The organism is Alteromonas sp. 1_MG-2023, from assembly GCF_030547075.1.
Lineage (GTDB): Bacteria > Pseudomonadota > Gammaproteobacteria > Enterobacterales > Alteromonadaceae > Alteromonas.
Window position 1 is genome coordinate 115,344 of sequence record NZ_JAUOQH010000008.1, and the last position, 99,765, is coordinate 215,108.

At 42.7% G+C, this 99,765-nt stretch carries 71 protein-coding genes, 1 tRNA gene and 1 pseudogene (1 of these 73 cut by a window edge); 42 read left to right on the top strand and 31 right to left on the bottom strand.

Annotated features, from left to right (window positions below; genetic code table 11):
* From Q4561_RS10535 to Q4561_RS10580, 10 genes are all read left to right on the top strand, one after another.
* Positions 1-333, top strand: the end of a protein-coding gene (locus Q4561_RS10535; RefSeq protein WP_303460058.1) for a glycosyltransferase. Its footprint begins 804 nt before the window's first position; the window shows 333 of its 1,137 coding nt (coding positions 805-1,137); the start codon falls outside the window, past its left edge; its stop codon occupies positions 331-333.
* A 6-nt stretch (positions 334-339) separates the two neighbouring features.
* Complete coding sequence (locus tag Q4561_RS10540; RefSeq protein ID WP_303460061.1) at positions 340-1,671, top strand: O-antigen ligase; 1,332 nt, start codon at positions 340-342, stop codon at positions 1,669-1,671.
* On the top strand, positions 1,668-2,780 hold the full coding sequence (locus Q4561_RS10545) for a glycosyltransferase family 4 protein (RefSeq protein ID WP_303460063.1): 1,113 nt from the start codon (positions 1,668-1,670) through the stop codon (positions 2,778-2,780). Before Q4561_RS10540 ends, Q4561_RS10545 begins: the two co-directional genes overlap by 4 nt.
* Positions 2,777-3,643: a glycosyltransferase family 2 protein gene (locus Q4561_RS10550; protein WP_303460066.1), complete on the top strand. Its 867-nt coding sequence runs from the start codon at positions 2,777-2,779 to the stop codon at positions 3,641-3,643. The genes Q4561_RS10545 and Q4561_RS10550 overlap by 4 nt, the downstream gene beginning before the upstream one ends.
* 56 nt (positions 3,644-3,699) lie before the next feature.
* On the top strand, positions 3,700-4,971 hold the full coding sequence (locus Q4561_RS10555) for a UDP-N-acetylglucosamine 1-carboxyvinyltransferase (protein ID WP_303460069.1): 1,272 nt from the start codon (positions 3,700-3,702) through the stop codon (positions 4,969-4,971).
* Positions 4,972-4,980: 9 nt separating this feature from the next.
* On the top strand, positions 4,981-5,964 hold the full coding sequence (murB, locus tag Q4561_RS10560; RefSeq protein WP_303460072.1) for a UDP-N-acetylmuramate dehydrogenase: 984 nt from the start codon (positions 4,981-4,983) through the stop codon (positions 5,962-5,964).
* Between the two features lie 137 nt (positions 5,965-6,101).
* On the top strand, positions 6,102-7,364 hold the full coding sequence (locus Q4561_RS10565) for a glycosyltransferase (protein ID WP_303460073.1): 1,263 nt from the start codon (positions 6,102-6,104) through the stop codon (positions 7,362-7,364).
* Positions 7,365-7,383: 19 nt separating this feature from the next.
* On the top strand, positions 7,384-8,844 hold the full coding sequence (locus Q4561_RS10570) for an oligosaccharide flippase family protein (RefSeq protein ID WP_303460075.1): 1,461 nt from the start codon (positions 7,384-7,386) through the stop codon (positions 8,842-8,844).
* A 36-nt stretch (positions 8,845-8,880) separates the two neighbouring features.
* Entirely contained in the window at positions 8,881-9,867 is a 987-nt protein-coding gene (locus Q4561_RS10575; RefSeq protein ID WP_303460078.1) for a glycosyltransferase, read from the top strand.
* 189 nt (positions 9,868-10,056) lie between these two features.
* The gene (locus Q4561_RS10580; RefSeq protein WP_303460081.1) at positions 10,057-10,956 is read left to right on the top strand and encodes a retroviral-like aspartic protease family protein; all 900 of its coding nucleotides are present in this window, start codon (positions 10,057-10,059) and stop codon (positions 10,954-10,956) included.
* Between the two features lie 50 nt (positions 10,957-11,006).
* On the opposite strand, the pseudogene Q4561_RS10585 reads toward Q4561_RS10580, so the two are convergent.
* From Q4561_RS10585 to Q4561_RS10600, 4 genes and pseudogenes are all read right to left on the bottom strand, one after another.
* Positions 11,007-12,473 (bottom strand): annotated as a pseudogene (locus tag Q4561_RS10585) (ISNCY family transposase).
* Positions 12,474-13,006: 533 nt separating this feature from the next.
* On the bottom strand, positions 13,007-13,648 hold the full coding sequence (locus Q4561_RS10590) for a hypothetical protein (RefSeq protein ID WP_303460083.1): 642 nt from the start codon (positions 13,646-13,648) through the stop codon (positions 13,007-13,009).
* Between the two features lie 163 nt (positions 13,649-13,811).
* Complete coding sequence (locus tag Q4561_RS10595; protein ID WP_303460085.1) at positions 13,812-14,585, bottom strand: sulfotransferase family 2 domain-containing protein; 774 nt, start codon at positions 14,583-14,585, stop codon at positions 13,812-13,814.
* Positions 14,586-14,629: 44 nt separating this feature from the next.
* Positions 14,630-17,179 (bottom strand): right-handed parallel beta-helix repeat-containing protein, encoded by a 2,550-nt coding sequence (locus Q4561_RS10600; protein ID WP_303460088.1) that lies wholly within the window; start codon positions 17,177-17,179, stop codon positions 14,630-14,632.
* A 258-nt stretch (positions 17,180-17,437) separates the two neighbouring features.
* Between Q4561_RS10600 and Q4561_RS10605 the strand changes: the two genes are divergently transcribed.
* On the top strand, positions 17,438-18,550 hold the full coding sequence (locus tag Q4561_RS10605) for a glycosyltransferase family 4 protein (RefSeq protein ID WP_303460090.1): 1,113 nt from the start codon (positions 17,438-17,440) through the stop codon (positions 18,548-18,550).
* On the opposite strand, the gene Q4561_RS10610 is transcribed toward Q4561_RS10605, so the two are convergent.
* Both Q4561_RS10610 and Q4561_RS10615 read right to left on the bottom strand, forming a co-directional pair.
* Positions 18,539-19,675, bottom strand: coding sequence for a glycosyltransferase (locus tag Q4561_RS10610; RefSeq protein ID WP_303460092.1), 1,137 nt, complete (start codon positions 19,673-19,675; stop codon positions 18,539-18,541). The genes Q4561_RS10605 and Q4561_RS10610 overlap by 12 nt on opposite strands.
* Before the next feature lie 135 nt (positions 19,676-19,810).
* A complete protein-coding gene (locus Q4561_RS10615) occupies positions 19,811-20,599 on the bottom strand; it encodes a hypothetical protein (protein ID WP_303460095.1) in 789 nt (262 codons plus the stop codon).
* 336 nt (positions 20,600-20,935) lie between these two features.
* Between Q4561_RS10615 and pheS the strand changes: the two genes are divergently transcribed.
* From pheS to Q4561_RS10635, 4 genes are all read left to right on the top strand, one after another.
* The gene (gene pheS, locus Q4561_RS10620) at positions 20,936-21,916 is read left to right on the top strand and encodes a phenylalanine--tRNA ligase subunit alpha (protein ID WP_013784552.1); all 981 of its coding nucleotides are present in this window, start codon (positions 20,936-20,938) and stop codon (positions 21,914-21,916) included.
* Between the two features lie 14 nt (positions 21,917-21,930).
* Positions 21,931-24,318, top strand: coding sequence for a phenylalanine--tRNA ligase subunit beta (pheT, locus tag Q4561_RS10625; RefSeq protein WP_303460097.1), 2,388 nt, complete (start codon positions 21,931-21,933; stop codon positions 24,316-24,318).
* A gap of 3 nt (positions 24,319-24,321) precedes the next feature.
* Positions 24,322-24,621 (top strand): integration host factor subunit alpha, encoded by a 300-nt coding sequence (gene ihfA, locus Q4561_RS10630; RefSeq protein WP_013784550.1) that lies wholly within the window; start codon positions 24,322-24,324, stop codon positions 24,619-24,621.
* A gap of 117 nt (positions 24,622-24,738) precedes the next feature.
* Complete coding sequence (locus Q4561_RS10635) at positions 24,739-25,329, top strand: hypothetical protein (RefSeq protein ID WP_303460100.1); 591 nt, start codon at positions 24,739-24,741, stop codon at positions 25,327-25,329.
* 73 nt (positions 25,330-25,402) lie between these two features.
* On the opposite strand, the gene ybaK is transcribed toward Q4561_RS10635, so the two are convergent.
* Together ybaK and Q4561_RS10645 are read right to left on the bottom strand one after the other, a co-directional pair.
* Positions 25,403-25,879: a Cys-tRNA(Pro) deacylase gene (gene ybaK, locus Q4561_RS10640; RefSeq protein WP_303460103.1), complete on the bottom strand. Its 477-nt coding sequence runs from the start codon at positions 25,877-25,879 to the stop codon at positions 25,403-25,405.
* Positions 25,880-25,883: 4 nt separating this feature from the next.
* Positions 25,884-29,012 (bottom strand): penicillin acylase family protein, encoded by a 3,129-nt coding sequence (locus Q4561_RS10645; RefSeq protein WP_303460106.1) that lies wholly within the window; start codon positions 29,010-29,012, stop codon positions 25,884-25,886.
* Positions 29,013-29,110: 98 nt separating this feature from the next.
* Between Q4561_RS10645 and nagZ the strand changes: the two genes are divergently transcribed.
* Both nagZ and Q4561_RS10655 read left to right on the top strand, forming a co-directional pair.
* Complete coding sequence (gene nagZ / locus Q4561_RS10650) at positions 29,111-30,157, top strand: beta-N-acetylhexosaminidase (protein ID WP_368411528.1); 1,047 nt, start codon at positions 29,111-29,113, stop codon at positions 30,155-30,157.
* Entirely contained in the window at positions 30,144-31,535 is a 1,392-nt protein-coding gene (locus tag Q4561_RS10655; protein WP_303460111.1) for an SLC13 family permease, read from the top strand. Before nagZ ends, Q4561_RS10655 begins: the two co-directional genes overlap by 14 nt.
* A 54-nt stretch (positions 31,536-31,589) precedes the next feature.
* Here the strand turns inward: Q4561_RS10655 and Q4561_RS10660 are convergent, their stop codons facing one another.
* From Q4561_RS10660 to Q4561_RS10675, 4 genes are all read right to left on the bottom strand, one after another.
* Entirely contained in the window at positions 31,590-32,105 is a 516-nt protein-coding gene (locus tag Q4561_RS10660; protein WP_303460114.1) for a cob(I)yrinic acid a,c-diamide adenosyltransferase, read from the bottom strand.
* A 166-nt stretch (positions 32,106-32,271) separates the two neighbouring features.
* The gene (locus Q4561_RS10665) at positions 32,272-33,957 is read right to left on the bottom strand and encodes a CsiV family protein (RefSeq protein ID WP_303460115.1); all 1,686 of its coding nucleotides are present in this window, start codon (positions 33,955-33,957) and stop codon (positions 32,272-32,274) included.
* Position 33,958: 1 nt separating this feature from the next.
* Positions 33,959-37,465, bottom strand: coding sequence for a transcription-repair coupling factor (mfd, locus tag Q4561_RS10670; protein WP_303460118.1), 3,507 nt, complete (start codon positions 37,463-37,465; stop codon positions 33,959-33,961).
* An 85-nt stretch (positions 37,466-37,550) separates the two neighbouring features.
* Positions 37,551-38,150, bottom strand: coding sequence for a PilZ domain-containing protein (locus tag Q4561_RS10675; protein WP_303460120.1), 600 nt, complete (start codon positions 38,148-38,150; stop codon positions 37,551-37,553).
* A 107-nt stretch (positions 38,151-38,257) separates the two neighbouring features.
* Between Q4561_RS10675 and Q4561_RS10680 the strand changes: the two genes are divergently transcribed.
* Positions 38,258-39,472 carry a lipoprotein-releasing ABC transporter permease subunit gene (locus Q4561_RS10680; protein ID WP_303460123.1) on the top strand — a complete coding sequence of 405 codons (1,215 nt, stop codon included), beginning with the start codon at positions 38,258-38,260 and terminating at the stop codon, positions 39,470-39,472.
* Positions 39,473-39,548: 76 nt separating this feature from the next.
* The gene (locus Q4561_RS10685; RefSeq protein ID WP_208805016.1) at positions 39,549-40,115 is read left to right on the top strand and encodes a phosphoribosyltransferase; all 567 of its coding nucleotides are present in this window, start codon (positions 39,549-39,551) and stop codon (positions 40,113-40,115) included.
* 790 nt (positions 40,116-40,905) lie between these two features.
* On the opposite strand, the gene Q4561_RS10690 is transcribed toward Q4561_RS10685, so the two are convergent.
* The 3 genes from Q4561_RS10690 to Q4561_RS10700 form a co-directional block, all read right to left on the bottom strand.
* Positions 40,906-41,547 (bottom strand): energy-coupling factor ABC transporter permease, encoded by a 642-nt coding sequence (locus Q4561_RS10690; protein WP_303460130.1) that lies wholly within the window; start codon positions 41,545-41,547, stop codon positions 40,906-40,908.
* A gap of 62 nt (positions 41,548-41,609) precedes the next feature.
* Positions 41,610-42,419, bottom strand: a complete 810-nt coding sequence (gene xthA, locus Q4561_RS10695; protein WP_303460132.1) for an exodeoxyribonuclease III — start codon at positions 42,417-42,419, stop codon at positions 41,610-41,612.
* A gap of 49 nt (positions 42,420-42,468) precedes the next feature.
* Positions 42,469-43,230 carry a hypothetical protein gene (locus Q4561_RS10700; RefSeq protein WP_303460134.1) on the bottom strand — a complete coding sequence of 254 codons (762 nt, stop codon included), beginning with the start codon at positions 43,228-43,230 and terminating at the stop codon, positions 42,469-42,471.
* Positions 43,231-43,365: 135 nt separating this feature from the next.
* Between Q4561_RS10700 and Q4561_RS10705 the strand changes: the two genes are divergently transcribed.
* Positions 43,366-43,770 carry a DUF2750 domain-containing protein gene (locus Q4561_RS10705; RefSeq protein WP_303460136.1) on the top strand — a complete coding sequence of 135 codons (405 nt, stop codon included), beginning with the start codon at positions 43,366-43,368 and terminating at the stop codon, positions 43,768-43,770.
* A 242-nt stretch (positions 43,771-44,012) separates the two neighbouring features.
* A complete protein-coding gene (locus tag Q4561_RS10710; RefSeq protein WP_303460138.1) occupies positions 44,013-44,477 on the top strand; it encodes a SufE family protein in 465 nt (154 codons plus the stop codon).
* On the opposite strand, the gene Q4561_RS10715 is transcribed toward Q4561_RS10710, so the two are convergent.
* A complete protein-coding gene (locus Q4561_RS10715; RefSeq protein ID WP_303460213.1) occupies positions 44,472-45,797 on the bottom strand; it encodes a glycosyltransferase family 4 protein in 1,326 nt (441 codons plus the stop codon). The two genes, Q4561_RS10710 and Q4561_RS10715, sit on opposite strands and share 6 nt — an antisense overlap.
* A gap of 426 nt (positions 45,798-46,223) precedes the next feature.
* On the opposite strand from Q4561_RS10715, the gene Q4561_RS10720 reads away from it, so the two are divergent.
* A complete protein-coding gene (locus tag Q4561_RS10720; RefSeq protein ID WP_303460140.1) occupies positions 46,224-47,069 on the top strand; it encodes an HDOD domain-containing protein in 846 nt (281 codons plus the stop codon).
* A 96-nt stretch (positions 47,070-47,165) separates the two neighbouring features.
* On the opposite strand, the gene Q4561_RS10725 is transcribed toward Q4561_RS10720, so the two are convergent.
* On the bottom strand, positions 47,166-47,981 hold the full coding sequence (locus tag Q4561_RS10725) for an acyl-CoA thioesterase II (RefSeq protein ID WP_303460142.1): 816 nt from the start codon (positions 47,979-47,981) through the stop codon (positions 47,166-47,168).
* Positions 47,982-48,151: 170 nt separating this feature from the next.
* On the opposite strand from Q4561_RS10725, the gene Q4561_RS10730 reads away from it, so the two are divergent.
* Together Q4561_RS10730 and Q4561_RS10735 are read left to right on the top strand one after the other, a co-directional pair.
* A complete protein-coding gene (locus tag Q4561_RS10730) occupies positions 48,152-49,471 on the top strand; it encodes an MFS transporter (protein ID WP_303460144.1) in 1,320 nt (439 codons plus the stop codon).
* A gap of 198 nt (positions 49,472-49,669) precedes the next feature.
* Entirely contained in the window at positions 49,670-50,473 is an 804-nt protein-coding gene (locus tag Q4561_RS10735; protein WP_303460147.1) for an alpha/beta fold hydrolase, read from the top strand.
* 3 nt (positions 50,474-50,476) lie between these two features.
* Here the strand turns inward: Q4561_RS10735 and glgC are convergent, their stop codons facing one another.
* Positions 50,477-51,751, bottom strand: a complete 1,275-nt coding sequence (gene glgC / locus Q4561_RS10740; RefSeq protein ID WP_303460150.1) for a glucose-1-phosphate adenylyltransferase — start codon at positions 51,749-51,751, stop codon at positions 50,477-50,479.
* Positions 51,752-51,975: 224 nt separating this feature from the next.
* Here glgC and Q4561_RS10745 point away from each other — a divergent pair, with 224 nt between their 5' ends.
* The 4 genes from Q4561_RS10745 (at position 51,976) to Q4561_RS10760 (ending at position 58,320) form a co-directional block, all read left to right on the top strand.
* Positions 51,976-52,947 carry a nucleoside hydrolase gene (locus tag Q4561_RS10745; protein ID WP_303460152.1) on the top strand — a complete coding sequence of 324 codons (972 nt, stop codon included), beginning with the start codon at positions 51,976-51,978 and terminating at the stop codon, positions 52,945-52,947.
* 42 nt (positions 52,948-52,989) lie between these two features.
* A complete protein-coding gene (locus Q4561_RS10750; protein ID WP_303460154.1) occupies positions 52,990-53,523 on the top strand; it encodes an SRPBCC family protein in 534 nt (177 codons plus the stop codon).
* Positions 53,524-54,408: 885 nt separating this feature from the next.
* Positions 54,409-55,569, top strand: a complete 1,161-nt coding sequence (locus Q4561_RS10755; protein WP_303460156.1) for an MFS transporter — start codon at positions 54,409-54,411, stop codon at positions 55,567-55,569.
* Positions 55,570-55,686: 117 nt separating this feature from the next.
* Positions 55,687-58,320 carry an EAL domain-containing protein gene (locus Q4561_RS10760; RefSeq protein WP_303460159.1) on the top strand — a complete coding sequence of 878 codons (2,634 nt, stop codon included), beginning with the start codon at positions 55,687-55,689 and terminating at the stop codon, positions 58,318-58,320.
* Between the two features lie 533 nt (positions 58,321-58,853).
* Here Q4561_RS10760 and Q4561_RS10765 read toward each other — a convergent pair.
* The 7 genes from Q4561_RS10765 to Q4561_RS10795 form a co-directional block, all read right to left on the bottom strand.
* Entirely contained in the window at positions 58,854-59,825 is a 972-nt protein-coding gene (locus Q4561_RS10765) for a transposase (protein ID WP_303460161.1), read from the bottom strand.
* A 184-nt stretch (positions 59,826-60,009) separates the two neighbouring features.
* The gene (locus tag Q4561_RS10770; RefSeq protein ID WP_303460215.1) at positions 60,010-60,951 is read right to left on the bottom strand and encodes a hydroxymethylglutaryl-CoA lyase; all 942 of its coding nucleotides are present in this window, start codon (positions 60,949-60,951) and stop codon (positions 60,010-60,012) included.
* 98 nt (positions 60,952-61,049) lie between these two features.
* The gene (locus tag Q4561_RS10775; protein ID WP_303460164.1) at positions 61,050-63,089 is read right to left on the bottom strand and encodes an acetyl/propionyl/methylcrotonyl-CoA carboxylase subunit alpha; all 2,040 of its coding nucleotides are present in this window, start codon (positions 63,087-63,089) and stop codon (positions 61,050-61,052) included.
* On the bottom strand, positions 63,086-63,880 hold the full coding sequence (locus Q4561_RS10780; RefSeq protein ID WP_303460165.1) for an enoyl-CoA hydratase/isomerase family protein: 795 nt from the start codon (positions 63,878-63,880) through the stop codon (positions 63,086-63,088). The genes Q4561_RS10775 and Q4561_RS10780 overlap by 4 nt, the downstream gene beginning before the upstream one ends.
* Positions 63,881-63,896: 16 nt before the next feature.
* Positions 63,897-65,504 (bottom strand): carboxyl transferase domain-containing protein, encoded by a 1,608-nt coding sequence (locus tag Q4561_RS10785; protein WP_303460217.1) that lies wholly within the window; start codon positions 65,502-65,504, stop codon positions 63,897-63,899.
* Between the two features lie 164 nt (positions 65,505-65,668).
* The gene (locus Q4561_RS10790; RefSeq protein WP_303460167.1) at positions 65,669-66,838 is read right to left on the bottom strand and encodes an isovaleryl-CoA dehydrogenase; all 1,170 of its coding nucleotides are present in this window, start codon (positions 66,836-66,838) and stop codon (positions 65,669-65,671) included.
* Entirely contained in the window at positions 66,835-67,242 is a 408-nt protein-coding gene (locus tag Q4561_RS10795; protein WP_303460169.1) for a MerR family DNA-binding transcriptional regulator, read from the bottom strand. The genes Q4561_RS10790 and Q4561_RS10795 overlap by 4 nt, the downstream gene beginning before the upstream one ends.
* A gap of 269 nt (positions 67,243-67,511) precedes the next feature.
* Between Q4561_RS10795 and Q4561_RS10800 the strand changes: the two genes are divergently transcribed.
* A complete protein-coding gene (locus tag Q4561_RS10800) occupies positions 67,512-68,687 on the top strand; it encodes a thiolase family protein (RefSeq protein WP_303460172.1) in 1,176 nt (391 codons plus the stop codon).
* A 319-nt stretch (positions 68,688-69,006) separates the two neighbouring features.
* Positions 69,007-70,476 (top strand): transporter substrate-binding domain-containing protein, encoded by a 1,470-nt coding sequence (locus Q4561_RS10805; RefSeq protein ID WP_303460174.1) that lies wholly within the window; start codon positions 69,007-69,009, stop codon positions 70,474-70,476.
* Between the two features lie 143 nt (positions 70,477-70,619).
* On the opposite strand, the gene Q4561_RS10810 is transcribed toward Q4561_RS10805, so the two are convergent.
* A complete protein-coding gene (locus Q4561_RS10810) occupies positions 70,620-72,275 on the bottom strand; it encodes a DUF342 domain-containing protein (RefSeq protein WP_303460177.1) in 1,656 nt (551 codons plus the stop codon).
* A gap of 157 nt (positions 72,276-72,432) precedes the next feature.
* On the bottom strand, positions 72,433-73,872 hold the full coding sequence (sbcB, locus tag Q4561_RS10815; RefSeq protein WP_303460179.1) for an exodeoxyribonuclease I: 1,440 nt from the start codon (positions 73,870-73,872) through the stop codon (positions 72,433-72,435).
* A gap of 170 nt (positions 73,873-74,042) precedes the next feature.
* Between sbcB and Q4561_RS10820 the strand changes: the two genes are divergently transcribed.
* Together Q4561_RS10820 and Q4561_RS10825 are read left to right on the top strand one after the other, a co-directional pair.
* Positions 74,043-77,753 carry an ATP-binding protein gene (locus Q4561_RS10820; RefSeq protein WP_303460219.1) on the top strand — a complete coding sequence of 1,237 codons (3,711 nt, stop codon included), beginning with the start codon at positions 74,043-74,045 and terminating at the stop codon, positions 77,751-77,753.
* Positions 77,754-78,008: 255 nt separating this feature from the next.
* Complete coding sequence (locus Q4561_RS10825) at positions 78,009-78,428, top strand: CBS domain-containing protein (protein ID WP_303460182.1); 420 nt, start codon at positions 78,009-78,011, stop codon at positions 78,426-78,428.
* Positions 78,429-78,599: 171 nt separating this feature from the next.
* On the opposite strand, the gene Q4561_RS10830 is transcribed toward Q4561_RS10825, so the two are convergent.
* Together Q4561_RS10830 and Q4561_RS10835 are read right to left on the bottom strand one after the other, a co-directional pair.
* Positions 78,600-80,963 (bottom strand): phytase, encoded by a 2,364-nt coding sequence (locus Q4561_RS10830; RefSeq protein WP_303460185.1) that lies wholly within the window; start codon positions 80,961-80,963, stop codon positions 78,600-78,602.
* A 174-nt stretch (positions 80,964-81,137) separates the two neighbouring features.
* Positions 81,138-83,843: a TonB-dependent receptor gene (locus tag Q4561_RS10835; protein WP_303460187.1), complete on the bottom strand. Its 2,706-nt coding sequence runs from the start codon at positions 83,841-83,843 to the stop codon at positions 81,138-81,140.
* Between the two features lie 338 nt (positions 83,844-84,181).
* Between Q4561_RS10835 and Q4561_RS10840 the strand changes: the two genes are divergently transcribed.
* The 6 genes from Q4561_RS10840 to Q4561_RS10865 all read left to right on the top strand — a co-directional run bounded on the left by Q4561_RS10840 (position 84,182) and on the right by Q4561_RS10865 (position 93,239).
* Positions 84,182-85,093, top strand: coding sequence for a sensor domain-containing diguanylate cyclase (locus Q4561_RS10840; protein ID WP_303460190.1), 912 nt, complete (start codon positions 84,182-84,184; stop codon positions 85,091-85,093).
* Positions 85,093-86,295, top strand: a complete 1,203-nt coding sequence (locus tag Q4561_RS10845) for an AraC family transcriptional regulator (protein WP_303460192.1) — start codon at positions 85,093-85,095, stop codon at positions 86,293-86,295. The genes Q4561_RS10840 and Q4561_RS10845 overlap by 1 nt, the downstream gene beginning before the upstream one ends.
* Positions 86,296-86,411: 116 nt before the next feature.
* On the top strand, positions 86,412-87,758 hold the full coding sequence (locus tag Q4561_RS10850) for a Na+/H+ antiporter NhaC family protein (RefSeq protein WP_303460195.1): 1,347 nt from the start codon (positions 86,412-86,414) through the stop codon (positions 87,756-87,758).
* A gap of 390 nt (positions 87,759-88,148) precedes the next feature.
* Positions 88,149-92,174 carry an ATP-dependent RNA helicase HrpA gene (hrpA, locus tag Q4561_RS10855; RefSeq protein ID WP_303460197.1) on the top strand — a complete coding sequence of 1,342 codons (4,026 nt, stop codon included), beginning with the start codon at positions 88,149-88,151 and terminating at the stop codon, positions 92,172-92,174.
* A gap of 158 nt (positions 92,175-92,332) precedes the next feature.
* Positions 92,333-92,635 carry a PilZ domain-containing protein gene (locus Q4561_RS10860; protein WP_057792437.1) on the top strand — a complete coding sequence of 101 codons (303 nt, stop codon included), beginning with the start codon at positions 92,333-92,335 and terminating at the stop codon, positions 92,633-92,635.
* A gap of 349 nt (positions 92,636-92,984) precedes the next feature.
* On the top strand, positions 92,985-93,239 hold the full coding sequence (locus Q4561_RS10865; protein WP_303460199.1) for a DUF2061 domain-containing protein: 255 nt from the start codon (positions 92,985-92,987) through the stop codon (positions 93,237-93,239).
* A gap of 207 nt (positions 93,240-93,446) precedes the next feature.
* Here the strand turns inward: Q4561_RS10865 and Q4561_RS10870 are convergent, their stop codons facing one another.
* Complete coding sequence (locus Q4561_RS10870; RefSeq protein WP_303460202.1) at positions 93,447-94,640, bottom strand: class I SAM-dependent rRNA methyltransferase; 1,194 nt, start codon at positions 94,638-94,640, stop codon at positions 93,447-93,449.
* A gap of 728 nt (positions 94,641-95,368) precedes the next feature.
* Between Q4561_RS10870 and Q4561_RS10875 the strand changes: the two genes are divergently transcribed.
* Positions 95,369-96,346, top strand: a complete 978-nt coding sequence (locus tag Q4561_RS10875; protein ID WP_303460205.1) for an NAD(P)H-quinone oxidoreductase — start codon at positions 95,369-95,371, stop codon at positions 96,344-96,346.
* Positions 96,347-96,473: 127 nt separating this feature from the next.
* Here Q4561_RS10875 and rnhA read toward each other — a convergent pair whose 3' ends face one another.
* The gene (gene rnhA / locus Q4561_RS10880) at positions 96,474-96,941 is read right to left on the bottom strand and encodes a ribonuclease HI (RefSeq protein ID WP_303460207.1); all 468 of its coding nucleotides are present in this window, start codon (positions 96,939-96,941) and stop codon (positions 96,474-96,476) included.
* A 103-nt stretch (positions 96,942-97,044) separates the two neighbouring features.
* Between rnhA and dnaQ the strand changes: the two genes are divergently transcribed.
* From dnaQ to Q4561_RS10895, 3 genes are all read left to right on the top strand, one after another.
* The gene (gene dnaQ / locus Q4561_RS10885) at positions 97,045-97,767 is read left to right on the top strand and encodes a DNA polymerase III subunit epsilon (protein ID WP_303460208.1); all 723 of its coding nucleotides are present in this window, start codon (positions 97,045-97,047) and stop codon (positions 97,765-97,767) included.
* 122 nt (positions 97,768-97,889) lie between these two features.
* A complete protein-coding gene (locus Q4561_RS10890; protein ID WP_303460221.1) occupies positions 97,890-99,380 on the top strand; it encodes a TIGR03503 family protein in 1,491 nt (496 codons plus the stop codon).
* Positions 99,381-99,688: 308 nt separating this feature from the next.
* Positions 99,689-99,765 (top strand) — tRNA-Asp (locus Q4561_RS10895).

A 99,765-nucleotide genomic window follows, 5' to 3' on the forward strand; every position in this document is an offset into this window, starting at 1 on the left:
TATTTTGTTTCGACCAGTAATGCCGAAGGTTTCCCGAACGCTATTGTAGAAGCTATGTGTTTAGACAAGCCGGTAATCGCAACAAATTGCGAGTCGGGGCCAGCCGAGATCATTGCAGAGCAATACCCTTATCAAGTTTCTGGTGCCAGCGAGGAAAAGAATGGCATACTGTGCGAATTAAATAATGCACAGGGTGTTGCCGAAGCCTTGACCCTCTTCAAAGATAGCGCAGATAGGGCGCGCTATGTTGAAAAAAGCCAAGCGTGTGCGCAGCAATTTTCTTACGCGGCATTTTATAATCGCGTAAGCGCCATTCTAGAAAAAGATGACTAATTAACTATGTTTGAAGCAATCAAACTTTTAGTTGCAGTAGTTAGCCTGATAATGGTTTATAGAACTATTACAGGTAACTGCAACAAGTACTTAGCTTTTGCGATTTGCGCTATTTGGCTTAGATATTTTCTATCTGCCTTCCATACCATCACATACCCACCATTAGTGGCTGGCTTTTCTATTAACGCATTGGGAAGTATTGGTGTGGCTGGACTGGGCCTGTTACTAATTCCTACCGCAGTGTTTACGTTAAAAAAACTGTTTCCTTTTTATGTGTTTTTTATTGCGATAGCAGTAAGTGGTTTCGTAAACCTGCAAATCCCTGGCACAATAAATGTGTTGGTTAAATGGTGTTATTTTTTAGTATTAGCGGGTGCGTTATTTCTATCTATTCGCAGCCAAGGGCAAAATGAAACGTTTAAGAAGTTGCTAGTCGCTTTTATTATGCCAGTGGCTCTTCAAATATTATCAATTATTCTTGGTCAAGCTAAAGCTGCAGAGGCTGATGGGTCTACAAGTTATATTGGTGGTTACAACCATGAAGCTGCCTTTTCTATGATAATTGTGAGTTTTGTGTTTGTAGTGGGGCTTACAGAGCGCAGCTCAATACGCTTTAGAACAGGCTTGTTCTCATTATCGATTTTTCTACTTATTCTAGTTAATTACCGAACAGCAATTCTTACGATACTGCCCATCGCCGCAGTATTCTATTTTACATTAGTAGAACAACGTTTAAAACCTTCCCAAAAAGCACCAGTAATGACTATCGTCACCATGTTTATTGTTACAGTATTTATGGTGCTTTCATTTACCATGCGCGAACGTTTTGCTGACGTAGGTTTATTGGTAAGTAATTTAGATATAATCTTTAAGGCTCCAATTTATTTTAGTGAATCTGAAAAAGATATCATGTCTGCACGAGTGTTTATCTGGAGCCAATATATAGACGCATTTACAAATGCGAATTTACTAAACCAGTTGGTGGGGTTTGGACCCGATTCATGGAAAGGCGTGTTTGCGAAATACGCACATAATACGTATGTCTCAAACCTGTATGAATATGGTTTTTTAGGGTTTAGTGCTTTTATTTATATGTGCGCTTTTTGTTTGCTTCAGGCATTTAAAATTGCCAGTAAAGGATTATCTAAAATAGTAGCCTTTTCAATTTTAGGTTTTCTGATAATGAACATGGCGACAATGCCATTGTGGAATATTGAAGGCCTAGTTTTCTTCGCCATTTTGATAAGTGTAGTGTTTTCTTCATCAACGTCTAAAAAACCAATTTTTTCTAAAGTAAATGGCAGAAAAGTAAATCATGAGGTTCGTGAGGTAATATGAAGATATGTGCAATAGGGTTACGTGGGATACCTGATGTTATGGGGGGCATAGAGTCTCATTGTCAGCAGTTGTATCCTCGTATGGTTGAAAGTGGTGTTTCGGTTACAGTAATTGCACGTTCTCCGTATGTGAACCAAAAAAAGTATACTTATAAAGGTGTTAACGTAATAAGTGTGTGGACATTACAACATAAATTTTTAGAAACATTTATGCATACTTTCTTCGCTATTCTATACGCTAGAATTTTTGTGCATCCAGATGTTATTCATCTTCATGCTATTGGCCCTGCTTTGTTTACACCATTGGCTAGATTGTTAGGCATGAAAGTGGTGGTTACCCATCATGGTGCCGATTACGACAGGCAAAAATGGAATGGTCTCGCTAAGTTTATTCTTAAGACTGGCGAAAAAATGGGTGTGCTTTTTTCCAACAAAATGTTTGTTGTAGGTAAAACACTTACTCAAAGATTAAAGACACAGTTTCCGAAACAAGCCGCACAAATTAACTATGTGCCAAATGGAATGCTTCCATCATTTACAGGTGCTATAGCTGCGAGTGCTCTTCCGAAAGAACTATCTATATCTTCACAAGGTTATATTTTAACAGTTGGTAGGTTAGTACCAGAGAAGGGCTTTCACGACCTTGTTACCGCTTATAAGGCTTCAACTACTCATTTAAAGTTAGTGATTGTGGGGAAAGCAGATCACCAAGATGAATACGCTGCTTCTTTGGCTAAAGAGGCAAGTGCAAACATAATTTTCGCGGGGCGAAGATCTGGCGATGAACTAAAGGCACTATACAAGCATGCTAAAGTGTTTGTTCTACCCTCATACCATGAGGGGTTACCTATCGTAGCGTTAGAAGCTATAAGCGCAGGTGCGCCAGTGATATTAAGTGATATTTTACCGAATAAAGATATTGAAGCACCTGATGACAGTTACTTTTCAGTGGGAAATACTTCTGCATTATCTAAAAAGATAACTGGGCTAGATTCACTGAGTTTAGAGTTAGACCAAAGTGCTTTTTTGTATGAATTCAATTGGGATAGGATTGCAGAAAAAACCATCACACTAATAAATATGATTGGTACGAAAGGTGATAGCCGATGAGTTTGAAAATTTCAGTAGTTATAACCACTTATAATCGTCCTGATTGTTTATTGGAAGCCTTAGATGGCATTAAAAATCAGCAATACTCGCCGTATGAAATATTTATTATTGACGACAATTCAAGCTGCTCGTATGACAGTGTTAAGCCGGCTGTTGACTCTTTGAATGCAAAATATTGTAGGCAAGATGTTTCATGTGGTGCGAATAAGGCAAGAAATTTAGGCGTTGAATATGCCAGCGGTGATGTAATTGCCTTTCTTGACGATGATGATATTTGGTTACCAGAATATTTAGCTACTTTGAGTGAGCTGTACCAAAAGGGAGCAGATGCAGTTGTTTCTGGTTTTAAACAATTGGGAAAAGAGGACGTAATTGTAATCAACAAAGATACCTCAGTGACTAAATCTTCGTTACTACGAGGGAATACTTACTGTGGTATGAGTGGGTTTAGTGCTAAGCGCGACTTGCTAATCAAGAGCCAATTCGATGAAGCCTTAAATAACGGGCAAGACTGGGATATGTATGTTCGATTATTTCAGCAGGGTGTCTCTTTTATTAACGTGCCGAAACCGATCTTTCTCTATCGATTTCAAAATGAAGATGGAATTGGCGCAAAGGTAAGAAAAATGAAAATCGAAAATATTGATGAAAGGATAGGTTCTGCAGTAAAGCATCGTCAATTTCTAGGCGAATACTGGTTCAAAAAAAGAGTGTCAGAGCAACTGTTATTTTCTTTGAAGCACAAAAGTAACAAGTTCGGCTGGATAAAATATTCAATTGAAAAAACAGGAATATTTGCAACAGTAATGTTTTTTGTCCGCGCGCTTAAGAGAAAGTTAACTAAAAGCCCGATGTCAATCTGACATTTTATTAACTCATTTAAACAATTAATCATTTTAAGATAACAATAGGATTATTTATGAAAGCAATTATTGAAGGTGGGAAGATCCCACAGGGAACAGTAAATGTCAGCGGTGCTAAAAATTCAGCAACAAGACTTCTTGCAGCAGCATGTATATCCGATGGTGAAGTAATACTTCAAAATTTTCCCACTCAGCTAGTTGATGCACAGCATAAGATTAGATTCCTTCAGAACATTGGTGCAGAAATCATTGTGGATGACGAAGCTGAAACTTTACGCATTAACAGTGCTGGAATAACATCAACGGAACTTGATGTTTATGATTACCCTATCCGTACAACTTACCTTCTTGCTGCGGCACAAATTAAAAGATCTGGAAGTGCGAAAATTCCATACCCTGGTGGTTGTAAAATCGGTAGTCGTGGTTATGACCTTCATATAATGGTCTGGGAGTCGCTGGGCTGTAAAGTGACAGAAGAACCAGAATTCATACATATTGAAGGAAAAAACTTCATTGGCGGTCAGATAAAGTTCCCTATTTCAACTGTGGGCGGCACAGAAAATGCTCTAATTTGTGCGAGCATGGCGGTAGGTAAAACAGAAATTATTAATGCTTATATAACACCAGAAATTGAAGACCTTATCGATTTTCTAAGAAGAATGGGTAGTGTAATTGAAGTAAATGGCAGCAGTAATATTGTTGTCGAAGGTGTCGATTACCTAAAAGGCACAATTAAAAGTGTAATGTATGACCGAATTGAAGCACTAACTTGGCTTGTTTACGGCGTGCTTTCAAAAGGTACACTTCTAATCAATAACGTCCCTTTTGAATCTATGGAAGTACCATTGCTCCATTTAAAAAAGATGGGGATAGATTTTTTAAGTAATTCAAATAGTATCTATTTTTCACCAGATTGTATCAAGAATGGCCAAGTTGAATCTTTTGAACTAGCTTGTGGCGCGCACCCCGGCATCATTTCTGATATGCAGTCATTCTATACTCTTCTAGGTATAGTCGCTCAGGGTGATTCACGAATCTTCGATTATCGTTATCCTAAGCGCATTGCTTATGCTGATGAATTGCAAAAATTAATTGATGTTCCAGTTGTTGAGACTGAGGAAGGCAAGATTACTACACGTGGTCCTGGTGCTTTTATTCCAGGAGAAGTAACGTCCACAGATTTACGCGGAAGCATGGCTTTAGTTATGGCTGCTTTGTGTGCTGAAGGGAAGTCTGTAGTAAATGATGTAGAAATGGCACTCCGTGGCTACAACAACCTTGAAGGGAAACTTTCTCAACTTGGCATACATATAGAAATACAAAAGTAGGATAGGTTTATGGAACTCCATTTGCCGTTAGATTTGCAACAGCAACTTAACGCCAAATTCAAGGGCGAGGTAGAATACCTCGTCCCGCTGAATGAATTAAGTTATTGGAAAATTGGGGGATTAGCTCAATGTGTAATTACCCCTCTTTCTCTTGATAGCTTGCAAGAAGCTTTAGCTATAACTAGTGAGTTCAATGAAATTCCAAGAATAGTTATCGGTGATTGCTCTAATCTTCTTTTCGACGACGAAGGGTTTAATGGAGTTCTCATAAAGATTGGTGACGGCTTAAGTAAAATCTCCGTAAGCGAGAATAGTATCTACTGTGAGGCCGGGGCATGGGTTCCTGAGGTTGCTTACCGTTCATATCGTAACAGTTTGAGTGGTATTGAACATATATGCGGTATACCTGGACGTATAGGCGGCTTAGTTTATATGAATGGTGGTAGCCAACGTAGGGGAATCTTAGAAAACGTTGATAATGTAGTCGTGATGTCGCTTAAAGGGGAAATCCGAACCATTTTCTCTAATGAAATTATTCATTCCTATCGTGAGTCACCATTTCAAGGCGAGCCAGTAATTATTGCTGCGGTAACGTTAAAGTTAGAAACGAAGTCACGCGCAATAGTACGAAATGACATGCGGAAAATATTATCGAGCCGAAGAAAGAAGTTTCCTCGAAAACTTCCTAATTGCGGCTCCGTTTTTCTTTCGAACCCAGCTATGTATGATGTTATAGGCCCCCCAGGGTTCGCTATAGAAAAAGCAGGATTAAAAGGCGTGAGAAAAGGTAATGCTCAGCTTTCGCCTTTACACGCGAACTTTATTGTTAATTTAGGTGGAGCAAGTAGTTCAGACGTATTGTATTTAATAGCTTTAGCACGAAATACAGTAAAAGAACTTACTGGGTTTAGTATGGATTGTGAGGTCAGATATATCCGCCCAGACGGTGAAATGATGCAAGCACATACGTATACCGACAGCTTAGACGTATAATATTCAAATAATAATGTAACCCGTAATTTAGAGCATCAGAGTACACATGTACAAGTTCAATGAACATGGTGCAGGTTACGGATGTAATGTTGTTCAAAATATTACTAAATATGTGCCGCGAAAAGGAAACTTGTATCATGGAACATCAAAAAATAAGCGTACTTTATTTTCTTAATCGTTTTCCGCTTCCTTCAGAAACCTTTGTCATTGATCAGATCTGTGGGTTGATGGACAGAGGAATAGACATTAGTATCATTTCGCTTATCAAAGGCGACTACGATAACATGCATGAAAAAGTTGTAGAGTATGGATTAGACAAAAAGACAGTATATTTGTCTGAACAAACAAGTCATAAGTTTTTTAGTCGTATATTTTCTTTAGGCACTTCCTTATTCAATCCAAAGATTATTGCCTTACTAAACTTTTTTAAATACGGCAGTGTCGCTAGAAATTTACTTCTTCCTCTAGTGGAGAAGAAAAAAGAGAAAAAAAGCTACGACTTCATCATTGCTCATTTTGGAACAGCTGGTGTTACAGCAATGAAAATAATTGATGCTAATGTATTGGAAGGTAAACTTATACCTGTTTTCCACGGTGCTGATATTTCGAAGAAAAAGAACTTAGAGACATATCAAGCAGATTATCAATTATTATTCAAAAAATCCTTTGCTTTATTCCCTATTAGTGAGTTGTGGAAAAACAAACTAATAGAACTAGGGGCTGAAGATAATAAGATTTTGGTCAATAGGATGGGGATTGATGTCGATAAATTTGATTTTAAGAACTCTAGCCAAAAAGAAGACAAAATTTTCAGGATAGTTTCTGTTGCACGTATGGTCGAAAAAAAGGGCATTGATGATGCCATTCAGGCAATGAGTTTACTCAAGAAGAGTACTGAAATTCGATTTAAATATGACTTAGTTGGTGGTGGCCCGTTATTAGATACCTTAAAAGAACAGGCTAATAAATTAGGCCTCACAGACATTATAAAGTTCCACGGAGTACAAACCCACTCTGGTGTAAAGAAACTTTTAGGTGAAGCTGATATATTCTTGTTGCCATCGAAAATCGCTAGCGATGGTGATATGGAGGGAATTCCCGTTTCACTGATGGAATCAATGTCTAGCGGTATTGTAACGCTCTCGACGTTTCATAGTGGTATTCCAGAACTAATAGAGCATGAAGTTCAAGGTTTTTTAGTGCCAGAAAATTCACCATCAAAAATTGCTGAACAATTAAAAAGAATTGTAGAAGGCGAATATAAATTATCAGAGATAAGACTAAATGCATTGGATAAGGTGCAAGGTGAATTCAACCAAAAAAATGCGTACGATCAAATGTACAATTTTATGAATGAAAATTTAAAAAAATCTACGCCTTGTATCACTAAAATTAAGTAGAGCGAGCTTACAAAAAGTTATGGGAAAAACAAGTTCAGTTCTAAACTCTTCGTCTTGGACACTTGGCGTCAAATTCATTGAGCGAGGTATATCGCTCATTATCTATATTATGCTTGCGCGCTTTTTAAGCATAGAAGAGTTTGGTGTAGTAGCATTTGCTATGCTTTTTTTAGAGTTTATTACGGTTATAATAAGCAGTGGCGTTAAGGACTTTATTCTTACTAGAAAAGAAGTTAATAGAATATTTATTGATACATGTACATTTTCTGTTGTAACAGTATCAATATTCGTCTCTTTGATATTTTATTTAATTATGGATTTGTTTTTTATTGGCAAATCAGAATTAATGCAAGATGTATTCAAAGCACTTCTTTTATTACCCGCAATTTCTTCGTTCAACATTGTTCAAACAGCATTACTTCAAAGAAATTTTAGCTTTAAAAGTCTTTCACTAAGAAATCTTATTTCAACGCTAGTGGCTGGTATTATTAGTGTCTATTGCGCATTCGATGGTTTTGGCGCATGGGCCTTAGTTATTAATCAATATTGCAAAGTAATAATCGATACTATAATTTTACAAATCATTGTTAAGTATAAACCTGGCTTTTCGTTTTCATATAAATATTTCAAAGAGTGTTATAGCTTTTCAATCCCGCTTTTAGTGTCAGAGATCATGAATTTTTGGTCAACTCGAATGATGGATTTATTCGTGAGCATTATTCATGGCGCTGGAAGTTTAGCTATCCTTAATATATCTAGAAAATTTACACGGTTAGTTCAACAGTTATCTTTAACATCCTTACGGCCTGTAGTTTTAAGTTACTCATCGAAATCTGAAAATAAAAGTCAGGCTTTTGCAAAATTCATCTCTTACATCACATTTTTTGTAGCCCCTGTGTTAATAGCGATAGGTGTATATGCTGAGTTTTATGTAACTACAATATTTGGCACTCAATGGGAACCAGCCATCGGGATAATAGAGGTATTGTCATTTACGGCGGTTGCTCAATGTTTGTCTTGGTATTTTGGTCTAATCTTGATCACTAAAGGGAAAAATTTACTTCTATTCAAGTTGAATGTAGTATTCACACTTATATTTTTTCTAGCCGGCTTATTAAGTTATAAACTAGAATTTTATGATTATATTATAGTTCAAACAATTTTTATAAATTTAGTGTCTATTTATAAGATTTACTTTCTTGTGAAAAATAAATATATGCTTCTTTCCGATTTCAAAGCTTATATTCTACCTTCAGTGTTTTCGTGCTTTATATTTGTTTTCACCTCTTTAGTCTTTAAGTCAATCTTAGGATCATACGTTAGTGACTCAAAATGGTTATCTCTAGGAGGATCAATCTTTTTCTCCCTAGCAAGTTTTCTTATTTCATTTATTATCTCTATGTTAGTTTTTAAGGTGTTCAGTAGAGATATTAAAGATGCTTTATCTAGAATTGCTTCAAAGCGAAAAAGTGAAGCTTAAACGGCACACATTATATAAATTAAAGGTTCATTTAAAATGGATGAAATAAAAGTTTCGATATGCGTAGCGTACTACAACAGAAGTGAGTACGTAAAAGAGTGCATTCAGTCGCTACTTGATCAAGATTATGATTCGTTTGAAGTGGTCGTGGTAAACGATGGCAGTTCAGACCCATTAACAGGCTCCTTTTTAGATGAGATAGATGATAAACGCTTAAAAGTCATCCACCAAGAAAATACCGGGTTTGTTGGGGCAATTAGAACCGCAATTGAATCCTCTAGAGGTACTTATGTGGCGATTCAAGGGGCAGGTGATGTTTCCCTCCCACTTCGTATTAAAAAACAGGCCGATGTTTTAGATAATAACCCTGATGTTGGAATCGTCAGCTGTCTCTTCGAGAATGTTGTTTTTGGTGGCGAAAATGATGGTGCGAGAAAAAAAAGAGGATACAGTAATTGTAATAACATCACTGCTGATGATTTCTTGGCGGGATCTAATCCCTTGGGACATGGCGAGGTAATGTTCAGAAGAAGCCTTTACGATAAAGTTGGCGGCTACAGATCTTATTTCAAATTCTCTCAAGACCTTGATCTGTGGTTATTGATGATTGACCATTGTAAAGTAGAGATCATTCAAGAATATTTGTACGAAAGACGTATGTTCATGAAAGACGGTGTTTCAACTGATGGTACTAAACAATTCCTTCAAAAATATTTAGCTGAATTTTCTAGGCAGTGCTATCACGATCGCAATAAGTACGGTATGGATTTGGTGGAGCAGTATGGCTTACATGCGGGGCTTTTTAAATATCCTAATAAAAATTTATCGGGATTAATAGCTAGTAAATGTATACATTGTATGTTGCATGAAAATGTTAACGATTTGAATTTTTATTTGAGATTTAGTAGAAGTGAGCCAGCTACACTAAAGCTAGTTGTAGTCTTAACGTTGGTAAAAGCTTACAAAACAAAGTTAGGTAAAAAGATTGTCCCTAAATTTATTTCAATATTTAAATCCAAATAGGCAGTGATTTTTTGCAGCTATTTATGTGAATTAGTGTGATTACCAAGGAAGACTGACGGTATAAGTACCAAGCGATTTTGACTAACTAATATACTATTGGATATTGTCATTAGCAATTGCAATGCTATTAAAAATAGTCACTAATATGCGGTAGCAGTTATTGAAATTTAGCCAAAATAAGGATGTTGAATGAAATCAATTATTCTATTTACTTTGCTTCTGATCAACGCGCCTTTCGCGCAAAGCGCTATGGATGAGATCCCTTTGCATGTTACAGATGACGGGCACTTTAGTCTCGAAGCAGTGATTAATGGAAGAGAGGGGAGATTTATTCTTGATACAGGCTCAACGGGGACTATTGTTGGCCTGAGTAAGCTCGAATATTTCGGCATCAGAAAGGCAAAAAGCACTATAGATGGAATCGTTGTAGGCGACGAGGAAAAAGGCAAGATTGAAACCTTCCCAATTAGCATCGAGTCACTGGTCATAGGAACTCACAAGCTAACAATCAAGAATATTCATTCAAATTCAACACTTCATCTAGGGTCTGAGATTGACGGTATTATAGGCCATGATGCAATTGTTGAACTACGCGCTATGGTTGATATTAAGAACAGCAAGCTTTTAGTACCAGAAAAAGGCATTGACGTAAAAGCACTTTTTACAGGTTCTGATTCAAAATATACCGCCATTCCTCTGCTTCAAACTGAAATGGGATTTACCTTAGTTAAAGCAAGACTTGAGCAACATGATGTAGTCATGCTAGTGGATTCAGGTGCACAACAAGTCGTCTTGGATATGTCTGTAGTAGCCGATGATTTTGGGTTCGATTTGGAAAATCATCCAAAAGCCAAATTAGTTGGCCGTGATGGAACAGAGACGCCGATGAAAGTCATCCTGAACAAAACAATAAAGATCGGAAATGCAGCAATTGATGGCGATTTTCTCGTGGCTGACTTTGGTGCTCTAAAACAGAGTATTGGGTCGAAAAATGGAACGTTCATGGGAATTATCGGTAACAAAGAGTTGGCTTCTATCAACAGCATTATTGACGCTGCCAACGGTATTATATATGTGCATAAGACTTAATCACACAAGTGATTGATTATCCTCTTAACTTATCGAATATTGAAGGTTTTTTATGTCGGCAGAGACTTCGCCAAACTTAATGCGATCGTATCCATTCTTTCCCTAAGCCAAATATTGCGGACGCCGCTAGCGTGTATGATGACGTTTCTTTCAGCCTCAAGCAGTCGAGACACTTTCGCCTATCCAAGGTGTGGGTTAGCTAGTGAGAACTCGATGACGATTTTTTCGATAGCTTTGTCCGTGCGATTTTTATGATGAAGATCGGGTGTTTCCTGACGTTTTAACGCTTCGGTTCCGTCCTCTTTAATCAGCTTACGATGGCGGTAAATGGTATCGCGGGAGACGCCATTAAGTCGGGATGCTTCAGCCACATTCCCAAGCCTGTCTGCCAAAGCTAGTACCTCAAGCTTCTTCTGGATCTCATTGTCTTCCGAGGACAACTTTTCAGGCTCAGTGACTTCTGTTACCTGTAGCTTTCGTCCGGCGAAGTACGCTTCAAATCGCTTATTTTTACCTTTACGAATTTCAATTTTCTGGTTTGCGATAGAGTGCTATAGCGGTGAGTCGATGAAATAGAGTTTGCCCCTGTAGCTAAACGTATGGTCGTTGCGTATTTTCCGGTAGACCTTGGTGATGCAGATGTCATCAAGGTTGGTATAAGGCGACACTGGCGTATATTCCGTGTCTGGTGTTCTTGATTTTACAACCAGATTTTTACGCCAGAATTGAGGGATGAAGACATGTTGGAGGTAGCTATTTGCGCCAGTCATGTCAGTAATCTTGTTGAGTCGTAGCTCCGGTATCAACCTGTCTTGCAAGGTATCGAAGGCTCGTTCAATTCTGCCTTTACCCTGAGGAGAATTGGCGAAGATGATTTCAATCCCCAACTCCTCACAGGCCCTTTGCATTTGGGAGAAGTTGCAGCGTTTAGGGCCACCGAAAATTTCGGCACGATCGACATACAGGGTTTTAAAAAGAGCATATTTCTCAACGACTGAGCGCATTACTTTCATAAACCCTTCAGTCGTTTCTGACGGAAAGAACTCAGCATGAATATTACTGTTGGCATCATCAATCATCGCGATTAAACACGACTTTCTATCGCCAAACCAGCGATGTGTGCTGCCGTCTATTTGCAACATTAACCCTGGCGCTTCCATTTGCTCTCTTCGTTTGTGAACACGGGTGCGCCTACGTTTGGCTCGTTTAACATGATGGATATCATGTGCCCATTTACGCAGTGTCTCGCGCTTAACAACAATGTGTTCGTGAGTCTCAAGCATTACGGCGAGGTGCAACAGGTTCAGGTCATAGTATTTCTCGCGGATTAGCGACTGAACTTGCTGCTTAAGGCTGTCAGGTGTTTTATTAACTGGCTCGCTGCCTGTATTTCCGTGAACAACAAACTGTAACCCTTGGCTTCGGTAACGCTGTAAATAACGTTCAACAGTACGTCTGGACTTATTGGGGAGCTTAGTGGCATTGGCTATCGTAATTTTACGCTCAGCCACTTGAATCGACCAGGCTTTTACCTAAACTCTTCTTTTGGTTGGTCTAAAAAGGGTCATAAACATCTACATAGACTATTGGAGAATCGAACACACTTTCAAACCACAATAGGTTTTCATGAAGGCGACTAGTTTTATTAATGGGGAAGTGGGCAGATGAAACGGACAGTATCATTAAGGCAGATTTGAGATTGAATAGGAACTAAGTACTGGATCATAAGAGAGCCTCAGCTTCAGGAAACATGTTACTCGATAACTTAAGTAAGACTGCCTAATTAATGAGTAGACCACTTGAGGTTGAATTCTGGGGCCAATATTAGATCATTACTGGTGGGAGGAGTGTCAATAATGCTCCAATGATATAACGTGATTAGATTAAAATAATTTATCAAAGATATATAGAATCTCAGAAAGTGAATTAATATCCCCTTCGAGAAGCAAATATACTAACAATTTGTGACAGACATAAAAAAGGCCTGTTTCCTATATTTGGAAACAGGCCCATTAATATCACTTTTAGAGTTTTAATTTGGGGTGGTAATTTAAGCTTTAAAACGCTTTCTTCTGGCTAAAAAGAATAAAGACATTGCAAACATTCCCAGTGCCGCTGGAGCATTGGCTGAGACAGGAGCAGATGGGTTAGTGGCTACCAAAGATTCACAGTCGGTCGCTCCATTACAAACTTCAACGTTCGAGAATGATAAAGATGCACCGGAAGTTCTATCTGAGTCCAAAATAAAAACTAACTTATCGAAGTTACCAGTGAAAAATGTACCCACATCAATTGCAAAATCAACCGCGCCGTCCCCAAAATTATAAGTAGAAATTTGGTTTGCATTAGTACCTTCGTTACCGCCAAGTTGGAACAGGCTGCTTGCAGTTACTGAATTATCGTCTTCAAAACCAATGCCATACCACTCTGCTTCATTCCCAGATGCTTCCATTGTGAAGTAAAGTGTAGAATCAGAAGTAAGTGCGAATAAATCAGAAATCGATACCCAAAGGTTACCAGTCAAAGTTAAGGTTGATCCGTCAGAGCTGGGTGAAGCGCTGCCAGAAATTGCTTGGTTGGCGAAATCTGATGTAGAGTAATCATTAAAATTAATAAATGCTGCGTTAGCTGAAGAGCTAATTCCGCATACTAATGTCATAGCTGCTATAAATGACTTGCTAAAAATCTTCATTTTTTATCCTCAAAGCTTGCCTACGGCGAAGTTAAAACTAACTTGTAATATCAATGCATATTAAGTGCCAATAATTCAAGTTATTGAATTTAAGTTGTTTTTTATTTTTCTTTTTTTGGGCTAAAGTAGCTTGTAAAAAAATCTGACATAATCATGTCCGCTTTTATAGTTGTGATATCGCTTGGTAGATTGCGTTATCAATTTTACTTAAAGCCCTAATTCGCTCCATCATTTCAGCATTTTTGTAGAGGTCTAGTGATAGAGATTTATTAGGACTCGAATTTTTATTATCGATTTTTATCTTTGTATCAAAATGGCTGTTGAACTTCTGTTGCCAAGCATTCAGATTTTCTAAAGTTCCAGCGACACTAAATTTTTTAAGGTTGTTGACCGCAGACTCTATAGCTTCATTTTCATTGGCTAAAATTTCGTCTGCATCAGTGAACTTCGAAAAATACCGAGCATAAGTTGTAGCAGAGTGTCTAGCAAATGCCGAGTCTAGGTACACATCAATTTCTTCGTCGTGTTTTGCCCAGTCAGAGTCCTTAAATTTGTTATATACGAATTCTGAAACAAATCTTTTATTAGGGTCTCGGAGGATCGTAATAAAATTCCAGTTTTCTTTAAATTTGTCTACTAATTCGGGTCTTGCACGGCAATGGCCGGTGGTAAACTGTTTATACTTGTCACTTAAATTAAAAGCTAGTTGAGCCTCTCTAGCGATAGACATATCGATGTTTAGAAGCTCTGAGCAGACCTTGCTTCCTGCTAGGTCGATATGGCTTGATAGACGAGTAGCTTTGAATAGGGTAGGGTATAAAGATGCGTGAATAGCGTTAGATAAAGACACTCCAGCGCATTTAGGAATGTGACAAAAGAAGACTTTTGGGTATCGTGATAATATCGTCTCAGCTTTTGTTTTCAGAAAACCCTGCATGTACGTTTAACTCCTAATTACTACGTTGAATACTCTTATTGAATTTAATTCTTTATTCCGATAGGAATAAACGTTTCTTTTTCATTAGCGCTACTCTTTAATGTAGTCACTTCTAGATTAGAAAAGGTAACAGTAGTCTTGTTATTAATTCTTTCTATTTCATCATTATCTAATATGAATACTATATAGCTTAGAGTTCCTAAATGATACTTGCTAAGATCAATATTTACATGTCCGTTTGTGCTTTTATTCAATAAAAGTTCGAGGTTGTTACCCAAGTTTTGGGTTCCAGCAAATTTAAGTACTTTAGACGCAGTTAGAGAATTATTCGTTTCAAGGGCTATGCCTATAATTTCTGCAATTCCATCTATTTCGTAGTCTAAAGACAGCGTCGTGCCTTCGCTTACATTAATATCTACAGGAATTTTATACCAACTATTACCTGATAGTTTAATTCTGTTGTTATTGGTTACGATAGGCTCACCATATTTTGTTTGGTTATCAAATTTAGAAAGCTGCTGTATATCTATATTTATTAGATTGTCTGTATCCTCATTAGCTACTGGAGCCTGTGGTGCAACATCCAGCCTAGAAAAGTTTGGCACTACAAACTCGCTGCTCAAAGGAAGAATTACAGAGGGATCGTTGTCTAACGATAAAATGTATGATGAATCATTAGTTAGAGGGTGTTCTACCAAGCTGTCGGAAGCTACATCTAAATTTGGTCGATTAACTTTAGTATTGTAAATCACGTTATTAATAAATTTTGATAAGTGATACTTTTCAATATCGTATATTCCCAAGCCGACAGCCCTATTATGAAGCCTATTGATGATTATATTATTGAGAGCTTCTACCCAGAAAGTTTTGTCACTTGCCACGCTAGAGCCTGAGATCCCGTTACGATCAGTATTAATAAAATTTTCTACTATGTAAGTTTTACCTCCTGGTTTTGATAGCAGGCCCCCAGCTTTAATAGCAGTCCATTCCTTACCCCTTTCGTCACCTAAATCATGAATGTAATTATGGAAAAGGTAACTTGGGCCTAATCGATTCGGCGCAATACTGATACCTGCATAACCTTTAGTCAGCTCATTGTTGTATACAAGAACATTTCTTTGGCTTCCATCTATTTCAAGTAGATCGTCGTTTGCATAAGCTAAATAGTTACCGTAAATTGCTGAATCTCGAACGAAACCACCAGTTAATTCTGTGTTTTTGCGACCTTCAATTACATCATTAAACCTGTGAGTATCCGTACCGAAGAGCCTATTATTCCTAATTATTATTTGACCACGATACTTTTCTTCTGGATGATACGCCCATATTTGAACTGCATTTGGCCCTTTTGGGTGACCGTCCCCCCAATGATTGGCTTTATGATTTGGACTATGTATTTCACAGCCTTCAATTACAACAATACCAGTGCGTTCTAAGTAGATTCCTGAATCGTAATTGATTGGTGATGAACTATCTTCCGACACATACCCTATATTATTTTTGTAGAAATTGGGGACTTGGCCGTAGTTTGAGATATTGCATCCTTTAATCCAAATGTCGTGGGTGTTTTTAGCGTAAATACCATAGCGTTTCCCACCTTTGATGGTGAGGTTCTCGAGAACAATATATGCTTGTGAACCTATGTTTACCGCTGCACCTACATCATCCGAGGCTAAGATAGTCTGACCGTCACCTATGATTTTTGCATAACCATCTTCGCTTCCATATATATTTAATGCTTCGAGATCAAGTTGGCCCCCACTGTAAATTTCAGATAAGTAGTAAATTTTGTCAGGATCAATCGGCGGGGTATTGGGGCGTGTCCGAAAACTAAATGTGTAAAGCTTATTGGTATCCTTTTCTTGCCAAACCAAAACTTCTACGTCGTATGAAGTATCAGCTTCTAAATGAACAATACTCCCTGATAAAGACCCATATACTGGATCCCAACTTAATTCAAATGCTGGCTGCCAAGAATTATCACCTGTTACTTTATATTTCACCTCACTCCAGTTGCCTTCATCTTGCCCATAAATAACAATTCCCGCTGAGTGTATAAGTGGAGTGACACTATTTTCCATTCCCGTGGCAGAGGCATCTAATACAATTGTAGGGTCTATATTGTACTCAACAGCGATTGCTAAAAGCCTACTTTTATCGATCAGATTCTTTTCAGCCGCATAAGTCAGAATTCTATATGCATCAATTGGGAACAACGTGATGAGAGTTGAAATAGCTGAAGGCGTATCATCAAAATTAACTAGTTTTTCGGAAATTTCATTACCGCGATATTTATCTTTTTTAATTAGCAGTAGTGTGTCTGTTGAATACAAGTGAATGATATTGTCTTTATGTTTTGAGATGATTACTTTAGACGACTTCGATACCTTCATTCTTGAGAGCGCAGTAGTTATTTCGAGTTCACTACTGGCTTTACTTGCAACGAGATGTGTTTGAATTGCATCACCTAGCTGATTGGTAACCGAGCTATCTTGTTTGGGGCGCTTTGACACTGAACAGGACGCAAGTGTCATTATTAATGCAATAATAAAAACAGAGAAAAACTGCCTATAAAACATAGTGTGGGATTTCATGCGAAAATCCTTTAGCTGATTCAGAAAAGATAAAATACGGGTGTTTAGGCTTGAAAAGCGTATTTTTACGGAAGAGACTTATAGTCTAGTAATACGATTTAAACTACACAAGCGATTAGTCGGAACAAAAAAATATTAATTGCATTTTTATATAACTATTTTGCTATTTTTCATTTCTATTCAGTGCTGACTATAATTAGCCTCTGAACTTTAAACTAAGCAAAGCCCAGATTATTTAGACTAATAAGGAAGTTATTGATGCCACATGTGTGTGTTATTGGCACCAGAGGAGTTCCTCATTTTGTAGGTGGAGTGGAAACAATTTGCCAAAAGCTTTATCCATTGATACTTATGGCTAAACCGTCGTACAAAATTACGCTTATCACCAGACTGCCTTACAAAAGTCAAGAACGTTACCAGTATGAGAAAGTCAATGTAAAAGTAATAAAGGCGCTTAAAATTTCTGGGTTTGAAACGTTTTTCCATACATTTATTGCGTTATGTTACGCCCGCATTTTTATTCATCCACAGATCATTCACCTTCATGGAATAGGGCCTGGTTTTTTTAGTTTATTTTCTCGTCTATTAGGGTTCAAAACCGTGGTTACACATCACTCCCCTGATTACAAAAGGCCCAAATGGAAATGGTACGCAAAGCTAATTTTGAAAATGGGGGAATTGTTTACCGTTCTATTTGCTTCAAGAATTATTTGCGTAAGCTCATCGGTAAAGGAAGAGTTAGATGTTCGCTTTCCGTTTTTGTTACGAAAACGCGTAGTTATCCGTAATGCCGGCTCACTACTTGAAAAACCTGCTCAAATAAAACAAGACGCGCTCTTGAAGGAGTTAGGATTAGAATCAAAGCAATACATTTTAGCGGTTGGCAGGTTAGACGCTACAAAAGGCTTTGATAACCTCATTGATGCCTTCTTAGCGTTGAAATCGACGAAGTTTAAGTTAGTAATTGTTGGCGACAATTACATTACTAATGATTATGTTAGAAAAATAACCCAACACCGAAGTGAGAGTATTATTTTTGCTGGTGCACATACTGGGGAAAATCTAGCTACAATCTACCGAAATGCGGCACTACTTGTTAATCCTTCGTTCATGGAAGGGTATTGCTTAGTAGTAGCAGAGGGGTTGTCAGCAAACACACCTATAGTGGCCAGTGATATTCCTGCCCACCGCGAGTTCAAACTCAACGAAGAGAGCTATGTTAAAAAAGGGGATGTGCCCGCCCTTACCGAAAAACTTAGTGCTGGAGATTATTCGATTTACAGAAGTACGTCAGCGGAATTGTTGCAATCGAACAATACTTGGGAGAAGAACGCTCACGAGCACCTTAAATTATTCAACTCAATGATTTAGTAACGTTTGTCGCAGAAATTGCCAATATTGATTAGCAATAGATTCTATAGAAAAGTCCTCGGCTCGCTTTCTTGCTCTTTTTGCGTAATCAGCGCGAATAGATTCTTTATTATAAACATTAAAAGCGCGTGTTAGTTCTGATGTGTTGTTCAGCGGCACTAGCAAACCATGTTTAGCTTCTGTCAGACTACCACTAACATATTGAGGGTCTTCATTTAATATTTCTGCGGGGCCTGAAGGGCAGTTCGTCATTATTACTGGTAAACCTAAAGCCATAGCCTCTAACAACGCGTTGGGAAAACCTTCATTCAATGATGCAGAAACGTAATATTTAGCTTTAGATACAATAGCGAATGGATTTTCAGCGTATCCAAGTAACAATACTTTTTCTTTCGCGTTTTTAAACTTAATGTAATTTTCAATTTCTTTTTTTTGCTCACCTTCCCCTAAAATACAAAGGGGAGCACTTTCGTTTGATGATAAATAAGCGTCAATAAGACCCTTTACGTTTTTACTTGGGGTTAGCCTTCCTGTGCTTATAACGAACGAGGTTGGCAAGATAAATTCAGGAGCTTTTTCGGAAAGTTGCTCTATTAAGGCAATGTTGTAAGGATTAAATATGGTTGTGGCTTTGATGCTTGGAACATTAAAATTTTCTACAAGGTCTTCTGTAACGCCAGTGGAAACACCAATTACAGCGTCAGCATAACGATAGGTGATTGAAGGTAGTATTCCTGCTAATAGTCGCTTTGCACTTTTAAATTGCCCATTCAAGTGGCTGCTAAGATGCATTCGTTCACATAAAATTGCTTTCCTATTTTTGGACGTTAATTTAAGTGCTGCATTAACCACATTGGCCCTAACAAGGAAACTAACACATAAATCAGGGTTAAACTCACGCTGAAGTCGCCTCAGACTAAGAAGACTGCTTGCTAAGCTTCTTCGACTATCTAATTGATGTAACGTAATATTTTCAGGGAGGGCTCGTATGATAGGTTCATCATCTAAAAGGGCGACATGTACATCAAAATCAGAGTAGAACGAAGGTTTACTCAATAAATTTACCAGTGCCCTTTCTGCACCACCATAGCCCATAGAATTTATGACAAACAAAATCCTTTTCACTAATTTTCCTTTTCCTTACTACTAAGTATCCACGTTGAATACATCATACAGAGGCTAATATTATTAATTAATCATAAATCCCGAAACTTGGTAGTTAAGAGTGTACTAGCATGCCTGTATATATTTAAGAAAATTCTATCTGAACATTTTTTGCTTTATTAAAAGTAATCCAAAAAAAATGATCATCACCACCCAAGTACTCGGCGAACTCACTCTAACTGCATTAACACTAGCCAGCGTAAAACCTAGCGTGGAATCAATATTACGCTCGAAGCCGCCAGTGGCAGGGTAAAAGCTCTCTCTTACGCGAAGGGTGCCGCTACCTTTCTGGTTATCATTAGTGAAGTCTAGGTCAATCCACGAAAACGGCTGCGAGAAGTCGGGCTGTTTATCAAATAGTTCTGTTTCTTCACTAAACACCAAAAAGTCATTAATTAAGTCAAAGAAATAAATGCTTAAGTTGTAAGTTAAAATGGTTTCGCCTGCCGAGGTTGTTTCTGAGATTCTCGCAAAATCGCCGAAAGATTCACCGTCGCCAATTGGGCCGCCGTCGTAATCGGGGCCGTTGTACATTTCAATAAATTCTTCTGGGAAATAGTCATCTTCAAAGGCGTTGTAAATGCCTTGATTGGCAAGGTTGTAAGTATTGCTACCTAGGGATAGTTGGGAGGTTAGTACCGGTAAGCCCGTTTCCTTTTGCCCCCACCAGTACCAGCCGGTTTCCAGTCTGCCCCGAACTTCTTTCGACAAATCTAAATTAAACGAACCGCTAATTGTTTGGCCAAGCAAGCTGGCTTCGTCAAACTCAGAATTAGCGTTGTTTTCTACACTGGAAACAAAGCCTGTGAAGTTAAATTGCATGAACGCAGAATGCGCGTTGTAGGAAATAAATAATAAGAGTACAGCTGCTATCTTAATAAGCATAAAAGTTCCTTTTTACACAAAGTGAAGGAGAATTTGATAACTGCAGAACTTATAATAAGCCTTGTATGAAATTTGTTCTATGGTTTATTTACCCAACCTTAAAACTATCTAAAGTCTTGTTTGCCACCCAAGTAACCCTGCATTCAACAACTTTTACTCTAGGTTGGTACAAAAATCTGCCAATATCAGCCATATAGGGTAGCGGTTATGTCTATCAGTCGTGTAAACTGTCGCCTTTATATCAGGCAAACCACAACTTAACGCACTATAGTTAGCCTAAACGGCGCTACGTATAATGCACGTGGTTATCCAGTCATCATGTCAATTGAGGAAAACATGGAGCTTGACGCTATTATCAATCAGGCAAAAGAACTGATTGACGCTGCACAAGATGCAGCCACTCTAGACCAAGTTAGGGTCGAATTCATGGGTAAGAAAGGTAAACTTACCGACTTACTTAAAGGGCTTGGGAAGTTATCTAACGAAGAACGCCCAGCTGCTGGCCAAAAAATTAACGTGGCTAAACAGCAAATTCAGCAAGCTATTTCTGCGAAAGGTGAAGCCCTGCGTAGTGAAGAGCTAAACAAGAAGCTTGCTGAAGAAGCCATTGATGTTACGTTACCGGGCCGTACTGAAGCGCCGGGCAATTTGCATCCGGTTAGCCGCACAATTGCGCGTATTGAATCTTTCTTTGGTGAGCTTGGTTTTGCAGTTAAAACCGGCCCTGAAATTGAAGATGGTTTTCATAACTTCGACGCTTTGAACATTCCGGCTAATCACCCAGCCCGTGCCGATCACGACACCTTCTATTTTAATCCAGACATGATGCTGCGTACCCAAACCTCGGGCGTGCAAATTCGTACTATGGAAGCTGAACAGCCGCCGCTACGTATAATCTCGCCTGGGCGTGTTTATCGTAACGATTACGATCAAACTCATACGCCTATGTTCCATCAGGTTGAAGGTTTGATGGTAGACAAAAACGTAAGCTTTACTGATCTTAAAGGTATTTTGCACGACTTCCTGCATCACTTCTTTGAAGAGTCGCTTGAAGTGCGTTTTCGTCCGTCTTACTTCCCGTTTACCGAGCCATCTGCCGAGGTAGATGTAATGGGTAAAAACGGCCAGTGGTTAGAAGTATTAGGCTGCGGCATGGTACATCCAAATGTACTTAAAGCGGTCAATATCGACCCTGAAGAATACACTGGCTTTGCCTTTGGTATGGGCGTAGAGCGTTTAACCATGTTGCGCTATGGCGTGAATGATTTGCGTTCGTTTTTTGAAAACGATCTTCGTTTCCTTAAACAGTTCAACTAAGGCAGAGAGTAAGCATGAAATTCAGTGAAAAGTGGTTAAGAGAATGGGTTAACCCTGCTTTGTCGGCTAACGAACTGTCTGAACAGTTAAGCATGGCTGGCCTTGAAGTTGATGGTGTTGAACCTGTTGCAGGCGAATTTAGCGGTGTATTAGTAGGGGAGGTGGTTGAATGTGGCCAGCACCCGAATGCCGATAAATTACGTGTTACCAAAGTAAACGTAGGTGACGGCGAGCTTCGCGATATTGTTTGCGGTGCGCCGAATTGCCGTGAAGGTATTAAAGTAGCCGTTGCTGTTGTTGGCGCGGTACTACCTGGTAACTTTAAAATTAAAAAAGCGAAATTGCGCGGCGAGCCTTCTATGGGCATGTTGTGTAGTTTTTCTGAGCTAGGTATTAGCGACGATCACGATGGCATTATTGAATTGCCAGCCGATGCCCCAGTAGGCACGAACATTCGTGATTACCTAGACCTAGACGATACGTCTATTGAAGTTGATTTAACCCCTAACCGAGCAGACTGCTTAGGTATTCGTGGTATAGCCCGCGAAGTGGGTGTGTTAAACAACTTAGATGTGTGCGAACCGGCTATTAGCCCTGTAGCGTCTACTATTAACGATAGCATTACGATTAACTTGAGCGCGCCTGAAGCGTGCCCACGTTATGTAGGCCGTGTGTTACGTAATGTGAATGTGGCCGCTGCTACGCCGTTATGGTTAAGCGAAAAGCTTCGCCGTTGTGGTATTCGCAGTATCGACCCAATTGTTGATGTAACCAACTTTATTTTAATTGAGCTTGGCCAACCTATGCATGCGTTCAACCTTGCCGCTATTGAAGGCAGTGTAAACGTGCGTATGGCAAATAAGGGTGAAACTCTTACCTTGCTTGATGAAACAGAAGCTAAGCTTAACGATGATACGTTAGTGATTGCTGATGATAATAAAGCACTTGCTATGGCGGGTATTTTTGGTGGTTTGCACTCAGGTGTAAATTCAGAAACCAAAGATATTTTGCTAGAAAGCGCCTTTTTCAGCCGCGATGCCATTATGGGCCGCGCACGTCAGTATGGTTTACATACTGATGCGTCGCACCGTTATGAGCGTGGCGTAGACTCGCAACTTCAACGTAACGCCATGGAGCGTGCTACAGCCCTTATTTTAGAAATTTGTGGTGGTGAAGCAGGCCCGGTAGTTGAAGCATGTGAAGAAGATAAATTGCCGCAACAAGCCAGTGTTTTATTACGACGTGATCGTTTAGCGCGTGTATTGGGTATAACCATTGACGACGGGCAAGTACTTGAAATGCTTCAACGTCTTGGATTAGACGTTACCCAAACTGGCGAAGGTTGGGAAGCGAAAGCACCTAGCTATCGTTTCGACATTGCTATTGAAGAAGACTTAATAGAAGAAGTAGCGCGTGTGTATGGTTATAACAACATTCCACATGTTGCACCAACTGCTGCGCTTTCTATGTTGCCTTCACAAGAAGCAGTATTACCAGTAAACAGTATGAAGTCGTTATTATTAAGCCGTGGCTATAATGAAGCGATTACCTATTCGTTTGTTGATCCTAAAGTGCAAAGTGCGCTATTTCCTGATGCGAAGAGCATGGTATTGCCGCATCCTATTTCATCAGACATGTCTGTGATGCGTGTAAGTTTGTGGCCTGGATTATTAGGTGCTACTGCTTACAACCAAAAGCGTCAACAAGGCAGAGTGCGTCTTTTTGAAACAGGATTACGCTTTATACCTCAACAAGATACGCCTAATGGTGTATTGCAACAGCAGGTTATTGGTGGTGTAGTAGCAGGGCGTCGTAACGAAGAACACTGGGATTTAGGCGATAGCCCAGTAGACTTCTTTGATGCAAAGGCAGATGTAGAGGCTTTACTAGCATTAACGGGTAAAACCGGTGAGTTTAGTTTTGTAAGTGCTCAGCATAGTGCGTTGCATCCGGGTATGACTGCAAAAATTTTGCTTAATGATGAAGAAGTTGGCTATATTGGTGCTATACATCCGCAGTTTACAAAACTGTTGGGTGTGAATGGTCGCGTATTTGTGTTCGAGCTTGAAGTAGAAGCTGTAACCGCACGTAAATTACCGTCTGCCGCGCCTGTATCCCGCTTCCCATCGAACCGCCGTGATATCGCTATTACGGTGAAAGATGAAGTGAGCGTAGGAAAGATTCTTTCTTACATAGAAGAAATTGGCGTAAATCAACTAGTTGGCTTAAACTTGTTTGATGTGTACAAAGGCAAGGGAATTGAACCTGGTTACAAGAGCCTTGCTTTGTCACTTCACTTACAAGATCCGGAAAAAACCTTGGAAGAAGCTGAAATTCAGCAGGCTGTAGATACTGTGGTTAAAGGTCTGGAATCTGAGTTTGAGGCCGCGTTAAGAGAGTAAACTATGGCATTGACCAAAGCCGAGATGGCTGAACACCTATTCGAAAAGTTAGGCATTAATAAACGTGATGCTAAAGATCTGGTAGAGCTTTTTTTCGAAGAGATAAAAGGCGCTTTAGAAGCTGGTGAGCAAGTAAAACTGTCAGGTTTTGGCAACTTCGACTTGCGTGATAAAAACGAACGTCCGGGCCGGAACCCTAAAACCGGTGAAGACATTCCTATTAAAGCGCGTAGGGTGGTAACTTTCCGCCCGGGTCAGAAATTGAAGAGTCGTGTAGAAAACTCTTCACCTATCGACCAGTAATCTACCGGTCGTTACAATACTGATAAAAGAGCGGGGCAACTCGCTCTTTTTTGTATTGCCCCTTAAAAACCAGTAACCTAGTTGCTGCGTTTCTTTTCATTATGTCTGGAGGAAAGTGTGTCTAAAGCGCTTCTCATCGTTGTTGCTGTTTTTGTTTGTATTGTTATTGCCATTGCGGGTTGGTTTGTTTATTTAGCTGAAGATACTAATCAGCGCGATCAAGTATCGGCGCAAGTTCCTGTTATCACGTTAATGGAAATTCTGCATGCCAGCGATTTGCAAGCTGGTGTTAAAGAGGCCGTTAAAAATGGCGACGAAGAAGCCATTAATACGTGGATGGAACAAGCGCAAGTAGTGGCTGAAGCCGGCTATTTAGCGCAAACTCATATTGAATACTTAGGTTCCCAGCAAGCCCAAGATTACGTGGTATTTAACGCTAAACGCCAGTTGTTTAATGAAGCGTTTGAGGCGCGTTACTATGCGCTTAAGGATATGGGTAACTTAAAAGAAGAATACCCTGAAGCGTATGATTTATATGACAGAACAGAAGCCTTGCTTGAAAAGCGTGATGCCATCATTGTTCAAATGGCAACGGCCATTTCTGGCACTTCACCGCCAAGTGAAGAGGCGTTAAACGAAGCCAAACAACGCTGGTTGGCCCGTGCTGAAGATGAGTCGCTGTCGCTTACTATAGACCAGCCAGAATAAGCCCAAACTAGGCATAGCGGAAACTGAAAACGCGTTATAAGAAAGCTAAAAGCAAGCCTGAAGCCTTATTTTGTTAGCTCGCACTTGCAGTAATATCAGCGGCTTTCGCTTGGGTTAAGCTTATTAAATGCTGCGGGGTGATTTCCAATTCTAACCCCCGCTTGCCCGCACTTACATAAATTACGTCGTGCTGTAACGCGGTTTCGTGCAATACGGTAACTAAGCGTTTTTTCTGCCCTAATGGGCTAACCCCTCCCAATAAATAACCGGTACTGGCGGTTACTGCGTCGCTAGGTGCCATGGTGATTTTTTTCACGCTTAGCACTTTTGCTAATTTCTTTTCGCTTAGCTTAGTGTTTACTGGCACTAAAGCCACGGCCAGCTTACTGGCTTCATCACTGACTACCAGCGTTTTAAATACCGCATTGGGGGCAAGACTTAGCTTTTCGGCTGCCTCAAGACCATAAGAGGGCGCATTGCTTTCGTGATCGTACTTTAAAATAGTATGCGCAATGCGCTTTTTCTTTAATAGCGTAATAGCGGGTGTCATAAGGCTACTCCTTATCCTTCGGATACCACTGGCGTAAGTGAATAAGCTTGCCGGGTAATAATGGCGTAGCAGCTTGGGTGGCGTAATCCTCAAACCCAGCTTTGAAAAAGGGCGAAAGCGGGTGACCAGACTGGGCACCAGGTAACGTAAGAATGGCATCGTCTAAATGACCTGGGCTTACAAAGAAACGTTCGGAAGCCCCAAATGTAGGTGACTGTACTGCGGGCATGTACGTATCACCAAAACCTTCTACCTTATCCATATTAAGCTTATGGCCTACGAATGGAATTTGCGCTGAAAACGGGTGTTTTACCATGAGTGCATTAACACTGCCCCAGCGTAGGTCATCCATATTTGCTTCAATAGGTGAGTACTTATCTAATAGTGCGTGTTTCGCGCGGCGATAGGCATCAACAAGTAAATCATTGAAAGAGCCTGTGCCCTCGGGTAACCAACTGTCTGGCTGAGTGTGAATAAGTTGCCATACCGCAGGCTCTATACCGCGAAGTAGCGAGCGGCTTTCTACCCCTTGCTTATCGATACTGGCAAGTATTTTACCAAATAGCTGGCTGACTACTTCTTTACGAAAGTGTTTTACTAGGGTGTAACCTACAGAGTCTTCGCACGCGCATTCTCCCCATGTACGTAAGTAGGCAAGGTCGGCTTTAAATTCAATATTATCGTTTAGCAGTAAGCCCGATAATAACTGCTGCCACGGAATAAGAAATTGCGCATGGTTGTCTAGCTGAATGGCGTAGAAGTCGTTTTCGTTGAAGGTGTCTTTTTCAAACAGGCGATCTCTAATTTGTTGGCTTCTAGCACCTAAGGCATAACCACCATCACCTAATCTTGCTATATCATCGGCAGCAATAACCCTTGCGTTGGCTGTCCATATTCTATCGCTGCTAGGGTTTATTACTACTGGAAGGTTGGTGCTGCGGGCGGGTGTATACGATGCAGGTGTTATGTCATTAGCATTGATTGCGGTAAACGAGGCTTGTTGTCTATCCATTACTGCGCCGCCCGGTAGCCATGCTGCGCTGCCAGTATCATCCACTATCACCATATTTTGGGTGGGAATAGCAATGTCTTTACCTACTGCAATGGCGTCGTGTACCGTGTTGGCTGTGCCTAAGTCCACAATCGAAAGATTTACCGCAAAAGGGTGGTGGGCCACCCAGTTCAAAGCGTAACGCTTGCCGTCTAGGTGTTTAACAGGGCCGTACTGGCTAATTTCAAGTTGAAAGGTATGCGACACCTCTTTGCTTACAATGACTTCGTCTACCATTTTGGTAGGTGTATCGTCGGAAAGTAATATCCAATCAAGGTTATCTAGGTTCGCGTTAGTGAAGCCCCACGCCACTTTATTATTGGTGCCGACTATTACTCCTGGTAACCCAGGTAGTGAAACACCAGTCACCGATACAGCTTGGTTTGAGTTAACTTGATTTGTGCCAGCTTGATTTGAGCTAAAAGGATTTGAATTAGCTTGGCTTAAATTGGTTTGCTTTAGGTCTGTTTTCTTTGTGTCGAAGTAGTTTAGCTGGGTGCGATACCAAATAATGGGAACGCGCAAACCTAGATGCATGTCGTTAGCCAGTAAGCCGCTTCCTGTCGCGGTTAAGTTTCCGGTAACCGCCCAGTTGTTACTGCCAATGTCTGGTAACTCTGCGGCATTGTAATAGCTTAGTGTATTGTTTTCTGTTCTGGGGCCGCCGTTATCAGTAGTGTTTACAGAAACGCCATCAGAACCGCTATCAGAACTGATATCGGAATCTGAATTATTAGATTTGTCTTTGGTTTTTTCTGTATCCGCTGAATTGGTATTATCTGTAGCCTTTGGGATATCGGAAGTGTTGATGTTTTCGATTTCTGAAATATCTGCATTGTCAGTCGCGCTTTCGATTTCTGAAGTGCTGCCAGTAACCGAGGTTTTGGCTTCTTTGGAAGAGTTCTTAGTTTCAGAGGACCCAGTTTCGTCAGTAGAGGTACTACCATCATTAGGTAAACTTTCTTGATTGGCTGAGTCAACGCTAGGAGTCTCAGCGGCGTCAATTGGCATGCTTTCTTTCGATGGATCATTTTCTTCAGTCGGCTTAATTTCTTCAATCGAGTTATTTTCTTCAACCGAGTTGCGTTCTTCAGTCGAGTTGCGTTCTTCAATCAAATCGTCTTCGTTAGGCAAATCAGCTTTTTCGTGTGAAGTGCTGTTTTTATTTATTGTTTTTTCTTCAGGCGAAGCGCTCGTTTCAGGTGAAGCACTCTCACTCTGCAAATCACCAGTAGGTGCATCGTTATCTTCTGAAGCGGCATCGTTTTTCACTTCGTCATTGGCATCAGTAATGTCTGAATCTTCAAGAGGAGCGCTTTTGTTAAGAGGTGCGTTGTCTTTTATAAGTGTATCATCAGGCTCCATCGCTGGTGTACCTAGCGAAGCAGGGTATACGGGGGCTTCAGCACTGGAATACGGAATTATGCTGCCATCCAAGGCTGCTTGATGATGACTAGGTTGGGTAATGAAAGCATATAAATCATCGCCATAGGTTTCTTTTAACGCGGTGCGGGCAAGATCAATTTCAATTTGGCCACCTTGTAAATCAAGGTACATGCTGTACGCCACTAAAATACTGTCGGTAGGCTGCCACGGCTCAAGGGTTAACCCAGCTGCCACGTATTCAAAAGGGGGAACAGTATATTCATCTAGTGCTGCGTTTACGCCATGGGAGTAACTAATAAGCAGTTGTTGCTGCGGTAATGGCAAGGTGTCGAAAACTTTTACAGCGCGCTGTGAAAACTGGTGGAAGCGGGCGCCCTTATCAATTTCTAGCGCAACATCGCCTACCCATTCAGATAACCGGCCCGATGCGCTTCTGCGCTGTAAGTCCATTTGAAAGAAACGGTCTTGGCCATGGGCAAAGCCTAAGGCGTAGGCTGCATCAAATTTATCTTGTGCAGTGATAACCCCTTGGCCCATGTTGTCACGCTCAAGGGTAACAGGGGCGGCAATGCGAGACGTAGCCTCGTTACCGTCTAGGGTAGGTAAACTGAGGTACAAGGTTAAATACACGCCGCCTAGTGCTAAAATGACTAATGCAATTGCACCTAAAACCAACCACTTAATCCAATTTAACACGTGTATTACTCCGTTTTTTTCTCTATCCTAACCACACTACATACAAATTTGAAGTGATGTTTTATGACACGTTTGCGAGAAACACTATGGGCCCGTTAATGCTAGATTGTCAGGCAGAGCGTTTATTGCCTGAAGAGAAAGAAAAACTAGCGCATCCGGTAGTGGGCGGTGTCATATTATTTAGCCGTAATTTCTACGATTGCGAACAACTGACGCAGTTGGTGAAAGAGATTCGAGAAAACGCCAGTAAGCCTTTATTAATAGCGGTAGATCACGAAGGGGGCAGGGTTCAGCGCTTTCGTGAAGGGTTCACCAAATTACCTGCCATGGGTAAGCTAACAGGCTTGGTACAGGCGCACGCTACGGGTAAAGACATTCACTGGTCAGAATTGGCTGAAGTAGAAGAGACTGTAGTCAACGAAGCCACGCTAGAATTGGCTAAAGCGTGCGGCATAATTATGGCCCACGAACTAAAGCAAATAGACATCGATTTTAGTTTTGCACCTGTGCTTGATATTAACGGCGTGTCGAAGGTAATTGGCGACAGGGCGTTTGCCGAAAACGCTGAAAAAGTGATTCCATTAGCCAGCGCGTTAATAGAAGGCTTACAAGTTGCCAATATGCCAGCTATCGGAAAACATTTTCCTGGGCATGGTAGTGTGGCACCAGACTCTCACGTGGCATTACCCATAGACGAAAGACCCCTTGAAGAAATTAAACAAACTGATATGGTTGTTTTTGAAAGATTAATTTCTAAACAGTTGCTAGATGGTGTAATGCCAGCGCACGTTATTTATTCTCAAGTTGATAGCAAGCCAGCCGGTTTTTCCGAGCATTGGTTACAAAAAATATTACAGCAAGACTTGGGGTTTAACGGTGCGGTGTTCTCTGACGACCTGTCTATGCACGGTGCCAGTGTTGCCGGAAATTATGTCGATCGTGCGATGGCGGCATTATCGGCAGGTTGCCATATGGTATTGGCATGTAATAACCCGAAAGGGGCGGAATCTATTTTAGATGCGTTGCCTCATTCATCAAATTCTTTCGAGGCTTTAACCTCACTTTATGGGCGCAAACCCGCTGTGCATGCCAGCGCAGCTTATAAAAACGCATTAAAGGTGTTGTCGCGCTATGGAACCGGTTAAACCGAAACTAATAATAATATCCTTAGTTAGCGCAGTTGCTCTGTATGGAGTGCTGTTGTTTTCAGGTCTGTCACATATTATGGCCATTAGTGCGGCCATTACTGTGCTGGTGGCCATGCTGTGGGTTACCGAAGCGCTGCACATAGCGCTGCCCGCTCTCATTCCCTTCTTCGCCTTTCCTATGGCAGGGGTTATCAGCTATCAAGAAGCCGCATCCGCGCTAGGTAACCACGTTATCTTGTTGCTGATGGGCGCCTTCATGCTGTCTAAATCGCTAGAGAAATCTGGCGTGCATAAACGTTTAGCGGTGTACCTTATTCGGCTAACTGGCGCAAACAGTGCCCGTAGGCTGGTGTTTGGCTTTATGTTTACCTCGGCCATATTAAGTATGTGGATTTCAAATACCGCCACCACGCTTATGTTACTGCCCATTGCCCTTGCCATTATTCACGCTTCTAACTCGCCTAAATTAGGTGTGGCGGTGTTATTGGGTATTGCTTACGCTGCTAGTGTAGGCGGCGTGGGTACGCCTATTGGTACGCCACCGAATATTATTTTCATGAGCGTTTATCAGCAAACTACAGGCACGGAAATTAGCTTTATAAACTGGATGAAAACCGGTGTGCCTATTGTGTTAGTGGCATTGCCGTTAATGGCACTATGGTTAACGCGACATTTGAAAGGCGAAAAAACCGGTGCTTTACCGGAAGTTGGCCCATGGCGAAGTGCTGAAGCACGTGTGCTGTTTGTATTTAGTTTTGTAGCCATGGCGTGGGTATTTAGGCCTTACTGGACAGCATGGTTTGGCATGGACTTCGTAGGCGACAGCACCATTGCGTTAGCCGGAGTAGTACTAATGTGTGTTATTCCTAACGGCGAGCGTGAAACTACGCCTTCTGGTAGCAAACAAGGCTACTTGCTTGACTGGAATACTGCCCAGCAAATTCCGTGGGGAATGTTATTGGTGTTTGCTGGGGGCATTTGTTTGGCTCAAGCGTTTACCGCATCGGGCTTAAGTGAATTACTAGGGCAGGGCTTAACAGGCTTGGCGGTGTTACCTTTGTTCTTGCTGGTATTAGTGCTTTGCTTGTCGGTAAGCTTTGTTACCGAAATTACATCGAATACAGCCACCGCTACCTTGCTGATGCCTATATTGGCCAGTGCGGCTGTGGCCATAGATGTCGATCCACTAATACTAATGATGCCAGCTGCTATTAGTGCCAGCTGCGCGTTTATGATGCCAGTGGCAACGCCCGTCAATGCCATTGTGTATAGCAGCGGCGAACTTACGGTGAAAACCATGGTGCGCGAAGGCGTAGTGCTAAATATTATTGTGGCGTTTGTGGTAACCGGTGGCGTGCTGTTAACGCGAACTTAATCCGAATTTAGCCGGTACTTAACCCCCCATACTTAACCAGAACTTAGCCCGTACTTAAACGGCTACTTCATCGAACCCTGCTTCTGCATTTAGAAAACGGGCGAAGGTAAACAAGTAATCAGACAATCTGTTTAAATAAGCGGGCACTACAGCGGGAACGTCGTAGTGTTTAGTCAGCACGATAACGGCTCGTTCTGCACGTCGGCATACGGCACGGCATACATGGCTTTGCGCAGCCGCTTTACTGCCACCTGGAAGCACAAAAGTAGTTTGCGGGCCTAAGGTGGCTGTCATTTTATCAATATCGCTTTCAAGTTTGGAAATGTCGTCTTGCGTAAGGGTAGAGCTTGCTGAAATAGCAAAGCCGGCTTGAAACAAGTTGCGCTGAATGGCGTAAAGGTCGTCTTTCAAGTGCACGGCTACCATAGAAGCCAACAGCCCTAAGTGGCTATTAAGTTCATCTATATCACCATAGCTTTGTACTACTGCATCGTCTTTTTCTACTCTTACTGCTTTGTCTGCATATATCTGTGTGCTGCCTTTGTCACCTGAACGGGTATAAATTTTCATGCTGTTTTGTTATTCCTTGAGTGCTTTTTTAAAAGCTCAGTATTTGAAAACATAGTTCAAGAGCTGTGTCTTAAAGAGTATTGTGTTCAAGCGGCTTTAACTTCAAAAGCTTAGTCTTCAAAAGCTTAGTCAAGCACTTAGTCTCAGGTGCTGGGTCTTCAAAAGCCTAGTCTTCAGGTGCGTTAGGGCGTTTATAACGGCGAATTTGCACTACCATGCCAAATAACGGGTGGTCGAAATAATGAAGCTGATTACTAATCACTCGGCGCTGTTCACTAAAAGGTAACGACACCAATTGATATTCTGGCGTAGCGTTTACATTGCTGCTATCAGTACGACTAGTGCTGCTTGTCGAGCTGGATGCTGTCTGCCCCTCTACAGGAATAGGCTGGCGATAGAAAAGCTCGCTATCGATATGCAAATAGGGCACACGGTTAATGTATTTTAAAAATACTTTTATGTTGCCATCTACTTTCCAAATAGGTGCACGAAATGCTGCACTTATATTGCTTTCATCGGCATCGTCGATAACATCGGCGTTATCTAGTGCTAGCAAGTCTTTAAATAAAATCGGGGTTGGAGATGCTAACCGAGCGTCCAAGTCGTAAAAGAAATCGCTGGACATGCTGTCGGTGCTGGTGGAATTGGTACTAGCTTGGTTGTAACCCATTCCACTTGCCATGCTTTCATCTGAATAATTTTCATTAGCCAAGCTGCCATTGAAGCTTGGCTGTTCGTTTAGCTGCTGGTTTTGCTGTTTGTTGTAAAGGCTCTGATAGCTATTATCGCCAAAGCTATTTGTGGTGCCATTGCTAGAGCCCGAGTTCGAACCAGGGTTTGAATCTGCGCTTGAGCCTGAATCAACGTTATTTTGGCTTGAATTAGCGTAGCTGTCGCTAGCAAATCTCATTGGTGGCACGGGTGGGCGCTGGACGCCATCTTGATCAAACTCATCAGAGAAGTTGTTACCGGCAAATAGGCGAACGTTAAAGGCTTCGTCTTTACCGAATTTAACTGGCTGACGCCAAGTAACATGTAACAAGCGCGTTAGGTCACGATTTTGCCTAATTTGGCGCGATAAAGACGCCATTTCTTGCTCATTTTTAGTTAATAAATGGGCATGGCTTGCGTAAGGCCAATCATTACCTTCAGGGGTAATGGGTAGCTCTTTGGGCGCTGGTAAGCGGTTGTCAGGGCGATGAATATGCCATTTACTGTCGTAATAACTCAACCAAGGTTTATGCACCACACAGTACGGCTGGTTCGGTACCCTAATGGTTTCTGTTTTATCTAAACCTAAAAACTCAGCCCAATAACCGGCTATTTCTTCTGCCGATAAGCCGTTATCTACTGATGAATTTAATTCGTCGGCGAAATTGGTTTGGCTAGAGCTAAGTTGACTCGAACTAACACGTCCAGCATAAGCATCATTCGATGGGAACTGCTCTATAGCCGCATTGGGATAAGCACCGGAATGCGCGGGCTTTTGGCTGGTGGTTCCCATTGCATTGGTCGTTTCAGACGATTCAGACGAGCCATAAGGCGTGTTTGTTTCAGCTGAAGCGCTCGCAAAGTAATCGAATTCTGGCCACTCAAGGGCGTTGGTTTCACCACAAACTGCAATGCCTTGTTTCAGCATGCTAATGTCTGGGGTAATTACCGCACCAATTACATCGGCATCTGTGGCAGGTACGGCAAGGGAATCAGCTAAGTCGAACTGCTCTTCAAGGGCAGACATTGCCACCTTTCTTTCAAAAACAATGACTTCAACATCGAACCACCAGTCGTCATTTGCCAACGACGGGGTAGAAGCCAATACAGCAAGTAGTGGGCTCCAACGAAAAAACCTCATGTTATCGCGACTCCTTTGCAAGGTCGGCAATGATATCGCTAATAAACGCAATACGCGCTTTTGCAGTATCAGTCTGTTTAACTAATCGTAGTTTCTGGCTGCCTTCAAATTTGAAGGTATTTGGCTTGGTTTGCACAAGCTGAATAATATAGCCAGGGTCAACCTTGGTGGTATCTGTAAACTCTATGGTACCGCCTTGTGCTGACAAGTCTACTTTAAGCACGCCTATGGCTTCTGCTTTTATTTTTATTTCGGCTACTTCTACTAAGTTTTTAGCAGGTTCTGGTAGTAAACCAAAGCGGTCGATACATTCTACTTGGAATTCGTCTATATCGTCTTGGTTTTTACAGCTCGCTAAACGTTTATATAGCGACAGCCTTGTGTTTACGTCGGCAATATAGTCATCGGGCAGTAGAGCAGGAATACGAAGTTCTACTTCGGTGTGGCCTGCCATAGCATCATCTAGTGAAGGCTCTTTACCTTCTTTCAGTGATGTTACTGCTCTATCTAGCATATCCATATAAAGGCTAAAGCCAATGCTGGCAATTTGGCCTGATTGGTCGTCGCCCAATAATTCACCCGCGCCACGAATTTCAAGGTCGTGGGTGGCTAACGCAAAACCTGCCCCTAAGTCTTCAAGTTTAGAAATGGCGTCTAAGCGCTTGGCGGCGTCTTTAGTCATCCGTTTGGGATGCGGTGTTAATAAATATGCGTAAGCTTGGTGATGCGAACGACCCACACGGCCACGCAATTGGTGCAATTGGGCTAGGCCTAAATGATCAGCACGGTCCATAATAATGGTATTAGCGCTTGGTACATCAATACCGGTTTCAATAATGGTGGTACACACCAACACGTTGTAGCGCTGGTGGTAGAAGTCGCTCATCACGCCTTCAAGTTCACGTTCGCGCATTTGGCCGTGGCCCATGGCAATACGCGCCTCGGGTACAATTTCAGCAATTTCTTCGGCAGTTCTGGCTATGGTATCTACTTCGTTATGAAGGAAGTACACCTGCCCACCACGTAGAATTTCACGCATTATCGCTTCACGAATGGTGGCTTTATTGCGTTGTTGCACAAAGGTTTTAATTGATAAGCGTCTTGCAGGCGCAGTAGCAATAATTGATAAGTCGCGCATGCCCGACATGGCCATATTCAACGTACGAGGAATAGGCGTAGCGGTAAGAGTAAGAATATCTACATCGGCGCGAAGTGATTTTAGTTTCTCTTTTTGGCGTACCCCGAAGCGATGTTCTTCATCTATTATCACTAAGCCCAAATCGCTGAATTTAATGTCGTTCGACAATAGCTTGTGCGTGCCTACAACAATGTCTACTTTGCCTTCGCTTAGGCGCTGCATGGTTTCTTTTTGGCCTTTCGCGCTAACGAATCGGCTCATGACTTCAATTTCAAATGGCCATGCGGCAAAGCGATCTTTAAAGTTTTCGTGATGCTGCTGAGCAAGTAGGGTAGTGGGCACCAAAATAGCCACTTGTTTACCTTGGTTCGCAGCTAAGAATGCTGCGCGCATGGCTACTTCGGTTTTACCGAAACCTACGTCGCCGCACACCAGTCTGTCCATGGCGTGTGGGCTACCCATGTCGTGAATAACCGCCGCAATAGCTTGCGCCTGATCCGGCGTTTCTTCAAACGGGAAACTGTCGGAGAATTTTTGGTAGTCGTCCCAGTCAATATTGTAAGCGAAGCCAGGCTTGGCAGCACGGCGTGCGTATACATCAAGTAATTCAGCAGCCACATCGCGTACTTTTTCAGCCGCTTTTTGTTTTGCTTTGCTCCACGCATCAGAGCCTAACGAGTTAAGCGGTGCATGATCGGCATCGCCACCGGTATAACGAGAAATAAAATGTAGCGACGCAACAGGCACATAAAGTTTGGCCTGCTTGGCGTACTCAATACACAGATATTCAGTGGTAACACCGCCAGCATCAAGGGTTTGCATGCCAATATAACGGCCCACACCATGATCTAAATGCACAACGGGCTGACCGGTGGTTAGCTCGGCCAAGTTTCGAATAATGGCGCTTTCATCGGTAGCTGAGCGTTTATCACGGCGCCTGCGTTGGCTTACCTTATGGCCTAATAGCTCGGTTTCGGTGATAAACAGCAATTCGCCTTTATCACTTCGCCAGTTAAAGCTATTTTCAACCATGCCCACGGTAATACCGATGTTGTCGCTGGCACTCAAAAAAGAATTGAACGACTCGGCCGCTTTGGGCTTAATGCCCGCTTTTTGCAGAACAGTAAGTAGCCCTTCACGTCGGCCTTGGGTTTCAGCGCAAAATAGAACTTTAGCGCCGCGCTTTTTGGCATTGTTTACTGTGGCAATTAATTGTTCAGCCGGCACTTTCTTTTGGGTGTTAATAGCAATGTCGTCAAGCTTGTCGCAGCCTAAGTTAAAACTGCCTGGCTTTTCTTCAATAACGGCTTTGCTCAGGGTTACCCGAGGCCACTGTTTGATTTTGCCGAACAAGGTGTTTATAGGTAGAAATAATTCTTCCGGTGGCAATAACGGCCTTGCTGGGTTGTATCTGTGTTGTTCGTAGCGCTCTTGAATATCTGCCCAGAAAAACTCACTGGCTTCTTGCACATCACCGTGTAACAACAGCACACTTTTAGGGTGCAGGTAATCGAACAAGGTAGCGGTTTTATCAAAAAACAGCGGTAGGTAATATTCAACACCGCTAGGCATGGTGCCTTTAGTGACTTGAGAAAACACCGACTCTGAGGCGTTGTTCGCATCGAACTTTTCTAAAAAGCGCTGGCGGAAAAGAGTAATAGATTCTTTATCGGTAGGGAATTCTCGTGCGGGTAGCAGCTTAATTTTTTCAACCGCATCGCCAGAGCGCTGGGTTTCCGTATCGAAAAAGCGGATAGAGTCTACTTCGTCATCAAACAAGTCAATACGAAATGGCTGGTCGCTACCCATAGGGTATAAATCGATAATACTGCCGCGCACCGAAAATTCGCTGTGGCTCATTACTTGGCTAACATGTAAGTAGCCCGCTTGCTCTAAATTACGTCTGAATTGGTCTCTATCAAGGGTGTCTCCCTTGTTCAGCATCAACAAATATTTTGCGAGGTAATCGGTAGGTGCCAACCGTTGCATTAACGTGTTTACCGGCACAATGAAAATGCCATTTACCTGCTGGGTAAAGCGGAATAAGGTTTCTAAGCGCTGGGATACAATATCTTGGTGCGGCGAAAACGAATCGTAAGGCAGGGTTTCCCAATCGGGGAATACCGTAATAGGTACGCTAGGCTCACCGGCTTGGCCGCTTGGCATAAAAAACGCCAACTCTTTTTCTAGTTTTAGCGCCGAGGGTGTGTCGGCTGTTACCAGCACTATAGGGCCGTTGTATTGGGCTTGTGCTTGAGTAATGCACAGTGCGGCGCTGCTGCCTTGTAACTGACCCCATTGCTTGTGGTCTTGCACAGAGGCGGATTTTTTCTGGGTCGGCAAAGGCAAAGATAAAAGAGTTGCTGTCATGTCGTCCTATAAACTACTTATTCGGTTTAAGTGTGTTGCTGGGCTTTTGTTTTCCGGCTTTGGTTTTCTGGCTTTTGTTGCTGCATTAGGCCCCGGAAGCCTTATCTTGCGCGCGCTTTTTAAGTTGCTGCGTTTGCAAATGCAAGCTGGCACGAACAAGCAATTCTTGATCTTGCTCTCGGATGCTATTGAAAACAAAAGCTATATGGTAGCTATCCTCAACGTTCTCGCAAGTAATAACTTCCCCATAGCAAAATATGGCTGCCGCTTCTGTATCAAGAAATAATTTCAGTTCAGCTTGGCTGCCAATGTCCATGGTGGTCGGGCTTTTAATAATTACGCCACCTCCCCCGAGCTTTATTGTGCTAAAACGATGATCTGGTTCATCTTGCTGGTGCAAAATAAATGACATCATCAAATCTATTTTGCGGGCTTGGTGATTTAGATATTCAGCTAAAGATTCAGCATGATCGCTTAAATGACGTAACGGGCGAAGTGCTTGGGCTTCAATGCTGGCCATTTCACTGGCTACACGAAATGCGTAGGGCATGGCTTGCTCTAAACCCGCTTCAGTTGGCACGGTTTCACCTTCAGCAAGGGGTTTCACGTTAATATTAACGCTGTGCTGAATAGAGAAATACTCATCGAACTGGGCTTTTTTTTCTTCTAGGCTTAGGTTTTCCATCATATCTCCCGCCACTTATCTTGTACGGCCAGTAGCTTACACGTAGTATACGCACTTTACTATTTTGAGATTGCCCCGTCATCACACCTTTGGACTAAGCGCGCATTATGTATTTCCCTCTTCCCGCTTTTATTGCTTATCGGTACGCGAAATCTGGCCCGGCGCAGTCGTCTAGCCAAAATAGTTTTGTTTCCTTTATCAATCGCTTTTCTGTTGCCGGTATTGCCCTTGGCCTAACGGCGCTAATTATTGTGCTTTCGGTAATGAACGGCTTTGAAGCCCAGTTAAAGCAGCGCATTTTGGGCATAGTGCCCCATATTGAAATTAACGCGCCTGTTGATGAAAGTTTTGTAATGGGCTTGCCCAATGTGGTGGCAAGCATGCCGTTTCGAGAAGCCGAAGCGGTAGTGCAGTCTCGTTCCGATTTACGTGGTGTGCAAGTGCACGGGGTTCAAGCCGACAGCATGGTGCAGCACACCATGGTTGCTCACGAAATGCAGCAGGGCGATTTTGCAAGCCTAACGGCAGGTAGCTACAACGCCATTATTGGTAGGGCGTTGTCTATACAGTTAAATGTTCGTGCTGGCGACAAGCTTCGGGTAATGGTGGCGGGTGCCAGCGTGTACACCCCATTTGGCCGCATGCCAAGCCAAAGATTAGTCACTATTTCAGGTGTGTTCGATATGGGCTCGCAAATGGATGACAAAGTTATTTATATGCAGCTTGATGATGTGAACCGGCTATTGCGAGATGTATCGGGCAAGAACACAGCTACCAGATTATTTTTAGACGATGCTTTTTTATATCAAGACACGCTCAAACCTATTGTTGAGGCTGATTTACCTGTACGTACGTGGCGCGAGCGACAAGGGCCTTTGTTCGATGCAGTAAAAATGGAAAAGAACATGATGTTCTTAATGCTGCTGTTAATCATTGCAGTAGCGGCGTTTAATTTGGTTTCGTCTTTGGTGATGGTGGTGTCGGAAAAGCAGGGCGATATTGCGGTATTACAAACCCAAGGCATGTTGCCTAGTACCATTATGACGGTATTTGTTTTAAATGGGCTGTTTAATGGCGTTAAAGGCGCGGGTATTGGATTAGTTGCAGGCGTGGTTATTACTTTACTGTTAAACCCAGTCATGAGTTTGCTGAATGTGCCCATTGCGTTGTCGTCAGACGGGCAGGGTTTACCCATTGATATGCACTGGCTGCAAATAGTTTTTGTAACGCTATTTTCATTGTTGCTTTGTATTGTGGCGAGTATTTACCCAGCTAGGCGTGCCATGAAAACCCAACCTTCGCAAGCACTTCAAAACGAATAAGTTAGTGAAATTGCCGTGCAAATTGCGGCGAAATTCACTATAATCGCGGTCTTTAAATTTCGGCCAGTGAGACGTCATGAACAAGAATTTTATCACCTCGCAAGCGTTGCTTCAGGATTCCTTTCGTTTAGCAGCAAAGGTGTATGATGACGGGTTTCGCCCCGATTTCATCATTGGTATTTGGCGCGGTGGTGCTCCTATCGGCATAGCGGTACAAGAATACTTTGAGTTTAAAGACTATTCTACCGACCACATTGCGGTACGTACTTCTTCTTACTATGGCATTAATAAGCAATCTAAAGAAATTCGTGTTCACGGTTTGCACTACCTAGTAGAAAACGCTGACGCAGAACACAAGCTACTTATTGTTGATGATGTTTTCGATTCAGGCCGCAGTGTTGACGCGCTTATTCAGCAAATTCGCAAACTGATGCGTTTGAATATGCCAAAAGATATTCGTATTGCATGCCCGTGGTACAAGCCTCAGAACAACACTACTGACATAGTGCCTGATTACTATGTGAACGAAAGTGACGAGTGGTTAGTATTCCCACACGAAATCGCTGGGTTAAGCGAAGAAGAAATTCGCGAAGGCAAAGGCGAACTAGCCGATGTAATGGATATCTTGTTCGACAAAAAGTAAGCTCAAGCGCTAGCTCTTACAAAGACACCCATAATAAAAACCGCCAATCAGGCGGTTTTTTTGTGCCTGTAATTATCAAGACACCCATCTTTTTTCGGCATCCTCTTATCGAGACACCCATGTTAATTCGGCATCCTCTTATCAAGACACCCATGTTGTTTCGAAGTTCTCTTATCAAGACATCCATGTTATTTCAGCATTCTCTTATCAAGACACCCATGTTAATTCGGCATCCTCTTATCGAGACACCCATGTTTATCTCACACCAGAATTAATGAGACACCCATCTTTTTGCTTATCAAAATAAGGTAGATGCCATTGTTATTTTCTAAGGCTTTATAGATGGGTGTCTTATTAAGTGGAGGTTGGTGTTCAAACGAGGCAATGCAAAAAACTCACATCAACTGCACGTTAATTAGCATGGGTGTCTCGCTAATGTTTTTGGGGTGCGCGACCACGTAGATCTAAATCACCTGGGACTGAACGGTGGGTGTTTCTATAACTCGTTAAGCGTGGGTGTCTTGTTTAGTTGATTTTCTAAGGCTTTATAGATGGGTGTCTTATTAAGTGGAGGTTGGTGTTCAAACGAGGCAATGCAAAAAACTCACATCAACTGCACGTTAATTAGCATGGGTGTCTCGCTAATGTTTTTGGGGTGGGCGACCACGTAAATCTAAATCACCTGGGACTGAACGGTGGGTGTTTCTATAACTCGTTAAGCGTGGGTGTCTTGTTTAGTTGTCGTTCATAATGTCGAATCGAAAAAACGTGGGTGTCTTGTTAATTGTTGTTAGTTGTCGAAATAAAACTTGTCGTGGAAAGTGTAAACCCAGGTGGGCTGATAGATGACGAGTAGGGTGATGGCCATGCCGTTAAGCAGGGCTTCGGGAAATACTAAAAGTGGGATGAGCAGTACGAAGTTGTCGTATATGACATCCCACGTATAAGCGCCTTCCATAAAGTAGTAACCCGCTAGTGCGCCTGTTTTAAGGGCAATGGTGAGCGCGCCGGGAAAGAAGGCGCACACAAAAATATACACGAAGAGTTGACGGGGTAACTTATGGAAAGCCACTAAATAAACAAGGTAAGTTACGGCCACAGGTAGCATAACCCCTAGCACCCCATTAACGCCTAGGGTGTGCCACTGCGCAAAGCCTGCTGCGGTAGCGCCTAATAACGCGAGAGTGCCAGCCAAAATAGCGTAACGAAACCCGAGCATAAGCGTAACAACACTCAAACCAACAAAATGAACATCTAAGCCTTCAAAAATGCCCACTTTGAAGATCCAAAACGCGAACAACGCAGCAGCGCTACCAAACAGCAAGTGCTGTTGGTGTTTGTCACCCATTAGGCCTACAACAGAAATTTGTTTAATAACTCCGACAAGGGTTAAACAACATAAAGTAAGGCCAAGCCACTGCAGCGTTGTCACATGTTCTCCGTTCGTTAGTTGCTGTGTACTTTCAATTTGCTACACATTTTACTACACATTGCTTATTTACTGTACGTGGCCCAAATAGGCGCATGATCAGACGGTTTTTCAATACCGCGAAGTTCATAGTCTATTCCAGCATCACTCAGTCGTTTATGCATAGATGGGGTGGCTAAAATAAGATCAATACGTAAGCCGCGGTTATCATTAAATCCTTTCGAACGATAATCGAACCACGAGTATCTGTCGGTAGTATCTGGGTTCAATGTTCTAAAGCTGTCTTCAAAACCCCAATCCATTAATGTGTTCAACCACACTCTTTCTTCCGGTAAAAAGCTGCATTTTCCCGTGCGTAACCAGCGTTTTTTGTTCTCTTCACCAATACCTATATCAGAATCGGTGTGAGAGATATTCACATCGCCCATCACGATGACATTTTCATCAGGGTTATGATGGGTGTCTAGATAAGTCATTAGGTCTTTATAGAACTTACGTTTTGCTGGGTATTTAGTTTCGTGCTTTTCGTTTTCGCCTTGTGGGAAGTAACCATTTAATACGGTAACTGGCTGGCCATCGTTGTCTGTGGTTTTCAAGATTATCATACGACGCTGTGCGTCTTCTTCATCAGTAGGAAAACCCATAAGCACCGATTCAGGCTCTTTTTTCGCTAAAAAAGCAACGCCGTAGTGACTTTTCTGACCATGAAAATAAACGTGATAACCCATGGCTTCTACTGCTTCAACAGGAAACTGTTCGTTGTGCACTTTTATTTCCTGCAGGCCAATAATGTCAGGCTGATGTGCATCTATTAATGCTTGAAGTTGATGAAGACGGGCGCGAATGCCATTGATATTAAATGAGATTACTTTCATAAAGGCTTCTTATAAAACGGAATTGATTAATTCTAACAGAATGCTAAGTTTAACTTAATGTCTGTGATGGCAAAGTCGTGCTTTTTCCTACTGCAATCAGGTAATCAAACCACAGATTAGCATCACTAATAATAGCATCGGCTAGGTCTTGGGTATTGGTGTGGGTTAATTCGTTACGTTCAATTAACTGGGGCAATAAACTGGTTACGCTGAGTTTGAATTCTGGCCACACTTTGGCGTACTGCGCCATGGTTTTATAATAATGAGTAGGAAAGGTGGTACCCGCTTTTTCTAACCGTCGAGTAATGATATTCGCCCCCATTGACGACCCTAGCCATACATACATGGCGGCAATAGCAGATGAAAGTGCGGTATTAAAATCGGGTGAGTTTACGTCGCGTAACTTATTATTAAATGTGGCTTCCGATGCACTCATGCACGCTAAATCGTCATCAAGAGCAGTTAAAATATTGTTGTCTTCAAAATGACTAACTAAAGGCTGTAGCGAAGGGTAAAGCTCAACTGCTTCATCAATAACTAGCAAACAATGCTGGTGGAATTGCTGCATTACACACAGCACTTTTAGGTAGTTGTGACTATGCTCGTTAATTAACTCGTTAGCAGTTAAGCCCATCATGTTATGAAATAGCGCAAAGGGGGGGCTTTGTTCTAGTGCTTCGTGCTTACTATGGGTTTTCGCTTTCAGGTCGTTAAAGAGGTTTTGCATAGAGGTTTTGGGCTTAGCCTTAAGCTGTAGATTAGGTTGTAACGAACAGGCGGTAATAATATTGGTCGAAACGAATGTTTTCAACTTGAATGTTTGCAGTTGCTGCTTGGTGAATAAGCTTAACTAGCTAACAAGTTTACTCGATTAATAAGTTTTGCTATTTGGCGACGCAAGCCGCAAAGGGTATACTTAGCGCCTCTCAACTATAAGGTAATTTTTGTGTTTCCAGATACTGCAACCGCCACTTTAAACGATACCGTGTTAGCGCAAGCTAAAAATTTGTCAGCTGAAGACAGGCAAATGCTGGTAATTAGCTATGTACCAAAAGCGAAAGAAATATGGCTAATTCAAGGTACAGAAGGCTTTGTTATGCTGGAAGACAACGACACTACTAGGTTACCAGTATTTCCTCATAATAATTTGGCGCAAGCGTGGCTAGACGATAACCAAATTACAGGTACTTGTGTTGCAGTGCCTTTTGACGAATTCACCACCACTTGGTTGCCAGGGCTTACGAAAAATGGTGTGGAACTGGTTATGTTCCCTACCTCTGCTGATGCAGAAAATTTGGTGATGACAGCAGAAGAACTAAGCGCTGAATTCAGCGCCGATGCTAGTGCCTAAATACAATACTTTGTTTAGAACTTAGAACGCTTAGTGTTTGAATTTCCTTATTTAGATTTGATTGCTTAGTGAGTTTGATGAGTAATATTGATCAGATTCTATCGATTAAGCCTAAAGTACAACCTAAGTGACTTAGAGGTAAAGCCAAGTACTCGAGCTAAATGTTCTAGCTAAAATGTTTTCGCCAAAAGTAAGGGTAAAACACCAACACACATCGTGGCGAGTAGCTTAAACTGAAATGTATGACTGAAAAATCACCTGAGTTACTTCTACCCATAGCGCAAACCGTGGCTAACGCCAAGGGCTGGGATGGCGCTACCCGAGCTATTATGCTTGCAGGCAAACAGCTTATCGCTTTGCCCGAATCGGTACGAACTGAATCGTCATTTGTACCTGGCTGCGAAAGTAAAGTTTGGGTGGCACGTGTGCCTTTTAATGAATTCGAGGGCGGGCTTTCAGTAGAGTCTCTTTTAAAAGAGACTCTCTCAAAAGAAAGGCATGAAGATATTATTGCTGCCTACTCACCAAGTAAGATTATTCGAGGGGTATTAGCGGTATTGCTAGAAAAAGCCAACAGCCTTTCCGATAAGCAAAGAAAGGCATATGACTTTGCGCAGTATATGAGTGCATGTAATTTACAGCGCCACTTAAGCCAGTCTAGAGGGAATGGCATTTTAAGTGTATTGCGCCGCTTAAATGACTTATAAATTCTGGTTTTTTGCTTCAATCCACTGAGACATATATTTACTGGCATTGAGTGTTTGATGCCACAACAGCCCTTGCAAAAACAAACTACTACGGTGGGAGTTTACATCCTTGGCTATGCTTGCCGTAAGCTCAGCCAAGGTTTCGACTTCCTTATCATTTTCATAATCGTGAAATAAGTTAAGACCTGTTTGGCTCGCTAATGCCCACTCACTTTGATTGTTATAAAGCCGCGCTGCATTAACGGCAAAGTCTTCTGCCGTTTCACAAATTGTTCCTCCCCAAACTGGTGATGATGTAGCCTCAAGGTTTTCATTAGCATTGTTAAGTGCCGAAATACCTTCAGCCCCAACCCACGTTGTAAGGGTAGGGGTTTCACAGTGCATGGCTTCTAGTATTTTACCTTTAATGCCAGCCCCAAAACGGAGCGGCGCGATTAATAATCGTGCGTTCGCGATCACCTCTTCTGCATCTTCGGCCCAACCATCTATATAAAAGCCACTTTTAGGATTATGTAATTGAGTGGCTTTTTTGGGGGGATAAGCACCATAAATATGCAGGTTCGCGTTAGGCAATACCTTTCTAATAGCAGGCCAGATGGTTTGTTTCAGCTGTAACACCGCATCCCAATTTGGGGCATGGCGAAAGTTACCAATAGTAACAATATCGTTTCGCTGCTCGAAACTGGGTAATTTTTTCTTTAACGGCGCTACGCTAAGGGGATGATAATAAAGCTGCTGCGCGGGTACCTGATAGTGATCAGTCAGTAGGGCATATTCTGTGCGAGAAATTACCAAAGTGATATCGCTGCGTAAAATGGAAGCAATTTCCCGTTGGGCTAAGGCAGTATTATAGTCAGCGTTTTTCGCAGCGTTTGCGATAGGCAGAATAGGTGTATTAAGCGATGAAGTGGCGATGCCTTTGGATGCCCGCAATGCATTGTCTTGTGCCTTAACCGCATCGTGTCTTGCTTGGCGCAAGCTGTGTACATCTTCAGTGTTCAAAATGCGAATAGCACAAGGGCAAGCGTCTTTTACTCGCCAAGAAAATTGCTCTTCAGTCATGTATCTGTCGAAAATAACCACATTCGGTGATAACTGAGCTATTCGTTCGTTAAAACTACTACAATTAAGGGCTATCGCTTCACTTTTTACATTAAGTGATTCTAAATCTATTTTATGCGGGCTATCAGTCGCAGCAGTCATAAAAGTAACTTGATGACCATGGCGTAGAAAGTGATTAATGAGTGCCAGCATATTTTGGCCAGCGGCAGAAGAGTTGGGCTCTGGCCATACATAGCCGATTACCACAACCTGCATTATGTCGTTTGACATCGTTACCTGAAATTACTATTTAGAAAGCGCAAAATAGTAGCACAGAGGGAAATAAAGGAAATGAAACTCTGTGATGAGTAGCAAATTCGATGCTGTGTCTAAAGGGCTGCACCTTAAGGACTGCACCTAAAGGGGCGGTACCTAAACGAGCGGTACCTATAGGCGCTGTACCTAAAGAGCTATACGTAAATTAGTGGTTACTTCCTATTGAGATCACATTCAATGACTACTAATGTATTGCTTACTATACGAAAGTTAAAGCATTCTGATTAGCTAGGCTAAAAATTCACGCTATAATGAAGTTATCAGAAAAGGCTAATTGTGTTTGATAGTTAGAGTTTCTTTAATTTATGGCGTAATTGCGAAGCGCCACTTTTCTTAATAGAGTAGGTTATATCAGGAGCACATACCTAAATGACCCTACAAGATATTATCAGTAACGCTAGTACATTATTCGTACTGCCAGATTCCGTGACCCGTTTAAAAGCGTGCATGGACGACGGCGCATCCAATATTGAAGATATTGCTGACATCATCTCTTTCGATCCGGCTTTAGCTACGCAGCTTTTAAAAGTGGCGAACTCAGCGCTTTATCGCTTTCCCAATAAAATTGAAACGATCACCAAGGCACTTCAAGTGGTGGGCACCCGTGCCACTTACGACTTAGCCCTTGCCTTTGGTGTTAGCCAAGCTTTTAAAGAGGTAGATGGTCAAATTATCGACCTAGATAAATTTTGGGAGCAAAGCGTTTCTTGTGGGCTATTAGCGAAATATTTCGCTGAAATGCGCAATGAAAGAGAGCCCGAACGCATGTTTGTGGCTGGCTTGCTTCATAATATTGGCGAGTTGGTTGTAGTCGATATGCTACCCGATAGCGCTAAGCGGTGCCAATCGTTTAATACTCGAGTGAGTCCAGCTGAATTACAAGCAGGTGTTCTAGGTTATACCTTTGCCAATGTGTCGGCGGGAATTATAAAAGAGTGGGGGATCCCAGCATCTATTTACAAACCCATTGCGAATATACATCACGACAGTAGCGATACATCTGAAATTGATGAGCAAATTTTGCAGTTATCGTATTTATTGGCATTAGATAACGTAAACTCTGAAATATATCCTAGTTACAATAACTTGAAGCCACAATTACATGAGAGTTTGTCGTTAAATCGTGAAGATTTAGAAGATGCGTTAGATATTACTAACTTGCAGTGTATTTCAGTTATATCTCTGTTCAATCCGAACGCATTTATGCTTTATTAGTACACAACGAATAAATAAAAAACGGGCTTTCTACAGTTGTAGCAAGCCCGTTTTTTTATTTTCTATTTAAGCGTATTCATTTAAAAAGCGTTTTGCCTAGTCGAAAATCGCTACGGTTTGGCGACTGATAGCAATAACTTCGTCGTCTTTATCCCAAATAGTCGCTTCGGTGTGACCGTAGCCGTCTTCTGCTTGTCGAGTGTGCGCTTGATACGCAAACCAATCCGTTGGGTCGAACTCTTTATGCGGATTAATAAACTCTAAATTCCAACATACAGTACTCGCTGGCGCTGGTAACTTCATCATTTGCAATAGCGTAGGCGGCCAGGCATCAATCATAGTAATGATGTGACCATTTGTGATTTTGGCAGGTGGCTTTTTAAAGCGCATATGCCCGTGATACATGCTGGTTTTCTTACGCGTAAAAGGAATGCCTCCGGCATTAATCGCCAAATCGAAGTGACGTAAAAATTTAGGGGTTACCTTCGGAATTTGCGGTATGAATTTGCCTTTGGTGGGCACAGGCATATCGTGGGTGTCTTGATTTTCAACCTTAATACCAGACTTTCTGCCAATACCAAAACAGGCTTGTACAAATACACAGCTTTTGCCGTTTTGTTTAATGTGTGCCGTGTATTGAGATACGTTTTTACCTTCGCGAAGTAGGGTAACTTCAATTTCAAAAGGTGTATCGGGAGCAAGGGGGCCGACAAAGTTAGTGTTAAATGAGCGTAATACTCGTTCACTACTGACTTTTTGGCGAATGGCAGTATAAGCCATGCCAGCTGAAACACCGCCGAATGCGGTACGGCCTTGAGTCCAATTACTGGGAATAATAAGATTATCAACTTTCCATTGGTTTTCAGAAAGTGTCTCTAAAGGCGAAAGAGTTAAAAGCTCGTCTACCGTCATGCTGTTTATCTGGTCTGATGAGTTGAGGTGTTTATATCCTACCTTAAGCTAAAGCGAACAGAAAGCCTAGGCTAACATTAGTTCTTATATTTACAAATAAGTAACAATAAGTTGTCAATCTTTTAACCTGCCGCGTAGACTGAGTTTTCATTGAATTTAAAGGGAATGATATGGCCCATACTCAGGTTCAAACGGCACCAGTAGAGAAAGCGGAAACCTCCCGCGCCTACCGAAATTATGTGTTGGTAATTCTAACGCTAGTATATGCATTTAATTTTATTGATAGACAAATAATAGGAATTCTTTCTCCTTTCATTAAAGCTGATTTGGGTTTGGATGACGCACAGCTTGGTTTGTTAAAAGGCGTTTATTTCGCCATTCTTTATACTGTTGTGGGTATTCCAATTGCATGGCTTGCCGACCGTTACAGTCGCGTGAACATCATTGCCATTTCGCTGACTCTTTGGAGTGGTTTTACCGCCGCATCAGGGCTTGCGATGAATTACACTCAACTTGCACTCGCTAGAATTGGTGTGGGTATAGGGGAAGCCGGCGGTAGCCCACCTTCTCACAGTATTATTTCCGATCTTTTTCCTAAAGAGAAGCGAGCAGGGGCCTTAGCGATATATTCTTTAGGTATTCCGTTTGGTGTGATGTTGGCATTCTTTGCGTCTGCCTTTTTCTTACAAGGCGGCTCTGCTGATTGGCGTACGGTAATGATAAGTGTGGGTTTGCCTGGCGTAATATTGGCACTGTTACTCAAATTCACAGTGAAAGAGCCTAAGCGTACCGAATCAGTGCAAACTGATGACAGTAATAAGCCAAGTGTTTCTTCGTCGCTAAAAACCTTATTGAAAATACCTACGTGGTGGGGAATGGCGTTAGGTATTTCGTTTGGCTCATTTGGTAACTATGCTATTTCAACGTGGATAATCGATTATTATGTACGTGCTTTTGTAGGCCTTGATATTACTCAACTGTTGATTGCGTTTGGTATTATAAACGGTTCTGCCTATGCCCTAGGTGTGTGGCTTGGCGGCTATATTGCCGATAGATGGGGTAAGCAAAATAAGAAAGCCTATGCATTGTTACCGGCTATTGCGTTAATTATTGGTGTGCCTGCGTTCTATTTCTCGCTTCAGGTCAATGATTTATGGTTGTCAGTGGGGCTAATGACATTCTTACTCTTTACTAGTGGTTCTTACTTGGGGCCAAGTTTTGCGATGGCGCAAACTCTTGCACCGTTAAACGTTCGCGCTATGTCTACGGCACTGTTTTTCTTTGTACTGAATATTATCGCCTTAGGCGGCGGGCCAACAATCACGGGTATTATTAGCCAAGCATTAGTGCCGTCGTTGGGTGAAGTTGAAGCCCTACGACAGTCATTGCTGTATTTGATTGTTCCTTACGCACTGTCAATAGCTGTGTTCTTGTGGACCAGTACTAAGATAGTTAAAGATTGGGAGATGGCAGAGGCGAGAGGTCTGTAGTAATATCTTCTTTATAAATAACAAGTTGTATTAATAAAGGGCTGGTTTACAGCCCTTACTTTTATAAAGCGTTTACGCTTTTTTGGCGGTTTAACTTCGCCTTTATAGCGTACTTTTATAGTACTCATACAATACTTGTGTAGCGCTTATACAGCGTTTAACTAATTCCGATGTGGTCTTTCATGAAGGAGTATTTCATTGTCGAGAACCGATATAAGTTTTCACTTTGCCCATGCAAATGGATTTCCTGCAGGCAGTTATAACGCGTTGTTTTCATCGTTACCCGAGCATTTCAACCGTATTCATGTTGAACGGTTTGGTCATGATCCGCTGTTGCCAGTAAACGCTAATTGGCGTAATCAAGTCAATGAGCTCATTAAACATGTAAAGGCTGAAAACACCGACAGTAGAGGTGTCTATGCGGTGGGGCATTCCTTTGGTGCGGTAATCTCTTATATGGCTGCGTGTGAAGAGCCTACGTTATTCCGCGGGCTTATCATGTTAGATCCGCCTCTAGTGATGGGGCCCATGAGCTATTTTTTCCGTTTTGCCAAAAAAACACCGTTAATTAATAAATTAACACCCGCAAAGTTAGCTGAAACTCGAAACACCCAGTGGCCGTCTCATATTGACATGGAAGCGTATTTCCAAGGTAAAGCGCTGTTTCGAAATATGGATAAGCGGTGTATTCGGGATTATGTTAAGCATGTTACACATACGCAAGGTGAGCTTACATCGTTAACCTTTCGTGCAGATGTAGAAGCATCGCTGTTTCGCAATGTGCCACACAATTTGGGGAAATATAAAGGAAAGTTAAAGTGTCCTGCGTTGTTAGTAACGGCAAGTGACAGTGCGGTGAGTAAACCTGCTATGTATGAAAGATTGATTCAACAAAACAACGTTGATCATATGGAATATAAAGGAGGGCATATGTTCCCACTAGAACAACCTGAAGCGGTGGCTGAATTGATTTCAACCACCATTTCGAAGTGGAATAGCTAATTATTAATTTGTGGATAGGCCGCCGACTGGTTGGCCTAGCATCTCTCTTGTAACCAATACCACGCCTTTTTCAGATACGCGAAATCCACGAGCCCTGTCATCGTCATGGTTGTAACCAATAACCGTGCCTTCTGGAATAACACAGCCTCGGTCTAGCAATACCTTTCTTAATTTACAATGACGCATGATTTCTACGTCTGGCAGAATAACCGCATCTTCAATTAAGCCATAAGAATGCACTCTTACATTCGAGAAACAAATGGTACCGCGCAGGGTTGAACCTGAAATAATGCAGCCACCAGACACAACAGAGTTAATGGCTTCGCCGCGCCTATCGTGATCTTCCCAAACAAATTTAGCCGGTGGCAATTGTTCTTGATACGTCCAGATAGGCCACTTTTGATCGTACAGGTTAAGCTGAGGAACCGGTGCTACCATTTCCATATTGGCTTCCCAAAACGAATCTATGGTACCTACATCACGCCAATACGCATCGCCGCCGCCCGTGCTTTCAAATTCAAACGCATAAACAGGGTGGTCTTTAATGATGGATGGGATTATATCTTTACCAAAATCACGCTGAGAGCCAGAGGTTTCGGCGTCTCTTCGTAACTGTTCAAAAAGAAACTCTGTGTCGAAAACATAGTTGCCCATAGACGCTAGGCAACGGCTGTCATCGCCAGGAAGTGGCGCTGGGTTTTCTGGTTTTTCTGCAAAACCATTAATACGGAAGTTTTCATCTACCGACATAACACCGAATGAACCCGCGGCTTCTTCAATAGGAACCGACATGCAAGACACTGTCATTTTAGCACCGCTTTCAACGTGCCGTGCCAGCATAGTGCCGTAATCCATGCGATAAATATGGTCGCCAGATAAAATCATTACGTATTTGGGTAATTCGTCACGAATGATATCGATATTTTGGAATACCGCATCAGCAGTACCTTCATACCAACTATCTGAAAATCGTTGAGAAGCGGGGAGGATTTCAACCGACTCTCCAAGTTCTTTCTTAAAGTGCCCCCAGCCGCGTACTAAGTGCCTTATCAAGGAGTGTGATTTGTATTGGGTAACTACACCAACTCGCCTAATACCTGAGTTGATACAATTGGAAAGGGGGAAGTCGATAATTCTAAATTTACCACCGAAATAGAGAGCAGGTTTTGCACGCCAAGTTGTTAGCTCATGCAAACGTGACCCTCGGCCGCCGGCCAGAATCAATGCGTAGGTATCGCGAGTCAGATTACTAATATAGCGTGGACTCTGATCTGCCATGTCCTCGTTCTCCATGTTTTGAGACACAATCTTGCGGTGTCGATGAATGTGTAAAAACCCTAATTCATACCGATTGCACTAGGGCATAGTAAATAGAATGGTGCCCTGAAAATTAGGTTTTATGCTAACCTAACTTCATATTACACAAGAATAATTATAAAGCCACGGCGTTTTACTGAACTATGTAAAAAAAACGTTATTTTTTATCTTAAGGGATTTTTCGTATGACTTCTGCTACCCCTGTTATTTTTGACCACGATGGTGGTATAGACGACCTACTATCGTTACTACTTTTGCTTCGTTTACCTAATATCGATGTATTAGGTGTCACTATTACGCCCGCCGATTGTTACCCCGACGATGCCCTGCTAAGCACACGAAAAATTCTAACTTTGACAGGAAATACCCATATTCCAGTGAGTGTAGGGCAGTTAACCGGACCAAACCCTTTTCCACCAGAATGGCGGGCTCAGCCCAAGATGTGCCATGCTACACCTGTAATGTTGCGTACAGCTCACGACAGCGTGAAAGTTGAACCTACGGCCGCACATGAATGGATGCAAAGTGCATTAGTTAGTGCCTCGTCGCCTGTGACAATATTAATGACCGGACCTGCAACAAATCTAGCAACAGCACTTACGCAGCAGCCTGAACTGGTTAGTAAGGTTAGTAAGGTTGTATGGATGGGAGGCGCCGTAAAGGTGAAAGGGAATGTTGCTATGCACGACCATGATGGCTCGGCCGAATGGAATGCATACTGGGACCCGAAAGCCACTAAAAACTTGGTTGATAGCGGGGTGAACTTACTGTTGGTACCATTGGATGCCACTAACGATTTACCGGTGAGTTGGGATTTTCTACAGAAATTAGCAGATAGAAATACACCGGTATCAGACCTTGCCGGACAGTTTTGGGCATCAACCGTAACGGCTATCCCTTCTTACGAATTCACATACTTTTTATGGGATATTCTTTCGACTTGTATTCTAGCTATACCTGATGCCAAACTGAGTATTGAAACGGGGCAGGTTGCGGTAAGTACAACTACCCCAAATGCAGGTCAAACTTACCTTTGTGATGAAACAGGAAGTCAGATTTCATGGGTATCTAAAGTTGATGCTGACTATGTGCGCGCAATGGTAGTTTACTACCTGAGCGGAGAATTTTCTGAAACACCAGTGACATTTGTTAATTAATTGTTATATATTTTAATCGTGGTGATTCTCATGGAGTGATAGATGGCGGTTTTAAAGAAGATAATTATAAGCGTGGGTGTGTTGATTGCTTTGGTGGTATTGGTGGGTTTTTTACTTCCTAAGGAATACACAGTCGAAAGAAGCATTTTAATTGACGCTCAACCTGGTGAAATTTACCCCGACGTAGTTGATTTACGTGCATGGCAAGATTGGGGCGTATGGTTTCAACGGGACCCCAGCATGGAAATTGATTACACTGGCCCTGACAGAGCTATTGGCATGAAGTCATCTTGGAAAAGTGCGTCTGAAGGCAAGGGTGAAATGAAAATTACCGACTTAGAGCACAATAGCAAAGTGGTCTATACGTTAATGTTTCCTGAATGGGAAATGGAAACCACTGGCTCCTTAGAGTTAATTCCTTCTGGGGACGCAACAAGAGTGACGTGGCGTGACTCAGGTGATGTCGGTAACAATATTATCAGCCGCTACTTTGCACTTATGATGGATGGCATGATTGGCCCCGATTTCGAAATGGGGTTAGAAAACCTCAAAACGGTGGTAGAAAATAGAGGGTAAATGCCTTTTGGTTCACGCGCTTTCTTTAGCGTGGATGTATTGTTTATTTTGAAGAGCTGAATTCGCTGAGTGTTAATTCCATAGACGCATTCGGCTCTTTTCACTTCAGGCTAGTTAATTAAGCCTATTCTCTTCATTGCCCCGCCTATATGTACGGCATGTACGGCGAGTTTTATCTCTGTTGATAACATTTCTGTATCTTAAATTGCCACAACTACTAGGTGCTAGCTACTAGGTGCTTGCGTGGGCTCTGGCTTGCACTTGTATTTCTTTTATCGAGACACCCATGTTTATTTAGTTTTTTTATATCACTTATGAAGAAGAACACTTATGAAGACACCCATGTTTTCAGCTGCTTAAATTTAGATAAGTTGGCCTATAAAGCTTCACTCAAAACTGCCATCAACTTCTAACAAGACACCCATAACATTTGAATTACTAACTGAGTAAATATTTGAGAGTGGAATGTATTGTTATGATGGGTGTCTTGTTAATAATTAACTAAGCGAACTTCACTATAGAGACACCCATGATAGAGGACTTTTTATCGTTCTATTAGAAGTTTCATCAAGACACCTTACCGAGAAACGCGATACCGAGACACCCATCGAAATAACTAAACAGGATATAAGAGCGAAAAGGTATTTTATTATGGGTGTCCAACTAAGCGAATTTGCGCGAAATGTACAAAATCACGCCTAATTGCTAAGTTAAATACTCGGTTCTATACGTTATATTAAAACAGTAAATAAATGATCAAACTGGTCATTGTTAAAGTACCAAGTAGGTTGGGAAATCAGCTCAACCTCAACTGGCTTGGAAAGGGACATTCAAAAAAGCAGTCATTAATGCGAGTTATTAGTGAAATGAGATTTGGGAACAGAGATGCTTAAAGATAAGAATCGACTAATTGTAAGTTTAGCCTTCAATAAATTAGCCGATTTATTAGTGTCTGCAAAAGTAACCTTGCCAGCGCTGCTCATTTCACTAGGTGCCCCTGGTTGGATGATTATGTGGTTAGTGCCGATTCGAGAATCTGGCGCATTGTTACCTCAAGCATTCGTAGGTTTATATCTGCGAAAGCGCAGCGCTAGGCACAATGTATGGCGTGTAGGTTTAGCGGTTCAAATCTCGGCTGTATGCAGCATGTTATTTGCAGCTTTGCTGTTGGATGGTATCACTGCCGGCGCCGTGATTTTGGCTGCACTTATACTACTAAGCATAGGGCGTTCCGCGAGTTCTTTAACTGTTAAAGATATCGAAGCGAATGTTAGTCCGAAGGGCGAGCGGGGAAGGTTAGTGGGGCTAGCCTCTACCGCGTCTGGTGTTATGACATTATGCGCAGCAGTACCACTCGTTTATTTTGAAGAGCAACTAGAAGACTATTCGCTTTTTATATTACTGATATGCTCTGTGCTTGCCTTTGGCGTCGCACTGTTTTCGATGTTCACGATAAAAACCTATGTTGAAACCGATGAGTTTAAAGACAAATCAGTGTTTAACTGGCGATTTGATAACACGGTATATCGTTTCATTTTTGTGAGAGGACTTTTTGTCAATACGGCACTCGTTGCGCCCTATTTCATGCTTGAAAGCTCACAGAATGCAAAATCACTGCTTCCATATTACCTTGCAGTTCAGGCGTTAGCGTCAATGCTATCTTCGTTTATATGGGGAGCAATTGCTGATAAAAGCGCTCGTTATACCCTCCAATTATCTGGGGTATTGGCACTTCTCGCGTGTGTAGGTTTGCTTAGTATGCAGCCAGACAGCTTATGGCTGTCGGCCACTTTATTTTTTATCTTGTCGATTGCTCATGCCGGTGTTCGAACCGGACGTAAAACTTATAGTTTAGACATAAAAGATGGTCAAGAAAGAACCGAGTTGGTTGGTTTTTCAAATACTGCTATCGGCCTAATTCTTCTTGGCTTTGGCGGATTTTACGCATTAACTTCATCACTTATCGATTTTTCCGTAGTTTATATAATGACAGCTATAGTGACTTTAGCTATTTGTACTACGCTTGTTTTACCGAAAGAAAAGTAAAAAGTGAATGGAAAGCAACCATTGTGAGTGTTACTCCGGTTGCGTTAGCTGAACATGAAATTGGTTTTGTTCGATATGGGGTTACCTGTGTCACCGTTATTAAATTAGGTTTTAAGTATGCCTTTTGAAAAGCAACAACACACAGAGTCAGCAACTTTGCCCGTAAAAGATCCGGCTGAGTTAGAGGGCTACCTAAACGCATTTTTAGATATTTCGGAAGACCCCGTTTTTATCAAAAATAGCGAGGGTAAGCTTCTAGTTGCTAACAATGCTTTTTGTGAACTTGTAAGCCTGCCCCGTGAAAATTTAATCGGAAAAACGTTTTTAGATAACGAGTTGGCACCGCAATTGTCGATCCTCGCCAATGATGATAACGCTGTTTTACACACGGGTGAAGACAGTGTTATTGAGCATGCTTTAACAGGCCGAGGGCGAAAAAATAGCGATGTGCTAACCAAAATAAGCCGCTTCATAGACCGCAATAATCAACGTTTTATTGTAGGCGTTATTCGTGACGTTACCAAGCGTAAACAAAATGAATTAAGAGAAAAAGCACGCAGCCAAGTGTTAGAGTTAATTACAAGTGGCGAGCTTTTGAAAACGGTACTAGAGGCAATTGTGAGTTCTGTTGAGCTCAACAATCCTGAAATGATGTGTAGCATTTTGATTCTTGATGAATCGGGTAACCATTTGCTTAGTGGAATAGGGACCAGCCTTCCCGATTTTTATACCCATGCCATTGATGGTGTGCAAATAGGTATTGGAGTGGGGTCTTGCGGTACTGCCGCTTACATCAATGAACGAGTCATCGTTCCCGATATTGAAACCCATCCTTATTGGAAAGGTTTTAAAGAGTTAGCGGGTAGTGCAAACTTAGGTTCGTGTTGGTCAGAGCCTATTCGTTCTACTCGGGGGGATGTACTCGGCACGTTTGCAATTTATCATAGTGAGGTAAATTATCCATCGGAAGAAGATCTTTCTTTAATAGAGCAAACAGCAAGCTTGGCCAGTATTGCCATTGAAAAAAACCGTTCAGAAGAAACATTGAAACGTGCCGCTAGTGTTTTTACACACGCTAATGAAGGCATTATTATCACTGATGCGTCCGCCACTATTATCGAAGTTAACGATACATTTTGCCGCATTACCGGTTACAGCAAGTCTGAAGTGTTAGGCAAGAACCCCAAAATCCTTCAGTCAGGGCGGCATCCCCACCAGTTCTACACCAATATGTGGGAGAAGCTGGATTCAACAGGGCATTGGAGAGGGGAAATTTGGAACTGCCGTAAGGATGGGGAAGTTTATCCGGAAATGCTGACAATCAGTGCGGTAAAAGGCACTGACGGGCGAGTCCAACATTATGTTTCTCTGTCTACAGATATTTCAGAAATCAAGCTCAACCAAGGCAAGCTAGAACGAATTGCGCACTATGACTTACTGACAAATCTTCCGAATAGAGTATTGCTTGCAAAGCGGCTTAATCAGTCAATTATGCATAGCCAGCTGCAAGAAAGCTCGTTAGCCGTTGCGTTCATGGACTTAGATGGATTCAAGGCCATTAATGACAACTACGGGCATGATGTGGGTGACCAGTTTTTAGTTGAAGTATCAAAAAGCCTAAAGGCCAGTTTGAGAGCGGGAGATACGATTGCTCGAATTGGTGGTGATGAGTTCATCATCATTATGGATAATTTAAATGAGTTTAGTGACTGTGAGCATGTTTTAAGTCGCCTGCTTAAAGCAGCCTCAGCCCCGTTAACTATTGCTGGTGCGGTAATGCAGGTTTCTGCGAGTATTGGGGTGTCGGTTTATCCTCAAGATAATGTCGATGCAGACCAATTGATTAGGCATGCGGATCAGGCAATGTATGTAGCCAAGCAAGCAGGAAAAAATAGGTATCATCAATTCGATTTAGAGCAAGATAATGCAATCAATTCGAATAACAAGAGCATTGATAATGTACGCGTTGCATTGGAACGGGGTGAGTTTGTTTTACATTATCAACCAAAAGTAAATATGAGTACTGGGGAAGTGATTGGTGTAGAAGCGCTAATTCGCTGGGAACACCCAGAAAGCGGCTTAATTCCTCCGCTCGACTTTTTACCTGTAATTGAAGGGCACGACGTAAGTTTAGCGTTGGGTGAATGGGTTATTGATGCTGCATTACTACAGATATCACGGTGGAAAAAACGGGGTATACATCTAGCCGTTAGTGTGAATATTAGTGCACATCAACTGCAGCAAGAAAACTTTACCTCTAGGCTGAAATCATTGCTAGATGCCCATCCAGACGTGAATCATAGCTACTTAGAGCTTGAAATATTAGAGACCAGTGCGCTGCAGGATACCTTTCAAATATCTTCAACAATGAATACCTGCCAAGAATTAGGGGTTAATTTTGCAATCGATGATTTTGGAACGGGCTATTCTTCACTTACTTATTTAAAGCGATTACCGGCTTACTTAATCAAAATTGATCAAAGCTTTATTCGGGATATGTTAGAAGATACTGACGATTTAGCCATTGTTGAAGGCGTTGTGGGTTTGGCTAAGACATTTAAACGAGAAGTGATTGCCGAAGGTGTCGAGTCAGTTGACCATGGTGTTGCGTTAATTCGTTTAGGTTGCGTTCTTGCTCAGGGCTACGGAATTGCGAAACCTATGCCAGCCGAGCAGGTCACTAACTGGCTGACTACCTGGCAAGCTGACGAAGCCTGGTTGATGATGAGTGATGAGATTGAGCATAGTTGAGGCGTTATCGAGACACCCATGTTAATGAGCATGATAATGAAGACACCCATATTATTGAATTTGAATTCAGTTTTTTCGGGGAATGCTGGGACATCCATATTAGTAAACTAGCGAAAAACAACGGAACTATTGATTAATAGAATGATTAATATAAAGACACCCACCCCTAGCTAACAATTTATAAGGCTTTAACCTCACGAATTAAGGTGGATGTCCTATTACCTACTTTTATCTTTCAAAGCCCTACAGTACCAGGATATTTACAATGGATGTCCTATTAAACGTTTAACTGCTTCAACTTTAGTCGAAAGTTGACTTAAAAGGCTATCACACGGCTTATTAGTAGCCTCATCAAAGCCAAACCGTCAAATACACCCACTTCATTATTTTCCATTTCATACAAATAATGAGATAGGAATATTAATCTGCGTAACTAGATATTAAGCCAATAAGGAACGAGGAGTAATGAAGTAGACGTGAGATGTTTTGTGAGAGTATAGCCAAGAAGAGTTCAAAGCTAGAGTATTAGCAGATTAGCCTAAAAGCTTTGCATTCTTTATTCCTCTAGCGCGTTTATGGTTGGTATTGTGTTTAAAACTATTCATGGTTGCTTCGCAGCCTGCAGCGCTGGTAAATAGCTCTTCAAATTTAGTTGTAAGCTGGTGCCAAGCAGCGTTATTCATTCCTATTCGAGATAAAATTGGAGCGCAGGCTGTTTCAATATATCCAGGTTTGTCGTCACGTATGCTCCTACCTGTTGTATCTACTAGTTCAAGGTAGTCAATCAAATCAAAGGGTAATCCTTTCTTATCAATAGTTTTGCTGTTGTGTGCAAAGTGAAGTAAGGCTGCAGGTTGTTGGTTTAGTTTTAGTGAGCTTAAACGGCAGTATATGCTCGTATGTTTTGAATGTTCCGGTGTATTGGCAATTTTCGCTCTAATTGGGTTTAAATCGACATATGCCATACATGAAATCAGGGCATTCTCATTCAATAACGCTTGAGATTTAAATCGGCCTTCCCAAAACCGTCCGGTACACTCATCTTCTTTATTTGCAGCTCGCGCTATATATTCATTAAGGCTGCGCATAAACCAACTGATATCAAACAAGCGTCGGCGGTAAATTGTAGCCGTATCATTAACCGCTTGAGCTTCAGATTCTGATAGCTGCTCCCCTTTTAGGTACTTCTGCGTTAAAAGAGTACCTTTATGGATTTGGTGCCATTGGGTAAGCACTTTTTTCACATTCCAAGCATTAGCCTTTTTCTTGTCTACATGTAACACCACATGCACATGATTACTCATTACCGCGTAAGCACAAATATCGATTGAAAACACCTTGGCTAAATTGAGTAAGCGCCGCTCAACCCATCCCCTTCGATGCTCATAGCTTTTACCGGAATGCTGATCGACTCCACAAAGGTAACACTGCCTTACGCAGCGTGAAATACAGTGATAGTAGGGGGTATCAGCAAGGCTGATTTGGCTACTTCTTGATTGCGGCACATTAAAATCCATTAAATGACGGAGCGAATATGCTAGCAGTCAATGGAAGTAGATAAACCTGTATTTTAGGCTTGATTTAGGCACCTACTGGCTGGTTTTGCTATGGGTGTCTAGTGCTATGGGTGTCTAGTTAAACCCGCAAATAGACCCGCTAACAAATCAAACCGACAGTTTTTAAAGCCAGTCATTTACTATTAGCGAGCAATGCATTGGCCACCTTAGATACGGGCTGCCTGTCTAATACATTGGAAATAAACTTAGTGGCTAATAATAGCTTATCCATACTTATACCAGTCTCAATACCAAGTCCGTTTAGCATGTATAAAACATCTTCTGAGGCCACATTTCCGCTCGCACCTTTTGCATAGGGGCAGCCGCCCAAGCCAGCTACAGCACTGTCTATAGTCGCTACGCCATAATGTAGAGCAGTATAAATATTTACCAATGCTTGACCGTACGTGTCATGAAAATGAACAGCTAAGTCTGTTACTGGAACGTCAAGACAAACATCATCTAGTAGCCGCTTCGTTGCATCTGGCGTTCCCGCTCCGATAGTATCGCCCAGTGAAATTTCATAACAGCCCATTTCAAGTAAGGTTTTCGCAACAAAAGTGACAGACTTGCTGTCTATTTTGCCTTCATACGGACAACCCATTACACAAGATACATAGCCTCTAACTGGGATGTTCTGCAACTTAGCCGCCGCAATCACGGGTTCGAATCTCTTCAAGCTCTTATTTATAGAGCAGTTAATGTTTTTTTGTGAAAAAGACTCAGACGCTGATCCAAAGATAGCGACCTCATCGACTTTCGAAGCTATTGCATTTTCAAAGCCTTTGATATTTGGGGTTAGCGCCGAATAGATAACGTCTTTTGCGCGGTTTATCCCCATGAATACCTCATCAGAATTCGCCATCTGGGGTACCCATTTGGGAGAGACAAAGGCGCCAGCTTCAATGCGTTTTAACCCACATTCTGAAAGTAAATTGATGAGGGATATCTTGTCTTTAGCGGTAAGAATAGCCTTTTCGTTTTGCAATCCATCTCGTGCACCAACTTCCACAATACTCACTTTTGATGGAAAGTGAGTTGAAGACTTATTTGCGGTGTTTTTCTCCGTGTCCATTTTGGGCGAACTCGTGGTGGGTGTCTCTATAGGAGTCGAGACAGCAGTTTGCACAGAAGAGTTGGTTGCGATGGGTGTCTTAATAACATTCTTCACTATCATTCACCTTTCGAGTCAGCATCGAAATCAATTAGCACTGATCCGCCATCCACTAACTCACCAGGTTGATAAAAATAGCCACGTACCATGCCGTCACAAGGCGCAGCAATGCTGTGCTCCATTTTCATAGCTTCCATGATAAGTAACGGCGCATCTTTTTTAACGCTAACACCAACCTCTACCAAATGAGCCACCACGGTACCATTCATAGGCGCATCTAAACTAGCTCCCGTATGGTTGTCATCGTCATCTCCAATATCAGGTGCGACGACCTTAAAATGACAATGCGAGTCTTGACCAAATAAGCCAAATTTTCCATCATTTTGCGAGAAATGGTAGCTTCGCCTTACACCGTCTACAAAGGTAATTAACTTATCAGCTTCAAGGTGGCCTGCTACTTCAATACTGTCACTTCCTGTAAGCACCTTCAGTGCAATACCTTTTTGTTTCCGTGTATCACCTGATGCGTCCTTGTGGATTAATCTAAGCGCGTGGGCCTTATCATTCACCAAAACAGTGAGGGATTCTTGATATTCCATGTTAGGACGCCATGCGGCAATAACTCCCCAAGGTGAGGGCAGTAAAGATTGCTTCTCTATGCACTGATTGCGTGAAAGTACAGTAAGTAATGCTATCGCAGGAAGCTCAGCAGTAACTGATTTACTCTGTTTGTTGAACAAACTGTCAGCATGTTTATCAATAAAGGTTGTAGTTAGTTCAGCGTTGCCGAAAGGCTCACTTGAAGCCACGTCGATGAGGAAGTCAATATTAGTTGTCACGCCATCAATATGATATTGCTTTAATGCGCTAACTAATTGCTTTAAAGCAGCTTCTCTGTTCTCACCCCATACCACCAGTTTAGAAATCATAGGGTCATAATACACGCTGATTTCGTCACCTTGCTGCACGCCAGTATCAATACGTACTTTGCTCGCTGAACCTTGGGCCGATAACATGGGTGTCTTGATAAGCGAGAGCGTGCCGCTGGCGGGCAGAAAATCATTATTGGGATCTTCGGCGTAAATGCGGGCTTCGAATGCGTGTCCCGTTAACGTTAATTCTGACTGGTTCTTGGGCAGAGGTTTACCTTCTGCTACATCAAGCTGCCAGCGAACTAAGTCTTCACCGGTGATCATTTCGGTAACAGGGTGCTCAACTTGCAAACGAGTATTCATTTCCATGAAATAGAACGAGCCGTCTTCGTCATACAAGAACTCAACGGTTCCTGCACCTACATAATTAATCGCTTTAGCTGCTTGCAGAGCAGCTCCACCCATTTGCTGTCGAATATTGGCAGGAAAATTAGGCGCAGGTGCTTCTTCTATCACCTTTTGGTGACGGCGCTGCACTGAGCAATCTCGCTCAAATAGGTATACCCCGTTACCATGGGTGTCACAGAAAACTTGTATCTCAACATGGCGAGGGCGAGTGAGGTACTTTTCAACCAGCATATGTTCATCGCCAAAGCTTGCCATCGACTCTCTTTTAGCTGCACTTAGCGCGGCCGAAAACTCACTTTCTTTCCACACTTGGCGCATGCCTTTACCACCGCCGCCGGCAGCAGCTTTAAGTAATACAGGATACCCCATGGCATCGCTGGCTTGCTTTAAGGTGGCCTCATCTTGATCATCGCCATGATAGCCAGGTACTAAAGGTACGCCAGCGGCTTCCATAATTTTCTTAGCCGCAGATTTAGACCCCATGGCTTCTATGGCAGACGCTGGAGGGCCTACAAATATAATATCGTGCGCGGTACACGCTTTAGCAAATTCGGCATTTTCAGATAAAAAACCATAGCCCGGATGAATAGCATCTACGCCAAGCTTTTTGGCATATTCAATAATTGCAGTACCGCGCAAATAGCTGTCTTTTGATGGCGCAGGGCCTAAGTGAACCGCTTCATCGGCTTGTAAAACATGCAAGGCTTTTGCGTCGGCGTCTGAATAAACTGCCACTGTTTGAATGCCCATGGCTTTAGCTGTGCGCATTACACGGCACGCAATTTCACCTCGGTTAGCAATCAGTAATTTTTTAATCATGCTAGCTTCTCCTGCCATGCGGGAGTGCGTTTTTCTAGAAAGGCTGCTAAGCCCTCTTGACCTTCTTTCGAGGTTCTTATTTTGGCAATTTGCTTGCTAGTTTCATCAAGCAACTCAGCATTAATAGGCGCACCAGCAACCTGTTGCACTAAGGCTTTGGCATGCGATACCGCTCCCGGTCCATTTTTCAGAATTTGGGTGATAATGTCGTCTATCGTGCTATCAAGTTCATCTTCGGTTACCGATTCGCTAAGCAGTCCTAGCCTCCGCGCTCGCCGTGCAGAAAAGACTTCTGCGGTTTGAAAATAGCGTCTACACACACGTGCGCCCATGGCTTCAATCACGTAAGGGCTTATGGTGGCTGGAATAAGGCCTATTTTTACTTCACTTAAACAAAACTTACTTAATTTGCTACCAATGGCAATGTCACAGCAGGCGATAAGACCTACCGCGCCGCCAAACGCAGCCCCTTGCACGCGCGCAATGGTGGGCTTTGGCAAGGTATATAGGGTATGCAACATGGTAGCCAGCGCCATAGCGTCGGCGTGATTTTTGGCTTCATCGTATCCAGCCATACGCTGCATCCACTCTAAGTCGGCGCCTGCACTAAAGCTTTTCCCTTTCCCTTGCAATACCACGGCGCGAACACTGTCGTCGTTGCCAGCTTGGGTGAAAAGCTCGGTTAGCGTGGCAATCATGTCATCGTTGAATGCATTGTGTTTGTCAGCTCGATTAAGCGTGATAAGTGCAACGTTTCTTTCATCTACGTGATAAGTAACTGCTTGATCCATAATAATTTCCCCCAAACTACATACGAAAGACACCGAAGCGGGTGTCTGGTATCGTTTGATTTAATGCGGCAGATAAAGATAGGCCTAATACCGTGCGAGTGTCGGCAGGGTCGATAACGCCGTCGTCCCATAATCTGGCCGAGGCATAATATGGGTGTCCCTGTTTTTCGTAGGTGTCGATAACCGGTTGTTTAATCGCTTGCTCTTGTTCGTCAGTCCAGGTTTCACCTGCACGTTCTTTTTGATCGCGCTTCACTTGGGCCAGTACGCCAGCGGCTTGTTCGCCGCCCATTACCGATATACGGGCGTTTGGCCACATGAATAAGAATCTGGGATCGTACCCACGGCCACACATGCCGTAGTTTCCTGCACCAAAGCTGCCACCAATTAATACGGTAATTTTAGGTACTTGGGCACATGCTACAGCGGTTACCATTTTGGCACCGTGTTTGGCTATTCCGCCATGTTCGTACTGTTTCCCCACCATGAAACCAGTGATATTCTGTAAAAATACGAGGGGTATTTTACGCATTGCACATAGCTCAACGAAGTGTGCGCCTTTTAGCGCACTTTCGCCGAATAAGATGCCGTTATTGCCGATGATGCCTACCGGGTAGCCGAAAATGCGGGCGAACCCACATACTAACGTAGTGCCGTATAAGGGTTTAAATTCATCAAAGTCTGAATCATCAACCACACGCGCTATGATTTCTCGTACGTCGTAGGTTTGCTTAGTATCTGCAGGCACAATGCCGTAAATCTCTTTGGCATCGAAACGTGGGGGCTTTGGCGCTGTAACATCTAGCGATACATTTTTGGTGCGGTTAAGCCTAGAAACTGCATTTCTAGCAAGAGATAATGCGTGGTGATCGTTATTGGCTAATTGGTCTGCTACCCCTGAAATTCGGGTATGTACATCACCACCGCCAAGCTCTTCCGCGCTCACCACTTCACCTGTAGCGGCTTTCACCAGTGGAGGACCACCTAAAAAGATAGTGGCCTGTTCTTTTACAATAATGCTCTCATCAGCCATGGCGGGTACGTAAGCACCGCCGGCTGTGCATGAACCCATCACTACGGCAATTTGAGGAATATTTTTTGCCGACATATTGGCTTGATTAAAGAAAATACGGCCGAAGTGTTCTTTGTCTGGAAACACTTCATCTTGATAGGGCAGGTTAGCACCGCCTGAATCTACCAAGTAAATACAGGGCAGGTTGTTTTCTTCTGCAATGGTCTGTGCACGTAAGTGTTTTTTCACGGTAAGGGGGTAGTAACTGCCGCCTTTTACTGTGGCATCGTTTGCTACTATCATGCACTCAATACCCGACACGCACCCAATACCGGCTACCACGCCCGCGCACGGCACATAATCATCGTACACTTCCCACGCAGCCAATTGGCCTATTTCTAGAAAGGGTGAGTTGTCATCAATTAAAGCGTTAATACGGTCTCGGGCAAGTAATTTCCCCCGAGCCTGATGACGTTCAGCGGCTTTGACACCACCACCTAGTGATACTTGTTCTATTTTTGCAACTAAGTCGTCCACTTGGGCTTGCATGTGCTGCGCATTGGCAACAAAGGTTTCTGATTTTGTATTTATCTTTGAACGTAGAACGGGCATACCCCCCCCTTTTTGTTCAGCGCCGCGCAGCTTAGTCATTTATTCAATCATTTATTAGAAAACCAGTAAGTGATTAAAATATAGGGCTACGCAGTCTGTCGTTAAGTTTGACGCGCGCTGTTGTTAAGTATCAGCGCTGTCTGTCTTTATATGTAAGTACGTTATTATTTTGATTCGTTGAAAAGTTCGCGGCCAATGAGCATGCGGCGTATTTCTGATGTACCCGCACCAATCTCATATAACTTAGCGTCTCTTAATAATCTGCCGGTGGAATACTCGTTGATATAACCATTGCCACCTAAAAGCTGAATGGCGTCTAAGGCCATTTTGGTAGCTAATTCTGCTGAATATAAAATGGCGCCCGCGGCATCTTTACGAGTGGTATCGCCTCTATCGCACGATTTCGCTACGGTATACACATACGCTCTGGCGGCGTTCATTTGGGTATACATATCAGCCACTTTGCCTTGAATGAGTTGGAATTGGCCAATGGACTGGCCAAATTGTTCACGGTCATGAATATAGGGTACAACCACGTCCATACAGGCTTGCATTATGCCCAAGGGGCCGCCCGACAGTACTAAGCGCTCATAATCTAGCCCACTCATTAGCACTCGTACGCCTTCGCCTTCTTTACCTAGAATATTCGCTGCAGGTACTTCACAGTCTTGAAACACAAGTTCACAGGTGTTTGAAGAACGCATGCCTAATTTATCGAGCTTTTGTGCACGGGTGAAGCCAGGGAAATCACGTTCCACAATAAATGCGGTGATCCCTTTAGGCCCCGCTTGCGGGTCTGTTTTTGCGTAAATGACAAAGGTATGGGCATCTGGACCATTGGTGATCCACATTTTGTTGCCGTTTAAGATGTATTTATCACCGCGCTTCTCAGCACGTAATTTCATGCTCACTACATCTGAACCCGCATTAGGCTCACTCATGGCCAACGCACCTATGTGCTCGCCGGAAATTAACTTCGGCAGGTATTTTTCACGCTGCGCGTCGTTGCCGTTTCTGAAAATTTGGTTAACGCACAAGTTAGAATGAGCGCCATAACTTAAGCCAATCCCTGCTGATGCGCGGCTTACTTCTTCCATCGCAATGGTATGGGCTAAATAACCCATGTCTGCACCGCCATACTGCTCGGATACTGTCACACCCAACAAACCCATTTCGCCTAGTTTCGGCCATAAAGCATTTGGGAATTGGTTGTTAGCGTCTGCTTCCTCTGCCAGTGGGGCAATTTCATTTTGTGCAAACTGGTAGACTTGGTTACGTAATAAGTCGATATCTTCGCCAAGATCGAAATTTAACGTGGGGTAAGAAGTATTCATGCAATTTTTCCTTTTTCTAACTCCGCAAGCTCTTCTCGGCATCGGCCTTCTACTTCATCAAGTTCTTGCATTAAACTTTGGATGTCATCGAGTTGTTGATGAAGTACCGCCCGTTTTTGTGCGGTCATTTCCAACATGGTGCCTAGCTGCACGGCTGAATTAGCATTGGTATCGTACATTTCAAATAAGGTTTTTACTTCGGCTAGGGAAAATCCAAGTCGCTTCCCCCTAAGAATGAGCATTAGCCTCACTCTATCTTTGTTGTCATACACACGGTTCTGACCAGTACGTTTGGGGCTCAGCAGGCCTTGCTCTTCATAAAAGCGAATAGAGCGGTGAGTTATATCGAATTCTTTTGCCAGTTCACCAATCGCATACACTGATTCGTTCTCGTTGTTATTCATAACACGTACCTTTGGTTTTATGTCTGTGTCTCATGCTGTTTACAAAAAGACTTTCCCTGAATGAAGAGCGCTTTCTTGACACTAAATATTTTGAGGTTTACGTTAACGTTAATTACCTTTTACGTTAAGGTAAAGTAACATTTTGCTAACGTCAATTTTTCATAAGTACGATAGCTCGCTTATGTATAAATGAGTGTCTACATTTATATACATTGGTGAACTTTAATTAAAATTTTTATATCAATTTCATGTGGTTAAGAGGTCTAGTGATGAGTAATGAAACAGTAGTGATTGTGGCAGCGAAGCGCACGCCAATGGGCGGGTTTAACGGAAGCTTATCTGGTGTTACTGCCACCGAACTTGGCGCCACAGCTATTAAGTCAGTGTGTGAAACACTTGATGTGAGCCAAATTGATGAAGTTGTGATGGGATGCGTGCTCCCCGCAGGGCTTGGTCAAGCGCCAGCACGTCAGGCATCGCTAGGTGCAGGTCTACCCATTAGTGCAGGCGTTACCACTATCAATAAAGTGTGTGGATCTGGTTTGAAGGCGGTAATGCTCGCGCATGATTTAATAAAAGCGGGTAGTGCAGAGGTTGTTGTTGCTGGTGGCTTTGAAAGTATGAGTAACGCCCCTTATTTGTTGCCTAAAGCAAGAACGGGCTACCGTATGGGGCACGGTCAGGTGCTTGATCATATGATGTTGGATGGCCTTGAGAATGCGTACGATGGTAAGGCTATGGGTTGCTTTGCTCAAGATACCGCCGATGCAGAAAACATTACCCGAAATGAAATGGATGACTTTGCGCTACGCTCATTATCAAAGGCACATGAAGCGATTAATAGCGGCAGTTTTAAAGATGAAATAGTGAACGTGACTATCTCGGGCCGTAAAGGCGATGTGGTGGTAGATACCGACGAAGGTCCAGGCTCTGCAAAACCTGAGAAAATTCCTTCGCTTCGCCCAGCGTTTAAAAAAGACGGCACCGTAACGGCAGCTAATTCTAGTTCTATTTCAGATGGCGCGGCCGCATTGTTGGTGATGAGCGAAGCGAAAGCACAAGCCTTAGGCCTAGCTCCGCTGGCCAAGGTAGTGGCTCATGCTACGAATTCTATTGAGCCCGAAAACTTTACTTTAGCCCCAGTTGGCGCCATGGAAAACGTGCTGACTAAAACGGGCTGGAGCAAAGAAGACGTAGATTTGTTTGAAATTAACGAAGCCTTTGCCATGGTAACCATGATGGCAGTGCGCAAAATGGCGTTAGATGAAAGCAAAGTAAACGTAAAAGGGGGAGCTTGCGCTCTTGGTCACCCAATAGGCGCTTCAGGCGCACGAATTTTGGTTACCTTACTTCACGCACTGAAACAGAAAAATGCCAAGAAAGGCATAGCGTCATTATGTATTGGCGGTGGTGAAGGCGTAGCGTTAGCAGTAGAAATGATATAAGCACGATTTATTTGTTGCTAAATAAAGCATAAAATAGACTAAATGGCACCCCAAATTGGGTGCCATTTGTGTTTTAATTAACCTATATTGAGCTTAATATTTATCGCTTGTATTTGAATAATACGGTTCGATGACGTTTAAGTATGATTGTCAGAGTATAATGTGTAGCAACTATGAAACGAAAAGTAAGCATTTTGCGTAATTTTAAGCTTAGTTTGTTGCTATCGTGAAGTTTTAGTTTAGACCGATGTTGCATTCGCAGGCGCTAAGTTAGATACTCTCGTATGCGTTCTATCGCATTTTATGTATTTGTATTTAGGTGGTCTTTTTGATTCTTTCCAGGTGTTTACGCCTTTTCTCAATAGCTATTTTACTAGCATTGACGTTTTCAAGTGAAATAGAAGCACAATCAGTTCAACAACAGATTACTCAACCGCAATCGCTGAATGCCAAGCCCTCTAGAGTAGTGACATATTGTGTCGATCCTAATTGGGCGCCTTATGAAGCAATTCGTAATCATAATCACGTGGGCGTTTCTGCCGATTATATTAAGCTCATTTCTGAGCTTTCGGGCTTAACCTTTGAATTAGTGCCTACTGACACATGGGAACAAAGCTTAGAATACGTGCAGAAAGGCAACTGCCAAGTGCTTTCTATGCTTAACGTATCTGACTTCAGAAAGCAGTTTTTAAACTTTTCACACCCTTATTTTGAAGCGCCGAATATTTTGGTCGCTCGTTCTGGTACTCCTATTTTGCAGGGTTATGGAGGAGTAGGGCACAGAATTGTGGGCGTAGTGAAGGGCTATAGGCAGGTTGAATACATATCAAGAAACTACCCTGAAATACGTATTAAATTAGTAGAGTCGGAGATTGACGGGCTTACCCAATTATCTCGGGGTGAAATCGATGTGATGGTAGGCTCATTAATGAGCGTTAACACCTACATCAATAATCAGAAGGTAGATAACCTTAATATAGTAGGTTATGCAGAGCCCTTCGACTCACTCGCTTTTGGCGTAAACAAGTCGTTTAGCGACATTATTCCAACCTTAAACAGTGCTATTTCACGAATCCCTGAGCACAGAAAGATAGATATTTATAAGCGATGGAATAACGTTCAAGTACGTTACGAACGAAATTACTTCAAATTGCTCATCACTACTGCAATTGTATTGATGATAGTGGTTGGTTTGGTATGGCGAAATAGAACCGTTTCCCAATACAGCCGTTTGATAAAGCAGAAGAATAATGAAATTGAATCTTTGCAGACTACCTTGCTAGATAGAAATCGCACGTTAGAGTTTTTGTCTGCTCACGACACACTCACCGGTTTGTATAATCGAAACCATATGATTCAAAAGGCTGAAGAAGAGATATCTCGGTTTCAGCGTTTTCATACCACGGCGTCTTTGATTGTCGTGGAAATTGCTGTTAAGCGAGATAGTCGCGGAGAACTAGCAGAGTTTGACCGAGAAAATATCTTAAAGCAGGTGGCGTCTCAGTGCCTTGCCACGGTTCGGGAGGTAGATATTGTTTCTCGTTTTACTGGTGAGCAGTTTATTATTCTTTGCCCCCAAACGAACCTAGATTCAGGGCGGGTACTTGCCGATCGTTTAGTGGAATGTATCGACCAAGATATCTTAACCGGTAACACTAAAATGCAGGTTGCTGCTGGTTTGTCTGAATTAAAAGAAAGTGAGAGCTTCACCGATTGGTTTGAACGTACTACCAAAGCGCTTTATCATTCAAAACGCTTAGGGTATGCCATGGTAACGGTAGCTGAATAGCGTGCTAGCAAAGAAGAAAGAAGCTAAGTAACGAGAAACAAGAAGCAGAGTAGATGACTAGAACAGCAGGTGACCAAATTAGCAGGTAACTAGGATAGCAGGTAAGTAAAATAGCTATATTCAACTAACCTGCTAAAAAGTGCCTAAACAATAGGTTCGTAATGCCATTGGTGAGAGTCGTAGTGAATATTGGCTCTTTCGTATTCACGCTCAGAGCGCCAGTTTCTGTTGTTCAATTTAGCCGACACCCCAGGATAAAGCTTTTTATTGGCAATCAGTTTAATATCTTGTTGGTACTGTACTTTGGCATCAGTCACTTCCAGTACTTTAGACTCAATCCAATCAAGTAATGCAGTTTCATTGTTGAACATCTCAAGCGCCTCAGCGACTTTAGCTTTTAGCTCTTTCGGTACTTTTTTACTTTTCAGAATATCTATTTTTTCTTTATGTTTACTGGTGTTCTCACGTAGTTGGCCTAGTAACTCATCTAATGCGTCTTTGCGTTCAAGTAGCTGTGCAAAGCCGGGACTAAAATCAATTTTAAGTGTACTTCCTGATACAGCACCAAGAGTGCCAGCCTCAACTCTGTCTTGGCTAATTATATCGCATGCGAACAAATTCCCCATGGGCTTGTCTACTTGACCGACAATAACTGCACCGCCACAACGTAATTTGCTGTAAGCAAGTTGTCTACCTACGGTAATATTGCCTGAACAGTGAATTTCTATCCCCTGTCCATGCTGAACATGAATGCTGCCTTTCGCTACTAAGTGACAGTTGAACTCGCCTGAACTGTCATTCACTTTACCCATAGCACCTTCGGTAATAATGATATCGCCGCCAGACTCAATATGGGCAGATTCTACAAAGCCATTAATGGTGACATCACCTTCGGCTTTTATTTGCATTTTTTCGGTTACATCGCCATTAACCAGCACTGCACCTTCATAGTTAACGTGGCCAGTGCCTACATTTACGCCGTTACAGATATAGGTGGCGTCAATGTTCATGGTTTGATCTTGATATTTCGGCATGCCAGCAATGGCGGAGATTAATAAATTTTGGTCGTCATCTGCCAATACGGTGCCGCTGCCTTTTCGAAACTCTACCCACTCGCCAGGGATGGGAGGTAGCTTAGCGCCTCTGACATCGAAACCGCTTCTTCCTAGTGTTGGCTCTGTTCTTTTTAATACAGGCGTACCTACTTTAACGCAGATCACTTCACCTAAATTACGCATATCAACGCGCTCGCCAGCATTGGTTTGTGGCTTTAATATGCGCTCAAGCGCATTAGGAACTAAAGGAATAAACCGAGAAGAGCGTCCGTTGCGGGCAGGTAGGCCCTTGGCTACCGTTCGTTCTATCACTGTGCCAGGTGCAGCTCTTCGTGCTTCAAGCAACATAGCTTCAATCACGTTAGTACCTAAGCCGCGGTGGATATTATTCTTTGTTGCTAGCGATTTAATAGTATTAATCGTAGGTGATTTTCCGCCATAAGGAGAAGTAATCACAAGATTAGCCGACATGGAATCTTCGGGAATACGAAATTCTATTTCAGCGTTTCTTCTTTCACCTATACGCTCTTGTACAATGGTGTTGTCACCAGTTTTGAAGTAATGGTTGGCGGTGTCGCAGGCAGACTTCAAAGCAGAGTCTGAAACGTATAAACGTTTAGTTTCTCCAGTTGCTAACTCCGCTTTCACTTGGCGTAGATCTATTTCTTTTGAAAACTCTGACGGGTTCAGCGTCAGATTTATATAGGTTCTCGTTTTATCAAAACTTATGTTTACGCCATTCATTACTACATTCATCCTTTGAGCAGTCTTTCTTTTCTATCTTCTTTATCGACGTTATTGCCATAGACTTAAGCTAGATATAGGCCTTGGGGGCCAATTTTACTTCGTCATTTTTATCCAATAGATATAAGGTTAATGTAATGCCATCCATTGCAGTACGTCAAAGGTTTTCGGCGTATTGATATAACGCCCTAAGAATGGCTTGTTTCTCTGCGTTATCAACATGTTCGTGTGCCAAACGTTCTAGGGTGCTCATGTAATGTTCTAGGGTAATAGACGCAGGTGAAGTCGAATCAGTTAAACGCTCTTGTCTATGTCTTTGCCACTTGAGTGTTTCATCATAAGTAAGCGTAGAAGGGTAGTTTCGTGCTCTGTATCTGAATAATAGAGTCCGTAAACCAACATGTTGTGTTGCGTCGGCTAAAGCACCTAGTGCTTCTGGGCTCGACTCAAGCACGTTATTACACCATTCTCGGTCTTCATTACTTAAAAAGCCCCCACTATAAAGCGCATGATCAATATCATGTTCTTTGTCGTCACCATCATTGTCGTACACCTTCGACAACTTTAGTCCTAAATCACGTTGTTGCGCTAAAGTACGATAGTTTTCAAGACAGGTTTCTCTGTCTAGCCCTAGTCTGTGGGCATTGTCTTCAGTCATTGCTTTTGCTGTCGTCACAAATGGCGAGCGGTTGATATGGATAAGCTTTAACCCTGGGCGCAACGCGTTGGCATCTGCACCTGCTCCAGCATCGTAGCGAGCATATAGTTTTTCTTTTATTTCTTCAGGTGAGTCTTCAAGCAAACTATCAATAGGTTTTGAAAGGTCTACCGCAATAATTGCGTTGCTGTTGGTAGGGTGTTTTGCAATAGGCATTATCCACGTGCAACATCCTTGGCTTGCAGGCAATTTCGCTGAAATATGCAATAAAACAGAAGGCTTGGTTAAATCGAATTGATTCAGTACATTGTGCTTACTTCGTAGCGAGTATGCGTATTCAAATAACTTAGGCTGCTTTTCTTTAATCAGCTTGGCTAACGCAATGGTGGCGTGAACATCGCTTAGGGCATCATGAGCGTTTTCATGGCTAATACCATTTTCTTTGGTCAAATGCTCTAACTTGAAGCTTGGCGTGCCGTCTTCTCGCTTAGGCCAGTTAATACCGTCAGGGCGAAGCGCGTAACAGGCTCGGGCCAAGTCAATAATATCCCAGCGACTATTTCCATTTCGCCACTCCCTTGAATAAGGGTCGTAGAAATTCCGGTAAAACAGGAACCTAGCCACTTCATCGTCGAACCTTATGCTATTAAAGCCCAAACTACAGGTGTTCGGCGTCGACATTTCTTGGTAAATACGCTTCGCGAAATCAGCTTCGTTGGAGCCATCACGCAAGGTTTGTTGCGGCGTAATACCGGTAATCAAACAGGCTTCAGGGTGGGGCAGGTAATCGTTGGCAATAGCACTCATAATATTAATCGGTTTACCGATAATATTGAAATCCAGATCGGTTCTAATGGCTGCGAACTGACAAGGTAAATCTTTTTGGCCGCTGGTACCGAAGGTTTCGAAATCGTACCAAAGAAAGCTAGGTTCGTGCATGTTTTACGTTACATTTTTCAAAAGTGACATCATGCTGGCAGTGTACACTGCACGGGTTTGAATACCAAACCTAGCGGTTAAAAACGAATTTACTTGCATAACTTGCCATTCCTGAAATCTGAAACTAGTTTTATGTATATCAGATAATTAGAATGTATCTCACTTTGGCAGTGTCAAATAAACAAAAAGCGAAAGCAAAGTATTCCCTTAATATGCTGGGTTTCGCCGTCGTCGGGGCAATAGCGGTAGCCACGATGGTGGCGCTATTTTTTGAAAGTAACCTTTCTCAAAGCGTATTAGACGATGTGACTTCCGAACTTAATCATCGCACCTTCGAAATAGAGACCTATACCCAGCGCCAAGCTGCTCAATATGCTGATAATCTGAAATTCTTGCATGCCACCCCACCTATTTCGGGTATCCCTAGAGCCGTTGAAAATGATGGTATTGATCCTAGAGATAACACCAGTTTTCAAATTTGGAAACAACGGTTAGAAACCATTTTTGTTGCGTTTTTAGAGAACAATGAAGAGGTTGACCAACTTCGCATTATCAGTGTTGAAGAAGGCAAAGAAGTGGTGCGTGTAGAAAGAGACGGCTTAAAGATAGCTGCGCTAGGTGATATTGATCTTCAAGAGAAGAATACCAGGGGCTATTACGAAGAAAGTGTAAAGTTATCCCGAAATGAACTTTATATGTCGGGTATTAGTTTAAATCGCGAATACGGAAAGGTAGAGTTTCCCTACAAACCTGTATTGCGTTTATCACTGCCCATATTCAGAGATAATGGCGAGAGGTACGGTTTCATTATTATGAATGTCAATGCCTCTGTGGCATTAGCGGGAATAAGTGAGTTCTTATCTGCCCCTCAACAACTTTATCTTACCGACGGTGAAGGTTTCTTCATTTTACACCCAGAAAAACGTTATCACTTTACCCGGGATCTCGCTCCCGAAATAACGTGGCAAAGTCAATTATCAATCCCTTTACAAGAAGGCGTGAAACACCTTAGTTTCAGAGAGGATGGTGCAACCAGTGAGCTTGTTATTGCAAGCCGTAGAGTGGTGGTAAGCAGCTCGCCGGGTATGCAATATTTTTACGTTCATTTAGCCTTACCAAAACATATAATTTCCGCGATGATGAATGAAAGGCGGTTAGCGGTATATGGATTCCTGCTGGCAATGTCTATTTTATTTGCCGTGGTGCTATTAATTTTTCATCGAAGCGCCAAAAAAAGCTTTGAGTTAGCGGAAGCCCGAGGTGAGTCGGCGGCTATTGTAGCAGGCTCTAGCGACGCCATTGTTAGTATGGATATTGCTGGAATAGTAAAAAGCTGGAACATGGCTGCAGAAAGGCTATTTAGATTACCTAGCTCTACTATCTTAGAGCATCACTACAGTGCATTTGCTTCAATACGCCCTATCTCTTGGGACAAATACCTTAATGCAGAAGTAGCTAGAACGGGTTACTTTCAGGATGAAGTGATTTACAAACAAGCTTCGGGGCTTGAAAGCTGTCTAGCGGTTACGGTTTCCCCCATTTGGGGCGAACAAAGCCAATATTCTGGCGTAGCCGTTGTTTTGCGCGACATAACGGAAGAGCGTAATACGCAGCGTGCTATCGAAAAAATTAACCTAGAACTTGAAGAAAAGGTGGTTAATAGAACAAAGGAACTTGCAGAAGCGCGAGATGAAGCGCAGCAGGCAAGTAAAGTAAAAAGTGCCTTCATTTCTAATATTAGCCACGAAATGCGAACCCCTCTAAATGGCATAGTAGGCTCGCTTAATCTGTTAAAGCGCCAGCCACTTCCTCCAAAAGCAGAGCAGCTTGCGTCAATGATGGATGTAAGTTGTAATAATTTGAGCGTGCTAATCAACGATATTTTAGATATGTCTAAAATTGAAGCTGGGAAATTAGATTTAAATATTCAGGCATTCAACCCTATTCATCTTATTGAAACCCTTGCTTCATCACTGGCTATTCGCGCACACAATAAAGGATTGGAATTTTTTGTCGATACCACAGAACTAAAGGCTGAAACTGTGGTGTCAGATCCTCACCGTGTGTCGCAAATTATTAGTAACTTGGTAAATAACGCGATTAAATTTACTGAGCAAGGGCATGTAGCATTAACCGCATCATTTGAAACCAACGAAGATGATAAACAGCAACTTTATGTATCTGTAACCGATACAGGTATTGGCATTGCCAAAGAAAACCAGCCAAAATTGTTTACCGCTTTTACGCAAGCCGATGCGTCGGTGGCAACGCGGTTTGGTGGCACGGGTTTAGGACTATCTATATGCAAGCAACTGAGTGTGTTACTTGGCGGTGATATCGATTTTTCTTCCTTGCAAGGTAAGGGGAGTACCTTTTCGTTTCGGGTTTTGGTAGACGACGTTACGTCTGAAGATAGTCAGCAGTCTTTGGCTCTGAGTAATAAAATGGATGGCTTGCGGTTTGCCGTATTTGCCCAGTACCTGCCGCTTGCCGATAATATTAATACACTGATTGTCAGTGAAGGCGGCAATAGTGTAAACACTTACACGAACACGGTGACATTTGATTCAGTGAGTTGGGAATCCATAGATATTATTGTGACCGACTACAATAACCCGATTTTGTCGGTGTTAGATGAACATTGGAGTAGTTTAGAAAAACAAATTTCGGTGCCCCACATTTGCATGTTGCAGAGTATTGGAAAGCCTGCGACTTATTTCACTAATTTTACCCCCGCGATATTAACTAAGCCTTTGTTAAAATCTGAGTTTTTGAAAATAGTGAACAACACTTCTCCTGAGTTAGTGGAAAATGAGCTGAGTCATTCGCAAGAATCTAGTGCCACCAATATTGAAAAAGAAAGCGTGGCGGGGGCCCATGTCCTTATTGTCGATGACAACGCGATTAATATAGAAGTGGCAAAGGGCATGCTAGACAATTTACCGGTATCGGTGAGAACAGCTACAAATGGCGAGCAAGCCCTAGATGTGGTGAAACAGTGTGAAAGGGAAGGGCAGTACATCCATTGCATTTTAATGGATTGCCAAATGCCGATAATGGATGGTTATTCCTGCACGAAAGCCATCCGGGATGGAAGGGCTGGGAAGGTGCATCAGGCTATCCCAATTATAGCCATGACAGCAAATGCCATGTTAGGGGAGAAAGAAAAATGTATGGCAGCGGGTATGAGCGACTATGTCACTAAGCCCATCATGGCAAGTATTGTTGAACCTAAGGTAATTAAGTGGATACAGTCGGTATACAGCGCACAATTTGCAGGGAACGCAGTACGTAAAGATACCCAAGAGTTAGTTTTAGACAGGGGTGAGGGCAATCAGGGAGGAGCCGTGCATGAGGATTCTTCTCCAGAAGCTGTACCTTTGATAGCGGGACCTTCAAAAGCAGTTCCTTCAGTTTCAATAGCCCCAGTTTCAATAGCCCCAGTTTCCACAGTTTCAGTTTCGACAGCGCCCTCAGCGTCAACGCCTTCTACATCCACAGGTACCTCAACGGTGCGAGTGCAGAGGGCGTCTCTATCCACAGAAGAGCAGGTATGGGACAAATCGAGCGCGTTATCTCGTTTAGCCAACAATGAAGTTTTATACAACAAAATTTGTGAGATGTTTAGTGAAAGTGCGCCTAAAAAATGCCATGAACTTACCAGTGCGCTGCAGGATAAAGACTTACCTAACATTAAACTATTGGCTCACACATTAAAGGGGATGTCTGGTGATATTGGTGCCTCAATGGTACAAAGTCATTTTGATGAAATTGAGCGTTTGGCGAGGGATGAAAAGTTCGCTGAAATAGAAGGTGTACTGCCTCAGGCAATGCATAACATAGAAGCTTTTTTAACGGTATTGAAGTCGGAGTCTGAATAGCAGTAGGCTTATTTCAACAGTGCCCACTACAATAATTGTAAGGTTGACTTAGCTCGCTCGCTAAAAATGTAAAATTAATTAAGAAAAACTGAAACGAAAAGTAGCTGTTAAATACATACTCTACTAGGCTTAAAGCGTAACAGTGAAAATGTTACAAAGCTATAACATCTGTTTACATTATTATTATAACAAGCACTGCCGTTTCGTCTTCTTGCTAGTGAGCACGTAAACAGACGCTGCGGCTGGGAGAGAAAAATGGAATCGTTGCTAGTCAGTGATTATATGAATACTCACCCCGTAAAATTAAATGGGGAAATGACGGTTGCCGAGGCAGTAGAAGCGTTATTGGCTTGCGGGCAAAGTGGCGGCCCAGTGATAGATATTAAAGGTAAGGTAATAGGTTTTTTATCTGAGCAAGATTGTATCGCTCAGATGATAGCTTCAAGCTACTACCGAGAACAAATTTGTCGCGTGGTCGAAATTATGAAAGTACCGGTTGTGGTTATTAAACCCTATATGTCGGTGATAGAGTTGGCGCAGTTACTCATTAAAGATAAGCCTAGAGTTTATCCTGTGGTTGATGATAGTGGCGTTTTGGTTGGCAGTATTAACCGAACGGCAGTGTTAAGAGCGATAGATGTGCAGCTTCGATCGGGTTACCAACAAGCTAGCTAAGAACCAAGTACAGAAAAAGGGTAAGCTGTAAGCTTACCCTTGGTTTTTTACGTACACCATGTTTGCGTTTTTGCGTTGCTGTGTATTATTAGTAAATGATAAGACGCACTTGCTGCTTATAAGCAGTTGTTGGCATTTAGCACTTAAAAATTAATAGCAAACTCGTAACCGTTAGTGTGAATTAACCTTTAGCTGTTCACGAATAGCGTTCGCTAATGCGTCACCCCTTACTAATTTAAAATTTTGTCGTTCGCTAGGCATTACATTTCTACCATCCTGAACTACCAGTAACCCACTTTCGAAAGGCCCACCTAAGTTCGCGTTTGTGGTTTCTAGGCCATCGGTTTCAGACACACCATCAATTCCTTTTTCGTAATTTGCGCTAATTTTTACCATACCGACCAAGTGGTAAGGGGCTTTACTTTTATAAACAGCATATTGGTTATTCCCTTGGCTTGAAGCAATAAGGTAGCGCACGTCATCTACATCAAATAACGATAATCCTTCAATGTCAGCGGTAACGGGGGATTCTATAGGAATAATAAACATGGGTGTCTTGTTAGCATTGCTAGCGTTTTGTGAGTTTTCTGAGATATCCAATGCCCATATACCAGCCCCTTCTTCGCCTAAAAAGGCAATTTTAGAATCGGTATCAACCACACAACCTTCGGGCTGAGACGGCAAGTTGAAGTCGTGAAGCAAAGTCGCAGAAACCCGACTAGGATTTGTTCTGTCAGTCTTGCTCGCGTTTTTATTATGGGTGTCTCTGTTATTTTGATCTCTGTTAGTTTCGCTGTTCACTTCATCTTTGTTAACTTCAGTTGAAGAGTTCAATCGATAACGCAAGTACCTTGCATCGGTGCTATTAACTAACACTTCTGTGTGATTATTTATTGAAAACACGCATAAGCCATATACGTCAGTTAGCGGGGTAGGAATATTCGCGTTAAAGGTTAATTCGCCGGTTTCTTTGTCGATAAAAAATATCGACAGGCTGTTACCACTTCGGTTACTCGCCACCGCGATATCGTGTTGTGGCGCCCAATCGTATGCCACGCCCACGTTGTTTACTCGCCCGACCTTGTGAGATTCAACTAACTCACCTTGTAAGTTATAAGTATTTAGGCTGCCTTTTTTGTTAGTGCCTATCACCAAACTTTTAGACGGGTTATTTTTGTTTATCCAAATAGCAGGATCGTCTGCTGCATCACCATAATTTTCTACCACATCGGTTTCATAAACAGGCTGGAGTTCCATAGTAGACAACACGGGAGCAGAAAACATGGGTGTCTCGTTAGTGGGTTCGTCACCGTTTGTGATGGGTGTCTCTGTAGTGAGAACTGTGTCTTTTAACATGGGTGTCTTGTTAAGGGAGGCTTGGTTTAATTGGCAGCTGTTAAGCGTTGCAATGGCTTGGGTAATGTCAGTGGTGAATGTGCTACCCGAGTTGTCATCGTAGAGGTTGGCGTAAACCGTATCGCCTTTTACCGACAGGGCGATATCTTCTGGAGCTATGTTTTTATTAAAACCAAAGAAGGTTGTGGCGCACGTGTTGTGTAGCCACAAGCCACTGTGTTCTGGGCTTACCCAGGCGGTAACCAAGCCTTGTGTACCTGGGCTGGCGGGAATCATCTTGTGTACTTCAAACCCATTAAGGGTGGCAACACCTTCTATTGGCGTATCGGCTCGATTGAAAATAAGCGTGCGTTCAACCTCAGCTTCTTCGTCTGCAGGCATGGCCCAAACGCCAGCGTACTCGTCAGCTAAATAGATGGTCTGCTCAACATCGATTACTTTTACATGAGAAGCCCCTGCATCAGAAGCTTTGTAATTATAAGCCCGGTAGCTAGCGCCAAGTGCACAGCTTTTTATACCTGGGCCTATAGCCAGTGTTCGTAAAAGATGAACGGTGAGCGTGCTATCGCTCTTACTGGGCAAAGCCAAATATTGAGTCAGCATGCCCAACGCATCTATATTGATGAATTGTAATTTGTCGTCACTCTTTGCACTACACAAAGCCTCTGAATCTTTCACTTCAATGGCTGAGGTTTGGGTAATGTTAACGGTAGCAGTTTGGGTATTTGCAACATCTATTCTATAGGTACGAATTTGTTGGCTGTTAATATCGAAAACCAAGGTTTGAATATAGGTGCGGTTAGTGTTTGTTAATTTATTTTCTGAGCCATTGTCTAATTGGTTGCTTGATTTACTGCCTGAACTACTACGTAAATTATTATCTAAATTATTGCTTGATTCACTACTGAATAGGTAGCTTCCCGTTGCAATAAAGTTACCTTCTTGCGAAGCAATAACCTTATTGTTTTCAGAAACCGTAATACCATTGGTTTCACTTGTTTCTATATGCAACGTTCTGCCATTTAATGTAAATGTCGGTACAGAGTCAAAGCCAGTGCCTAGACCTTCAACTTCAACCGATAGGGTTTTATTTTGGGGTCGATGGACGATATCGAGAGATGTGTTTTGCCCTTGGCTCGAGATTGAGAAAAAGGCAAAAAAAACGAGTAATGCGCGCATGAATATTTCTCTAATAGGGGGCGCACTTTTGCGCGCCCTCTTTTTAAGTGTTGGGTATGGAAACGCTAGGTACGAAACGTTATATTCGATCGCTTTGTGTTTCCATTTAGTGGTTCAACCATTATGGTTTAACATATATCTTGTTTTACCGTATGAGCATAAATAGTTTGCTTATTAACGTATTTGCCATGTAAAACCTAGCTCAAAAGTACGACCGTATTCTTCAAACTGCGCATTGTTATTGCGAGAGTCGAAGTAGTTGTAAAAAGGCTCGTTATTAATGTTGATGGCGTTAAAGTAAACTTGCATGTCGTTGTTGATGTAATACTTTGCAGTAAAGTCTAACTGAGCATGTTCGTCTTCATAGCGAAGGAAGTCGCCATCAATTTCTTCAAAGTTTTCACTCTTATAAGTCATCGCCAAGCGCAGGCTAAAATCGTTGGCTTCGTAGCCAAAGTTTAGATTACCTATGGTGTCTGACTGATTGGGCAGTTGTGTTTCAAACTTTTCACCGTCTAAGAAGGTTGTGGCATCTGAGTCGGTGAATGTGGCATTTGCTGCTACTAGAAAACCATTGTTAAAGGCTTTGACCCACGATAGCTCTAGCCCGTGTAGGCTTGCAGAATCTCCATTAATGGCTTGGATAGCTTCATCGTAATCTTCCCAGCCTTCAGTACCTGCAACATCTGCGTAAACAATGAAGTTATCAATATTTTTATAGAAATAACCTGCAGATAAAACGCCAATATCTCCCGGGTAGTATTCAAGTGAAATGTCGAAGTTCTGCGCTTCGTATGGCTGTAAATCTGGGTTGCCTACTTCTGCTTCACGCTCTGTTACGAAAACGCCATCATCTTCTTCAGTCGAGCTTTCGATAATTTGAAATGCTGCCACATCTTCGAATTTAGGGCGCGAAATAGTTTGTGTATAGGCAGCGCGTAGTTGTAGCTTTTCCGAGAATGAATAACGAGCATTAATGCTAGGCAGCCAGTGATCGTAGTCACGCTCTGCTTCCCAAATAGTGTTTACCACTTCTTCTACGTCGGTTTCTTCGTTAGCAATAAGTTCTACTCGCATACCAGAGGTACTAAAATCAGTACGCTCGTAGCGAACACCGGCCACCACATGAAGCTTTTCTATATCTACGCTAGCCATAAGGTAAGCGGCAAAAATATCTTCTTCGTTAACGTAAGTGGCACCGTTAGATTCAACCTCTGAATCTAATTCAGCAAGTTCTAAGCTACTGCGGTTTTCGTTGAAGTAGCTACGCATAGTGGTGCTTGATAACCCAGGACCAAATGAACCTAATGAGTATTCTGGCTCGCTAGCAGCGAAGTCTGCTGAGTTAATATCGTCGAAATCGCCGTCGTAAATAAAAATATTGCTGTCACGGTCTTTTTCACGGCTGCGATATTTAGAGCCAAGTTTAAGTTCACCTAAGTACTCGCCAAAATTAACTGGGCGGCTCAAATCAAATTTAATGCTGGTTTCAGTATCTTTGGTGTAGTTATCTTCAAACGAAATTTCATCGAGTTCGTAGGTAGATAAATCTGAAGCAGCATCATCTTGAGTAATAGTAGGGCGAATGGTATTTAAATCCGCTGCAATACTCGCGTTTTCGGTAACGAACGTATAGTAAAGGGCATCTGGCTCGTCTTCGTCAGACTTTGCATAACCTAGTTGCCAGTCGGCTTTCCATGTTTGTAATTGATGTTCACCGCCAAGGGCTACCGTAAAAATACTTTGGGTTTCTTTTCTGTCTTTACTGCCACGCTCAATTTCTGAATCGTCACCATCTAGGGTGTAAGTATTACTTAAACGATATTCTTCATCAGAAAACTCGCTGTACAGAGTGCGAAGGAAGTACTGGTTGTTGAAGTTAGGGCGGTAATCAAGGTTTACTGCAGCACCTAAGCGTTCACGTGAAATCGTGTACTGGCGCTGTTCAACTTCATCTTCACCATTACTTTCAACGTTATCTGAACCAAAATCGCGGTCGAAGTAGGACAGTGCTGCCGCGACGCCCCAATCAGGAGATAATTTTTGGGTGAAGGTACCTGATAGTTTCGGGCTTACTTCGTTACGCAAATCGTTTTGGCTCGCCTGCGCCGTTATGCTTGCGGTATCGTGCTTTTTATCAAAAGCACTTACGCTGGTTACTTCAACCGAGCCACCAATAGCATCGCCGTCCATGTCTGGGGTAACCGATTTAGATACTTCTAGTGTTTGAATAAGTTCTGATGGAATAACATCTAGGGCTACCGAGCGTACACCAGATTCCGGCGAAGGAATGTTAAGGCCATTAATGGTGACATTATTTAAGTTAGGATCGATTCCACGAATGCCCACAAAACGACCTTCACCTTGGTCGCGCTCAATAGATAAACCAGGTAAACGTTGAAGCGACTCGGCCGCATTTTGATCTGGAAATTGACCAATAGCATCGGCAGATACCACTGAAGATATGCGGTTTGATGTGCGCTGTTGGTTAATGGCACTGGCTTGGCTGCTTCGTTGACCAAGTACAAGTAATTCTTCAAGGGTATCGCCTTCACCAAGTTGAATGGTAGGGCGTATGGTGGCGTCGTCACTTACAGTAACTTTCTGGGTAACGGTATCTTCGCCTAAGTAAGACACTTCAAGGGTATAGTTTCCAGCTGGTATTGCAGAAAAGCGGAAGCTTCCATCTCGTTGCGACTCAGTAACTAAGTTGAGTTCTTTAATACGAACCTTAGCACCTACGTATATTCGCGCTTTCGCTGCGTCGTTCAACGTGCCGTCAATAGCGCCATCAGCTGCAAGTGCAGTATGAGAAAACGAAAGGCCTAGGGCGGCAATGCAAGCAAGTCGTAAAGTGGAGTAACGCGTTTTAATTTTCATTCTTAATCCGTGAGTTTGAGTGTGCGATGCCCGGCTAAGGTAAAAACCTGATATGACAATTCTGTGACGCCGACCCACAACTTTTGGAAAAAAAGGCAAAATAAGTGAGGTTATTAAAAGCCTGAGCCAAAATGACCCATATGTAAGGTATTGCTATACATGATTATTTTCTTACTATTTACACATTAAAGTGTTTTTTGCCACCAAGCTGTCACATTCGTGAGCCAAACTGACCCTCGACAATAAGGTTCAAGGTGGGATATTCCCCGTGTCTTGTAAGTTGCATATTCATTCCTTATGCAATATTCGCGGTTTATACCCAAAGAGAGTGCAATATCATGTTTACATTAAGAAATGCTACCCAGTTTAGCCATCACAAAGGTTGGTTGCTGTTTACCAGCGCGGCTATCGCATTGGCTTGTTTTTTAAGTCTTACCTTTGGTAATGCGAAATCGATAGCCATTATATCTGGCCTAGATATTGTGGGTGAGGGCAGTGTGGTATTGCTTACTTTAGGATGGGTGTTAGCAGTTTTGGCAAGTCGCCCGCCGGGTAAAGTTACTAGTTTGCTGGTGGTTGGCTTGGTGTTTTTCTTATTCTCGATGTTCTTAGATTTACTCGATGAATTTATGAAATACCCAGACTCAGCACTTTGGTTAAGCATGATTGAATCTATACCCGCCGCTATCGGCATGGTGGTAATGACAGCTGCACTTTATCTTTGGCATTTAGAACAGCGAGCTATTAATTTGCAGTTACGCCGCCGAGAATGGGATTATCGCGATCACGAAGAAATAGACCCTATAACTCAACTATACCGAGGTGACTATTGGCAATCTCGGGTTGCGAGTTTACAAGAAAAGGGAGAGGAGGGCTTTGTTGCTATTATCGATATTAATGAGTTCTCTTATTTTAATCAGCGTTATGGGCAAGCTGAAGGTGACCGATATTTACATGAGGTAGCTCAATTAGTGGTAATGAACTTGCGCCAGCAAGATTTAGCGTGTCGCTACGCTGGTGATAGGTTTGCACTACTTTTACCCAACGTTAACGCAGCGCAAGCCAACGACATATTGAAAGAGATTAGGATTAGTATAGGCCATGTAGCGTTTCGGTATAAAAGTGACACAGCGGCAATTTACACCAGTGCTAGGGCGGTTGTAGCGCCCCTTAACCAGCAAAGTTCGCTTTCCAGCACGCTATTACAATTACTCGCGCACCTTGAGAATGCCGAAAGGAACGCGGCTTAGTGTCTCGCCCCGTTTTTGTCCAAGCCAGTAGCTGTAAAACTGGCTTGGTAAATGGCTCAGCCGTCGGCTCAGAAATCGGTTCTGTAACCGGCCCAGTAAGTGGCTCAAAAGCTAAAGCGGCGCTTGTTACCAAGTCGGACAAAGTGATCCCTGGGTATCCCTTGGTACAAGCTGTATTAGAGGTTGCTATTCCGCGGGGCGCTAACAAACACAAAATACTGCGTGGTACAGGTATTTTCGACGAAACATTTTCAACGCCACAGCACACAGGTTCAGATCAGGTGTCTGTTGGTGGCGGCGGGCTATTAGCTAATACAAGCGCTAAGTTAAGCGCTAAGCAGTGCATTGCTTTATTAAGCAATGTAAGCAGCCAGTGTAAAGGCAACGATGTTAGCTTTCTCATTGGTAAAAGCTTAGGCGGGGTTTGGCTAACTGAAAATTTAGAAAAAATAAAACATTGTCGTAATTTAGAGCACGCAATGTCTGTATTAATGAACATTCGCTGGGAATGCTTCCCGTTGGTGTCGTTCAAACGTTTCGATGTGAAAGACAACGTATTGTGGGTATTGCAAGACACTATGGGCTGCCAAAAAAACTGGCCTTTCATTGCACAGTTATATTTATCTATGCTGGTGGCACTCATTAAATATTGGACAGACACTCGACTCCCCATCAGCTTTGGAATGGATTTCGATAGGCCTCGTAATGTTGAAGACTTTGAAACCTACCTTGGTTTAAGAACTACATTTAACGCGCCCTTGTTGTCGATTATGCTACCAAAGTCTTGCATGGCAACGCCGTTCCCTAATGCTAACTGCGAGCATGCCCAGCCTGTAGTAGATAGCCCTGCCAAATATACAGCTCGTGAAGTTAAACAAGCACGATACAGTGCTTCCTGTTTTAGCTTACTCGACTTTGTAAGAAGCCAGACCTTGCGAGAGCCCCAACGAGGATTAGCTGATTTAGCTGAAAGCTTGTGTTGCAGTACTGCCACCCTTAAACGAAAGCTTAGCGACCACCATTACAGTTACCGCGCGCTAAGTGAAGAAGCCCGCAGGCAGCAGGCAATAGTGTTACTCGCCCTTAAAAAACTTAATAATGAACAAAGCGCCTCTGAAATGGCATTTTCCGACCTAACTAACTTTCGCCGCGCAGTAAAGCGTTTAACGGGGCTTACCCCAAGTGAATTACGGGCCCGTTAATTTACTTTGCATTCAACGTAAAACCTTTTATCCTTCCCAAATAAATCAGCATTAAATAATAATACGACATTGGCGTAATACACTGCCGAATATCGATTAACGAAGTAGAGTGTCCTGTGCAGCAATCATTTTCCTCAAAAAAGCCCTTGCCTAATCCTATTGGGTTAACGCCGATATTATTGTTCGTTATTTTAGTGGTTACCACGGGTATTGTGACGAACGACATTACTGCTATGCCTATTTTAGTGGCCTTTTTTATTAGTGCAGGTTACGCGCTTTGCCTTAATCCGATAGGGGAAAAGGTGAGCTTTTCTGACAAGGTATCTACCTTCTGTAAGGGGGGAGGCGATAAGAACATTATTCTGCTAGTGCTTATTTTTCTTTTGGCTGGCGCGTTCTACGCGGTAACCATAGATATAGGTGCCAGAGATGCGACGGTAAACTTGGCGCTGCAATTTGTACCTACCGCTATTATTTTGCCCGGGCTATTTTTGATTTGCTGTTTTATTTCCTTCGCCATGGGTACGTCTATGGGTACCATTACCGCGTTATCTCCTATTGGTGCGGGCTTAGCAACGAGCTTAGGGTTACCCGTTGAATTGGCGCTAGGCGTAGTAGTAGGTGGAGCCATGTTTGGTGATAACCTGTCATTTGTGTCAGACACCACCATTGCGGCTACCCGTACTCAAGGTGTGCAATTAAAAGATAAATTTCGCGCAAATCTATTTGTAGCCCTACCTGCTTGTTTAGTCACCATGGCGTTGTTATTGGTGTTCGTTGATGTAGATAGCTCAGGCGCTATTGAAACTGGCGACTATGATGTGTGGCGAATACTGCCTTACCTGTTCATTATTGGCTTTGCACTTACTGGGTTTAATGTTATTTCAGTGTTGGCGGTGGGTATTGCCAGCGCATGTATAGTGGGTTTGTTCCAAGGCAGCTTCACTCCACTGACTATGATGCAAAGCATTCAAAAAGGCATGGGGTGGATGCAAGACTTAGCCATGATTGCCATTACTATTGGCGGCATTGTGGCGCTAATGCACGCCAATGGTGGTATTACATGGCTGATTAACCGTTTAACTAAGCGGGTTACCAGCAAAAAAGGCGCTGAGTTTAGTATTGCTGGGCTGGTTAGCTTCTTAGATGTAACCACCGCTAATAATACTATTGCGATAGTAACTGCTGGCCCTATAGCGAGCGACTTAAACGAAAAGTATGGAGTAGATCCTAGGCGCACAGCGTCTTTGCTCGATATCTTTTCTTGTAGCTTTCAGGGGTTAGTACCCTATGGCGCGCAATTATTAAGTGCTGCTGCGGTAGTTGGTATATCGCCACTAGCGATAACCCCCTATGCGTGGTACCCCATGGCATTGTTCGTTTTTGGTTTGTTGGCAATATGGTTTAATTTCCCCACGTTCAAGCACAAAAACGATGATGAATTAGCAAAAGCGTCTGCTTAGTGCTCTGTTCTTAAAGTGCGGCTTTCCTTGGGAGTTTTTATCCTTTGTAGGACCTTTGTCCGGTGTAGGGCTTTTAGCCTTTTGGGGCCTTTATCATCCTTTGTAGAGCTATTTCTCAGATACCTTTCTCAGATACCGTTCTCGGATAGCTCTTTTCAGATAACTCTTTTTCAGAGAATTGGGGGCTTAGATAATGGTTCGCGGTGAGAATGTAGGTCGGCTGTTGAAGGTTCTTACCTTCTAGGATCGTCCTTTGACACTTTACCGTATATAATGGGCGCCTGCGGTTTTATGCAGCATTTTTACGCTTTAACAGCACAGTTTTTTACAACAGTCGTTTCGCTTTCAAGCACCAATAATACGAACTGTATTACACAGTAGGATGGTAAATTGTCTTCACCTAACGCGCCTTCGTCGCCTGTCGCTTTTCAGATTAAACCGCTTTATACACAACTCGATGATTGTCTATCTGCGGATAAATTTCCGTTAAAACGGCGTATTCAGCAGTTCGCAAAGCAGCTAAATAGCGGTGAAAAGGTAAAGGATAATAACCGTGAAGCTTCTGCAGATAGCTCGCAGAGTAAATTAGCCACTCGATACGAGAAACTTACTAACGATATTCAGGCGTCGGCAGATAAGCGCGCGTTCAGACTTAAGAATTTACCTGAAGTTACCTACCCGCCATTGCCGGTAAGCGATAAAAAAGACGACATAAAAGCTGCTATTGCCGCAAATCAGGTGGTGATTGTAGCGGGTGAAACCGGCTCGGGTAAGACTACCCAGTTACCTAAAATATGTTTAGAGCTTGGTCGTGGTGTCAGCGGCATGATTGCCCATACTCAGCCACGTCGATTGGCTGCTCGCAGTGTAGCAACCCGTATTGCTGAAGAGTTAAATACACCCTTAGGTGAAAAAGTTGGTTTTAAAATTCGTTTTAGCGATCAGGTTAGCGAACGAAGCTACGTAAAACTGATGACAGACGGTATGTTGCTGGCAGAAATGCAAAACGACCGATTCTTAAATCAATACGACACCATTATTATTGATGAAGCCCATGAACGCAGCTTAAACATAGACTTCTTGCTAGGCTATTTAAGGCAGTTATTAGACAAGCGCCCTGAACTTAAACTCATTATTACCTCGGCCACTATCGACCCTGAACGTTTCTCGAAGCACTTCAATAACGCGCCTATTATTGAAGTGAGTGGACGTACGTACCCGGTTGAAATTCGCTACCACAGCCCTGAAGACAATGAGAACGATACAGACCAAACCGATGCCATTGTGGGGGCGGTAGATGAGCTATTAACCGAGAAACCGGGCGATATTTTAGTGTTCTTAAGTGGTGAGCGGGAAATTCGCGACACCCAAGATGCCTTAATGCGCAGGCAATACCGCAACACTGAAATTGTGCCATTGTATGCGCGGCTTTCCGCCGCTGAGCAAAACCGTATTTTCCAGTCTCACACCGGTAGGCGCATTGTGCTGTCTACCAACGTGGCAGAAACCTCGTTAACGGTGCCGGGCATTAAGTATGTTATCGACCCTGGCGTGGCCCGTATTTCACGCTATAGCGCCCGCAGTAAAGTACAACGGTTGCCTATAGAAGCTATATCGCAAGCGTCTGCAAATCAGCGAGCTGGACGATGTGGCCGTGTGTCAGACGGTATCTGTATTCGATTGTACAGTGAAGATGATTACCTTGGCCGCCCAGAATTTACCGACCCAGAAATACTGCGTACTAATTTGGCCTCGGTTATTTTGCAAATGCTTGCGTTGGGGTTAGGGGATATTGCCGATTTTCCTTTTGTTCAGCCGCCAGATAATCGCAACATTAATGACGGCTTTAGGTTGCTAGAAGAAATTCAGGCCATCGTGAAGCAAAAAGGCCGCATGCAGCTTACTAAAATGGGCAGGCAGATTGCCCGTTTACCTATCGATCCTCGCTACGCCCGCATGGTGATAGAAGCACAGCGCACCAACGCGCTAATGGAAGTGATGGTTATTGCAGCAGGGTTATCTATTCAAGACCCTCGCGAACGGCCACAAGATAAACGCCAACAGGCGGATGAAAAGCACAGCGAATATACCGATAAAGATTCAGACTTTATAAGTTTGTATAACCTGTGGGATGCCTTCAAAGCGCAGCAAAATGAATTAAGCCAGAACCATCTTCGTAAATGGTGTAAAAGCCAGTTTATTAATTATCTGCGCATGCGCGAATGGCAAGACATTGTTAGCCAACTTAAAAAGTCGGTGGCCGAACTAGGCTTTGGTATTGTGAAAAACGAGCCAGATTATCAAGCTATTCACGAAGCTATTGCCAGTGGTTTGCTATCGCATATTGGTTTTAAAGATAAAGACAGAGAATACTTAGGCTCGCGAAATACCCGCTTTATGATATTCCCAGGTTCTGGGCTTTCTAAGTCGCAACCTAAATGGGTAATGGCGGCTGAATTGGTAGAAACCTCTAAGTTATTTGCCCGCATGGTGGCGAAAATTGACCCCGCTTGGGTAGAGTCATTAGCTGGGCATGTTAGTCAGCACAGTTATTCAGAGCCTCACTGGTCGAAAAAACGCGGCGCCGTTATCGCGTTTGAAAAAGTCACCTTGTTTGGCTTACCCATAGTGATGAAACGAGCCAAAGTGTATAGCTTAATTGACCCACCGGTATGCCACGAACTCTTTATTCGCGAAGGCTTAGTTGAAGGTAATACACGGCTTAACTTTGGTTTCTTAAAAGAAAACCAAGCCTTGCTTGAACAAGCCGATGAGTTTGAACAAAAAACTCGCCGCCGTGATCTTCTGGTTGATGACGACGAACTGGTACGTTTTTATGCCTCCCGTATTCCTGTAGAAGCGAACAACGAAGCGGCGTTTAAAAAGTGGTACAAAAATCAAGAAGCGTTAGCTAAACAAGTGGGCGGCGAAAAGGCGGGTGCCAAAAAGTCGGGTGTCACAAAGATAAGTGACGTACTTACTTTTACCGAAGATGACGTGTATCGCCAACAGCCTGGCCAAGCTATAGAAAACGCGTTTCCTGATGCGTGGCGGCAGGGCAACATCACCATGGGGCTTCGTTATCATTTTGAGCCGAATGCCGATGATGATGGTGTTAGCGTTATTATTCCTTTGCCGGTACTTAACCAAGTAGAAAACATTGGCTTTGATTGGCAAGTAGCAGGGCTAAGGCATGAACGCATAGTGTCGATGATCAGAACTTTGCCAAAGCGTTTGCGCCGTAACTTCGTACCTGCGCCTAACTTTGCCGATGCCTGTATTGCCGATATCAGCGAGACAGATAAAAACGGCCGTCCAATTAGTCTGGTAGAGGCCGTTACCGCCAAGCTTCGTAAAATGACAGGTATTACTGTAGAAGAAGACGAGTGGAACTTGTCGCAGCTTGATAGGCACCTAATCATGCACTTTACGGTAGTGAACGATAAAGGCGATACCATCGCCCGTTCTGACGATTTACATGCGCTGAAACAGCAATGTGCCGGGCAAGTAAAAGAAACTTTTGAAAAAGCGGCCACGCCGGAACTTGAGCGAAGTGGTATCGAATGCTGGGATTTCGACACCTTACCGACCACTTTTGCCCAAAAGATGGGGGGCTTCGAAGTGCAAGCGTTCCCTGCATTGGTAGAGAAGGGCGACAAGGTAGATATCGCCCTTATTGACGAGCCTGAAAAAGCACAATCTATGCACCGAAAAGGTGTGAACGTGTTGATTAAAAATGCCATGCCGTCGCCGCTTAACTATTTACAAAGTAAGCTACCTAATAAGGCTAAGCTTGGGCTTTACTTTAATCCGTTTGGGCAAATTAAAGCGCTTATTGATGATTGTATTTTTGCCGGTATAGACGCGCTGGTGGCTGAATATTGTGACAAACACAATACCGATATTCGTAACAAAGCTGATTTTGATGCCTGCGTAGAGATAGTGCGCGCAGAAATTAATGATAAAGTACTAGAAATAGCAAAGCAGGTAGAGCAGGGCTTAACCCTTGCTCATCAATGCCAAAAGCAAATGAAAGGCAATGTGCCTCTTAATATGATAAACGCATTGGGTGATTGCAAAGGACATCTTTCAAGCTTGGTGTTCCCGGGTTTTGTGTCTGATATTGGTGAAGCGCGACTTAACGATTGGAACCGTTATATTAAAGGCTTATCTCGTCGATTAGAAAAGCTACCGATTGATCCTAATAAAGACCGAATGCATCAACTCACGGTAGAAAAGGCGGTTAGTGAGTGGGAAAAAGCCTGTGGTAAATATCCAAAAGGCAAAGTACCACAAGCATTGTTAGATGTGCGGTGGATGATTGAGGAATTAAGGGTGTCTTTATTTGCACAAGCATTAGGTACGGCTTACCCTATATCGGCAAAGCGTATCTCACTGTTTTTAGCTGATTTCTAGGTGGAATATTAAGCCCCTTGTTTAATTTCCCCAAAAGCAGGAAATAATTTTCTAAATATAATCGGACAATTCTTGGTCAGTCTGATTGACAAGCGGCCTACCTCGCCCTATAACAGGTAGAGCAACATGTGGTTTGAATACGTAGCGGAGATGTAGAAATGTTGGGATACGACGATAAGCGAAACTTTTTCAGGATGATGGTTAATTCGCCTTGTCAGTTACAGGTTACTGATGATGAATCGAGCCGCACTATGCAAGCGATGTGTAAAGACATAAGCGCAACGGGGATGTCTTTAGAAGTTGATGAACCCTCATTAGAAATTGGTACGCAAGTTAGCGTTGCCATAGATTCCCCAAGCTCTCAAGTACCATCATTAGCAGCTATTGCTACTGTGGTTCGCTGTGAGCCAGACACGGAATCTAGTTGCTTAATTGGGGTTGAAATCTCAGAAATGAAGTAAGCTGTGTAAGGGCTTTCGCAAGCCTAAGCTTACTTATTATTATGACTCACGAACTCTCTCGTGAGTCAGGCTAGCTTTGCTTCACGCGCTTTATTTTTAGCGACCTATCTCGCTGACTTCTCTCATTGACGTGTCTCGCTAACGTCTATCACCAACGTCTATCACCAAAATACCAGCAGCCTGTGTCGCTATGTTGAACCTACAAATCTACGTTTCCATATCAACTTCCGCATAATAGTGAAATCGTATAAGTCGATGGCACCCTTCGTAAAAATCAATTGTCTTTAATGTTTCTAATCGATAATAATTCTCATTAACAAATCGAGACAAACTTACTGGGTAAATCATTATGAAAAAGACAATTACTTTTGCGTGTATGCACTTCACCGTCGCTTTTACAGTGGCATATCTATTAACGGGTAGTGCAGTAGTGGGTGGGGCAGTAGCCTTAGTCGAGCCAGCTGTGAATACTGTAGTATTTTATTTTCACGAGCGAGTCTGGAAGAAATTTGAGAGTCAGTCCAAAGACCAAGCTAGCGAGCAGCAACTAGGTGGACGTACTGAGCAGACTTTTGCTTCAAATGAGATGACATTGGCATCATAAGCGTTTGCTAAGTTTGCCTCTTATTTGAATTTTTGAAGAACGTGGCGCTAACGGTGAGTTAAGTTTAATTACACTTAATAAAACCTTAGCGCCGCGTTTTTTTATGCTAAATGAGTTAAACAAAAAGCCTGTAATAATTAGCTTGTTTGTTCATCAGTTTCTTTATCTGTTACTGGTATTAAATTAGTTGTAAGACTATGCCTGATATTACAGGTCAGTCACTTCGCAAACTAAACCTTTTAAGTAATACCCTTCAGGGTAACTGCCAATTACTGGGTGATCGGTGGCTTGGTTGAGTCGAGCAATAATCTTAATGGTTCTTCCTGCATCCAATGCAGCATCAGCTACTATTTTTTGGAAAAGGTCAGCTGGCATCAAGCCAGAGCAGCTAAAAGTAAGCAGTAACCCACCATTTCTCACCGCATGAATACCGTACAGGTTAATATCTTTATAACCTCGTGCGGCACGAGTAAGTGATGCTTTGTTGTCGATGAACTTGGGTGGATCGAGGATCACCATATCAAACTGGTCGCCTCGTTCGTGATATTCACGCAACTGCTTAAATACGTCTTTTTTAACGTAATTACTTTTGCTTTCGTCTAACCCATTTAACGCAACATGCTGCTTAGCAAGGTCGAGAGCAGGCTGAGATACATCCACATTGGTAACCGATTTAGCGCCACCTTGCAGTGCGTAGCAAGAAAAAGTGCCGGTATAACTAAAGCAATTTAGTACATCAGCGTCTTTAGCATAATACGCAGCGGCAGCACGGCTATCTCGTTGATCAAGATAAAAGCCCGTTTTGTGACCGTTTTCAATATCTACAATAATAGAAAGCCCATTTTCTTTTACTGTGACTTGCATGGGAGGTTCGCCGCTCACCACGCCGGTTACTGGCTCTAAGCCTTCTTTTTTACGCACATCAACGTCGCTTCGCTCGTATACATGAGTGCCGGGCTTCAACTTGTTTATTGCCCACACAATTTTATCACGGTGTTTTTCAGCGCCAGCGCTTAGCAATTGCAGCACAGCTACGTTGTCATACAAATCTATGGTAACGCCTGGAAGGCCATCACTCTCAGACGCTATCCAACGAAAAGCATTGGTTACTTCTGGGTCAAATAAACGGGTACGTAATTTAAGCGCTATTTCCATGCGGCGTAAAAAGAACGCGTTATCGATGCTTTCTTCTTTGCTAAAGGTCCACATGCGTACACGAATTTGTGAAGTAGGGGAGTAGGCACCGCGACCTAGCCAGTCACCCTCTGAATCGAAAACATCAACGGTGTCACCACTGCGCCCTCTACCTTTTAGTTCTGCCACGGCGCTTTCAAACACCCAAGGATGGCGACGACGAAGGGATTTATCTCTATTAGGGTTCAAAATAACTTGTGATGACATGAAACGTACTCTATTTCTTGGATTAGCTAGGAAGCGGGATTTGCACAAAGCGCTCTAAATATTTTACTAGAGCGTTTAGCTAAAATACTTAACAAGAAATTCTAGCAATAGAATTTAATAGTACTCAACTAAAAGACAGCCCCATTAACCACGCATAAGCGGCGGTGCGAAGTATAGCGATAAAGCGATAGCTATGCGAATGATTAGCTACTTACAGGCGGTGAACAAAGCGTTGCTGACAAAGATTTACTGCGGTGCTTTAAAGACACTTGATTAATACAAGCCGTTATAGCCAACTATTGGTATTCAAAAGTTGGGTTCTTACACAAATAAGATACATTGAAGCCAATTTAATTGATGTAGCAAGCTCTGACTCTATTCGTGCTTTGGGATATATAGCCAAAATTTACCAGAACCATTTCAAGTAAATTATTTAAATAACTCAAACGTGTAGCTCAGTTACTTTAATAAAATAGGTGGCTTGGCACTGTTTGAGGGCTCAGGGTTTGTAATTAAATGCTCATGTTTAAGCTCATATTTAAGCGCTAGAAGTTAAGTACTCATGTTTAACGTAGATTCTTTTGCACTAAAATCTAGAGCTTACGTATTCATAGGGTATCGCTATAGCACGTCGAAATGGTAAGTCGACATAACACGTCAAAATAGCACGTCGCTAGATTGCAGATATATTCTGCACTTATGGTGAAAGACCACGATAGAGGACACTAATGCAATTTGTAAACTTTGAAAAAGGCTGCTCACCTGAAGGCCTAACGGTAGCAAAGATTGAAGCCCCAACACTTACCGATGATAAAGTAATGGTGAAAGTTCACGCCTTTGGTGTGAATCGCGCCGATACTTTACAACGACAAGGGCATTACCCACCGCCTCCTGGTGAAAGTGAGATTTTAGGGCTGGAAGTTGCTGGTGAGGTAATAGGAGTAGGTGCTGCGGTTAGTGAGTGGAAAGTAGGTGACAAGGTCTTTGGATTGGTTGCTGGCGGCGGCTATGCACAACAAGTGGCAGTTAATCCACTACATCTAATGCCTGTTCCAGAGAGCATGGCTTACAGCGGGGCAGCGGGCCTTGCCGAAGTATTTCTAACCGCGTTTCAATGTTTGCGGTCAATCGCGAATGTAAAACCTGCAGAACGTGTGATGATTCACGGCGGGGCGAGTGGTGTAGGATTAGCGGCAACTCAACTGTGTCATTACTGGGGGGTAGAAAGTGCCGTTACTGCGTCCTCACAGGAAAAGTTAGCTCAGTGTGAACAAAACGGTGCCAATCTGCTGATAAATTACAAAGACCAAAACTTTGCCGAACAGATACAGGCGCATTGGCCTGAAGGCGTAAACATGGTGCTTGATATGGTAGGCGGCGATTACTTAAATCGTAATCTTCAAATTCTAAAACGCGACGGCATTGTAGTTTACCTTGCTATGCTAGCGGGGCGTTATGCGGATAACCTCGATATGGCATTAATGCTGGGTAAACGAGCCAGAATTCAAGGCACTACACTGCGCAACAGAACAGATGATTACAAAAGCGAGCTTATTAGCGACTTTTCAAAAACCTGTTTACCTGCTTTTTCATCTGGCGAGCTTAGCGTAAACATCGATACGGTATACGCAATTGATGATATAGCAAAATCTCACGCGCGTTTAGAAAATAACGATACCCACGGTAAGATAATCGTCGAGTGGTGATTTAACGGAGATCTGGACTAAACCTTAAAAGCATATAGTTCACAGACGATATAGTAAAAGAAAAGGCAGTGTCGCCTTTTCTTATTGCAAAGTCGTTAACCTACAAAGCCATTAGCCTATAAAGCCATTAACTTATAAAGCCACTGTCTGGTGTTGTGGGTTTAGCTTCTGCTGCCCCACGAGCTAAGTCATCGCAGCGTTCATTTTCAGGATGACCAGAGTGGCCCTTCACCCAGTGCCAGTTAATTTTATGCTTACTCACCGCTTCATCAAGACGCTTCCACAGATCGGCATTTTTCACCGCTTTTTTATCTGAGGTGCGCCAGCCATTTTTGCGCCAGTTGTGGATCCATTGATTAATGCCATTCTTCACATACTGGCTATCTGTCGTTAATTCAACGTTACAAGGCTCAGTTAAGCTGTTTAATGCTTCAATAGGCGCCATTAATTCCATACGATTGTTGGTAGTATGCGCGAATCCGCCACTGAGCTCTTTACGGTGGCTGTTGTAAACTAAAACAGCGCCATAACCGCCTGGGCCTGGGTTTCCAAGGCATGAGCCATCAGTAAAAATGTGAATGGTTTTTTGAGCCACTGGGTGTCCTTAAATTATTTACTTTCATATTTCGCTTTTCCCTTAGCCTGTGGCGAAGGGGTTGATATACTATCAAAAAACAAAAGGTAAGATTAGAGGAATCATGCGTCAGATTGTACTAGATACAGAAACTACAGGTATCGACCCTAAAGAAGGTCACCGAGTGATTGAAATTGGGTGTGTTGAGCTGGTTAACCGCAAACTTACTGGCAATCACTTCCATGTTTATATCAACCCTGGTCGTCAAATAGAGCAAGAAGCTATTGATGTTCACGGTATTACCAACGAGTTCTTAACCGACAAACCCACATTTAGGGATGTTGCCGAAGATTTTGTGAATTTTATTCGCGGAGCCCAGTTGGTTATTCATAACGCGCCCTTCGATGTGGGTTTTATGGATCACGAGTTTGGAATGGAACCAAAAACCCGTGGCGTTATCACTAAAGATATTTGTAGTGTTCTTGATACCTTAGCCGTTGCTCGCAAAATGCACCCAGGGCAAAAGAACAACCTAGATGCGTTATGTAAGCGCTACGGCATAGATAACAGCCACCGTGAGCTTCACGGCGCATTGCTGGATGCTGAAATACTCGCTGACGTCTACCTGCTAATGACAGGTGGGCAGACTAAACTTAATTTGGCCTCGAAAGGCAGTGGCGAAACCCAATCAGATGCCCTTCGTCGTTTGAACCGAAATGGAAATAAATTAAAGGTTATCAAGGCTAGCGCCGATGAATTAGCACAGCACGAAGCCCGTTTAGACATAGTCGAAAAGGCGGGAGGTAAATGTTTGTGGCGCCCTGAGCCCGAGCAAAGCGACGTTTAACAAAAACGACGGCTAATAAAATTCTGATGTCAACTGAGATTATCAGTTTAAAAGTCTAGGTAATACCAGTACCCGAATTAAGTGCATTTCTTTAGGAGCAGGCGAAAGTGAGAGTAGGCGTGATGAAACTAGTGCTGGCGTTGTGCCTATTAGGATGTACTTCAACGGTGTACTCGCAAGACGCTTCGAAGGCTGCAACGTCTGCTCAATCGCCAACTAATACTCAAACCTCTGAAGCGTCTTCGCCCATCACCAATTTGGGAGACGAATACCAAAACTCTATAAAATTGCTACAGAATCGTTTTCGGATTGATTACAACGTCGAAGAAGTCACTATGATTTTCTTTCGCGATTATGGCTCCGCGCCAGTGGTGTTAGTCCGTCCTGATGGCTCAAAGCTATTTCAAGGTCGTGTGGATGAAACCCTCGTAAAGTGGTTCGACGCCGATACATTCGACATGATCACCATTGAAAATCCCATGCCCGGCCCTTGGCAAGCGGTAGGCCAAGTTAATGCTGCGAGTCGGGTAATGGTGGTGTCTGATATTAAGCTGCACACTACACCTCTTCCTAATATTCTCTTTTCTGGTGAAATACTAAAGTCTACCGCTTACCTCACTAATGGCGGGGAAAAAATAGATAATTCACAGTTTCGTGATGTGGTTGAATTATCGATAGAGTTTGAAAGCGCGAATAACCCTAACTACGACAATTTTGGCGCTTCTAACGAAGAAATAGCCAGATTTGAAGACAACGGTAGGGGAATGGACGAACGACCAATGGACGGTGTTTTTACTGGCCAATTTAATCTGAAAGTAGCGCCCGGTGAATGGCAACCTGTTTATCGTATAGACACACCCATGTTTACCCGAGAGCAAATAGGTACGCCTATTATTCTCTATGCTAATCCAGTGCATGTTGATGTTGAGCTTGATGAGGCTGACTCGGAGGGAGGCAGCACTGGTGATGGTTATCACAAATTATTAATTGATGTAGACCGAGACCTGGTCAACATAGAATCGCTTTTGGTTGATGGCAAAATTCGTTTCCCTAACACTGATGTTCAAAACTTCTCGCTAACAGAGGGTGGGGATGGCGTAAGAGAACATCTCATTATTGCTTATGAAGAAGGTGTTTATCGCGTTAAGTTAACCGCTTATGGCACAACATCCGAAGGGCGAGATTTTATTTTAGACGTGCCTGAGTTTAGCTTTGTTGCTGAATCGCCGAAGCCCGAAGTAATAGATCCATTGATTGATGGTGAAGATCCTATTGTAGATGGCAGTGAAGACCCGTTTTCAACAGACAGCACTACACCTACTACACAGATGGCAGAAGCTGCTGAAGACAACGAAATGGATTCAGGTACGCTAACGTTAATTATTGTAGCGGTGAATGGCACCATAATTTTCATCGGTTTAATCGTTGCCACAATTATTATCTTAAAAAGGCGAAAAGCGAGTGGCCCAACCTCTACAAAAGCAGTCACTAGCAAAGATAGTAAAAAAGCCAAGAAGAAAATGGTGTCTGAGTCAGACTTATCTCTCGATAATGAACCCAAAGGCTTTAAAAAGTTTTTAGCTAAGTTTAAAAAGTCGAAGCCAGCAGAGTAGGGCAGAGAGATAAGTCAAATTCGTGGTTAATTATAGATTTTTTGGATAAATTAATTCAAAAGTGTATAGAAGCTATCCTATAGCGAGCGTGGGCTGCAGGAATAGACGACATGTTCTATGTGTACGAATTCCGGCCTGATTGAATTATATTTCAACATTGTGTTTATTTAGTGTGCAAACAGTGCGTAGATGACAATTTTATTAATAAAAAGCATTGACTCTGCAGGGCCTAAACCGTATTATCTGCGCCGCAGTGAGGGCAAGGGGTTTTAACAACTCAACTAACTCACTGATAACATTGAAATTGTGGAGCGGTAGTTCAGTTGGTTAGAATACCGGCCTGTCACGCCGGGGGTCGCGGGTTCGAGTCCCGTCCGCTCCGCCA

Excerpts from the sequence above, each read along its gene's own strand:
- Q4561_RS10540 (WP_303460061.1), top strand. The coding sequence starts at position 340 with ATGTTTGAAGCAATCAAACTTTTAGTTGCAGTAGTTAGCCTGATAATG.
- Q4561_RS10545 (WP_303460063.1), top strand. The coding sequence starts at position 1,668 with ATGAAGATATGTGCAATAGGGTTACGTGGGATACCTGATGTTATGGGG.
- Q4561_RS10550 (WP_303460066.1), top strand. The coding sequence starts at position 2,777 with ATGAGTTTGAAAATTTCAGTAGTTATAACCACTTATAATCGTCCTGAT.
- Q4561_RS10555 (WP_303460069.1), top strand. The coding sequence starts at position 3,700 with ATGAAAGCAATTATTGAAGGTGGGAAGATCCCACAGGGAACAGTAAAT.
- murB (WP_303460072.1), top strand. The coding sequence starts at position 4,981 with ATGGAACTCCATTTGCCGTTAGATTTGCAACAGCAACTTAACGCCAAA.
- Q4561_RS10565 (WP_303460073.1), top strand. The coding sequence starts at position 6,102 with ATGGAACATCAAAAAATAAGCGTACTTTATTTTCTTAATCGTTTTCCG.
- Q4561_RS10570 (WP_303460075.1), top strand. The coding sequence starts at position 7,384 with ATGGGAAAAACAAGTTCAGTTCTAAACTCTTCGTCTTGGACACTTGGC.
- Q4561_RS10575 (WP_303460078.1), top strand. The coding sequence starts at position 8,881 with ATGGATGAAATAAAAGTTTCGATATGCGTAGCGTACTACAACAGAAGT.
- Q4561_RS10580 (WP_303460081.1), top strand. The coding sequence starts at position 10,057 with ATGAAATCAATTATTCTATTTACTTTGCTTCTGATCAACGCGCCTTTC.
- Q4561_RS10590 (WP_303460083.1), bottom strand. The coding sequence starts at position 13,648 with ATGAAGATTTTTAGCAAGTCATTTATAGCAGCTATGACATTAGTATGC.
- Q4561_RS10595 (WP_303460085.1), bottom strand. The coding sequence starts at position 14,585 with ATGCAGGGTTTTCTGAAAACAAAAGCTGAGACGATATTATCACGATAC.
- Q4561_RS10600 (WP_303460088.1), bottom strand. The coding sequence starts at position 17,179 with ATGAAATCCCACACTATGTTTTATAGGCAGTTTTTCTCTGTTTTTATT.
- Q4561_RS10605 (WP_303460090.1), top strand. The coding sequence starts at position 17,438 with ATGCCACATGTGTGTGTTATTGGCACCAGAGGAGTTCCTCATTTTGTA.
- Q4561_RS10615 (WP_303460095.1), bottom strand. The coding sequence starts at position 20,599 with ATGCTTATTAAGATAGCAGCTGTACTCTTATTATTTATTTCCTACAAC.
- pheS (WP_013784552.1), top strand. The coding sequence starts at position 20,936 with ATGGAGCTTGACGCTATTATCAATCAGGCAAAAGAACTGATTGACGCT.
- pheT (WP_303460097.1), top strand. The coding sequence starts at position 21,931 with ATGAAATTCAGTGAAAAGTGGTTAAGAGAATGGGTTAACCCTGCTTTG.
- ihfA (WP_013784550.1), top strand. The coding sequence starts at position 24,322 with ATGGCATTGACCAAAGCCGAGATGGCTGAACACCTATTCGAAAAGTTA.
- ybaK (WP_303460103.1), bottom strand. The coding sequence starts at position 25,879 with ATGACACCCGCTATTACGCTATTAAAGAAAAAGCGCATTGCGCATACT.
- nagZ (WP_368411528.1), top strand. The coding sequence starts at position 29,111 with ATGCTAGATTGTCAGGCAGAGCGTTTATTGCCTGAAGAGAAAGAAAAA.
- Q4561_RS10655 (WP_303460111.1), top strand. The coding sequence starts at position 30,144 with ATGGAACCGGTTAAACCGAAACTAATAATAATATCCTTAGTTAGCGCA.
- Q4561_RS10660 (WP_303460114.1), bottom strand. The coding sequence starts at position 32,105 with ATGAAAATTTATACCCGTTCAGGTGACAAAGGCAGCACACAGATATAT.
- Q4561_RS10665 (WP_303460115.1), bottom strand. The coding sequence starts at position 33,957 with ATGAGGTTTTTTCGTTGGAGCCCACTACTTGCTGTATTGGCTTCTACC.
- mfd (WP_303460118.1), bottom strand. The coding sequence starts at position 37,465 with ATGACAGCAACTCTTTTATCTTTGCCTTTGCCGACCCAGAAAAAATCC.
- Q4561_RS10675 (WP_303460120.1), bottom strand. The coding sequence starts at position 38,150 with ATGGAAAACCTAAGCCTAGAAGAAAAAAAAGCCCAGTTCGATGAGTAT.
- Q4561_RS10680 (WP_303460123.1), top strand. The coding sequence starts at position 38,258 with ATGTATTTCCCTCTTCCCGCTTTTATTGCTTATCGGTACGCGAAATCT.
- Q4561_RS10685 (WP_208805016.1), top strand. The coding sequence starts at position 39,549 with ATGAACAAGAATTTTATCACCTCGCAAGCGTTGCTTCAGGATTCCTTT.
- xthA (WP_303460132.1), bottom strand. The coding sequence starts at position 42,419 with ATGAAAGTAATCTCATTTAATATCAATGGCATTCGCGCCCGTCTTCAT.
- Q4561_RS10710 (WP_303460138.1), top strand. The coding sequence starts at position 44,013 with ATGACTGAAAAATCACCTGAGTTACTTCTACCCATAGCGCAAACCGTG.
- Q4561_RS10720 (WP_303460140.1), top strand. The coding sequence starts at position 46,224 with ATGACCCTACAAGATATTATCAGTAACGCTAGTACATTATTCGTACTG.
- Q4561_RS10725 (WP_303460142.1), bottom strand. The coding sequence starts at position 47,981 with ATGACGGTAGACGAGCTTTTAACTCTTTCGCCTTTAGAGACACTTTCT.
- Q4561_RS10730 (WP_303460144.1), top strand. The coding sequence starts at position 48,152 with ATGGCCCATACTCAGGTTCAAACGGCACCAGTAGAGAAAGCGGAAACC.
- glgC (WP_303460150.1), bottom strand. The coding sequence starts at position 51,751 with ATGGCAGATCAGAGTCCACGCTATATTAGTAATCTGACTCGCGATACC.
- Q4561_RS10745 (WP_303460152.1), top strand. The coding sequence starts at position 51,976 with ATGACTTCTGCTACCCCTGTTATTTTTGACCACGATGGTGGTATAGAC.
- Q4561_RS10750 (WP_303460154.1), top strand. The coding sequence starts at position 52,990 with ATGGCGGTTTTAAAGAAGATAATTATAAGCGTGGGTGTGTTGATTGCT.
- Q4561_RS10755 (WP_303460156.1), top strand. The coding sequence starts at position 54,409 with ATGCTTAAAGATAAGAATCGACTAATTGTAAGTTTAGCCTTCAATAAA.
- Q4561_RS10760 (WP_303460159.1), top strand. The coding sequence starts at position 55,687 with ATGCCTTTTGAAAAGCAACAACACACAGAGTCAGCAACTTTGCCCGTA.
- Q4561_RS10770 (WP_303460215.1), bottom strand. The coding sequence starts at position 60,951 with ATGGACACGGAGAAAAACACCGCAAATAAGTCTTCAACTCACTTTCCA.
- Q4561_RS10775 (WP_303460164.1), bottom strand. The coding sequence starts at position 63,089 with ATGATTAAAAAATTACTGATTGCTAACCGAGGTGAAATTGCGTGCCGT.
- Q4561_RS10780 (WP_303460165.1), bottom strand. The coding sequence starts at position 63,880 with ATGGATCAAGCAGTTACTTATCACGTAGATGAAAGAAACGTTGCACTT.
- Q4561_RS10785 (WP_303460217.1), bottom strand. The coding sequence starts at position 65,504 with ATGCCCGTTCTACGTTCAAAGATAAATACAAAATCAGAAACCTTTGTT.
- Q4561_RS10790 (WP_303460167.1), bottom strand. The coding sequence starts at position 66,838 with ATGAATACTTCTTACCCCACGTTAAATTTCGATCTTGGCGAAGATATC.
- Q4561_RS10795 (WP_303460169.1), bottom strand. The coding sequence starts at position 67,242 with ATGAATAACAACGAGAACGAATCAGTGTATGCGATTGGTGAACTGGCA.
- Q4561_RS10800 (WP_303460172.1), top strand. The coding sequence starts at position 67,512 with ATGAGTAATGAAACAGTAGTGATTGTGGCAGCGAAGCGCACGCCAATG.
- Q4561_RS10810 (WP_303460177.1), bottom strand. The coding sequence starts at position 72,275 with ATGAATGGCGTAAACATAAGTTTTGATAAAACGAGAACCTATATAAAT.
- sbcB (WP_303460179.1), bottom strand. The coding sequence starts at position 73,872 with ATGCACGAACCTAGCTTTCTTTGGTACGATTTCGAAACCTTCGGTACC.
- Q4561_RS10825 (WP_303460182.1), top strand. The coding sequence starts at position 78,009 with ATGGAATCGTTGCTAGTCAGTGATTATATGAATACTCACCCCGTAAAA.
- Q4561_RS10830 (WP_303460185.1), bottom strand. The coding sequence starts at position 80,963 with ATGCGCGCATTACTCGTTTTTTTTGCCTTTTTCTCAATCTCGAGCCAA.
- Q4561_RS10835 (WP_303460187.1), bottom strand. The coding sequence starts at position 83,843 with ATGAAAATTAAAACGCGTTACTCCACTTTACGACTTGCTTGCATTGCC.
- Q4561_RS10840 (WP_303460190.1), top strand. The coding sequence starts at position 84,182 with ATGTTTACATTAAGAAATGCTACCCAGTTTAGCCATCACAAAGGTTGG.
- Q4561_RS10860 (WP_057792437.1), top strand. The coding sequence starts at position 92,333 with ATGTTGGGATACGACGATAAGCGAAACTTTTTCAGGATGATGGTTAAT.
- Q4561_RS10865 (WP_303460199.1), top strand. The coding sequence starts at position 92,985 with ATGAAAAAGACAATTACTTTTGCGTGTATGCACTTCACCGTCGCTTTT.
- Q4561_RS10870 (WP_303460202.1), bottom strand. The coding sequence starts at position 94,640 with ATGTCATCACAAGTTATTTTGAACCCTAATAGAGATAAATCCCTTCGT.
- Q4561_RS10875 (WP_303460205.1), top strand. The coding sequence starts at position 95,369 with ATGCAATTTGTAAACTTTGAAAAAGGCTGCTCACCTGAAGGCCTAACG.
- dnaQ (WP_303460208.1), top strand. The coding sequence starts at position 97,045 with ATGCGTCAGATTGTACTAGATACAGAAACTACAGGTATCGACCCTAAA.
- Q4561_RS10890 (WP_303460221.1), top strand. The coding sequence starts at position 97,890 with ATGAAACTAGTGCTGGCGTTGTGCCTATTAGGATGTACTTCAACGGTG.